The organism is Acidiphilium sp. PA, assembly GCF_026191915.1.
GTDB lineage: Bacteria > Pseudomonadota > Alphaproteobacteria > Acetobacterales > Acetobacteraceae > Acidiphilium.
In genome coordinates this window covers 339,979-455,321 of record NZ_JAIMBY010000002.1, presented here as the reverse complement: position 1 = coordinate 455,321, position 115,343 = coordinate 339,979, and the positions used below count along the sequence as shown (strand labels likewise).

103 protein-coding genes and 1 tRNA gene (2 of these 104 only partly in view) are annotated in these 115,343 nt (G+C 65.3%); 39 read left to right on the top strand and 65 right to left on the bottom strand.

Translation table 11 applies throughout. The features are described from left to right. From AruPA_RS05710 to AruPA_RS05700, 3 genes are all read left to right on the top strand, one after another. Positions 1–1,174, top strand: partial view of an acetyl-CoA C-acyltransferase gene (locus tag AruPA_RS05710; RefSeq protein ID WP_265635677.1) — the 3' portion only. Its footprint begins 8 nt before the window's first position; the window shows 1,174 of its 1,182 coding nt (coding positions 9–1,182); the start codon falls outside the window, past its left edge; the stop codon is at positions 1,172–1,174. 10 nt (positions 1,175–1,184) lie between these two features. Further along, a complete protein-coding gene (gene pimC / locus AruPA_RS05705; protein ID WP_265635676.1) occupies positions 1,185–2,396 on the top strand; it encodes a pimeloyl-CoA dehydrogenase large subunit in 1,212 nt (403 codons plus the stop codon). Positions 2,397–2,558: 162 nt separating this feature from the next. Beyond that, positions 2,559–3,677, top strand: a complete 1,119-nt coding sequence (locus AruPA_RS05700; protein WP_265635675.1) for an acyl-CoA dehydrogenase family protein — start codon at positions 2,559–2,561, stop codon at positions 3,675–3,677. On the opposite strand, the gene era is transcribed toward AruPA_RS05700, so the two are convergent. Genes era through lepB form a run of 3 tightly spaced genes read right to left on the bottom strand, consistent with a single transcriptional unit; the run spans position 3,674 to position 5,981 of the window. Then, positions 3,674–4,561, bottom strand: a complete 888-nt coding sequence (era, locus tag AruPA_RS05695) for a GTPase Era (RefSeq protein WP_265635674.1) — start codon at positions 4,559–4,561, stop codon at positions 3,674–3,676. The two genes, AruPA_RS05700 and era, sit on opposite strands and share 4 nt — an antisense overlap. After that, positions 4,558–5,226, bottom strand: a complete 669-nt coding sequence (gene rnc / locus AruPA_RS05690) for a ribonuclease III (protein ID WP_265635673.1) — start codon at positions 5,224–5,226, stop codon at positions 4,558–4,560. The genes era and rnc overlap by 4 nt, the downstream gene beginning before the upstream one ends. After that, positions 5,223–5,981, bottom strand: a complete 759-nt coding sequence (gene lepB / locus AruPA_RS05685; RefSeq protein ID WP_265635672.1) for a signal peptidase I — start codon at positions 5,979–5,981, stop codon at positions 5,223–5,225. The genes rnc and lepB overlap by 4 nt, the downstream gene beginning before the upstream one ends. 141 nt (positions 5,982–6,122) lie before the next feature. Between lepB and AruPA_RS05680 the strand changes: the two genes are divergently transcribed. Then, entirely contained in the window at positions 6,123–7,379 is a 1,257-nt protein-coding gene (locus tag AruPA_RS05680) for a D-alanyl-D-alanine carboxypeptidase family protein (RefSeq protein ID WP_265635671.1), read from the top strand. Between the two features lie 159 nt (positions 7,380–7,538). Here the strand turns inward: AruPA_RS05680 and AruPA_RS05675 are convergent, their stop codons facing one another. The 4 genes from AruPA_RS05675 to AruPA_RS05660 form a co-directional block, all read right to left on the bottom strand. Beyond that, complete coding sequence (locus tag AruPA_RS05675; RefSeq protein ID WP_265635670.1) at positions 7,539–9,038, bottom strand: ATP-binding protein; 1,500 nt, start codon at positions 9,036–9,038, stop codon at positions 7,539–7,541. A 9-nt stretch (positions 9,039–9,047) separates the two neighbouring features. Further along, a complete protein-coding gene (locus AruPA_RS05670; protein ID WP_265635669.1) occupies positions 9,048–9,731 on the bottom strand; it encodes a response regulator transcription factor in 684 nt (227 codons plus the stop codon). After that, entirely contained in the window at positions 9,731–10,774 is a 1,044-nt protein-coding gene (locus AruPA_RS05665; protein WP_265635668.1) for a S1C family serine protease, read from the bottom strand. The genes AruPA_RS05670 and AruPA_RS05665 overlap by 1 nt, the downstream gene beginning before the upstream one ends. Positions 10,775–10,909: 135 nt before the next feature. Beyond that, on the bottom strand, positions 10,910–12,049 hold the full coding sequence (locus AruPA_RS05660; protein WP_265635667.1) for a UDP-galactopyranose mutase: 1,140 nt from the start codon (positions 12,047–12,049) through the stop codon (positions 10,910–10,912). A gap of 244 nt (positions 12,050–12,293) precedes the next feature. Between AruPA_RS05660 and AruPA_RS05655 the strand changes: the two genes are divergently transcribed. From AruPA_RS05655 to ptsP, 5 genes are all read left to right on the top strand, one after another. Next, complete coding sequence (locus tag AruPA_RS05655; RefSeq protein WP_265635666.1) at positions 12,294–12,716, top strand: HPr kinase/phosphorylase; 423 nt, start codon at positions 12,294–12,296, stop codon at positions 12,714–12,716. Continuing rightward, the gene (rapZ, locus tag AruPA_RS05650; RefSeq protein ID WP_265635665.1) at positions 12,713–13,720 is read left to right on the top strand and encodes an RNase adapter RapZ; all 1,008 of its coding nucleotides are present in this window, start codon (positions 12,713–12,715) and stop codon (positions 13,718–13,720) included. Before AruPA_RS05655 ends, rapZ begins: the two co-directional genes overlap by 4 nt. Next, positions 13,717–14,139 (top strand): PTS sugar transporter subunit IIA, encoded by a 423-nt coding sequence (locus AruPA_RS05645; RefSeq protein WP_265635664.1) that lies wholly within the window; start codon positions 13,717–13,719, stop codon positions 14,137–14,139. Before rapZ ends, AruPA_RS05645 begins: the two co-directional genes overlap by 4 nt. A gap of 8 nt (positions 14,140–14,147) precedes the next feature. Then, complete coding sequence (locus tag AruPA_RS05640) at positions 14,148–14,447, top strand: HPr family phosphocarrier protein (protein WP_265635663.1); 300 nt, start codon at positions 14,148–14,150, stop codon at positions 14,445–14,447. A gap of 96 nt (positions 14,448–14,543) precedes the next feature. Next, positions 14,544–16,331 carry a phosphoenolpyruvate--protein phosphotransferase gene (gene ptsP, locus AruPA_RS05635; protein WP_265635662.1) on the top strand — a complete coding sequence of 596 codons (1,788 nt, stop codon included), beginning with the start codon at positions 14,544–14,546 and terminating at the stop codon, positions 16,329–16,331. Here the strand turns inward: ptsP and AruPA_RS05630 are convergent. Beyond that, positions 16,328–17,698, bottom strand: a complete 1,371-nt coding sequence (locus AruPA_RS05630) for a formimidoylglutamate deiminase (RefSeq protein WP_265635661.1) — start codon at positions 17,696–17,698, stop codon at positions 16,328–16,330. The two genes, ptsP and AruPA_RS05630, sit on opposite strands and share 4 nt — an antisense overlap. A gap of 82 nt (positions 17,699–17,780) precedes the next feature. Between AruPA_RS05630 and hutI the strand changes: the two genes are divergently transcribed. The 4 genes from hutI to hutU are packed head-to-tail and all read left to right on the top strand — an operon-like array spanning position 17,781 to position 23,025. Further along, entirely contained in the window at positions 17,781–18,986 is a 1,206-nt protein-coding gene (gene hutI, locus AruPA_RS05625; RefSeq protein WP_265635660.1) for an imidazolonepropionase, read from the top strand. Then, the gene (hutH, locus tag AruPA_RS05620; RefSeq protein ID WP_265635766.1) at positions 18,986–20,521 is read left to right on the top strand and encodes a histidine ammonia-lyase; all 1,536 of its coding nucleotides are present in this window, start codon (positions 18,986–18,988) and stop codon (positions 20,519–20,521) included. The genes hutI and hutH overlap by 1 nt, the downstream gene beginning before the upstream one ends. Beyond that, positions 20,518–21,342 (top strand): N-formylglutamate deformylase, encoded by an 825-nt coding sequence (gene hutG, locus AruPA_RS05615; RefSeq protein ID WP_265635659.1) that lies wholly within the window; start codon positions 20,518–20,520, stop codon positions 21,340–21,342. The genes hutH and hutG overlap by 4 nt, the downstream gene beginning before the upstream one ends. Before the next feature lie 12 nt (positions 21,343–21,354). Next, on the top strand, positions 21,355–23,025 hold the full coding sequence (gene hutU / locus AruPA_RS05610; protein WP_265635658.1) for a urocanate hydratase: 1,671 nt from the start codon (positions 21,355–21,357) through the stop codon (positions 23,023–23,025). On the opposite strand, the gene hutC is transcribed toward hutU, so the two are convergent. Genes hutC through cysS form a run of 6 tightly spaced genes read right to left on the bottom strand, consistent with a single transcriptional unit; the run spans position 23,015 to position 28,855 of the window. Then, positions 23,015–23,764 carry a histidine utilization repressor gene (hutC, locus tag AruPA_RS05605; RefSeq protein ID WP_265635657.1) on the bottom strand — a complete coding sequence of 250 codons (750 nt, stop codon included), beginning with the start codon at positions 23,762–23,764 and terminating at the stop codon, positions 23,015–23,017. The genes hutU and hutC overlap by 11 nt on opposite strands. Before the next feature lie 19 nt (positions 23,765–23,783). After that, positions 23,784–24,644, bottom strand: coding sequence for a glycosyltransferase family 2 protein (locus AruPA_RS05600; RefSeq protein WP_265635656.1), 861 nt, complete (start codon positions 24,642–24,644; stop codon positions 23,784–23,786). Further along, complete coding sequence (locus tag AruPA_RS05595) at positions 24,641–26,044, bottom strand: aspartate ammonia-lyase (RefSeq protein WP_265635655.1); 1,404 nt, start codon at positions 26,042–26,044, stop codon at positions 24,641–24,643. Before AruPA_RS05595 ends, AruPA_RS05600 begins: the two co-directional genes overlap by 4 nt. A gap of 33 nt (positions 26,045–26,077) precedes the next feature. Next, a complete protein-coding gene (locus AruPA_RS05590; protein WP_265635654.1) occupies positions 26,078–26,704 on the bottom strand; it encodes a trans-aconitate 2-methyltransferase in 627 nt (208 codons plus the stop codon). After that, the gene (locus AruPA_RS05585) at positions 26,697–27,494 is read right to left on the bottom strand and encodes an RNA methyltransferase (RefSeq protein WP_265635653.1); all 798 of its coding nucleotides are present in this window, start codon (positions 27,492–27,494) and stop codon (positions 26,697–26,699) included. Before AruPA_RS05585 ends, AruPA_RS05590 begins: the two co-directional genes overlap by 8 nt. Beyond that, positions 27,491–28,855: a cysteine--tRNA ligase gene (gene cysS / locus AruPA_RS05580; protein ID WP_265635652.1), complete on the bottom strand. Its 1,365-nt coding sequence runs from the start codon at positions 28,853–28,855 to the stop codon at positions 27,491–27,493. Before cysS ends, AruPA_RS05585 begins: the two co-directional genes overlap by 4 nt. A gap of 158 nt (positions 28,856–29,013) precedes the next feature. Here cysS and AruPA_RS05575 point away from each other — a divergent pair, with 158 nt between their 5' ends. Beyond that, the gene (locus AruPA_RS05575; protein WP_265635651.1) at positions 29,014–30,264 is read left to right on the top strand and encodes an NRAMP family divalent metal transporter; all 1,251 of its coding nucleotides are present in this window, start codon (positions 29,014–29,016) and stop codon (positions 30,262–30,264) included. 77 nt (positions 30,265–30,341) lie between these two features. On the opposite strand, the gene AruPA_RS05570 is transcribed toward AruPA_RS05575, so the two are convergent. Both AruPA_RS05570 and AruPA_RS05565 read right to left on the bottom strand, forming a co-directional pair. Then, on the bottom strand, positions 30,342–30,827 hold the full coding sequence (locus tag AruPA_RS05570) for a GNAT family N-acetyltransferase (protein WP_265635650.1): 486 nt from the start codon (positions 30,825–30,827) through the stop codon (positions 30,342–30,344). Continuing rightward, complete coding sequence (locus tag AruPA_RS05565) at positions 30,824–31,387, bottom strand: GNAT family N-acetyltransferase (RefSeq protein WP_265635649.1); 564 nt, start codon at positions 31,385–31,387, stop codon at positions 30,824–30,826. Before AruPA_RS05565 ends, AruPA_RS05570 begins: the two co-directional genes overlap by 4 nt. A gap of 24 nt (positions 31,388–31,411) precedes the next feature. Between AruPA_RS05565 and AruPA_RS05560 the strand changes: the two genes are divergently transcribed. The 3 genes from AruPA_RS05560 to AruPA_RS05550 all read left to right on the top strand — a co-directional run bounded on the left by AruPA_RS05560 (position 31,412) and on the right by AruPA_RS05550 (position 34,342). Beyond that, positions 31,412–32,809: a dipeptidase gene (locus AruPA_RS05560; protein WP_265635648.1), complete on the top strand. Its 1,398-nt coding sequence runs from the start codon at positions 31,412–31,414 to the stop codon at positions 32,807–32,809. Between the two features lie 151 nt (positions 32,810–32,960). Continuing rightward, positions 32,961–33,554: an ATP-binding cassette domain-containing protein gene (locus AruPA_RS05555; RefSeq protein ID WP_265635647.1), complete on the top strand. Its 594-nt coding sequence runs from the start codon at positions 32,961–32,963 to the stop codon at positions 33,552–33,554. Then, the gene (locus tag AruPA_RS05550; protein WP_265635646.1) at positions 33,551–34,342 is read left to right on the top strand and encodes an ABC transporter permease; all 792 of its coding nucleotides are present in this window, start codon (positions 33,551–33,553) and stop codon (positions 34,340–34,342) included. The genes AruPA_RS05555 and AruPA_RS05550 overlap by 4 nt, the downstream gene beginning before the upstream one ends. A gap of 72 nt (positions 34,343–34,414) precedes the next feature. Here the strand turns inward: AruPA_RS05550 and AruPA_RS05545 are convergent, their stop codons facing one another. Further along, the gene (locus AruPA_RS05545) at positions 34,415–35,005 is read right to left on the bottom strand and encodes a hypothetical protein (protein WP_265635645.1); all 591 of its coding nucleotides are present in this window, start codon (positions 35,003–35,005) and stop codon (positions 34,415–34,417) included. A 190-nt stretch (positions 35,006–35,195) separates the two neighbouring features. Here AruPA_RS05545 and AruPA_RS05540 point away from each other — a divergent pair, with 190 nt between their 5' ends. Next, positions 35,196–35,846 (top strand): VC0807 family protein, encoded by a 651-nt coding sequence (locus AruPA_RS05540; protein ID WP_265635644.1) that lies wholly within the window; start codon positions 35,196–35,198, stop codon positions 35,844–35,846. Between the two features lie 7 nt (positions 35,847–35,853). Here AruPA_RS05540 and AruPA_RS05535 read toward each other — a convergent pair whose 3' ends face one another. Genes AruPA_RS05535 through AruPA_RS05525 form a run of 3 tightly spaced genes read right to left on the bottom strand, consistent with a single transcriptional unit; the run spans position 35,854 to position 40,248 of the window. After that, complete coding sequence (locus AruPA_RS05535) at positions 35,854–37,590, bottom strand: ABC transporter ATP-binding protein (RefSeq protein ID WP_265635643.1); 1,737 nt, start codon at positions 37,588–37,590, stop codon at positions 35,854–35,856. An 8-nt stretch (positions 37,591–37,598) separates the two neighbouring features. Continuing rightward, entirely contained in the window at positions 37,599–39,065 is a 1,467-nt protein-coding gene (locus tag AruPA_RS05530; protein ID WP_408858575.1) for an MFS transporter, read from the bottom strand. 16 nt (positions 39,066–39,081) lie between these two features. After that, a complete protein-coding gene (locus tag AruPA_RS05525; protein WP_265635641.1) occupies positions 39,082–40,248 on the bottom strand; it encodes a DUF2125 domain-containing protein in 1,167 nt (388 codons plus the stop codon). Between the two features lie 115 nt (positions 40,249–40,363). On the opposite strand from AruPA_RS05525, the gene AruPA_RS05520 reads away from it, so the two are divergent. The 3 genes from AruPA_RS05520 to AruPA_RS05510 all read left to right on the top strand — a co-directional run bounded on the left by AruPA_RS05520 (position 40,364) and on the right by AruPA_RS05510 (position 44,839). Then, the gene (locus AruPA_RS05520; RefSeq protein WP_265635640.1) at positions 40,364–40,864 is read left to right on the top strand and encodes a MaoC family dehydratase; all 501 of its coding nucleotides are present in this window, start codon (positions 40,364–40,366) and stop codon (positions 40,862–40,864) included. After that, positions 40,861–41,796 (top strand): bifunctional riboflavin kinase/FAD synthetase, encoded by a 936-nt coding sequence (locus AruPA_RS05515; RefSeq protein WP_265635639.1) that lies wholly within the window; start codon positions 40,861–40,863, stop codon positions 41,794–41,796. Before AruPA_RS05520 ends, AruPA_RS05515 begins: the two co-directional genes overlap by 4 nt. 241 nt (positions 41,797–42,037) lie before the next feature. After that, the gene (locus AruPA_RS05510) at positions 42,038–44,839 is read left to right on the top strand and encodes an EAL domain-containing protein (protein WP_265635638.1); all 2,802 of its coding nucleotides are present in this window, start codon (positions 42,038–42,040) and stop codon (positions 44,837–44,839) included. Here AruPA_RS05510 and AruPA_RS05505 read toward each other — a convergent pair. Further along, a complete protein-coding gene (locus AruPA_RS05505) occupies positions 44,836–45,162 on the bottom strand; it encodes a hypothetical protein (protein WP_265635637.1) in 327 nt (108 codons plus the stop codon). The genes AruPA_RS05510 and AruPA_RS05505 overlap by 4 nt on opposite strands. Before the next feature lie 625 nt (positions 45,163–45,787). Here AruPA_RS05505 and AruPA_RS05500 point away from each other — a divergent pair. Further along, on the top strand, positions 45,788–46,189 hold the full coding sequence (locus tag AruPA_RS05500; RefSeq protein ID WP_265635636.1) for a hypothetical protein: 402 nt from the start codon (positions 45,788–45,790) through the stop codon (positions 46,187–46,189). Between the two features lie 281 nt (positions 46,190–46,470). Here the strand turns inward: AruPA_RS05500 and AruPA_RS05495 are convergent, their stop codons facing one another. The 7 genes from AruPA_RS05495 to AruPA_RS05465 all read right to left on the bottom strand — a co-directional run bounded on the left by AruPA_RS05495 (position 46,471) and on the right by AruPA_RS05465 (position 53,757). Then, positions 46,471–47,124: an SOS response-associated peptidase gene (locus AruPA_RS05495; protein WP_265635635.1), complete on the bottom strand. Its 654-nt coding sequence runs from the start codon at positions 47,122–47,124 to the stop codon at positions 46,471–46,473. 480 nt (positions 47,125–47,604) lie between these two features. Beyond that, a tRNA-Glu gene (locus AruPA_RS05490) sits at positions 47,605–47,680 on the bottom strand. A 35-nt stretch (positions 47,681–47,715) separates the two neighbouring features. Beyond that, positions 47,716–49,431 carry a single-stranded-DNA-specific exonuclease RecJ gene (gene recJ, locus AruPA_RS05485; RefSeq protein ID WP_265635634.1) on the bottom strand — a complete coding sequence of 572 codons (1,716 nt, stop codon included), beginning with the start codon at positions 49,429–49,431 and terminating at the stop codon, positions 47,716–47,718. Positions 49,432–49,484: 53 nt separating this feature from the next. Beyond that, a complete protein-coding gene (glpX, locus tag AruPA_RS05480; RefSeq protein ID WP_265635633.1) occupies positions 49,485–50,507 on the bottom strand; it encodes a class II fructose-bisphosphatase in 1,023 nt (340 codons plus the stop codon). Positions 50,508–50,537: 30 nt separating this feature from the next. Further along, positions 50,538–51,821 carry a homoserine dehydrogenase gene (locus AruPA_RS05475; RefSeq protein ID WP_265635632.1) on the bottom strand — a complete coding sequence of 428 codons (1,284 nt, stop codon included), beginning with the start codon at positions 51,819–51,821 and terminating at the stop codon, positions 50,538–50,540. After that, entirely contained in the window at positions 51,818–53,029 is a 1,212-nt protein-coding gene (locus AruPA_RS05470) for an LL-diaminopimelate aminotransferase (RefSeq protein WP_265635631.1), read from the bottom strand. Before AruPA_RS05470 ends, AruPA_RS05475 begins: the two co-directional genes overlap by 4 nt. Positions 53,030–53,073: 44 nt before the next feature. Next, positions 53,074–53,757 carry a hypothetical protein gene (locus AruPA_RS05465; protein WP_265635630.1) on the bottom strand — a complete coding sequence of 228 codons (684 nt, stop codon included), beginning with the start codon at positions 53,755–53,757 and terminating at the stop codon, positions 53,074–53,076. A gap of 63 nt (positions 53,758–53,820) precedes the next feature. Between AruPA_RS05465 and AruPA_RS05460 the strand changes: the two genes are divergently transcribed. The 6 genes from AruPA_RS05460 to AruPA_RS05435 are packed head-to-tail and all read left to right on the top strand — an operon-like array spanning position 53,821 to position 60,185. Then, positions 53,821–55,620 (top strand): alpha/beta hydrolase, encoded by a 1,800-nt coding sequence (locus tag AruPA_RS05460; protein WP_265635629.1) that lies wholly within the window; start codon positions 53,821–53,823, stop codon positions 55,618–55,620. Further along, positions 55,617–56,702 (top strand): glycosyltransferase family 4 protein, encoded by a 1,086-nt coding sequence (locus AruPA_RS05455; protein ID WP_265635628.1) that lies wholly within the window; start codon positions 55,617–55,619, stop codon positions 56,700–56,702. Before AruPA_RS05460 ends, AruPA_RS05455 begins: the two co-directional genes overlap by 4 nt. 19 nt (positions 56,703–56,721) lie before the next feature. Further along, positions 56,722–58,023, top strand: coding sequence for an O-antigen ligase (locus AruPA_RS05450; protein ID WP_265635627.1), 1,302 nt, complete (start codon positions 56,722–56,724; stop codon positions 58,021–58,023). Further along, positions 58,016–58,978, top strand: coding sequence for a GTP-binding protein (locus tag AruPA_RS05445; protein WP_265635626.1), 963 nt, complete (start codon positions 58,016–58,018; stop codon positions 58,976–58,978). The genes AruPA_RS05450 and AruPA_RS05445 overlap by 8 nt, the downstream gene beginning before the upstream one ends. After that, positions 58,975–59,148 carry a hypothetical protein gene (locus tag AruPA_RS05440; protein WP_265635625.1) on the top strand — a complete coding sequence of 58 codons (174 nt, stop codon included), beginning with the start codon at positions 58,975–58,977 and terminating at the stop codon, positions 59,146–59,148. Before AruPA_RS05445 ends, AruPA_RS05440 begins: the two co-directional genes overlap by 4 nt. Then, complete coding sequence (locus tag AruPA_RS05435; RefSeq protein ID WP_265635624.1) at positions 59,145–60,185, top strand: WD40 repeat domain-containing protein; 1,041 nt, start codon at positions 59,145–59,147, stop codon at positions 60,183–60,185. The genes AruPA_RS05440 and AruPA_RS05435 overlap by 4 nt, the downstream gene beginning before the upstream one ends. A 68-nt stretch (positions 60,186–60,253) precedes the next feature. On the opposite strand, the gene proB is transcribed toward AruPA_RS05435, so the two are convergent. The 6 genes from proB to AruPA_RS05405 form a co-directional block, all read right to left on the bottom strand. Then, complete coding sequence (gene proB / locus AruPA_RS05430) at positions 60,254–61,393, bottom strand: glutamate 5-kinase (protein ID WP_265635623.1); 1,140 nt, start codon at positions 61,391–61,393, stop codon at positions 60,254–60,256. Further along, complete coding sequence (gene obgE, locus AruPA_RS05425; protein WP_265635622.1) at positions 61,390–62,388, bottom strand: GTPase ObgE; 999 nt, start codon at positions 62,386–62,388, stop codon at positions 61,390–61,392. The genes proB and obgE overlap by 4 nt, the downstream gene beginning before the upstream one ends. Before the next feature lie 64 nt (positions 62,389–62,452). Next, positions 62,453–62,722 (bottom strand): 50S ribosomal protein L27, encoded by a 270-nt coding sequence (gene rpmA / locus AruPA_RS05420; RefSeq protein WP_029310665.1) that lies wholly within the window; start codon positions 62,720–62,722, stop codon positions 62,453–62,455. A 15-nt stretch (positions 62,723–62,737) separates the two neighbouring features. After that, entirely contained in the window at positions 62,738–63,052 is a 315-nt protein-coding gene (gene rplU / locus AruPA_RS05415; RefSeq protein WP_265635621.1) for a 50S ribosomal protein L21, read from the bottom strand. 341 nt (positions 63,053–63,393) lie between these two features. Next, the gene (locus AruPA_RS05410; RefSeq protein ID WP_265635620.1) at positions 63,394–64,227 is read right to left on the bottom strand and encodes a class I SAM-dependent methyltransferase; all 834 of its coding nucleotides are present in this window, start codon (positions 64,225–64,227) and stop codon (positions 63,394–63,396) included. Next, positions 64,224–65,222 carry a ferritin-like domain-containing protein gene (locus AruPA_RS05405; protein ID WP_408858572.1) on the bottom strand — a complete coding sequence of 333 codons (999 nt, stop codon included), beginning with the start codon at positions 65,220–65,222 and terminating at the stop codon, positions 64,224–64,226. Before AruPA_RS05405 ends, AruPA_RS05410 begins: the two co-directional genes overlap by 4 nt. 114 nt (positions 65,223–65,336) lie before the next feature. Between AruPA_RS05405 and AruPA_RS05400 the strand changes: the two genes are divergently transcribed. After that, a complete protein-coding gene (locus tag AruPA_RS05400) occupies positions 65,337–66,659 on the top strand; it encodes an amidase (RefSeq protein ID WP_322784382.1) in 1,323 nt (440 codons plus the stop codon). Positions 66,660–66,679: 20 nt separating this feature from the next. Here the strand turns inward: AruPA_RS05400 and AruPA_RS05395 are convergent, their stop codons facing one another. Then, positions 66,680–67,684: an MBL fold metallo-hydrolase gene (locus tag AruPA_RS05395; protein ID WP_265635618.1), complete on the bottom strand. Its 1,005-nt coding sequence runs from the start codon at positions 67,682–67,684 to the stop codon at positions 66,680–66,682. Between the two features lie 3 nt (positions 67,685–67,687). After that, the gene (locus tag AruPA_RS05390) at positions 67,688–68,470 is read right to left on the bottom strand and encodes an SDR family oxidoreductase (RefSeq protein ID WP_265635617.1); all 783 of its coding nucleotides are present in this window, start codon (positions 68,468–68,470) and stop codon (positions 67,688–67,690) included. Between the two features lie 83 nt (positions 68,471–68,553). On the opposite strand from AruPA_RS05390, the gene AruPA_RS05385 reads away from it, so the two are divergent. Next, positions 68,554–69,756, top strand: coding sequence for a CaiB/BaiF CoA-transferase family protein (locus tag AruPA_RS05385; RefSeq protein WP_265635616.1), 1,203 nt, complete (start codon positions 68,554–68,556; stop codon positions 69,754–69,756). A gap of 67 nt (positions 69,757–69,823) precedes the next feature. Here the strand turns inward: AruPA_RS05385 and AruPA_RS05380 are convergent, their stop codons facing one another. From AruPA_RS05380 to AruPA_RS05360, 5 genes are all read right to left on the bottom strand, one after another. Then, positions 69,824–72,124: a molybdopterin cofactor-binding domain-containing protein gene (locus AruPA_RS05380; protein WP_265635615.1), complete on the bottom strand. Its 2,301-nt coding sequence runs from the start codon at positions 72,122–72,124 to the stop codon at positions 69,824–69,826. Further along, positions 72,121–72,609, bottom strand: coding sequence for a (2Fe-2S)-binding protein (locus AruPA_RS05375; protein WP_265635614.1), 489 nt, complete (start codon positions 72,607–72,609; stop codon positions 72,121–72,123). Before AruPA_RS05375 ends, AruPA_RS05380 begins: the two co-directional genes overlap by 4 nt. Positions 72,610–72,772: 163 nt before the next feature. After that, positions 72,773–73,039 (bottom strand): hypothetical protein, encoded by a 267-nt coding sequence (locus tag AruPA_RS05370; protein WP_265635613.1) that lies wholly within the window; start codon positions 73,037–73,039, stop codon positions 72,773–72,775. Positions 73,040–73,105: 66 nt separating this feature from the next. After that, entirely contained in the window at positions 73,106–75,187 is a 2,082-nt protein-coding gene (gene fusA / locus AruPA_RS05365) for an elongation factor G (RefSeq protein WP_265635764.1), read from the bottom strand. Between the two features lie 344 nt (positions 75,188–75,531). Continuing rightward, positions 75,532–76,596 carry an anhydro-N-acetylmuramic acid kinase gene (locus AruPA_RS05360; protein ID WP_265635612.1) on the bottom strand — a complete coding sequence of 355 codons (1,065 nt, stop codon included), beginning with the start codon at positions 76,594–76,596 and terminating at the stop codon, positions 75,532–75,534. Between the two features lie 88 nt (positions 76,597–76,684). Between AruPA_RS05360 and AruPA_RS05355 the strand changes: the two genes are divergently transcribed. Genes AruPA_RS05355 through AruPA_RS05345 form a run of 3 tightly spaced genes read left to right on the top strand, consistent with a single transcriptional unit; the run spans position 76,685 to position 79,629 of the window. Then, entirely contained in the window at positions 76,685–77,917 is a 1,233-nt protein-coding gene (locus tag AruPA_RS05355) for a glycosyltransferase family 87 protein (protein ID WP_265635611.1), read from the top strand. Positions 77,918–77,935: 18 nt separating this feature from the next. After that, complete coding sequence (gene tyrS, locus AruPA_RS05350) at positions 77,936–79,183, top strand: tyrosine--tRNA ligase (protein ID WP_265635610.1); 1,248 nt, start codon at positions 77,936–77,938, stop codon at positions 79,181–79,183. Continuing rightward, on the top strand, positions 79,180–79,629 hold the full coding sequence (locus AruPA_RS05345) for a SufE family protein (RefSeq protein ID WP_265635609.1): 450 nt from the start codon (positions 79,180–79,182) through the stop codon (positions 79,627–79,629). The genes tyrS and AruPA_RS05345 overlap by 4 nt, the downstream gene beginning before the upstream one ends. Positions 79,630–79,709: 80 nt before the next feature. Here the strand turns inward: AruPA_RS05345 and AruPA_RS05340 are convergent, their stop codons facing one another. The 7 genes from AruPA_RS05340 to dapB form a co-directional block, all read right to left on the bottom strand. Then, positions 79,710–80,828: an alkene reductase gene (locus AruPA_RS05340; protein WP_265635608.1), complete on the bottom strand. Its 1,119-nt coding sequence runs from the start codon at positions 80,826–80,828 to the stop codon at positions 79,710–79,712. A gap of 82 nt (positions 80,829–80,910) precedes the next feature. Further along, entirely contained in the window at positions 80,911–82,092 is a 1,182-nt protein-coding gene (locus AruPA_RS05335; RefSeq protein ID WP_265635607.1) for a YbfB/YjiJ family MFS transporter, read from the bottom strand. 3 nt (positions 82,093–82,095) lie between these two features. Beyond that, complete coding sequence (locus AruPA_RS05330) at positions 82,096–82,767, bottom strand: tRNA (guanosine(46)-N(7))-methyltransferase TrmB (protein WP_265635606.1); 672 nt, start codon at positions 82,765–82,767, stop codon at positions 82,096–82,098. 7 nt (positions 82,768–82,774) lie between these two features. Then, positions 82,775–83,962, bottom strand: a complete 1,188-nt coding sequence (gene metK, locus AruPA_RS05325; RefSeq protein WP_265635605.1) for a methionine adenosyltransferase — start codon at positions 83,960–83,962, stop codon at positions 82,775–82,777. Between the two features lie 295 nt (positions 83,963–84,257). Further along, positions 84,258–86,135 carry a beta-galactosidase gene (locus AruPA_RS05320; protein WP_265635604.1) on the bottom strand — a complete coding sequence of 626 codons (1,878 nt, stop codon included), beginning with the start codon at positions 86,133–86,135 and terminating at the stop codon, positions 84,258–84,260. An 8-nt stretch (positions 86,136–86,143) separates the two neighbouring features. Continuing rightward, positions 86,144–86,980, bottom strand: coding sequence for an aldo/keto reductase (locus tag AruPA_RS05315; protein ID WP_322784385.1), 837 nt, complete (start codon positions 86,978–86,980; stop codon positions 86,144–86,146). Then, positions 86,980–87,723 carry a 4-hydroxy-tetrahydrodipicolinate reductase gene (gene dapB / locus AruPA_RS05310; protein ID WP_265635602.1) on the bottom strand — a complete coding sequence of 248 codons (744 nt, stop codon included), beginning with the start codon at positions 87,721–87,723 and terminating at the stop codon, positions 86,980–86,982. Before dapB ends, AruPA_RS05315 begins: the two co-directional genes overlap by 1 nt. A gap of 221 nt (positions 87,724–87,944) precedes the next feature. On the opposite strand from dapB, the gene AruPA_RS05305 reads away from it, so the two are divergent. After that, entirely contained in the window at positions 87,945–89,129 is a 1,185-nt protein-coding gene (locus tag AruPA_RS05305; RefSeq protein WP_265635601.1) for an alanine--glyoxylate aminotransferase family protein, read from the top strand. An 80-nt stretch (positions 89,130–89,209) separates the two neighbouring features. On the opposite strand, the gene AruPA_RS05300 is transcribed toward AruPA_RS05305, so the two are convergent. After that, entirely contained in the window at positions 89,210–89,587 is a 378-nt protein-coding gene (locus tag AruPA_RS05300) for a VOC family protein (RefSeq protein ID WP_265635600.1), read from the bottom strand. Between the two features lie 95 nt (positions 89,588–89,682). Between AruPA_RS05300 and soxR the strand changes: the two genes are divergently transcribed. Further along, positions 89,683–90,153, top strand: a complete 471-nt coding sequence (gene soxR / locus AruPA_RS05295) for a redox-sensitive transcriptional activator SoxR (RefSeq protein WP_265635599.1) — start codon at positions 89,683–89,685, stop codon at positions 90,151–90,153. Between the two features lie 40 nt (positions 90,154–90,193). Here soxR and cysQ read toward each other — a convergent pair whose 3' ends face one another. Then, positions 90,194–90,955, bottom strand: a complete 762-nt coding sequence (cysQ, locus tag AruPA_RS05290) for a 3'(2'),5'-bisphosphate nucleotidase CysQ (RefSeq protein WP_265635598.1) — start codon at positions 90,953–90,955, stop codon at positions 90,194–90,196. 93 nt (positions 90,956–91,048) lie between these two features. Here cysQ and AruPA_RS05285 point away from each other — a divergent pair, with 93 nt between their 5' ends. Next, complete coding sequence (locus AruPA_RS05285; RefSeq protein ID WP_265635597.1) at positions 91,049–92,560, top strand: leucyl aminopeptidase; 1,512 nt, start codon at positions 91,049–91,051, stop codon at positions 92,558–92,560. Positions 92,561–92,821: 261 nt separating this feature from the next. Then, positions 92,822–93,892 (top strand): DUF563 domain-containing protein, encoded by a 1,071-nt coding sequence (locus AruPA_RS05280; protein WP_265635596.1) that lies wholly within the window; start codon positions 92,822–92,824, stop codon positions 93,890–93,892. Here AruPA_RS05280 and AruPA_RS05275 read toward each other — a convergent pair. The 7 genes from AruPA_RS05275 to AruPA_RS05245 all read right to left on the bottom strand — a co-directional run bounded on the left by AruPA_RS05275 (position 93,883) and on the right by AruPA_RS05245 (position 102,135). Then, entirely contained in the window at positions 93,883–94,404 is a 522-nt protein-coding gene (locus tag AruPA_RS05275; RefSeq protein WP_265635595.1) for a TIGR00645 family protein, read from the bottom strand. The genes AruPA_RS05280 and AruPA_RS05275 overlap by 10 nt on opposite strands. Further along, positions 94,391–96,466, bottom strand: coding sequence for an FUSC family protein (locus AruPA_RS05270; protein ID WP_265635594.1), 2,076 nt, complete (start codon positions 96,464–96,466; stop codon positions 94,391–94,393). The genes AruPA_RS05275 and AruPA_RS05270 overlap by 14 nt, the downstream gene beginning before the upstream one ends. After that, complete coding sequence (gene parC, locus AruPA_RS05265) at positions 96,453–98,696, bottom strand: DNA topoisomerase IV subunit A (RefSeq protein WP_265635593.1); 2,244 nt, start codon at positions 98,694–98,696, stop codon at positions 96,453–96,455. The genes AruPA_RS05270 and parC overlap by 14 nt, the downstream gene beginning before the upstream one ends. Further along, complete coding sequence (gene recO, locus AruPA_RS05260) at positions 98,686–99,429, bottom strand: DNA repair protein RecO (protein ID WP_265635592.1); 744 nt, start codon at positions 99,427–99,429, stop codon at positions 98,686–98,688. Before recO ends, parC begins: the two co-directional genes overlap by 11 nt. A 62-nt stretch (positions 99,430–99,491) precedes the next feature. Continuing rightward, positions 99,492–100,700 (bottom strand): hypothetical protein, encoded by a 1,209-nt coding sequence (locus AruPA_RS05255; RefSeq protein ID WP_265635591.1) that lies wholly within the window; start codon positions 100,698–100,700, stop codon positions 99,492–99,494. After that, positions 100,697–101,851: an amidohydrolase gene (locus tag AruPA_RS05250; protein ID WP_265635590.1), complete on the bottom strand. Its 1,155-nt coding sequence runs from the start codon at positions 101,849–101,851 to the stop codon at positions 100,697–100,699. Before AruPA_RS05250 ends, AruPA_RS05255 begins: the two co-directional genes overlap by 4 nt. Before the next feature lie 14 nt (positions 101,852–101,865). After that, positions 101,866–102,135, bottom strand: coding sequence for a hypothetical protein (locus tag AruPA_RS05245; RefSeq protein ID WP_265635589.1), 270 nt, complete (start codon positions 102,133–102,135; stop codon positions 101,866–101,868). Between the two features lie 26 nt (positions 102,136–102,161). Here AruPA_RS05245 and AruPA_RS05240 point away from each other — a divergent pair, with 26 nt between their 5' ends. Both AruPA_RS05240 and panB read left to right on the top strand, forming a co-directional pair. After that, positions 102,162–102,791 carry a carbonic anhydrase gene (locus AruPA_RS05240; RefSeq protein ID WP_265635588.1) on the top strand — a complete coding sequence of 210 codons (630 nt, stop codon included), beginning with the start codon at positions 102,162–102,164 and terminating at the stop codon, positions 102,789–102,791. A 35-nt stretch (positions 102,792–102,826) separates the two neighbouring features. Next, positions 102,827–103,645 carry a 3-methyl-2-oxobutanoate hydroxymethyltransferase gene (gene panB, locus AruPA_RS05235; protein WP_265635587.1) on the top strand — a complete coding sequence of 273 codons (819 nt, stop codon included), beginning with the start codon at positions 102,827–102,829 and terminating at the stop codon, positions 103,643–103,645. Positions 103,646–103,648: 3 nt separating this feature from the next. Here panB and AruPA_RS05230 read toward each other — a convergent pair whose 3' ends face one another. The 8 genes from AruPA_RS05230 to AruPA_RS05195 all read right to left on the bottom strand — a co-directional run. Beyond that, positions 103,649–103,828 carry a hypothetical protein gene (locus tag AruPA_RS05230; RefSeq protein ID WP_265635586.1) on the bottom strand — a complete coding sequence of 60 codons (180 nt, stop codon included), beginning with the start codon at positions 103,826–103,828 and terminating at the stop codon, positions 103,649–103,651. A gap of 180 nt (positions 103,829–104,008) precedes the next feature. Beyond that, entirely contained in the window at positions 104,009–104,623 is a 615-nt protein-coding gene (rpsD, locus tag AruPA_RS05225; RefSeq protein WP_029311030.1) for a 30S ribosomal protein S4, read from the bottom strand. A gap of 208 nt (positions 104,624–104,831) precedes the next feature. Further along, positions 104,832–105,293 (bottom strand): DUF4345 domain-containing protein, encoded by a 462-nt coding sequence (locus AruPA_RS05220; protein WP_265635585.1) that lies wholly within the window; start codon positions 105,291–105,293, stop codon positions 104,832–104,834. 131 nt (positions 105,294–105,424) lie between these two features. Beyond that, the gene (locus tag AruPA_RS05215; protein ID WP_265635584.1) at positions 105,425–110,011 is read right to left on the bottom strand and encodes a Hint domain-containing protein; all 4,587 of its coding nucleotides are present in this window, start codon (positions 110,009–110,011) and stop codon (positions 105,425–105,427) included. 161 nt (positions 110,012–110,172) lie between these two features. After that, positions 110,173–112,977 carry a ribonuclease E/G gene (locus tag AruPA_RS05210; protein WP_265635583.1) on the bottom strand — a complete coding sequence of 935 codons (2,805 nt, stop codon included), beginning with the start codon at positions 112,975–112,977 and terminating at the stop codon, positions 110,173–110,175. Positions 112,978–113,377: 400 nt separating this feature from the next. After that, positions 113,378–113,986, bottom strand: coding sequence for a hypothetical protein (locus tag AruPA_RS05205; protein WP_265635582.1), 609 nt, complete (start codon positions 113,984–113,986; stop codon positions 113,378–113,380). 8 nt (positions 113,987–113,994) lie between these two features. Continuing rightward, positions 113,995–114,645: a leucyl/phenylalanyl-tRNA--protein transferase gene (aat, locus tag AruPA_RS05200; protein ID WP_265635581.1), complete on the bottom strand. Its 651-nt coding sequence runs from the start codon at positions 114,643–114,645 to the stop codon at positions 113,995–113,997. Positions 114,646–115,001: 356 nt separating this feature from the next. Further along, positions 115,002–115,343: the 3' portion of a hypothetical protein gene (locus AruPA_RS05195; RefSeq protein ID WP_265635580.1), read on the bottom strand. 717 nt of this gene lie beyond the right edge of the window; the window shows 342 of its 1,059 coding nt (coding positions 718–1,059); its start codon lies beyond the right edge, outside the window; the stop codon is at positions 115,002–115,004.

Genomic DNA, 115,343 nt, shown 5'->3' with positions numbered 1-115,343 from the left:
TGCCGTCATTGTCTCCACCGCCCGCACCCCGATCGGCAAGGCGTTTCGCGGCGCCTTCAACATCACCACCGGCCCAGCACTTGGTGCCCACGCGCTGCGCCACGCCATGGAGCGCGCGAAGCTCGACCCGCGTGAGATCGAAGACGTCGTGATGGGCTGCGCCACGCCCGAAGGCACCACCGGCGGCAACGTCGCCCGCCTCGCGGCGGTCCGTGCCGGCGTCTCGACCGATGCCGCGGCCATGACGGTCAACCGCTTCTGCTCCTCCGGCCTGCAGGCCATCGCGCTGGCCGCGCATGAGATCATCGTCGAAGGCGCGCCGGTCGCGCTGGCCGGCGGCCTCGAATGCATCAGCATGACCACCAACCCGGTGAACAACGGCCGCAACCTCGACCCCTGGCTGCTCGAACACAAGCCGCAGGTCTATATGCCGATGATCGAAACCGCCGACATCGTCGCCGCCCGCTACAACATCAGCCGCGCGGCGCAGGACGAATACGCGCTCGAAAGCCAGCGCCGCACCGCCGCCGGCCAGCAAGCCGGCCGGTTCGATGCCGAGATCGTGCCGATCACCACGACCAAGGCGGTCGAGAACAAGGAAACCAAGGCGATCTCGCATGAAGAGGTCACCCTGCGCCAGGACGAAGGCAACCGCCCCGACACCACGCTGGAAGGTCTGGCGAAACTCAAGCCGGTGCGCGGCGAGGATCAGTTCATCACCGCCGGGAATGCCAGCCAGTTGTCGGATGGCGCATCGGCCTGCGTCATGATGTCGGATACCGAGGCGGCGGCGCGTGGTCTGACGCCGATGGGCGTTTTCCGCGGATTCGTCGTCGCCGGCTGCGAGCCGGATGAAATGGGCATCGGCCCGGTGTTCGCCGTACCACGATTGCTGAAGCGCCACGGCCTGACCGTCGATGACATCGATCTATGGGAACTCAACGAAGCCTTCGCCAGCCAGGTGCTCTATTGCCGCGACCGGCTGGGCATCGATCCCGCCAAACTCAACGTCGATGGCGGCTCGATCTCGATCGGCCATCCCTACGGCATGAGCGGCGCGCGCATGACCGGCCACGCCCTGATCGAAGGCAAGCGGCGCGGTGCCAAATTCGCCGTCGTCACCATGTGCATCGGTGGCGGCCAGGGTGCCGCGGGCCTGTTCGAAATCAACTAGGAGATTAGCGATGGAACTGAGTTTTTCGGCCGAGGAAATTGCCTTTCGTGACGAAATCCGCGCCTTCATCCGCGACAATCTGCCGCGCGACGTGCAGCAGCGCATGATCGAGGGGCGCGAGATCGGCAAACAGGACATCGTCGACTGGCAGGCCAAACTCAACGCCAAAGGCTGGGCAACGCCACATTGGCCCAAGGCATGGGGCGGCCAGGATTGGAGCCCGGTGCAGGAATTCATCCTGATCGACGAACTGCAATCCGCCCCCGCGCCGCAGCCGCTGGCCTTCAACGTCTCGATGGTCGGGCCGGTCATCGCCACCTTCGGCAATGACGAGCAAAAGAAAAAATTCCTGCCAGGCACGGCAAGTCTCGACATCTGGTGGTGCCAGGGTTTCTCCGAACCCGGCGCCGGCTCCGATCTCGCGGGCTTGAAAACCACCGCGCGGCGCGAAGGTGACCACTACATCATCAACGGCCAGAAAACCTGGACCACGCTCGCGCAGTACGCCGACTGGATTTTCGTGCTCGCCCGCACCGACACCCAGGCCGCCAAGAAGCAGCAAGGCATCTCCTTCATCCTGGTCGATATGAAAACGCCGGGCATCACCGTGCGCCCGATCCAGTTGATCGACGGTGGGCACGAGGTGAACGAGGTCTGGTTCGACGAGGTGAAAGTCCCCGCCGAAAACCTGGTCGGTGAGGAAAACAAAGGCTGGGACTACGCCAAATTCCTGCTCGGCAACGAACGCACCAGCATCGCCCGCGTCGGCGTCTCCAAACAGCGCCTGCGCCGGGTGCGCGAACTCGCGGCCAAGGAGCGCGCGGGCGCCGGCAGCCTGATGGACGCGCCCTGGTTTCGGGAAAAAATCGCCAATGTCGAAATCGACCTGAAGGCGCTCGAGATCACGCAGTTGCGCGTGCTCGCCGAAGCCCGCAAATCCGGCAAGCACGGCGCGCCGGACCCGAAATCGTCCGTGCTGAAAATCAAGGGTTCGGAAATCCAGCAGGCGACCACCGAGCTTCTGATGGAAGTCGTCGGCCCGCTCGCCATGCCCTACCAGCGCTCGACCGATGCCGAAGACGAAGGCAACAACACCCCGATCGGGCCGGACGACGCAGCCTATGCGGCACCGACCTATTTCAACTGGCGCAAGATTTCGATTTATGGCGGGTCTAACGAGATCCAGCGAAATATTATCGCCAAAGCCATATTGGGATTTTAAGTAAACAGGGTTCTTTTTTGCAAAAAAGAACCAAAAAACTCTCTCTAATTTGTTCGGGTGGCGCACGAACTGCGCCACCGACTGAGGCCTAGGGTCAAAAAGTTTTTTGCTTCTTTTTTCCAAAAAGGAAGTCTTTTTCTTCGCTCCTAAGGAACCGCCGCCATGGACTTCGACTTCACCGACGAGCAACGCCTCCTTCGCGACAGCGTCAGCAAACTCTTCGCCAACCGTTACGCCGATTTCGAAAAGCGCAAGGCCTATGCCAAGCAGCCCGAAGGGTTCGACCGCGCGATCTGGGCCGAATACGCCGAGGCCGGCCTGCTCGCCCTGCCGTTCGATGAAGCGCATGGCGGCTTCGGCGGCGGCCCGGTGGAAACCATGATCATCATGGAGGAAATCGGCAAAGCCGCCGCGCTGGAGCCCTATATGCCGAATGCGGTGTTCGCCGGCGCCATCCTGCGCCACGGCGCGAGCGCTGCGGTGAAGGACGCGATCATCCCGCATCTCATCGCGGGCGAAGCAATGATCGCGGTTGCCCATACCGAACGCCACTCGCGCTACGACCTTAACGACGTCACCACCACCGCGCGGCGCGACGGTGATGATTTCGTGATCGAGGGCGACAAAACCGTGGTGATCGGCGGCGATTCGGCCGACCACCTGATCGTCAGCGCCCGCATCTCAGGCGGCACGCGCGACCGCGACGGCATCGGCCTGTTCCTGATCGATGCGAAATCGGCAGGTGTCTCGCGCCGTGGCTACGCCATGCAGGACGCGCTGCACGGAGCGGAAATCTCGCTCGCCAATGTGCGCGTCCCCGCATCGCACCAGGTCGGCGATCTCGCCGTGCTCGAACGCGCGGCCGATGAAGCGATCGCCGCCATCTGCGCGGAGGCGGTCGGCGCGATGGAAGCGCTGATCGCTATGACGGTCGATTACATGAAAACCCGCAAGCAGTTCGGCGTCGCGATTTCGGCCTTCCAGGCGCTGCAACATCGCGCGGTCGATATGTATGTCGCCCTCGAGCAGGCCCGCAGCATGGCGATTTTCGCTGCCCTTTCAGCCGCCGACAGCGATGCGAAAACCCGTGGCGAAGCCATGGCAATGGCGAAATCCGCGGTCGGCAAGGCGGCCAAATTCGTCGGCCAGCAATCGGTTCAGCTGCACGGAGGTATCGGCGTGACCATGGAATACAAGGCCGGCCATCTGTTCAAGCGCCTGACCATGATCGATCTGCAGTTCGGCGACGCCGATTACCATTTGCGGCGGCTCGCCGCCTAACCCTCCAACCCGAGCGCCCGCAGCCGGGCCGATTCCTCATCCCAGCCCGGCCGGTCCTTGACGTTGAGAAACAGATGCACCCGCCGCTCGAGCAGCCGCTCGAGCTGGCTGCGGGCCTTGCTGCCGATCGATTTGATCTGCGCCCCGCCCTCGCCCAGCATGATCTTCTTGTGGGCGATCCGCGCGACATAGACCGTCACCTCGATCCGCGCCGAACCATCCGCCAGATCCTTGAAACTCTCGGTCTCAACCGAGGCGCCGTACGGAATTTCCTCGCGCAGCTGCATGAAAATCTGTTCGCGCACCAACTCGGCCGCCAGCATCCGGTCGGTCTGGTCGGTCATTTCATCCGCGGGATACAGATGCGGCCCTTCCGGCAACGCATCGCCCATCGCATCGAGCAGCCGGTCGATCCCGTCGCGCTTGAGCGCGCTGACCATGAACACCTCGGCGAAACTCCCCGCCTTCGCCAGCGTGTCCGCCAGCGGCAGCAATTTCTCGCGCGCCAGCAGATCGATCTTGTTCAGGATCAGCCAGCGCCTCCGCCCGGTGCGCGCCAGCGCCTCGAGCGGTTCGGCCAGATCATCGGGTTTGGCGCGAAACGCATCGACCAGCATGCACGCCAGATCGGCGCCGGCGACCGAATCCCACGCCGCCGCCACCATCGCCCGATCGAGCCGGCGCTTGGGCGCGAACAGGCCCGGCGTGTCGATCAACACGATTTGCGCCTCCCCGCGCATCACGATGCCCGAGACCCGGAACCGCGTGGTCTGGGCTTTCGGCGTCACGATCGAGACTTTCGCCCCCACCGCCTGGTTGAGCAGGGTCGATTTGCCGGCATTGGGCCGGCCGAGCAGCGCGACATAGCCGCAGCGCGTGGTCATGATGTCAGCCGATCCAGTAAAATGCGCGCAGCAATCTGTTCGGCCTCGCGCTTGGTGCCGCCCTCGCCATCGGCAAATGAGGTCCCGATGGTCACCCGGATATGAAACTTCGGCGCATGCGCCGGACCGGATCGTCCGATCATATCATAAACCGGCAGCACCGGGCCCCGCGCCAGGGCGAATTCCTGCAACGCGGTTTTCGGGTCCTTGGGCGGTGCCGCATCCTGCGCGTCGATTCGCGCCGCAAACGCCCGGCGAATAAAGTGACGCGCCGGCTCCAACCCGCCATCGCTGTACAGCGCGCCGATCAGCGCCTCGAGCGCATCGGCCAGCACGGTCGAACGGTTTCGCACGCCGCGCCGCGATTCCCCCGGCGAGACCGCCAGCAGATCGGCCAGCCCGATCGCCTCGGCGATCGAAGCGAGCGAAGGCCGCGAGACCAGATGCGCCAGCCGCGGCCCGAGCCCGCCTTCCCGCTCGTTCGGGTAACGCTCGATCAGCCACTCCGCCATCAGCAGCCCCAGCACCCGGTCACCGATGAATTCCAGCCGTTCGTTCGAGGCCATGCCGCCCTGCCCGACCGCCGAACGATGCGTCAGAGCCTCGGCCAGCAAATGCTTGCGGGTGAACTCATGGCCGAGCAGCGCTTCGGCCTTGGTACTCATTTGATGACCGTGAACAGCCGGTCCCACCGCACATCGACCGGCCAATACCAGAATTCCCACCAGGGATGATCGAGCCGGATCGAGAACCAGATGATACGCGCCCGTCCTACGAAATTCTCGAGCGGAATATAGCCGACAGCATCGAGAAACCGCGAATCCTCGCTGAAATCGCGGTTGTCGCCCATCATGAACAGATGATCAGGCGGAACGTGATAGACAGGCGTATTATTGGCAAATCCCTGGTCGGTCGCCTTGGCGATCAAATGAGTGACGCCATCCGGCAGTGTCTCATGATAGAGTTTCACCGTGATCGGCACGCCCTGCCCGTCATCGATCGGGGTTTCCACGTAGGTGCCCGCCGGCGTGCGCGGCACCTGCTTGCCGTTCAGGATCAACTGACCGTCCGTTACCTGCACCGTGCTGCCCGGCTCACCGATGACGCGCTTGATGTAATCGATGCTGGGATCGCGCGGCAGTGCAAACACCGCGATCTGCCCCTGCTTGGGCAGGGAGCCGAAAATCCGCCCCTTGAAATCAGGCTCGCCGAACGGAAACGACCAGCGCGAATATCCGTAGTTGTATTTCGTCACCAGCACGAAATCGCCGGGCAGCAGCGTCGGCGTCAGGCTGCCGGATGGGATGAAAAACGGCTCGAACAGAAAGGAGCGGATCACCACCGCGATCACGACCACATAGATCAGCGTGACGATCCATTCCTTGACCACGCTGCCGGTAGTTTGAGCCTGTTGCGCCATGTTCGATCAGTTCCTGTTCAACCGCCGCTTCAACCGTGCGGGACCGGGGAAGTCAAGGAAGCGGTCACCACGGCTGCGTGATTTGCGCCGACACGCCGGACGATTGTAGGACAGTAACACCCTAACCGCCTGGACCATGACATGACGCGCCACACCGCATCGCCGTTCCGCACAATCGTCTTTACCGCCCTCGCCCTCCCCGCATTGATGACGGCCGCAACGGCGGCGACGGTGCATCACCACGGCAAACCGGCCCCGCACGGACCAAAGTCTGCCGCGGTGCCTGCGGTTCCGGCCGGCCCGCCGCCCACCGCCCCCCTCGCCCTGCCCGGCATGGCCGCGCCGCCGGTGCTCGCCGATCAGGCGGCCTATGTGCTGATGGATGCCAAAACCGGCGCCGTCCTCGCCGAAAAAGCCTCCAGCCTCGAATGGCCCCCCGCCAGCCTGACCAAGCTGATGACCGCCTATGTCACCTATCAGGCCATCGCGCACGGCACGCTCAAAATGGATCAGACCGTGCCGGTCAGCGACGCCGCCTGGCACACCGGCGGCTCGCGCATGTTCATCTCGCCGGGCATGACCGTCACGGTCGATCAATTGCTGCATGGCCTGATCATCGATTCCGGCAACGATGCGGCTGTGGCCCTGGCACAGGCAGTCGCCGGCAACCGCGCCGCCTTCGTCGGGCTGATGAACCATCAGGCCAAGCTGCTCCACCTGACCGGGACCCATTACGTCAACGTCGATGGCCTGCCCGACCCCGCCCTCCGGACCACCGCCATGGATGTCGCGACCCTCTCGCGCGCCATCGTCACGCAATTCCCGCAATATTTGAAAATCTCGGTCAAAAAACACTTCACCTTCAACAAGATCACCCAGCCGAGCTGGAACCCGGTGCTGTTTCACGATCCTACGGTCGATGGACTGAAAACCGGCCGCACCAACGAAGCCGGCCACTGCATCGATGCCACGGCCGTACGCAATGGCAGACGGCTGATCGCCGTCGTGCTCGGTGGCCCGAACTGGACAGCCAGCACCCACGATATCGAAGCCCTGCTCGACTACGGCTACCAATTCTATACCGATGCCACGATCGCCAAAGCCGGGACCCCGATCGGCTCCATGCCGGCCCCCGGCTACCAGACCACCACCGTACCCGTCGCCGCCGCCCATGACGTCGTCATGACCATCCCGACCCAGGCGGCCAAGACACTGAAAACCACCATCAGTTACGACACCCCACCCGCAACCGGCGTCAAAGCCGGCACGACGGTCGGCACCATCACTATCAGCGCCGACGGCAAAACCCTCGCCACCGTCCCCGCCGTGGCAACCACCGCCGACCAACCAGCCGGCCTGATGACCCGCATGATGCGCAGCATCAAACACGCATTCTGACCACCACGCGCCGGAGTGAGTCGCGTGGGGTTGGGCGTCTGGGGTAAGCAAGGCGCGGGTAAGCAAGGCGGGTAAGCAAGGCGGGTAAGCAAGGCGGGTAAGCAAGGCGGGGGGGAGAGCCCTGGCCTTACTTACCCCAGGCACCTAACCCCAAGCGGCTCACTCAGGCCCGGGTGGTGCGATTTCGGATTTGCGCATTGTCTGGGCCCATAATTTGATGCGCAGTGTGGCTTCTGGGTTGAGGGCGCGGCGGGGCAGTACCAGGACCGCGCGCAGTCCGGGGCGGTTGTCGTCCAGCCTGAGGACGCCGCCATGCAGATGGGCGATGGCGGCCACCAGGGCGAGGCCCAAGCCGGTGCCAGGGGTCGAGCGGGCTTGTTCACCGCGGTAGAACCGTTCGGTCGCCCGCGGGCGGTCGGCTTCGGGGATGCCGGGGCCCTGGTCGGCGATGTGGATTTCGATCTGCTGGGCATCCATGCGTGCCGAGACCGAAACCTGATGATCGGGCGGGGAGAACTTGATCGCGTTTTCGAGCAGGTTCGCGATCGCCTGCTGGATCATGTCACGATCGCCCACCATCGGCAGCTCCAGCGGCCAGGCGGTATCGATCGTGATGTGCCGCTCTTCGGCGACCGCTTCGAAAAACTCGGCGAGGTCTTCGAGCACCGGGGTGAGATTGATGCTGGCAAAAGCGGAGCGGCGCGCACCGGCCTCGATCTCGGCGATGCGCAGCAACGCCTGGAACACTTTGACCACCCCATCGAGTTCGCTGGTGGCACGATCGACCGCGCCGCGCAGTTCATCCTCGGTCCGCGCGTGGGAGACAGCATCTTCCAATCGCGCGCGGGCGCGGGTGATCGGCGTGCGCAGATCATGCGCGATCGAGTTGGAAACTTCGCGCACCCCATCCATCAGGCGGGTGATGCGGTCGAGCATATCGTTGATGGTTTCGGCCAGCTCGTCGAATTCATCGCCGTGGCCGGAGCGGCGGACCCGCTGCGTCAGGTCACCGCGGGCGATCGCGCGGGAGGTTGCGGAGATATCGGCAAGCGAGCGCTTGAACAGCCCGCGGATCACCAGCGCGCCGAGCGTGCCGAGCAACAGCATCGCGGCGAGCGCCCAGATCAGCCCGTCGCGCAGTACGCGGCGCAATTGCGAGCGGGTGCTGACGTCGCGCCCGACCAGCAGCTGAAAACCGCCTGGAAGTTCGTAATAGCGCATCAGCGCGTGCGACCGTTTTCCGGCGCGCTCCACGGGCACCTGGTACCACGCGTTCGGCATGGAAATACCGGTGGGCCAGCGGCTCATGTTGCCCGCAACCCGGTTGCCGAGCGGGTCGACCAGCAGATAGATCGCGTTTTCGTTGATGTCTTCGTTGATCCTCGTGTCGAGCGTCAGCACGAGCGCCGGCAAGCCGCCGGTCTTGAAATGGGCAGCGAGGGCACGGGCATCGCTGCGAATGGCTTCATGGGTCTGCCGGTCGAGCAGGCCGATCGTGGAGTAGCGCAGCGACGCGGCAAGCAGGATGGTGGAAACGCCAAACACCAGCGCATACAGGATGGCAAAGCGCACCCCCGCCGAGCGAAGCAGCCGCCGGCGTTTCGGCGGCCTTGCTCCGGCGGGTTTCGCTTCGGATGCGATGGGCGTGGTGATGCTCACACGACGGCCTCAGGGCTCCTCTACGCGCAGCATGTATCCAGCGTTGCGAACCGTGTGCAGCAGCGGGGCCTCGAACGGCTTGTCGATTTTCTGTCGCAGGCGCGAAATATGCACGTCGATCACATTGGTCTGCGGGTCGAAATGATAATCCCACACGCCTTCCAGAAGCATCGTGCGGGTCACGACCTGGCCGGCATGGCGCATCAGATATTCCAGCAGCCGGAATTCACGCGGCTGCAGATCGACCTTCTGCCCCGCGCGCTTCACGCCACGCGAGAGCAGATCCATTTCCAGATCGCCGACGTTGAGCCGTGTCGTCGGCCCCTCGCCCTTGCCGCGGCGCGACATCGCCTCGACCCGCGCGAGCAGTTCAGCGAAAGCGAACGGCTTGGTCAGATAGTCATCGCCCCCGGCCTTGAGCCCCTTCACCCGGTCATCGACCTGACCGAGGGCCGAGAGAAACATCACCGGCGTCGCATTATCCTGTGCCCGCAGGGTTTCGAGCAGGCGCAATCCGTCGATCCCGCCGGGCAGCATCCGATCGAGAATGATCGCATCGAAATTCTCTGATGCCGCCATGAAAAGCCCATCGCGCCCGTTATCGGCGTGTTCAACCGTATGGCCGGCTTCGCGCAGACCCTTGACCACGAAACCGGCCACGTCCTTGTCGTCTTCCACAATGAGTATACGCATCAGTCACTCCCCAATTCCGCCGGCCTTCGGCCGACCGTTACTGAAAGGTCGAACAATCGACCGTCCCGATCCATCCGCAGATGTTCCACCGTTCCCGGCGGCACCGATGCGATGGCGCGGATCAGCGCGCTCGCATCGTTGACCGGCAAATGGTTAATCGCCATCACAATGTCACCGGGTTGCAATCCGGCCGCCCCGGCCGGCCCCGACGAATCCACCCGTGTCAGGCGCACGCCGGGTTGGCCGGACGGCAGATCGCTGACGGAGACCCCCAGCCAGCCGCGCGGAATGGTGCCATGGGCAATCAGGGCTTCGACAATGCGGCGCGCCATATTCGATGGTATGGCGAAACCGATGCCGACCGACCCGCCGGAGGGCGAGACGATGGCGGTATTCACGCCAATCACGTGCCCCTTCATGTCGAACGAGGGTCCGCCCGAATTGCCGGGATTGATCGGCGCATCGAGCTGCAGGAAATGATCGAACGGCCCATCGCCGATCTGGCGGCCGCGCGCCGAGATGATGCCGGCGGTGAACGAGGTGCCGAGGTCGAACGGATTGCCCGCCGCCAGAATCCAGTCACCCACCTGCATATGCGCCGAATTGCCCCAGGTGATCTGCGGCAGCGGCCGGCCCGCCTCGACCTTGATGATCGCCAGATCGGTCAGCTGATCCGTCCCGATCACCCGCGCCTGCAGGCGCTGACCATCATCGAGCGTCACGATGATGCGCTGCGCATCGCCGACGACGTGGTTGTTCGTGACGATGATGCCGGACCTTGTTACGATGAACCCCGATCCCGCAGCCTTGCTCACCGCGGTCGCGCCGGCGTAACCCTGCGGTCCAGGCCGCGCTTGTGAAATGATCGGCGGTGAGGGGCTTGGCTGTCCGTCGAACTGGGTTACCGCGACGCCGACCACCGTGGGCGCCACCTGGCGGACGAGGGGTGCGAAGCTCGACGGCATCGCCGATGCGCCGCGACACCGCAGCGCCCAGGGCGCGACGGCAAGACCAGCGATGATCGCGCGGCGTCGAGCCGGCATACACGAATCCTATTCTCAAGCCGGTTCAAGACATGACAGTGACCCACCGCCCATGCAACATTCCACCAGCGGGCGTTTCGGGAGCGTTGCGGCGACGTTACGAGCTTGGCATATTGGACCCCGGGTCGATCGCGGTCATGCGCGGGCAGCGATCCAGCGGCGCGCGGTGCTCAGTGATTGGTTGATCACCTGATCCATGTCGAGATACTGATACGTGCCGCACCGGCCGATAAATGACATTCGAGGCAAGGATTCATCAGCGATCGCCTTGTATTTGCTGTATATCGCTTGAAAGCGGTTGTCCGCGGTCTTCACCGGATAGTAGCGTTCGCGATGATTGTCGCGATAGTCGCACGGTTCCTCGGCGGTGATCGTGCGCCGTCCGGTTTCGTGCACGATGTGGTGCGGCAGGCAATCCCACCGCGTCTCGCGGGTCAACGATCCCGCGTCGGTATAATTCGTCACACTCCAATCCTGCGCCGGCGCATCGGCGATCGTGCGCGTGTGGAAGCGAATCGAGCGGTAGGGCAGTTCGCCTTCGCTGAAATCGAAATAGGCATCAATCGGCATCGCATTGAAACAGAAGGCATAACCCGCAAGCATGCCGCGATCGAAAGCGGTCGTGAGGGCAACCGAGATCAGCGGGTGATCGAACAGCCGTTCAAAGACCGCGGTATACCCGTCACGCGGCATCATCTGGATCTCGTCATCCGCGAAATACGTATCGGTCCGGTCGCTGCGCAGGGGAATCCGCTTGACCACCGCCGCCGCCATGTCCTCAAGGTCGAACGCCCACATTTTTTTGGTATAGGGCCGAAAAAACAGATCGGTCAGATCGCGGCCGATATGGGCATACAGATATTCCGCCGCGTTCGCCGGTTCCGCGATCGGAACGGCGACGCGAGCGAGGTGCTCGGCGACCTGCTCCGGTGTCGTATAGGACGTGCCGAACACCAGATTGACGGTATCGAGATTGATGGGCAACGGCGCCATCACGCCGCTGGGCAAACGCGCCCGCACCCTATGCGTATAGTCCACGAATGTGCCGAATTGGCGCAACCAATCGGCGATCGGCTTGTTTTTGGTATGAAAGAGGTGCGGCCCATAGGCATGGACCCGGATGCCGTTGGCGTCGACATGGTCATAGGCATTACCGCCGATATGCGGCCTGATATCGATCACATCGACCCGATAGCCCGCCTCCGCGAGCACCCGAGCGTGCACGGCACCCGAAAATCCGGCGCCCACGATCAGAACCGGCTTGGTTGGCGTCACGCTGCTCTCCTTGGCTTCGGCTGCGATCTATGGCGAATGCCGTGCCGTCTAGGCAAGAGTTCGAACCGGTTCCAGGCCGCTGGCATGCCCTTCAGCGGGCGCCGCGGCACCATCCAACACCGGCAGCGGCCCGCGGTTACCGGAAATTTTGCGGGCAATATCTTACAGAATCATAAAGATTTGGAATTAACTGTGTGACCTCCCCCTTTTGTTTCACCCTGAAACTTGCCACAATCATCAGACGATGTCTGTTCACGGGTCCTGCGCTGCGTTTGGCGATGATGCGATACTGCTGCTCGGTTCGCCGGGATCTGGCAAATCGGACCTGTTGTTGCGACTGCTCGATCGTGGCTTTTCGCTGGTCGGCGATGACCAGCTCGTGATCGAAAACACCCGGATCCGCGCCGCCACGCCGTTGAGCGGCCTGCTGGAAGTGCGGGGGGTCGGCATTTTCCAGGTGCCGTGCCAGGCCAGTGCGCACCTGCGGCTGATCGTCACGCTGGGGATCGAGGCGGTCCGGCTTCCCGCACCCGTGGCCGACCCCGCCTTGAACATCGCGACCCTCACCGTCGATCCTCGCGCACCGAGCGCGGCCATCAAGATCGCCTGGGCCCTCGATGCGATCTGCGGCCGAAAAACCCAGTACTGCGGTGCCTTCGCGGCATGAGCACGCCCAATCCCAGACTGATCGTGGTCAGTGGCCTATCGGGGGCGGGCAAGAATTCGGTGCTCCGGGCGCTCGAGGACCTTGGCTACGAGGCGGTCGACAATCCGCCGTTGCGGCTGGTCGAAACATTGATCGGCGCGGCAAAGCCACTCGCCGTCGGGCTCGATGCGCGAAATCGCGATTTCTCGGCCGCCGATATCCTCGATACTCTGGCCCGCCTGAGACTGACGCATGTCGTGCAGCCGGAGCTGATCTTCGCGATCGCTTCGGACGAGGTGCTGCAACGCCGCTTCACGGAGACGAGGCGGCGGCATCCGCTCGCGCTGCAAGGCACGGTGCGGGAAGGCATCGCGACCGAGCAGGCGCTCACCCGGCCGCTGCGCGACGCGGCCGATTGGGTCGTCGATACGTCCGACCTGCCGCTCGCCACCCTGCGCCAGATGATCGAGACGCGGTTCGGCACCAATAATCCGGGGCTTGCCATCACGCTGGCCTCGTTTGCCTTTCCGGCCGGCATTCCGCGCGAGGCCGATCTGGTGTTCGATGCGCGGTTTCTGCGCAACCCCCACTACATACCGGACCTGCGTCCGCAGACCGGGCTGGATCGACCGGTTCGTGCCTATATTGAAACCGATCCGGATTATGCCGAATTCATCGACCGTGTCGCGGGTCTGGTCAAATTCCTGCTGCCGCGCTTTGTGCGCGAAGGCAAAAAATACGCAATGGTTGCGATCGGTTGCACCGGCGGGCGGCACCGCTCGGTCGCTTCGATCGAAGCCTTGGGGGACATCCTGCGATCGCAGAGCTGGGTGGTTCAGATCGACCACACCGCCATCCGGTCCGAGATCAGCGGGCGTGACTTGAATACCACAATGACTGGCCCCAACGCCGACCAGACCGCCAGTTCGGCGCCATCGGTGCGGCGCAAGGCGGCAAACCTGCCCTCGGCGCCCGGAAAATCGGGCGAAGTTCGGAGACATTTTATGAGCGGAGCGTCGAAATGATCGGCCTCGTTTTGGTCAGCCATGGCAACCTCGGCGTCGCGCTGCGCGATGCCATGGAGCATGTGGTCGGGCCGCAGCGCAATGTCGCAACCGTGTCGGTCGAAGCGGACGCCGATATCGAAACCCAGCGAATCGAAATCGCCGCCAAGGTGGCCGAGGTCGATACCGGCGACGGCGTGGTCGTGCTGACCGATATGTTCGGCGGCACGCCGTGCAATCTGTCGATGTCGATGCTCGATCGCTCGCATGTCGAGGTGATCGCGGGGGTGAATTTGCCGATGCTGGTCAAGCTCGCGAAAATCCGCGGTACGCACACGCTGGCCGATGCGGTCCATATCGCCGAGGCGGCCGGGCGCAAATACATCGCCTGCGGTTCGGAAGTGGTGCATACGATCTCGCCGCGCCGCGCCTGCGGCTGAGCCTCGTCATGTCTGAAGACGGCGGCCCTTCATCGACACGCCTGGTGCAGACCGCCACAATCTGCAACGCCCGCGGCCTGCATGCGCGCGCGGCGGCCAAACTGGTCACGCTCGCCGAAAAATTCAGCGCCTCGGTCGAGATTTCGCGCGACGGCCAGTCCGTCTCGGCGCAATCGATCATGGGGTTGATGATGCTGGGCGCCGGCCAGGGCTCGGTGATCGAAATCGCCGCCGACGGCTGGGATGCCAAGGAAGCCCTGGCCGCCGTGGCCGGGCTGATCGATGCGGGGTTCTACGAAACCGGCTGATCGCGCGCATCTGCCCATCAAACCGGCGATTGCATCTTTATTTTGCAATCGCCTTGCGCGTCTGTATTGTTACAGAATGAACGCCATCGAGTCGCCATGAAACCGGCCGGCCCGCGCGGCCGTCGCCAGACCAGGCTGGCCGGCACGCCGATCGTGCCGGGCATCGGCATCGGCGCGGTCACCCTCGCCGACGAACCGGCGCTCGCGGTGATCCGCCAGAAAATCGCCGCGACCGACATTGCCGCAGAACTCCACCAGTTCGAAGCGGCGGCAGCCCAGTCGCGCAAGCAACTCAGCCGGCTGAACGAACGCCTCGCCGGGCTGCCGGATGCCGCTCAGGCCGAAATCGCACCGCTGCTCGATGCGCATATCCATATGCTCGGTAACTCGCGACTGATGCGTGCAATCCGCACCGCGATCGCTGAACGGCTGGTCTCCGCCGCGACGGCGGTAATCGACGTCACCGAGGATCAGGCCCAGGCCGTGCGTCATGGCCCGCGCTATGGCGATGATGGCGCCGCCGCGCGGCAGGCCGATGAAATTCGCGATATCGGCCGGCGCCTGCTGCGAAATCTGACCCGCCTGCCGTTCCGCAGCTTCGCCGATCTGCCGCAGGGCAGCGTGCTGGTGGTCGAACGGCTGCGCCCGGCCGATGCCGCGCTGATCAACCCGGCGCAGTTCGCCGGCATCGCCACCGAAGAGGGTTCCGCCGAGGATCATACCGCCGTCATGCTGCGCGCGATCGGCGTGCCCGCGGTGCTGGGCATCGCCGGTCTGCTCGCCGCGGTGCGCCAGGATGCCGTGGTCGTGCTCGATGGCGAGGCCGGCACGCTGATCGTCAACCCGAGTCCGGCCAGCCTCGATGAGGCGGCGCGCCTGCGCGCGGTGTTCGCCCGCGGCCAGCGCAGCCTCGGGCGGCTGCGGCGGCTCGCCTCGGAAACGCTCGACCATGTGCCGATCGAGTTGCACGCCAATCTGGAACTGCCGTTCGAGCTGCCGATGGTCGCGCAATCGGGCGCCACCGGCATCGGCCTGATGCGCAGCGAATTCCTGTTCATGAACCAGGACACCCTGCCCGATGAAGACCGCCAGTTCGCCACCTACCGCGAGACGGTGCTGGCGATGGACGGCGACCCGGTGACGATCCGCCTGCTCGACTGGGGCGGGGACAAGCAATCGGACGGGCCGGGTGCGGAGCTGATCCCCAACGCGCGCGAGGCCAACCCGGCCCTGGGGCTGCGTGGCGTGCGGCTGCTGTTGCACCACAGGAGTTTGCTCGAAACCCAGCTTGCGGCATTGCTGCGCGCCGCCGCGTTCGGCCCGGTGCGGATCATGATCCCGATGGTCTGCTGCCTGACCGAGCTGACCGCGGTGCGCCAGGCGATGCGGCTGGTGTGGCGTCGGCTGGAGGCGGCGCAGATCCGGCTGCCGGCCGAACCGCCGCCGCTGGGCGTGATGATCGAAACACCGGCGGCGGCGCTGAACGCGGCCACGCTGGCGCGCGAGGCGGCGTTTTTTGCGATCGGCACCAATGATCTGACGATGTACACGCTCGCGGTCGATCGCGCTGTCGCCGGCACGGTCGCGCTTTACGATCCGCTCGATCCCGCCGTACTGAAGCTGATCGGCATGACGATCGAGGCAGCGCGGCAGGCCGGGATTCCGGTCTCGCTGTGCGGCGAGCTGGCCAGCCGCACCGGCGCGGTGCCACTGCTGATCGGCCTCGGGCTACGGCAGTTGTCGATGCATGGCGGTGCGGTGCTGAAAATCAAGCGGGCGGTCCGCGCCACCGACAGCCGCGCCTGCGCGGATCTGGCCGCGGCGGCGCTGGCCGCAACCGGCGCGGCCGCGGTGCACGCGCTGATCGAGGATGCGGCGGCTTAACCCGCCAGTGTATCGGTCAGGCGGCGCAGCACCGCGCGGAACCGCGCCGCGACCGGCGCCTGCGCGTGATGCCGGCCGCCCGATACCACCAGCCGCCCGCCCGCGTAGACCCGATCGATCAGCCGCGTGCCGCCGACGAACACGAATTGGTCGAACCAGCGCGCCGGCGGCAGCGCCGCCAGATCGCTACCGGCGTGATCGAGCACCACGATATCCGCGCGGTTGCCCACCGCGAGCACGCCGATCGGCTGACCCATCGCCTGCGCGCCGCCCTGCCAGGCACCGCGCAGCAGCACCTCACCGGCCGAACCGTGCGGGCTGAGCACCACCCGGCGCTGGTCGCGCAGGCGCTGCGAGGTGTCGAGCTGGCGCAGCTCCTCGGCGGCATCGATCCGGATCAGTGAGTCGCTGCCGATGCCGAACCGCCCGCCCGCTTGGAAAAACGCGGGGCCGGCAAAAATCCCGTCGCCCAGATCGGCCTCGGTCAGCGGGCAGAGACCGGCGACCGCGCCGCTGGCGGCAAGCCGCGCGGTCTCGGCGGCGGTCAGATGCGTCGCATGGATCAGGCACCAGCGCTGATCGACCCTGGCATGATCGAGCAGCCAGGCGACCGGCGGCGCACCGAGGGAGGCGATACAATCATCCACCTCGATCATCTGTTCGGCGGCGTGGATATGGATCGGGCCGGTCGGAAACAGCCGGCCGATCGCGGCGACATCCGCGGGCTTTGCCGCGCGCAGTGAATGGGGTGCGACGCCGAGCACGGCCTGCGGCATCGCGGCGCGCAACAGCGCAGCGGTATCGTCATGCAGGCGCAGAAACGCATCGCGATCGTTGATGAAGCGGCGCTGGCCCGGCTCGGCGTCGCGGCCGATGCCGCCGGCGCTGTACAGGCAAGGCAGCAGCGTCAGGCCGATGCCGCTCGCCTGGGCGGCGGCGATCACCCGCCCCGCCAGTTCGGCGCGGCTGGCGTAAGGCGTGCCGGTGGGGTCGTGATGGACGTAGTGAAACTCACCGACCGTGGTGAAACCGGCCTGCAGCATCTCGACATAGGCCATCGTGTTGACCGCCTCGATCTCGTCGGCATCGAGCGCGTTGACCACCTGATACATCACATGCCGCCACGACCAGAAATCCTCGCCCGGCCGGTTGCCACGCTCGGCTAGGCCGGCCATCGCGCGCTGGAACCCGTGGCTGTGCAGGTTGGCGAGGCCCGGCATCGCGATGCCGGGCACGATGTCGCAACCGCCCTGCCCTGCCCCGGTGGTGATACCGGTGATGATGCCGGCATGATCGATCGTGACGGCGACATCCGGCTGCCAGCCATCCGTCAGCCAGGCCCAGGCGAACCACAAACTTTGCGCCATCGTTTTGCTCCACAATCCGGCTTGAACCGAAATCCGAACCGGTTGTATATACAACTCGTTCGATCTTGTCAGGAGCAGAAATTTGCACTGCGACCGCCTCTGGACTCACGCCCATATCGCGACCTGCCCGGCCGATGCAGCGGGACTGGGCATCATTCACGACGGCGCGATCGCGGCGAAGGACGGGCGGATCGTCTGGTGCGGGGCGCGTGCCGCGATGGGCGCCATCACCGCGACGGAAACCATCGATTGCGGTGGGCGCTGGGTGACGCCGGGGTTGATCGATTGCCATACCCATCTGATCTTCGCGGGCGACCGCTCCGATGAATTCGCCCGCCGCCTCGCGGGCGAATCCTATGCCGATATCGCGCGGGCGGGCGGCGGCATCGTTGCCAGCATGCGCGCGACCCGCGCCGCTGACCCGGCCATGCTGTATGCCGCGGCATCGCACCGGCTTGCCGCCTGGGAGGCGGAGGGTGTCACCACGATCGAGATCAAATCCGGCTATGGTCTCGATGTCGAAACCGAACTTGCCGTGCTGCGCACCGCGCGCGCATTGGGTGCAACCGGGCGGATGCGCGTGGCGGCCACCTATCTTGGCGCGCACGCCATACCGCCGGATCGGGCGCGGGCGGAGTATCTCGATCTGGTGTGCGATCACATGATCCCGCTGATCGCGCGTGAAGATTTGGCCGATGCGGTCGATGGATTCTGCGAAACCATCGCCTTCACGCCCGCCGAGATCGAGCGGGTGTTCACCGCCGCCACGGCGCATGGGCTGGCGGTGAAACTGCACGCGGATCAACTCGCCGAAGGCGGTGGTGCGGCGCTCGCGGCGCGTTACGGCGCGATGTCGGCGGATCATCTGGAATACGCCTCGGAATCGGGCATCGCGGCGATGGCGGCGCGCGGCACCGTCGCGGTGGTGCTGCCGGGTGCGTATTACGTGCTGCGCGAACCCACGGCCCCGCCGGTTGGCGCGATGCGCCGCGCGGGGTGCGCGATCGCGGTGGGAACCGATTGCAACCCCGGCACCTCGCCGATCATGTCGCTGCGCCTGTCCGCCCATATGGCCTGCGTCCTGTTCGGCCTGACCTTCGATGAGGCGTGGCGCGGCATCACCATCAACGCGGCCAGGGCGCTGGGGATCGCCAGCGAGACCGGTTCGATCGTCGAAGGCAAATCCTGCGATCTTGCGATCTGGTCGGTCGACTCCCTCGCCGAGGTGCTGGCCTGGATCGGCCCGGCGCCGCTGTACCGGCGCGTTCTGAAAGGCAATGATCGATGATGGTCCTGAAGCCCGGCGCGATGCGCTATGGCGATTGGCGCGCGCTGTATGATGGGGCGGATTTCACGCTCGATCCCGCGTGCCGTGCGGGTGTCGCTGCGAGCGCCGCGGTGGTTGCGGGTATCGTCGGCAAGGATGACGCTGTCTACGGCATCAACACCGGCTTCGGCCTGCTTGCCTCGACGCGGATCGACCGCGCCGATCTCGCGACTTTGCAGCGCAATCTGGTGCTCTCGCATGCCGCCGGCGTGGGCGATCCGTTGCCGCCGAAGCTGGTACGGCTGATCCTCATTCTGAAAATCGCGAGCCTGGCGCAAGGGGCTTCTGGCATCAGACCCGAGACGCTCGATGCGCTGCTGGCGCTGGTGGCGCATGACATCATGTCGATCATTCCGGCGCAGGGTTCGGTCGGCGCATCGGGCGATCTCGCGCCGCTCGCGCATCTGGCCTGCGGATTGTTAGGGATCGGCGATGTGCTGGTGGCGGGTGTGCGCAAGCCGGCCTCCCAGGCGCTCAGCGAGGCGGGGCTCGCGCCGGTGACACTCGGGCCGAAGGAAGGTCTCGCGCTGCTGAACGGCACGCAGGTCTCCACCGCGATCGCTTTGGTCGGCTTGTTCGAGGCGGATGATCTGTGCCGTGCCGCGCTGATCACCGGCGCGCTGAGCACGGATGCGGCACGCGGTTCGGACGCGCCGTTCGATGAGCGGATTCATACTTTACGGGGCCACGCCGGGCAGATTGCAGTGGCGCGCGCGCTGCGCAGCCTGATGGCGGCGAGCCCGATCCGCGACTCCCACCGCACCGGCGATCCGCGCGTGCAGGACCCGTATTGCCTGCGCTGCCAGCCGCAGGTGATGGGCGCCGTGTTCGACCTGCTCGCGCAGGTGCGGCGAAGTTTGACCATCGAGGCCAATGGCGTTTCGGATAATCCGCTGGTGTTCGCCGACACGAACGAGGTGATTTCGGGCGGCAATTTCCACGCCGAACCGGTGGCGTTCGCGGCCGATTTGTTAGCGCTCGCGATCGCCGAGGCCGGCTCGATCGCGGAGCGGCGGATTGCGATGCTGGTCGATCCCGCGCATTCCGGCCTGCCGGCGTTTTTGACCCGCAAGCCCGGGTTGAATTCGGGCTACATGATCGCGCATGTCACGGCGGCGGCGCTGGTTTCGGAAAATCGGATGTTGGCGCATCCCGCCAGCGTTGATTCGATTCCGACCTCGGCCAATCAGGAGGATCATGTCTCGATGGCGACGCATGGTGCGCTGCGCAGCCTGCGGATGGCGGGCAATCTGGCCTCGGTGCTAGGCATCGAATATCTGGTCGCCTGCCAGGCGCTCGATTGCCTGGCACCGTTGCGGACCAACGACATGCTGGGACGGGCGCATGGCTTGCTGCGCGCGGCGGTGCCGGAACTGGGCGATGACCGGCTGCTGGCACCCGACATCGCCGCGGCGCGCGCACTGGTGGCGGGCAATCAACTCGTCCGCCACGTCGCTTGTGACGAACTGCCGGTTCTGGAGCGCGATTTCGCATGAGCGATCCTGCATTTCTGACCATCCGCCCCGGCAATTCACGCCTGATCCTCAGCATTCCGCATGCCGGCATCGAAATTCCCGCCGCACTGGCGGATCGCTACGTCTCGCGCTGGCAGGCGCAGGCGGATGCCGATTGGTGGTTGCCGCAGCTTTACGATTTCGCCGAAGATCTCGATATCACCATCATCCGTACGGCAATCTCGCGCAGCGTGATCGATGTCAATCGCGATCCGGGCGGTGTGTCGCTCTATCCCGGCATGGCGACCACCGGCCTGTGCCCGACCGAGGATTTCGATGGGCGGCCGCTGTACCATCCGGGCGCTCCACCGGACGATGATGAGATTGCCGAACGGCTGGCCGGCTATTTCGCGCCCTATCATGCGGCCTTGCGGCAGGCGATCGCGCGGTTGCGCGCGATACACGACAACGTCGTGTTATTCGATGCCCATTCGATCCGGTCGGTCATCCCGCGCCTGTTCGAAGGCGTGCTGCCGGTGTGCAATCTGGGCACGAACGACGGCGCCTCGGCATCGCGCGCTCTGCTGGCGGTGCTGGCCGCGCGCTGTGGCGCGAGCGGGTTCAGCCACATCACCAACGGGCGGTTCAAGGGCGGCTATATCACGCGGCATTACGGCGATCCGGCCGGCGGGGTGCATGCCGTGCAGCTTGAACTTGCATGCCGCGGCTATATCGACGAGCCGGATGGCGCGATTACGCAGGACAACTGGCCGACCGCCTATGACGCCGCGCGTGCCGCGCCGATGCGCGCGCTGTTGCGCGAGTTGTTCGACGCCTGCCTTCATCACGATCTATCATCCTAACGGAGTGCGACCATGCAGACCCGGCTTGATAACGCTCGTGTTATTCGCGCGCCGCACGGCACCACGCTGAGCGCGAAATCGTGGCTGACCGAGGCGCCGCTGCGCATGCTGATGAACAATCTGGACCCCGATGTCGCCGAGCGGCCGGAGGAATTGATCGTCTATGGCGGGATCGGCCGGGCCGCGCGCGACTGGGAGAGCTATGACCGGATTCTGGCCGCGCTGCGCAATCTGGACTCCAACCAGACGCTGCTGGTGCAATCGGGCAAACCTGTCGGCGTGTTCACCACCCATGCCGATGCGCCGCGCGTGCTGATCGCCAATTCCAACCTGGTGCCGCACTGGGCGAATTGGGAGCATTTCAACGAGCTCGATCGCAAAGGGTTGATGATGTACGGCCAGATGACGGCCGGATCGTGGATCTATATCGGCTCGCAGGGCATTGTGCAGGGCACGTATGAAACCTTCGTCGAGGCCGGCCGGCAGCATTACAACGGCGATCTCGCCGGGCGGTGGATACTAACAGGCGGCCTCGGCGGCATGGGCGGCGCGCAGCCGTTGGCGGCGACCATGGCGGGCGCTTCGATGCTGGCGGTGGAATGCTCGGCGGCGCGGATCGATATGCGGTTGCGCACCCGCTACCTTGATGCGCAGGCCCGCACACTCGATGAGGCGATGGCGATGCTCGAGCAGGCGCGCGCGCGCGGCAAGCCGGTCTCGATCGGGTTGCTCGGCAATGCTGCTGAAATTTTCCCGGAAATTCTCGCGCGCGGCATTCGCCCGGACATGGTGACCGACCAGACCTCCGCGCATGATCCGGTCAACGGCTATCTGCCCGCCGGCTGGAGCCTCGCGGCGTGGGAGGATCGGCGCGTCAGCGATCCGGCCGGTGTGACGGAAGCGGCGAAGCGCTCGATGGCGGACCAGGTGCGCGCCATGCTCGGCTTCTGGCGGCGCGGGATTCCGGTGCTCGATTATGGCAACAACATCCGCGCGATGGCGAAAGATGCCGGTGTGGCCGACGCGTTCGACTTTCCGGGCTTCGTGCCGGCCTATATCCGCCCGCTGTTCTGCCGCGGCATCGGCCCGTTCCGCTGGGCGGCGCTTTCGGGCAATCCCGAGGATATCTACCGCACCGATGCCAAGGTGAAGGAGCTGATCCCCGATAATCCGCATCTGCATCACTGGCTCGATCTGGCGCGCGAGCGCATCGCGTTCCAGGGCCTGCCTGCACGAATCTGCTGGGTGGGGCTGGGAGACCGGCATCGGCTGGGGTTGGCGTTCAACGAGATGGTCGCCTCGGGGGAATTGTCAGCACCCGTGGTGATCGGGCGGGATCATCTGGATTCCGGTTCGGTCGCAAGCCCGAACCGCGAGACCGAGGCGATGCGCGATGGATCGGATGCCGTCTCGGACTGGCCTTTGTTGAACGCGCTGCTCAATTGCGCCTCCGGTGCGACGTGGGTTTCGTTGCATCATGGCGGTGGCGTCGGCATGGGGTATTCGCAGCACGCCGGCATGGTGATCGTGGCGGACGGCACCGCGGCGGCGGCCCAGCGGATCGCGCGCGTGCTGTGGAACGACCCGGCGAGCGGCGTGATGCGCCATGCCGATGCGGGGTATGAAACCGCCATCGCATGCGCGCGGAGCCATGACCTCGATCTGCCGTTTCTCACCCGCTAGGCACGGTGCCGGACTGGCTGCCGAGGCTGTAGCGCGAGCCCGGGTGGATGAATTCGCTCTGCGTCGCCGGCATGCCGTTGCTCCAGGTCCGGCGCAGCAGCACGAGGCAGGCCGGGTCATCGCCCGGGCCGAGTTCGAGCAGGCGGCGGATCGGCGCGGCCGGTGTCACCGCATAGGCGGTGTGCTCGACTTCGGTGGCGGGGCCCAGGCTCAACAGATAACGCGCCGTGGTCTGCGCGGTGAAATCGGCCTGTAGATAATGCGGCGCGAAGCGCGGCGAGACGAAGCGGTCTTCGAGTTGCACCGGCACATCGTCCTCGAAATGCAGGACGGTGGAGTGAAAGATTTTCGAGCCCGGGCGCAGCTGAAACCCGAGCGCCTGGGCCGGCAGGGCGCGCACCGCCTCGAGCGCGATCAGCGCCATGCGATGGCGATGCCCGCGCGCGGTGATGTCTTCCGCGATGTCGTGGATGTGCAGAAACTCCTGGCGCGGCCTCCGTTCCATCGCGAAGGTGCCGACACCCTGCACGCGTGAGACGATGCCTTCGGCCGATAATTCGCGCAGCGCGCGATGCACTGTCATGCGCGAGACGCCGAAGGCGGCGGTGAGTTCATGTTCGGAGGGCAGCCGGCCATCGGTGCCCCAGGTGCCGGCGGCGACGCGGGCCGCGATGTCGCGCTTCACCCGCAGATAGAGCGGCAGGCGCGGTTCGGCGGCGGGGTCGTCATCATCGGTCATTGTTGATTGATAACATTCTTCAGAAGATCGTCGAGAACCGGTCGGCGGTGCGCCAGAGTGCGGCACTGTGAATGCCCAGATCGATGCGGTAATCCTGCGTCTCGCGGCCGGCGCGGCTTTGGATCACGCGGTCGAGATGCGCGCGCAGCGGTGCCGATTGGCGTTCGGCCGTGACATCGCTCAGCCGGTCGGGATTGGCGAAGCCATGCAGCATCGCAAGCCAGTCTTCATCGGCGAGGCGCTGGTGTCTGGCCTGATCGGGGTGCGACCAGGGTTGGTTGCGCGAGCGGCGCAGGCGCTGCAGGCCGATGTCGCGATCGACATAACGAAGATGAAACAAATAAAGGTCGTCGAACACGGTGTCCGCCTTCATGCAGTGAAAGCCGGGGGACCAGTCGAGCGGGCCGCGGGTGAAATTGGGTTTGCAGAGCGCGCTGTTGAACCAGACGTGCCGGCGCTGGGCGAGGATCGGCCGGGCGGGGTCGAGCGGGGCTTCGCGGTCGGGGATGTGCTGGAGTTCGAGGCCGATCATCGAAATCAGTTCGGTTTCACAACGTTGTGCGTAATCGGCAAGCGAGGCATAGGTGGCCGGGTCGGCGACCACGAATTCATCGAGATCGACATGCAGCACATAGCGATAGCGCCGCAGCAGGGCCGTGGCCATGGTTCGGATCAGACGCAGATGGTGGTTATCGTCCTGCGGTGAGCGGATCAGCCGGATGACGTTGGCGGCACCGAGTGCGTGGGCCGAGCCATCATTGGTGCCGTGATCGAGCAGGTAGCAATTCGCGAGCCCGACCTGCCGGCCGTAATGGCCGAGCCAGAGCGGCAGATAAGCGGGCTCGTTGTAGAATTTCGTGACGATTGCAAGCGGTTTCACGGCAGCGCGCCCTGGCTGCGCAGCACTTCGCCCACCAGTGATTTCGCATCCAGAATGGTATCGAGATCGGCTCCGGGCATCGCCTCGCCGGCGAGCTCGCGCACGGTGCGGCCGGTGGCGAGGGCGATTTTCGCCAGTGCCGAGGCCCGCTCATAGCCGATGAACGGCACCAAGGCGGTGACCGTCGCGGTGCTGGCTTCGAGATGCTTCATGCAATTCGCCTCGTTCGCCTGAATCCCATCGACGCAGAGGGTTGCGAACACTTCGACGGCGTTGCGGATGAGTTTCATGCTGTTGAGCGTGTTATGCGCGATCAGCGGTTCGAACGCGTTCAATTGCAGTTGCCCCGCTTCCGCCGCCATGGTGATGGCGAGGTCGTGGCCGATCACCTGAAAGCAGACGATGCTGATCATTTCGGGGATGACCGGATTGACCTTGCCGGGCATGATCGAGGAGCCGGGTTGCAGGGCGGGCAGGCTGATCTCGCCGAAGCCGCCGCGCGGGCCCGAGGAGAGCAGGCGCAGATCATGCGCGATCTTCGACAATTTGGTGGCGATGCGCTTGAGCACGGCGGAAAACATGATGAAGCCGCCCATGTCCCAGCTGGCTTCAAGCAAATTCGACGATTGGGTGAATTCGATGCCGCTGATGCGCGAGAGCGATTCGATCGCGAACGGACCATAGGCGGGATCGGCGTTGATGCGGGTGCCGATGGCGGTGCCGCCGAGGTTGATTTCGGTCAGCAGTTTGGCGACTTCATCGAGCCGCTGGATGTCTTCGCGGATCGTGCTGGCGAAGGCACCGAATTCCTGGCCCAAAGTCATCGGCACGGCATCCTGCATTTCGGTGCGGCCGAGTTTGACGATGGTGGCGAATTCGCCCGATTTGCGCTCGAACGATGTCGCAAGCTGATCGAGCCGCTGGCTCAGCGCGTCCTTGCCGAGCAGCACGGCGAGGCGCACCGCGGTCGGGTAGGTGTCGTTGGTCGATTGCGACATGTTGAGATGATCGTTGGGATGCACCCGATAATCGCCGCGCGCGCCGCCGAGCAATTCCGAGGCGCGGTTGGCCAGCACCTCGTTCATGTTCATGTTGGTCGAGGTGCCGGCGCCGCCCTGGATGACATCGACCGGGAATTGATCGTGAAACCGCCCCTCGATGATTTCATTGGCGGCGGTGGCGATTGCTTCGGCAATCACGGGGTCGAGCTTGCCGAGCCGCGCGTTGGCGCGCGAGGCGGCGAGCTTGACCATGGCGAGCGCGACGATCAGATGGCGGTGCTGGCCGATCGTGAGATCGGAGATCGGGAAATTGCGCAGGGCGCGCGCGGTGGAGGCGCCCCAATATGCCTCGTCCGGAACTTCGATGGTCCCGAGACTGTCATGATCGTTGCGGTTCATGGCGTTTCCCTTGTGGTGATTGTCGTGGCGCGGTCAATCCGACGCATGACGCTGTAATCGCACATAGGTGAACACCTGCGAAACCCCCGCGGGCGTCACATGGGTGTGGGTCTTGTGGTCGAGCAGGACGAAGGCAGGGGCGTACCGGGCGGCCAGATCGTCCGCACTGTAACGCTGCACGGCCAGGCCGCTGCATCGTTCCGGCCCTTCGGGGGCGAAGGTCGCGAGGATGAGAAACCCGCCCGGGCGCACCGATTCTGTAGCAAGTGCGATGTAGCGGTCGCGGTCGTGCGGATCGGTCAGGAAATGGAACACCGCCCGGTCGTGCCAGAGGTCGAACCGCTCGCCGGGGATCCAGTGGGTGATGTCGGCGCAAACGAAGTCGATCCGCGCCGCCGCCGCGCCGAGGGCGGCCTGGGCGGCATCGAGCGCCTGCCGCGACAGATCGACCACGGTGACCGCGCCGAAGCCGCGTTCGACCAGCGCGGGGGCGAGTTGCGCGGTGCCACCGCCGACATCGACCGCGGAGGCGCGCGGCGGCAGGCTGCACGCATCGATCATCGCGAGTGAGACGGCGGGCGAAGCCTCGTGCCAGCTCAGCCGGTCGGGCGCGGTGCGGCGGTAGGCGGCATCCCAATGCTCGGTGCGGGGTTCAGCCATGTTCGGGTGCTCCGTGGTCGCGCGGGCCGGGACGGCCGTGGGCAAGCTCGGTGATGATGCCGTGCAGGGTGCGCAATTCCTGCTCCGTCACTTCGCCGCGCTGGAAGAAATGACGGATGTTGCGGACCATGCCGGGGCGTTTCGGCGCGTTGCGCAGAAAGCCCGAGGCGTCGCATTCGGCGATCAGGTGGGTGAGGAAGTTTTCCAGCTCGCCTTTGGTCGCGACATGGGTTTTATGGGTGATCATGTCGCGCGCCGGCGTCGCATCGCACGCCATCCACCATTCATGCGCCATCACCATCACCGCCTGGGCGAGGTTGAGGGACATGAACGCGGGGTTGAGCGGATAGCGGATCAGGCTGTCGGCATGGGCGATGTCGTCATTGTCGAGGCCGGCGCGTTCGGGGCCGAACAGCAGGCCCATGCGCAGGCCGCGATTGCCGATTGCGCGCAGTTCGGCGGCGGCGCCGCGGGCGGTGAGCAAGGGTTTCACGATATGGCGCGGCCGTGGGCAGGTGGCGAACACGCGGTGCAGATCGGCCACCGCATCGGCCACGGTTTCATGCACGGTGGCGGCTTCGAGAATGCGATAGGCGCCCGAAGCGGTGCGCATGGCGCGATCCTGCGGCCAGCCGTCGCGCGGGGCGACCAGGCGCAGGTGGAACAGCCCGCCATTGCCCATGGCGCGGGCGACCGAGCCGATGTTTTCGGCCAGTTGCGGGCGGATCAGGATGACGACCGGCGACGGATCGATCGGGCGGAGGTCGGCACCTTCGTCGCGCGCGGTCATGCGCGGCGCCAGGTGGTGCCGGCGGCGCTGTCTTCGAGGATGATGCGGCGGGCGGCGAGTTCGGCTCGGATTTCATCGGCGCGGGCGAAATTTTTCGCGCGGCGGGCTGCGATGCGCTCGGCGATCAACTGGTCGATCGTCGCGGTGGTCCGATCGGGGTCGGTCCCGTCCGGTGCCTGGAACCAGGCGGCGGGGCTGACGTTGAACAGGCCCAGCAGGGCGCCGGTCGCCTGCATTTTCGAGGCGGCGAGTGGATCGCCGCCCAGAGCGGCATCGGCCAGGCCGTGCAGGGCCGCGATCGCGCCGGGGGTGTTGAGGTCATCAGCCAGGCGGTCCAGCACGACGGGCGTGAGTTCGGTGGGCGCGGGTGCGTCGGGGTGTTTCTGCAGGGCGCGGTAGAAGCGATCGAGTTCGCGCTTCGCGTCATCGAGCCCGGCCCAGGTGAAATCGAGCGTGCTGCGGTAATGGGTTTTCAGCAGCAGGAACCGCACGGCTTCGCCCGGCGCGCGGGCGAGGACCTGTTCGAGCGTGATGAAATTGCCGAGCGATTTCGACATTTTTTCGCCATCGACCAGCAGCATGCGGTTGTGCAGCCAGTAATTGGCGAAGCCCGAACCGGGGAAGGCGCAGGTCGATTGCGCGATTTCGTTTTCGTGGTGCGGAAAGATCAGGTCATCGCCGCCGCCGTGGATGTCGAAATTTTCGCCGAGATGCTTCCAGATCATCGCGGAGCATTCGATGTGCCAGCCCGGCCGGCCGCGGCCCCAGGGGCTGTTCCAGCCGGGGAGATCGTCGCCCGATGGTTTCCACAGCACGAAATCGCCGGGATCGCGCTTGTAGGCGGCGACATCGACCCGGGCACCTGCCAGCAGTTCCTCGGGGTTACGGCCGGAGAAGGCACCGTAATCGGGGTCGGAGGCGACGGCGAACAGGACGTGGCCTTCGGCCTCGTAGGCATGGCCGTTGCCGATCAGGCGGGTGATCAGGGCGATGATGTCGTCGATATGGGTGGTGACCAGCGGCTCGATATCGGGTGGTGCGGCGCCCAGGGCCGCCATGTCGCGATGGTACCATTCCGTGGTGCGGGCGGTGAGCGCCGCGATCGACTCGCCGGTTTCCCGGGCGCGGGCGTTGATCTTGTCTTCGACGTCCGTGATGTTTCGGACATAGGTGACGCGCGGATACAGGTGGCGCAGCAGGCGCACCAGCACATCGAACACCACGACCGGGCGGGCGTTGCCGATATGGGCACGATCGTACACGGTGGGGCCGCAGACGTAGAGTTTCACATGCGCCGGATCGATCGGGGTGAAGCGCTCGCGGCGCCGTGTTTTGGTGTTGTGCAGGCGGATTTCGATCATGTCTGGCATTTCCGCCGCAGCCCGGGGGATGTCAACCGATCGGTGCCGGGGCGCAGGCTGCGGCCGGTTGCCGTCGCGTTGACAGGACCGCAGCAGTCCGATATCCGGGACCCAAGCAAATGAGAATAATTCTCAACTGTTGAAATCAGGAGATCGCCTTGTCGCAGACCACCATACGTCCGCAGCAACGCCGCCGGCGCCTGCCGTTTCTGGCGGTATTCGGGCCGGGGCTGGTGGTGATGCTGGCCGATACCGAGGTCGGCAGCATCATCACGGCGTCGCAATCGGGGGTGGCGTGGGGCTACCGGCTGCTGCTGCTGCAGTTCATTCTGATGCCGATTTTGTACGTGGTGCAGGAACTCACGGTACGGCTCGGCATTTTCACCGGCAAGGGCCATGGCGAGTTGATCCGCGATACGTTCGGCAAGGGTTGGGCCTGGCTTTCGGCGGCCGGACTCGCGGTGGCGACGGTGGGGGCGCTGCTGTCGGAGTTTTCCGGCGTGGCCGGCGTGGGCGAGCTGTATGGCGTGCCGCGCGGCGTGACGTTGACGCTGGCGGTGGTGTTTCTGCTGGTGGTGGCGTTTACCGGATCGTATCGCCGGGTCGAGCGGGTGGCGATTGCGCTGGGGCTGTTCGAATTCGTGTTTTTCGGCATCGCCTTCGTCTCGCATCCGAGCCTGACCGCGGTTGCGGATCAGACGTTCCGCCCCGCGCTGGGCAATGCCGGGTATATGTATCTGGTGGCGGCGAATATCGGGGCGGTGATCATGCCGTGGATGATTTTCTATCAGCAGTCGGCGGTGGCCGACAAGAAACTCACGCCGGCCGATTTCAAATACGCGCGCTGGGATACCGCGATCGGGGCGGTGGTGACGCAGCTGGTGATGGCGGCGGTGCTGGTGGCGACGGCGGCGACGATCGGCCGGCACGATCCGACCGCGAGCCTGAATTCGGTGGGCGACATCGCCAATGCGCTGACGCCGTTTCTGGGCGTTACCGTGGGGAAGCTGGTGTTCGGGATCGGCGTGCTGGGGGCCGGGCTGGTCGCCGCGATCGTGGCATCGCTCGCGCTGGCGTGGGGGTTGGGCGAGGTTGCCGGGTATCGTCGCTCGCTCGAGGATCATCCGTTGCAGGCGAAATGGTTTTACGGGGTCTATGCGGCGTGCCTGATCGTCGGCGCGGTGCTGGTCGCGGTGGTGCCGAACCTGGTCATTCTGAACATCGCGGTCGAGGTGATGAACGCGCTGCTGCTGCCGCTGGTGCTGGGGTTTCTGGTGATGCTGGGGCTTTATGCCTTGCCGGCGCATTTGAAGCTCAAGGGCTGGTACATGGGGCTGACGATTTTTCTGTCGGTGATCACCGCGGCGCTCGGCGTGTATGGCGGGTTGACCGGGGCGGGATTGTTCTGACGGCGGGGCGTGCGGCATAGGTCAGCCGACCCGCGTGACGCGTTCGGAACAGCGGGCGAGGCTGGGTTTGGGCCACGTCAGAAGCGCAGCCGTGCCATGGCGATACTGTCGATGAAGACGCCGTCACGCAGGATATCGCCGCGCAATATGCCTTCGGTTTCGAAACCGAATTTGCGGTAGAGGTGGATGGCACGGTGATTGTCGGCGTTGACGGTGAGGCTGACGCGCCGGAGGCCGCGGACGGTATCGGCGAGGGTGAGCACTTCGGTGAGCAGGGCGGTGCCGACGCCGGTGTTGATATGGGCATCGTGGACGAAGAGCAGGATCGAGCCGGTGTGGGCGGTGCGGTCGCGGCCCCGCATCAGCGCCGTGGCGCCGATGATGGTGTCGTGCCGCACCGCGAGCAAACAGGTGTCGGCGGGGCCGGTGGCCCAGGTTTCGGCGAAGGATGTGGTCACGAAGGGTACGCGCAGCGTGCCGTGGCGGACGCCGGGGAGGTTCATCAGGGCCGCAATGGCGGCGGCATCGGATGGTTCGCGGGCGCGGATGGCGAGGTCGTTCATGGCGTGGCGACATAGTGCGGCGGGTCGATCAGGCGGGCCATGGCGTGGGAATCGACGAATGTGCCGTCGCGAAACATCTGCCGGCGCATGGTGCCTTCGATCTCGAAGCCGAATTTCCGGTAGAGCGCGATGGCGGGTGCGTTGTCGGTGAAGACGTTGAGCGTGATGCGGGTGAGGCCGAGCCAGTTGTCGGCGGTGTCGAGCATCGCGGTCATCAAGGCGGCACCGACGCCGCGGCGCCACCAGTCTTCGTGCACGGCGATGCCGAACCAGGCGCTGTGGGATTGGAACCTGGTGTTGCGGAACAGCGCGATGTGTCCGATCACCGCGCCATCGGCATCGCTGACCGCGACGATGTTGGCGCCGTTGACCGGTGCCGCCATGTGCTCGGTGGCGAAGGCGAGCGGGGTGTAGGGGGCGAAGACCATGGTGCCGTGGCGGACCGCCGGGCGCATCAGCAGGGCGGCGGTGGCCGCGGCATCGTCCTTTTCATGGGCCCGCAACGTAAATCCGCTCATCCCCTGCCCTTCCCTGTTCAACCTGCCGCGACTATCTCTCATCGACCATAAGCAAGGGGGTGGGCAATGAACAATTCATCGATCGAGGCGGTTCTGGCGCATATCGATGCCAATATCGATGCGTCGCGGGCGCGGTGGTTCGATTTGTTGCGCATCCCTTCGATCAGCGCGCAGGCGGCGCATAAGGGCGATTGCATGCGTGCCGCCGGGCATATGCGCGATCTGCTGGCCGGCATGGGATTCGAGGCGCGGCTGGCGGAGACGGCGGGTTTGCCCGGGGTGATCGCGACGCATCATCATGCCGGCGGCAATGCGCCGCGCGTGTTGTTCTATGGGCATTACGATGTGCAGCCGGCCGACCCGATCGGGTTGTGGCATGCCGATCCGTTCGATCCGCAACTGGTCGATGGGCCGGGCGGGCCGCGCGTGGTGGCGCGCGGGGCGGTGGATGACAAGGGCCAGGTGATGATGGTGCTCGAGGCGATCCGCGCGCATCTGGCTGTGAATGGGGGGTTGCCGGTCAATCTGACCGTGCTGCTCGAAGGCGAGGAGGAGTGCGGCAGTCCTTCGCTCGAGGCGATGCTGGAGGCCGAGCGGGCGGCGCTGGCGGCGGATTTCGTGCTGGTGGCCGATACCAACATGTGGAACCGCGATACGCCGGCGATCACCACGAGTTTGCGCGGGCTGGCGGCGGTGGAGGTGAAGATCACCGGGCCGAACCGCGATTTGCATTCGGGGTTGTTCGGCGGGCCGGCGCTCAACCCGATCCGCGCGCTGACGCGGATTCTGGGCGATTTGTTCGATGCGACGGGTCGGATCGCGATTCCGGGGTTTTATGACGGGATTGCCGAAATTCCGGCCGATGTGCTGGCATCGTGGCGGGCGACCGGATTCGACGAGGCGGGTTGGCTCGGCGGGATTGGATTGAAACAGGCGAGCGGCGAGCACGGGTTTTCGGTGCTGGAGCAGAACTGGGCGCGGCCGACCGCGGAGATCAACGGGATTTTCGGCGGCTATCAGGGGGATGGCAGCAAGACGGTGATTCCGGCCGAAGCGGGGGCGAAACTGACGTTCCGGCTGGTGCCGGGGCAGGACCCGGCGCGGGTGATCGACGGGTTTCGCGAATTCGTGCAGCAGCGCTTGCTGCCGGATGCGCAGGCGCATTTTCAGGTCTATGGCGCATCGCCGGGGCTGATGGTGCCGATCGATGCGCCGTTCGTGCGGGCGGCGCGGCAGGCGCTGGCGGATGAGTTCGGCAAGGCGCCGGTGCTGGCCGGGTGCGGCGCTTCGATTCCGGTGGTGGAGGCGTTCGAGCGGCAGTTAGGGTTGCAGACGCTGCTGGTGGGATTTGGGCTGGATGATGATTGCATTCATTCGCCGAACGAGAAATTCGAGATGAATTGCTTTCATCGCGGGATGCGGGCGGAGGCGCGGATGCTGGCGGCGTTTGGGATGGCGGCGTGAGGGGGAAGGAAGGCTTCTTTTTTGAAAAAAAGAAGCAAAAAACTTTTGTTTATCTGGGGCACGGGCGCCCCACCAGCACAGTCCCAAAGGTCAAAAAGTTTTTTTGCTTCTTTTTTTACAAAAAAAGAAGTGCTTCCTATGCCTTCTCGCCATGAGACTAACAGCCGAAGGCCTGACCGGCTCAGCCGGCGGCCCATTTGATTTTTCGCTAGGCGCCGGCGAGGCGATGGCGATTACCGGCCCGTCGGGTGCGGGGAAATCGATATTGTTGCGGATGATTGCGGATCTGGACCCGCATGAGGGCGACGTTTCGCTCGACGGGGTGGCGCGGGCGCGGATGGCGGCACCGGCCTGGCGGCGGCGCGTGGCGTATCTCGCGGCGGAGCCGGGGTGGTGGCATGACGAGACGGCGGCGCATTTTCCCGAGCGGGCGCGGGCCGAGGCGTTGATGCCGGATCTGGCACTGGAGGTGAAATTGCTCGACCAGCCGGTGCACCGGCTTTCGACCGGCGAGCGGATGCGGCTGGCGTTGATCCGGATTCTGTTGAACGAGCCTGCGGTTCTGCTGCTCGATGAACCGACCGGCGCGCTCGATCCGCACGCGACGGAACTGGTGGAGGGGATTTTGCTGGACCGGTTGCGGGCGGGGGTTTCGGTGATGATCGTGACGCATGACATGGCGCAGGCGGGGCGGCTGGGGGCGCGGCGGTATCATTTGGCGGCGGGGGTTTTGAGTCCGGCATGAGTCCGATTTTGCTGACGCCGGTCGATCTGCTGGTGGCATCGTCGCTGGTGGTGCTGGATGCGGTGGTTTCGGTCTGGCTGGGGTTGCGGCTGCACAAGCAGGTGCTGGTGGCGGCGGTGCGGTGCGCGGTGCAGCTGGTGCTGGTGGGATATGTGTTGCGCTATGTGTTCGCGATCGACACCCCTGCCCTCACCCTGGGCTTGATTCTGTTGATGGTGGCGATTGCCGGGCGGGAGGTGGCGGCGCGGCCGGAGCGGCGGTTGGTGCGGTATGGCAATCAGATCGCCGGGCTTTCGGCGGTGGCGCTGGCGACGTTTGTGACGGCGACTTTTGCGCTGGCGACGGCGCTGCGGCCGCACCCGTGGTATGCGGCGCGGTATGCGATTCCGCTGGCCGGGATCATGCTGGGCAATGCGTTGAATGCGGCTTCGTTATCGCTGGATGCGCTGCTTTCGGGGGTGATGCGCGAGCGATCCGCGATCGAGGCGCAACTGGCGCTGGGGGTGCGGTTTGGCGAGGCCACGAAACCGTTGATCCGGGCGGCGGTGCGGCGGGGGATTCTGCCGATCATCAATGTGATGTCGGCGGCGGGGATTGTGACGCTGCCGGGGATCATGACGGGACAGATCCTGGCGGGGTTGTCGCCGATCGAGGCGGTGAAATATCAGATCCTGTTGATGTTTCTGCTGGCGGGGGCGACGGGGATTGCGGCGGTGGGGGCTGCGTATTTTGCGACGGCGCGGTTGACCGACGGGCGGGAGCGGTTGCGGGTGGATCGGCTGGTTTAGCGCATCCGGAAGCCATTCGCACATTCTTTTTGTTGCGATATCGTAACAAATATCGCGTGCGAACATGCAGGGTCAGGCGGGTCGAAATTTGCAATTTCGGAGTGGCATGGGCGCGTCCTGCCGGTCTGGGTCCGGCGTGCCGAACAGGATGTGGCGGCGGGACTCTGTGATGGGGGGTTGATCGGGGAAGAACGGCGGTTCGTCTGGCAGCTCGATGCCCATGGCGTTGTAGAGCGGGGCGAGGATGCGGATGAGGCGGGGGTTGGCGGCGAGGAAGCCGGTGAATTCGGGGTCGCCCAGCAAATGTTGCAGGCCGAAGCGGGCGAAGCCGGTTTCGGGCAGCATGCGGTAGAGCCAGGCTTCGCGGCATGGCAGGGTGAGGCGTTTGCGGCGCGGTTTGGGTGGTGGCGCGGCGTCCGGTGCGGCTGCGGGCGCGGCTGCGGGTTTGGCGATGGCGCCGGGTTTGCGGGGTGGGATGGGGCCGCGGGCCACGGCGGCGAGGAAGCGGGCGGTGAGGTTGCGCAGGCGGGTCCAGATCAAATGGACCATGGGCGCGGGGATGAAGGCGGCGCGGCCTTTTTCGACAACGACCGTGCAGAGCGCGTCCATTAGGACGGCGAAGCATTCGATCGTGAAGATGTGTTTTGTCCGGGTTTCTGACACCCGGGCATGCTAGGTCAAACGGGGTGGGGTGGGAAAGCGTTTTGTCAGTATTTTTGTTAGAGGCCGGTGATGGGACCGGTGATGGAATTTTTTTGGGGGTGGATGGCTTCGGCGCAACGGCGCCTTGCCATGCCCCGCCGCGGTTGGCGATGACGTGATGGCGGTGGTGGTCTCGTGACAGGAGGTTTCGATGGTGGATCGGATACAGGCGGCACAACTGGCCCGAAAGCAGGGGGCGGGGCTGGTGATGGAAGTTTTGGTCAATTTCATCCTGCCTTATGCAATCTATGTCTATGCCAAGCCCGGGCTGGGTGATGTTCATGCGCTGATGGCGTCTTCGCTGCCGCCGATTGCGTGGAGCCTGGTCGAGTTTGCGCGCAAGCGGCGGGTGGATGCGATTTCGCTGATTGTGATCGCCGGCATCGTGCTGTCGCTGCTGGCGTTCATCGGCGGCGGGTCGGTGCGGTTTTTGCAGCTGCGGGAGAATCTGGTCGGCGGGCTGGTGGCGCTGGTGTTTCTGGGCTCGGCCGCGATCGGCAAGCCGTTGATCTATCAGTTCGCGCGGGCCGGCGCGGCGCGGAAATCGGCCGCCGAGGGTGCGAAACTCGAGGCGATGCGGGATAATCCGGGGTTCAGGCGGGTGATGCTGGTCATGACGCTGGTGTGGGGGTTCGGGCTGCTGGCCTCGACTGTGGTTTCCTGCGTGCTGGTGTTTGCCATGTCGATCCGGAATTATCTGCTGGTCAGCCCGTTCATCGGGTACGGCACGATGGCGGCGCTGGGGGTCTGGAGTTTCGTTTACGGCAAGCGGGCGCAGCGGCGGGGTGAGGCGCGCGGTTAGGTCGCGATCAGGCGAGCGCCTGGGCGCGCACCAGCCGGGCGAAGGCGCCGTCTTCGGCGAGGAGGTCTTCATGCGTGCCGCATTCCAGCACGCCGCCATCCGCCATCACCACGATCAGGTCGGCATCGCGCACCGTGGCCAGGCGATGCGCGACCACGATGGTGGTGCGGCCCCGGCGGAGCCGCGCGAGGGCCTGCTGCACGGCGGCTTCGCTTTCGGCATCGAGCGCGCTGGTCGCTTCATCGAGCAGCAGGATGCGCGGGTCGCGCAGCAGCGCCCGCGCGAGCGCGACCCGCTGGCGCTGGCCCCCCGACAGGCGCTGGCCGTTGACGCCGACGCGGGTTTCGAAGCCTTCCGGCAGTTCCGCGATGAATTGCGCCGCCGCCGCGTTGGCCGCCGCCTCGATTTCCGCCATCGTCGCGTCCGGCCGGCCCATGCCGATGTTCGCGGCCACGGTATCGTCGAACAGTAACGAATCCTGGCCGACATAGGCCAGCGCGCGGCGCAGGCTGGCGAGCGAGACCTGGCCGATATCCGCCCCGTCGATCAGGATGCTGCCGCGATCGAGGTCGTAGAGGCGCGGGATCAGGGCCAGCGCGGTCGATTTGCCGGCGCCCGAAGCGCCGACCAGGGCGAGGGTTCGGCCCGGTTCGGCGATGAACGACAGATCGCGCAGGCCGGGCCGGCCATCCGGATAGGCGAAGCCGACGTGGCGGAACTCGAGCCTGCCGGGGCCGGGCGGCAGGGGTGGCGCACCGGGGGGTTCGTGCGCGGCATCCGGTTCGTCGATCACGCGGTAGACGCGCTCCAGCCCGGCCATGCCCTCCTGCACCGCCGCGTTCATGGTGCCGAGCGCGCGCAGCGGGCGGGATGCGATGAGCAAGGCGGCGACGAAACCGGTGAAATTGCCGATGCCCGAGGCGCCGGCGGCGTGACGCCAGCCGGCAAAGCCGATCACCAGCGCGATGGCGAGGCCGCCCAGCACTTCCAGCATGGGGTCGAGTGCGGCGCGGCCGCGGATCATGCGCATCAGGGCGCGGTACAACTGGTCGAACGCGCGCTCGGCGCGGCGGCGCTCCTGCGCTTCCAGCCCGTAGGCGCGCACGGTGCGGGCCTGGGCGAAGCTTTCGTTCAGCATCGAGGCGGCTTCGCCCATGCGCTCCTGCATGCCGCCGGAGGCGCGGCGGATGCGCCGGCCGATGCGCTGGATCGGCAGGCCGGCCAGCGGATAGAGCACGGCGGCGATCAGGCTGAGGGACCAGTCGATCCAGATCATGGTGGCGATCAGCCCGACCAGGGTGAAGGCATCGGCGATGCCGTTGACCGCGCGGTTCATCGCTTCGCGGATCACCGTGGCATCGGTGGTGAAGCGCGCGGCCAGGGCGGCAGGGGTTTCGCGGTCGACGCGGGCGAGTTCGGCATCGGTCAGATGGGCGAACATCGCGCCCTGCAGGCGGCGGATGGTGCCGAGCACCACCTGCTGGGTCAGCAGCGTCTGCGCATATTGCGCGAGCGCCTTGATGACCGTGACGGTGAACACGATGACCGGCACCTGATAGAGGATGCGGGGATCGCGGTTGGCGAACATGGTGAAGGCGCGGTCGATCAGCGCCGGGTAGAGCGCCGTGGTGCCGGACATGATCAGCGTCGCCACCACGATGAGGGCGACGCGGCCGCGATAATGGCGGATATGGTCGCGCCAGAGCCGGCGGGCCAATCCCATGCTTCCCAGAGGTTCGATCATCGGCGCTCCTAGTGGCGCGGGCCTTGCGGCAGGTCAACGTGCGGCGCGGGTGCGGCGTGGTGGCCGCTGACATCCTCGCCCGCTTCGGCGGCGAGGCGGGCGCAGATCGGCACCGAGACCAGGCCGATCGCGCTGATGATGATGAAGGCCCAGGAATAATCGGCGATGCTGGGGGCCGCGTGGCCGGACAGGGCGGTGGCGACCTCGAGCGAGCCGGCCGCGATCGAGATGCCCAGGGTGATCGTGATCTGCTGGAAGGTTGCGTAGAAACTGGTCGCGGCACTCATGCGGCTGCGCGGCACATCGGCGTAGGCGATGGTGTTGAAGGCGGTGAATTGCAGCGAGCGGAACACGCCGCCGATCAGCAGGACGGCATCGAGGGCGAGGACCGGCCATGACGGGCGGAACGCGGCGCAGGCGGCGGTGAAGGCGACCGAGAGCAGGCCGAAGCCGACCATGGACAGCCGAAAGCCGAAGCGGCGCAGGATGGGCTGGGCGAGCGGCTTCATGGCCAGGGCGCCGATGGCGGCGGCGAAGGTGACGGTGCCGCTTTTGGCGGCCGATTCGCCGAAACCGAGTTGCAGCATGAGCGGCAGCAGAAACGGCATGGCGCCGGCCAGCACGCGGAAGAAACTGCCGGCGATGGTGGAATTGGCGAAGGTGTCGATCTTCATCAGGGTGAGATCGAGCACCGGATGTTCGTGGTGCTGCGCGTGGCGCCAGTAGGCCCAGCCGGATGCGCCGCCGACCGCGAAGCAGGCGAGGCTCCAGGGCAGCGGGATGATGCCGCGCCCGATGGTTTCGATGCCCGCCATCACCAGCGCCATGGCGAGGCCGGACAGGATCAGGCCGATGATGTCGAGCCGGCCGGCGTGTTCGCTGTCGCGCACTTCGCGGATGAACAGGCTGACGGCGATGATGCCGATCAGCCCGATCGGCACGTTGATGTCGAAGGTCCAGCGCCAGGAGACATAGGTGACGATGAAGCCGCCGAGCGGCGGGCCGATGATCGGGCCGATCAGGGCGGGCATGGTGAGCCAGGAGGTTGCGGCGAGCATGTCGCGCCGGCGGACCGATTTCAGCAGCAGCAGCCGGCCGACCGGCACCATCATCGAGCCGCCGACGCCCTGGAGGATGCGGGCGGCGATGAGTTCGCCGAGGCTGTGGGCGAGGCCGCAGAAGACCGAGCCGATCGTGAAGATCAGGATCGCCGCGCGGAACACCGTGCGGCTGCCGAAACGGTCGGCGAACCAGCCCGAGGCGGGGATGAACACCGCGAGCGAGAGCAGATAGGAGGTGAGTGCGAGGCTCATGTGCAGCGGGTCGGCGTGGAAGCTTTTCGCCATCGCCGGCAGCGCGGTGGCGACGATGGTACTGTCGAGATTCTGCATGAACAGCGCGGTCGCCACGATGAGGGCGGTGATGCGCATCTGCCGCGTCGTCAGCGCGGAACGGTCGTCGTCCTCGGCATCGATCATCGGCGGCCGGCGGTCACTTGGCCGGTGCGGCTGCCGGCGCGGCTGCCGGGGCCGGCCAGACCAGCGGCGGCACGGTGGCGGCTTTTTTGCCGTTGGCGGTCAGCACGCCGCCGGCCAGGGCGAAATGCACGGTCAGGCGCTGGGCATCCGACGCCCCTTTGCTCATGTAGGGGGCGGTCTGCGCGGAGAGCGCGCTGATGACGCCCACGGCCGCGGGATAGGCGTTGGCGAGGTCGCCGAGGAAGGCGCCCACGCCATCGGCCACCAGGGTCGCCTTGCCGGCGGGCTGCACGCCGGGGTCGAAGCCGAAATTGCCGTGGGCATGGGCCTTGAGCGGTCCGAGATCGACCGCGAGGGTGAAATCACCGTGGCCGCCGTGGCGGGCCCAGTCGTGCACGGCAGGGCCGAGTTGCTGCCAGGCGGCGACGGCGGCATCGGGGTTGGTCGTCACGCCGGCGGTCTGGGGCGGCAGCACCGATTGCGTGAAGGGCGGCAGTTGCGGGCCGGAAAAATCGGCAGCGAGGTGCAGGGAGGCCAGTTTACCATCGAACGGCAGATGCGCGAGGGTGACGAAAATGGGTGACAAAGCAAGGCCGGTGAGGGTTTCATGCATGGTGAAGGCGGTATCGCCGCGCCCGGCGGCGGGGTTGCGCGTGAAATCGGTATTGAGGGAGGCGAGGCTGATCAGGGTGAAATTGGTATCGGCGCTGTCGATCCGCATGCCGGTGAAATTCAGCGTGCCTGCGCGCAGCGGGTCCGGCGCGTGGCCGAGCAGGGCGTTGGGGTCGAAATGGTATCGATCGCTGATGGTGGTGAATTGCAGCGTGAAGGCCGGGCCCTGCGACATGGCGACGTGCCAGGCGAGCGGGAGCGCGATGTCGAGCGTGAAGGGGGCGGTGATCTTCGCGCGCATCGTGAAACTGGGCAGGGTGATCTTCGGTGTGGGCAGGCCGCGATCGGGCGGGCTCAGGGTGAGGTCGGTGACGGTGTAGGTCGCCGCCAGCGGCGAGGAGCCGCGCGCGGTGGCGCCGTGGCTGACGGTCCAGCCGGCCTGGCGCAGCACGTGCTCCTGGGCGCGGAACGCCATCGCCATGCGGCCCTGGACGTACCACCAGGCACCGAGATAGGCGATGGCGAGAACGACGATCAGCAGAACCAGGAACCGCAACACACCGCGCATCAATCATCCTTTCGGGGCCAGACCGGCCGCGCCACCATACCCGCCGCGGCCCGGCTTGGCCAATGACCGGGGCAGCCGGCGGCCGAGACTTGACCCAAATGGGCGATCCGGGGCCATGTGCCAACGCCTGACCCATTCCGGCACACTGGAGTTGCCCATGCCTTCCTGCGTACCCTTCGAGCAGTTACAAATCGGTCAGACCGCCTCGCTCGGCAAGACCATCACCGAGGCCGATATTCTGCTGTTCTCAGCCGTTTCGATGGATACCAACCCGGTTCATCTGAACGAGGAGCTCGCGGCGGAAACCTTGTTCAAGGGCCGCGTCGCGCATGGGATGCTATGCGGCAGCCTGATTTCGGCCGTGCTTGGCACCGTGCTGCCGGGGCTTGGCACGATCTATCTCACCCAGTCGATGCGGTTTCGCGCGCCGGTGCGGATCGGCGAGACGGTGACCGCCGTTGTCGAAGTTGCAGCACTCGACCATGCGCGCAAGCGCGCCACCATGCGCACGCGCTGCCTGGTGCGTGGCAAGGTGGTGATCGAAGGCGAGGCCGTGGTGATTCCGCCCGGCGAAGCCGTGGTCGCGGCGGCCGAAACGCCGCGCGCCGCCGAATGATCCGTATCGTGCGCGACTGGCGCGCGGTGCCGGCGGAGGCGCGCGGTGCCTCGGTCGCGCTGGGGAATTTCGATGGCGTGCATCGCGGGCATATCAGGGTCCTGCAGGCGGCGCATGCGGCGCGGCCGGATGCGCCGCGCGCGGTTTTGAGTTTTGCGCCGCATCCGCGCGAGTTTTTTCGCCCCGATGATCCGCCGTTCCGCCTGACGCTCGAAGCCGAACGCGCCGCCGCGCTGGAGGCGCAGGGGGTCGATATTCTCTATGAGCTGAGTTTCGACCGCGCGTTTGCGATGATCGCGGCGAGCGACTTCATCGCCGACATCCTGGACCGGGGTATCGGCGCCTGCCACCTCGCCTGTGGGGCGGATTTCGCGTTTGGTCATCGGCGGGGTGGCGATGTGGCGCTGCTGCGGACCGAGGCGGAGGCGCGCGGCATCGGGCTGTCGATCGTGCCGCATCTCGATGATGCGGAAGGGCCGATTTCCTCGACGCGCATCCGCCGCCTGCTGCAGGATGGCTACCCTGAGCGCGCGGCCGCGCTGCTGGGACGGCCGCACGCGATTCGCGGCGTGGTGACCCATGGTGATGCGCGGGGCCGCACGATCGGGTTTCCGACCGCCAATATCGCGCTGGGACGGCACCTTGAACCGGCGCGCGGGGTTTACGCGGTGACCGCGACGCTGCCGGATGGGCGCGTGGTGCGCGGGGTTGCCAATATCGGCCGGCGCCCGACCGTGGCGGAAGGGGCGATTGCGCGGCTCGAGGCGCATCTGTTCGATTTCGAGGGTGATCTGTATGGGCAGGAGCTGGCGGTGGCGCTGCATCATTTCATGCGCGATGAGCGGAAATTCGAGAGTTTTGCCGCGCTGAAGGCGCAGATTGTGCGGGATGCGGGGGAGGCGAGGGAGAGGTTGGCGGCGGATTTCTCATGAGAGAAGGGCGAACGAATTCCGGCCGTTGGCGTGGCGGATCGGCTCGAGCCTGATCGGCCGGGACCGCTGCCGCAGCCGGGTGCCGGGATCGGCCGAGGGTGCGAGGCAGGGCCGGCGTATGCGGGTTTACCGTGGAAATTCATCGCGTCTTATAAGGGATTTGTTAAGGATTTGCCGGTAGGTTTCGCCGGCGTGTCTCGGCGTGACAATCGGGTCTGCCGCAGCCGGAGGGATTGTCTGCTTGGCCCGGAAACGCGGCGGCTTGGCCGCACCCATGCCTGTCGCGGTGGTGGCCGGGACATCCGAGTTGCCGTGGCGGTCGCTGCCGGGGCTGGACCGGCTGCTGGTCGCGCCGCTGGACCCGATCGGGTTTATGGAAAGCCTGCTCGATATGCTGATGACGATTCCCGGCATCGATGCTGCCTGGATCGGCCATCCGAACGATGATGGGCGCCTGGTGCCGGAGGTGGTGCGCGGCCCGTATGCCGCGGTGATCAGCGATCCGGCGCAGATGGTCGATCTGCATGAGGGGAGCCGGTCGCTCGGGCCGGCTGGCCGCGCGTGGCGCAGCGGCACGGCCGTCCTGTCGGAGGATGTCGTCCATGAGGAGGGGCTGGACCCCTGGCGAAAGGATTGGCTGCGTCTGGGGTTGCGGGTCAGTGCATCGATACCCTTGACCGGGGTGAACGGAGCTCATCGCATCCTCAGTCTTTACTCCGGCGAGCCGGCGTTTTTTCAGCTGAACTGGCCGGTTGGCGTGCTGAGCGAATTCGGCCGCGTGATCGGGACCGCGATCGAGACCCGGCTGCACCATCGGGCGTTACTGCGCGCGAACCGGCTGCTCGATACCTTGCTGGTGGGCGTTGAAACCCTGCTCGATCCGGCCAGCGAAGCCTCGGTCCTGCGCGGGATCTGCAAGCGGTTGAGCGAGACCGATCTGTTCAGTTGCGCGGCGATCGGGCAGGTCGATCGAGATGGCATGTTCGGTTATGCGATCGCTCACGGCAAGGCGGCTGCGGACGTGCGGGGGCTGGCTCAACCGCTCGATCAGGATGACAGCCAGCAATTGCTGGGTGTTCTGGCCTGGAAAACCGGGGTGTTGCAGACCGCCGACGATTACGCGTCGCTGAGCCGGCTGAGGCCGTGGCGCGAGTTTGCGGTGCGCGGCGGCTGGCAGTCGGCCGCGGCCGCGCCGATCCATCGGGCTAGCGCGCTGTTTGCCGTGTTGTTCCTGGTCTCCGAGGATAATGCGGTGATCGACGGCGACACGCGGCGGCTGATCAGCCAGCTTGCGAACAATATCGGCCGCGCGCTCGACCAGGTCGATCTCAAGGCGGCGCTGCGGGCCGAGCGCGAACACCAGAGCATGATCGCGCGGCACGACAAGCTGACCAACCTGCCCAATCGCCGCGCTTTCGAGGAAACCCTGCCGGTGGTGCTGACGCATGCCGGCCGCCATGGCACCGTGATCGGGCTGGGCATACTCGATCTGGATAATTTCAAACCGATCAACGACTGTTACGGGCACGCTGCCGGCGACACGGTGTTGTGCACGCTCGCCCGAAGGCTGCGCGGTGCGTTGCGTGATGTCGATTTCGTGGCGCGGCTCGGCGGCGATGAGTTCGCCCTGATCATCGAGGATCTGAACTCCATCGAACGGCTCAATGGATTTTGCGACCGGCTGGGAGCCATCATCGCGCAGCCGATCGAACTCGATCATGGCGAATGGGTCGTGCTCAAGGCCAGTCTGGGGTTCACATTTTATCCCGCCGATCGCGAACCGCCGGAAACCTTGATCCGCCACGCCGATATCGCGCTCTATGCCAGCAAGGCGGCAAAGGCGACGCGAACCCGGTTCTGGGAAACCTATCAGGCGCTCATCGGCGCCGCGCCGGCGCAATCGCGCTACCGGGCCTTGTTACACAGCCGGTCGGTAGAGGTTCATTTTCAACCGATCATCACGGTCAGAACCGGAACGGTCACGGCGATCGAGGCGCTCGCGCGGCTGCGCGACGGGGAGGACGTCATCGCACCCGGGGTGTTCCTGCCTGATTTCAACGCCGAGGATCGTGAGATGCTGTTCGATGTCGTCCTGCGCCAGGGGATTGCGGCGTTGCAGCAGCTGGCCTTCGTTGCCCCGGCGTTGCATCTGTCGATCAATGTCGACGCCGAAGTGCTGACCCGGGGCTCGGTGCTGCCGATGATCGAGGCCGCGCTGGCCGGCAGCGGAATCGCACCGGCAAGATTGGTCGTCGAAATATTGGAAAGCCATGAGTTTTCCGATCCCGATGTCGCTCAGGAGCGATTGGGCCGATTGCGCCGGCGCGGGGTTGCCATCGCGATCGATGACCTGGGGATCGAGTTCTCGACGATCCAGCGGGTTCAGACATTGCAGGTCGATCACCTCAAGATCGACCGGGCGTTTCTGGCCGATGTGATGAGCAATCCGAACAATCTGGTTTCGCTCGCCAGCAACATCACGATGGCGGCGAGCCTGGGGTTGAGCCTGTGCATCGAGGGTGTCGAGACGCTCGACATGCTCGATGCGCTGCGCATCCTGCGCGCACCGCTGGCGCAGGGGTTCGGTATTGCGCGCCCGATGCCGCTTGCAGCGCTGACACAGTTTCTTTCGGATCACGTGGCGCCCACGCACGAAGACCAGCCGCGAAGTCTGCTCGGCGCCTACGCGATGCACATTCGCTGGGTGCGCGCGTTTCTGTTCGCACCTGACGAGCCGGCCGTGTGGCATCATCTGCGGCGGTCGTCTCCCTTGTCGCTGACGATGTTCTTGCGGCGCAACGGTCTCGACCGGACGCCGTTGGGTGACGCCTATGCGGCGCTGATGACGCTGACAGATCAGCCGGAGCTCGATATCTCGGCCGTCTCGATTGCGTCGGACCGGGTTCGCGCCTTGCTGTGCGAGGCCATCGTCGCACAGGGGGCGGCCGCCAGAGCGCGGCCCGCCGCTGAGACGATTTCGCCGCCCCGCCGCAGACGTGCCGGAGGATCGGTCTCGGTGGCGCGCGGGACCGGCGTGGGCTAAGCTGGTTTGGCCGGTTGGTCCAGGCGGGGCAGCGATGCTGGCTGATGACCCTGCGGAACGGCGAGGCCCGGATCGATCCGGCCAATCAGCAGCAGGACAAGCAGAATGACGATCAGCGCGGCCAGGAACCGGCCGAACAGGCGGACCGCCAGCACGATCAGGAGAGCGGCAACGACGACCAGCAGCACGGTCTGCACAGGCGGCGGGACGCCGATGCCGGTCATGAGGCGCGCCAGCAATCCATCGACATAGGCGACGAAGCCCATCACGAGCCCGGCGATCGCCAGAAGGACGGAGACGATACCGTGGATTGCATTGGTCATCGGTGATTTCCTAAGTCTTACCCGTCATATGGGGATGGGTCCGCCCGGTTACGATGCTGAACCGGTTGGACGCTGGACCAACCGGCGTGGACTGATGGCCACCGCCTTCCTGTCTCCATTTTGGGGGCGGGCGGAGCGTCGGCGCGCCGCATAAGGGTCTCGCGACACGCGGCATTCTTAACGAAATGTACCGCGACGATGCGCTGGATTATGATTGAGTTGCGTGCGGCAAGGAAAAGTGGCGATCCTGCGCGCTGAGATCTGCCGCGCATGCACCGATCCGCCTGATTTTGGGTGGTTTGCGAAGCGCCTCTATTTTCTGGACAATGTGCCAAATCCGGTATCCAGGATCTTATTCTACCTGACATGGCTTGACTATCGTTGCCTTATTGATATAAAATTTGCGCAGTTTTCGCTGCCGGCGATATATAAATGAAACAGGCCTTCAGGCTGATCCGCGACCGCATTAATCTACGCCGAGGGTACTCCTGCCGAGAGCTATCTTGAAACCGGCAACCGCAACGCTTTTGCCAATGGCGGCGGCGCACTCACACTGCACCCGGATTTCGCGCAGACGCTGCGCGAACAGACGGGCTGCGCGCCCTTCGTTGAATCGGGCCCCGTGGTGGCGCAAGTCCGCGCGCGAATTCTTGGCCGTGCCCGCCAACCCCTTACGGACGATCCCGCCGTTACGCTCCACACCAGCCAGGACGGCAGCGTCACCATCCAGTCGCGCGCCGCGGTCCCCGGCTACCTGAGCCCGGACCCGCGCGACCGGCGAACCCTCGGCGTTAAAATCAAATCGCTCAAGGCGGGAGACGAAATGATCCCGCTCGATCATCCCGCACTCACCCGAGGCTGGCACGGTGTGGAAGCCGATGGCCGCTGGACCGACGGTCGCGCCATCATTCCTGCCGCGCTTGCAAAGGATGGCCCCGTCACCATCGCGCTCGCCGCCACGACGCGATATCCGGTGCCGCAATCCGCGCGGTCGCGTGCGACGGGGACGGGTCGCGCCGGAGGGTGACCAGACGGTACACCGTCGCCTGTGCCCGTGATGCGGCCGCGCCGGGTCTGCCGGGGGCGCCTGGGCGGGAGCGCGTGGGCGGGAGCGCGTGGGCGCTGGCGACGAAAAAGTTATCGACGCGATACGAGCGGGCTGTTGTCGCCTCACTCAAACCAAGTGGCGGAACGGATCGTGACGGTGCAACCGTGCGGATCATGTAGTGGGGGGCAATTCGGCAACGTCAATCGATCGGAAACCAGATGCGCGGCTGTGGTGCCGATCGAGCGCTGCCAGATGCGGCTCTACGGCTCATCAGCCTTACCGCCATGTCTCACCACGATCAGCGCATCATCGGCGAGCGGGCGTTGCAGTACCAGCGCCTCGGGAGCGGGCGCGCTCATCCATGTGTCGATCTCATCGGATGTAGTCAGGATGACCGGCATGGCCTTGGGGTGATACCGGCCGACCAGCTTGTTGGGCTCGGTGGTGAGGAAGGCGAATAGCTCGTTCGTGGTCTCGCCTTCCTTCAATTTCCGCACTGAAGTCCACCGGGTCCATATCCCGGCGAAGCACGCGAGCGGCCGGGTTTCATCGAGCGCAAACCAGATCGGGGGCCTGGTCCCATCGGGCATCGTTTCGTTTTCCGAAAAACTGGTGAATGGCACGACACAGCGATGCTCGATGCCCAGCCAGCGGCGCCAATGCGGTGAGGCCACGTTGCGGACATTGGTGACGCCCGGATCGGTTTTTTTGCCTTTGAGCGCGAAGGGCGGTGATGGCATGCCCCATCGCGCCATCATCAGTTCACGCTGGCCCTGGTGATTGCGCACGATCGGCGCCGCATAGTCAGGAAAGACGCCCGGCAACGGCGGCAGGTTGCCTGTTGTGTCGCGCATGGCCCGTGTCAATCCGCGGATGGCGGCCTGCCCTTTGGTGATGCTGTAAAGGTTGCACATGGATCAAGCCGGGCTCGCCGGTTTAGCCCGCGGTGTCGTGTGGGCTGGCAGATGACGCGATGCCAGCGGGCGGCCGGGCGGGCGCGGCAGGGTGGGATTGGTCCCGCTGAAAAGGGGCACGAAAGAAAAGCAAACGATGGCTCGGTTTTTATCCATATCGTCACACGCTCAAAAATTTATATTTCTCGGTTTGAACCGCTATCAAAACAGTCTCGAACCGCAGAAACCATAGGTTCTCCGCGCCCTTGCATCCGACAATGTGTTTCGGTTCGGGCATGACACCGCCAATGCCGCTACGCCTGTGCTATCCCGCACGTCTGGAAAAAATACTCTGAGCCCTCTGCGCTCGCCATTACCCTGCGCTCACGAAGCTGCGATAAGACACGCCGAGCCTGCGACGTTCCGCACCGCCCATGCCGTGGTAAAACCGTAGGCCGCCGTGGGATGGGAGGGTGCGGACTGTTACCCATTGATAATGCCTGGTATCCCGTACCGGATTCGAACCGGTGTTACCGCCGTGAGAGGGCAGCGTCCTAGGCCTCTAGACGAACGGGACCGCGTGGCTCTCGGTAGCGGAGTGGGATTATCGGGTCAAGCCGGGCTCGCGTCCTGCAGGATCAGGCTGGTGGTGGTTTTGCCGTTCCAGCGTTCGGCGCGGATATGCCCCGCCAGATGCAGCGGTGTGCCGGAGCGGTCGAGCAGTGCCGTGGTCAGGGCATCGTCCTTGGCGCGGAACAGCATGGTCTTCAGCCGCCCGCCCGCCTCGCCGTCGACATAGGCGCGAATGGTCGTTTCGGTCCGGCCGATGCGGTCGGCGCGGACCACCCGCGCGCGCGGGATCACAAAAATCGGCTCGGCATTGCCGGCGCCGAACGGGCCGAGCCGGGCGATTTCGCCGGCGATCGCCTCGGTCGCGCCGGTCACGGCGATCGCGCCATCCAGGCTGAGATCTGCGGCCGCTGGCAGCATCGCCGCACCGGCGAGCCGCTCGTTCAGAAACGCGTGCAGGGCATCGAGTTTACCGGCATCAAGCGTAAAGCCCGCCGCCATCGCGTGGCCGCCGCCGCGCGTCAGCAGGCCGAATTCCCGTGCGGCGATGATGGCGCTGCCCAGATCGATGCCCACGATCGAACGGCCCGAACCGGTTGCCCGCCCCTGGCTGATCCCCGCGACCAGTGCCGGCCGGTTGAACGCCTCCTTGATCCGCCCGGCTACGATGCCGACCACGCCGGGGTGCCAGTCATCACCGGCGATCAGCGCCACAGCCGCCCCGGCCGCAAACTGCGACTCGGCGCGCTGCAGCGCGGTGTCGAGCAGATCAGACTCGACCGCCTGGCGCTGGCGGTTGATGTCATCGAGCCGTTTGGCGATGTCCATCGCCTGCGCCGGATCGGCGGCGAGCAGCGCCCGCAGTCCCAGATCGGCCTGATCGATCCGCCCGGCGGCGTTGATGCGCGGGCCGAGCGCGAAACCACAGGTCATCGCGCCGGGCGCCTCGGTCACGCCGGCGACATCGAGCAGGGCGGCAATGCCGGGCCGGGCGCGCCGGGCCATGATTTTCAACCCCTGGCTGACCAGCGCGCGGTTCACGCCGGTCAGCGGCATCACGTCGCACACGGTTGCCAGCGCGACCAGATCGAGCATCGCGATCAGATCGATCTCGCGCCGCGCGGTGAAAAAACCGCGCCGGCGCAACGTGCGCTGCACCGCGATCAACGTGAGAAACACAATGGTCGCCGCGCAGACATTATTCAGCCCGGACCGATCATCGAGCCGGTTCGGATTGACCGTGGCGACAATGGTGGGTGGCGGACCTTCGAGCTTGTGGTGATCAAGCACGATCGCATCGGCGATGCCGTACAGCGCCGCGAGGGCCTGATGCGCGGCGGCACCGCAGTCGACGCACACGATCAGCCGCGCCCCCTGCCCCGCCAATGCCAGCAGCGCCGCTGCGTTCGGCCCATAGCCCTCGCGGATCCGGTCCGGCACGTAATTGATCGTGGCAAGCCCGAGCGCACCCAACCCGAGTGCCATCAGCGCGCCGCTGCACGCGCCATCGACGTCGTAATCGCCAAAAATCGCGACCGTCTCACCCGCCTGAACCGCATCGGCGAGGCGTGCCGCCGCCGTGTCCATATCGATCAGAACCGAGGGATCGGGCAGATAGGCGCGCAAGGTCGGGTCCAGAAAATCGGCCGCCTGCTCGGCCGCAACCCCCCGCGCCGCCAGCAGCCGCCCCAGCAGTTCGGGGGCAGCCAGGCGCTGTGCGATCGCCTGCGCGGTCCGCTCTTCCGCGGGCCGCCACACCCAGCGCCGCCCGGTCAGGCTGTGTGCGACGCCAAGCGCCGGTTCGGGCTCGATCAGGAGGCGTGTCCCGCCTTGGGTTCACCCGCCGGCTTGCTTTCGACCCATGTCTTGGTTTCAAAATTATGCCGCGCCTCGATCGTTCGGACGGTGCCGGACTTCGAGCGCATCACGGTGGAATGGGTAATGGCGCCCGTGCCGAACCGGCGCACGCCGCGCAGCATCGGGCCGGAGGTGACGCCGGTCGCCGCAAACATCACATTGCCGCGCGCCATCTCATCCAGGTTATAAATCCGGTGCGGATCACTGATACCCATGCCGCGGGTGCGTTCGATCTGGGCATCGTCCTCATAGAGCAACCGCCCCTGCATCTGCCCGCCGATGCAGCGCAGCGCCGCAGCCGCCAGCACGCCTTCCGGCGCCCCACCGGAGCCGATGAACAGGTCGATGCCGGTTTCCGGCTGCGAAACCGCGATCAGGCCCGAAACGTCGCCATCGCCGATCAGGCTGATCCGCGCGCCCGCCTCACGGCACTGCGCGATCATTTCGGCGTGCCGCTCACGATCGAGCGTGCAGACCATCAGATCGGAAATATCGCATTTTTTCGCCCGCGCGAGGTTGCGCAGATTCTCGCGCACCGAGGCGTTGAGCGTCACCACGCCTGTCGGCAGCCCGGGTCCCACCGCGATCTTGTCCATATAGATGTCCGGCGCGTGCAGGAAATTGCCGCGCTCGGCGAGCGCGATCACGGCGATTGCATTCGGTGCGCCCTTCGCGGTCACATAGGTGCCTTCGAGCGGATCGACCGCGATATCCATTTCCGGCCCGCCGGCGCCGACCCGCTCACCGATATAGAGCATCGGCGCCTCGTCCATCTCGCCCTCGCCGATCACGACGAGTCCGTTGATCGCCACCGCGTTGAACGCCTGGCGCATGGCGCCCACCGCCGCGCCATCCGCGCTGTTCTTGTCACCCCGACCAATCCAGAGCGAGGCGGCCAGGGCCGCCGCTTCGGTGACGCGGACCAGTTCGAGGGCAAGGTTCCGGTCAGACTGGCTGGGCGATTTGTCGGTTGTCATGGCGCTTCTTTCCTGGGGCTGTCTTAGAATTCAGGCGGTTTCAATGCGGATCAGCGCGGGCGGTTCCTGTACCGATTGAAGGGCGGCCAGCCGCGTGATCGCCGCTGCCATCGCGGCTTCCTGTGTCACATGCGTCACCAGGACCACCGCCACCGCATCGCCGGGGCTGCGACCATGCTGCAACATCGATTCCAGCGAAATCCCGTGGTCGCGCAGCACCGCCGTCACATCGGCGATCACGCCTGGCTGGTCGACCACCATCAGGCGCAGAAAATACGCGCCACGATGTGCCGCCATCGGCACCGGCGCGCGCTGCGCCAGGGCGTGCGAGGCAACGCCCAGCATCGGGGCGGCACGACCGCGCGCCAGATCGATCAGATCGGCGACCACGGCCGAAGCGGTCGGCCCCGCGCCCGCACCACGCCCTTGTAGAACGATCTGGCCGACCGGATCGCCCTCGATCACCACGGCATTGTTCACACCATCGACGCCGGCGAGCGGTGCGGCCAGCGGCACCATGGCCGGGTGTACGCGCGTCTCGATACCGGCATCGGTCGCGCGGGCGATGCCGAGCAGTTTGATGCGGTAGCCGAGCTCTTCGGCGAACGCGATATCCAGCGCGCTGACGCCCCTGATGCCCTCCACATGCACGGCACCGAAATCGACCTCCCGGCCGAACGCGATCGCCGCCAGAATGGCGAGTTTATGCGCGGTGTCGATGCCATCGATATCGAACGACGGGTCGGCCTCCGCATACCCCTGGGCCTGCGCATCGGCCAGCACCGTCGCGAAATCGAGCTTTTCGGCGCGCATGCGGCTGAGGATGTAGTTGCAGGTGCCGTTGAAAATACCGGTGACACCGGTAATCCGGTCACCGGCCAGCCCCTCGCGCAGCGCCTTGATGACCGGAATGCCGCCGGCTACCGCCGCCTCGAACCGGATGCTGGCACCCTCGATCGCGCCAAGCGTGCCGCCGCGCATCGCGACCAACGCCTTGTTCGCGGTTACGACCGGCTTGCCGGCTGCCACGGCCGCCATCACCAGATCATGCGCCGGCCCATTCGCCCCGCCGATCAGTTCGACCACCACATCGACCTGCGCATCCGCGGCCAGGGCAACCGGATCATCGTACCAGCGCATACCCTCGAGCGACACACCCCGCGCGCGGTCGCGGTCGCGCGCCGAGACCGCCACCACGTTGATCTTCCGTCCCGCGCGCGCCTCGATCAGCGCGGCGTGATCGGCCAGCAACCGCACGACACCCGCCCCGACCGTGCCGAGCCCGGCAATGCCGACCGCCAGCGCCTGCGTCATACCGCCTCGGTCTCCGCCGCCGCCGGTGCGTTGCCGGGTGCCATGAAGCCACGGATATTCCGCACCGCCTGACGCAGCCGATGCGTGTTTTCGACCAGCGCGATCCGCACATGCGTATCGCCGTACTCGCCGAACCCGATACCGGGCGCCACCGCGACCTTCGCACGCTCGAGCAGGAGTTTGGAAAAATCGACGGAACCCAGATGCGCATAGCGCGCGGGGATCGGCGCCCAGGCGAACATCGACCCCGCAGGGCTCGGCACGTCCCACCCCGCCTGAGCCAGGCCCTTGATCAGCACGTCACGCCGCTCCTTATAGAGGACGCGCATCTGCTCGACGCATTCCTGCGGTCCGTTCAGTGCTGCCGTCGCCGCCACCTGGATCGGCGTGAAGGCGCCGTAATCGAGGTAGGATTTCATTCGCGCCAGCGCCGAGATCAGCCGCGGATTCCCCGCGGCAAATCCCATCCGCCACCCGGGCATCGAATAGGTCTTCGACATCGAGGTGAACTCGACGGTGAATTCCTTGGCGCCGTTGACCTGCAGGACCGAAGGGGGCGGCTCACCCTCGAAATAGATCTCCGCATAGGCCAGATCGGACAGGATAAAGATTTCGTGCTTGCGGGCAAAGGCGACGATGTCTTTGTAAAAATCGAGCGTTGCCAGATAAGCCGTTGGATTTGAAGGAAAATTGACAATCAATGCCGTCGGCCGCGGCACCGAATGTTTCACCGCGCGCTCCAGCGCGTGCAGCATGGTCTCATCCGGCGTCGCCGGCACCGAGCGCACCGACGCACCCGCGATGATGAAGCCGAACTGATGGATCGGATAGGACGGGTTCGGCACCAGAATGGTATCACCCGGCGAGGTGATCGCATTGGCCAGATTGGCCAGACCCTCCTTCGAGCCGAGGGTTGCGATGACTTCGGTATCCGGGTTGAGCTTCACGCCGAATCGGCGATCGTAATAGGCGGCAAGGGCCCGGCGCAGACCGGGAATGCCCTTGCTGGTCGAATAGCGATGGCTGCGCGGATCGGCGACGGTCTCGATCAGCTTGGCCACGATATGCGGCGGCGTGGCGCTGTCGGGGTTGCCCATGCCGAGGTCGATAATGTCTTCCCGCGCGTTGCGCGCCGCCGCCTTGGCCTGATTGACCTCGGCGAACACATAGGGTGGCAGGCGGCGGATGCGGTGGAATTCCTCGGTCATGGTCGGTCCTGGCGAAGGTGAAACAAGATTATTGTTGCGACTGCTTATTCCGTTGCTCCGGCATATAGCAGTTGCGCCGCACCACCGCGACCTGCGGTGAGCGCTTCGATGCGAATGGCCGATACCGGCACCCCGGCCGCGCTGAGGGCATCGCCGATGGCGGTTGCCCGCAGCAACGCGAGCTTCAACCCGGCCTGGGTGCGGTCCGGCGCGAACCCCATCGCAACCACCGGTGCGGCGCCGGCAGCCGGCGTCGCCGCGCGCCGGGCGGCGAGCGCGCGCAATGCCGCGCGATCCCGGTGGGACAGGATCGCCCGATTCGGCTCGAATCCGACCAGAACGGGCGGCGGCGGCACGGCGGCCCGTGGGGCCGGTTGTGGCGGAACCACCGGGGTCTCGCCGGGCACGGGCATGGCATTCTGATGATGATTGGCCGCCAGCAATTGCTGGCGGACCGCGCGCTGCACCGTGGGCGACAATACCGGAGGCTTGGCCGGCACCGATGCCAGGTTGGGGAATTTGGCATCCAGCCCCGGCGCGGGCGGCGGGTTATGCCCGATCACGCCGCCTTCGTAACGATGATATGCGGTGAGCGGATCATACGTCGCGCATCCGGCGAGCGTTGCAACCGCGAGCAGCGCGATCGTACCGCCCAGGTGCCGGCGCCGCGCGCCTTTCATGCGGCGCTGCACCATTTCGGGCTTCCGTGAAACTTGGGTATAGACCATTCCGGCTCCTCGCTCAGCAAACCTCTCTCTAGCGCCTCGCTCACGGAGCCGAAAGGAGTACCCATGGCCGACCAGCAAAATCCCGAACCCGGCAAGCTGCCGCTACCTGACCCCGCGGTTTATTCCCGCACCATGGCGGACATCGGTGCCCGATCCCAGCGCATCGTCGGTGACTGGCTGCAGCGCCAGTCCGACCGCGGGATGACGGTCGATCCTTTGAACATCGGTGGCGCCTTCATGGAAATGACCGCCCGCCTGATCGCCGACCCCGCCAAGCTGATCGATGCGCAGATGGGCTTCTGGCAGGACTACATGACGCTGTGGCAGCATTCGACGCGTCGCCTGATGGGCATGCAGACCGCACCGGTCATCCCGGCCGACCCCAAGGACAAGCGCTTCGCGGATGCGGGCTGGAGCCAGAGCGAGATATTCGACTTCATCCGCCAGAGTTATCTGCTCTCTGCCCGTTTCGTCCAGGACGTGGTCAAGCGCGTCGATGGACTCGACCCGAAGACCGCGCAGAAGGTCGATTTTTATTCCCGTCAGTTTATGGACGCGATGAGCCCGTCGAACTTCGCGCTGACCAATCCGCAGGTTTTGCGCAAGACCATCGAGTCGGGCGGCGAGAATTTGATGCGCGGCCTGCAGAACCTGCTCCGCGACCTCGAAGCCGGTCACGGCAAACTGCACATCCGCATGACCGATACCGATCAGTTCAGTGTCGGCGGTAATATCGCGGTCAGTCCGGGCAAGGTTATTTTCCGCAACGATCTGATGGAGCTGATCCAGTACGCGCCGACCACGGAAACCGTCATCAAGACGCCGCTGGTCATCTTTCCGCCCTGGATCAACAAATTCTACATCCTCGACCTCAAGCCGAAAAACAGCTTCATCCGCTGGGCGGTTGAACAGGGCCACACCGTGTTCGTGGCAAGCTGGGTCAACCCCGATGAGCGCCTCGCCGCCAAGGATTTCGTCGACTACATGAACGAGGGTGTGTTCGCAGCACTCGACGCGATCGAAGCGGCGACCGGCGAACGCACGGTCAATGCGGTCGGCTATTGCCTCGGCGGCACGCTGCTGGCCGCAACCCTTGCGGTGATGGCGGCGCGCAACGACAAGCGCATCAAATCCGCCACCTTCCTGGTCACCCTGACCGACTTCACCGACGTCGGTGAACTCGGCGTGTTCATCGACGAGGAACAGCTTGGCGCGCTCGAGGATAAAATGAACAGGCGCGGCTATCTCGAAGGTTCCGAAATGGCGACAACCTTCAACATGCTGCGCTCGAACGATCTGATCTGGAGCTTTGTCGTCAACAACTACCTGCTGGGCAACGATTCGTTCCCGTTCGACCTGCTCTACTGGAATTCGGACTCCACCCGCATGCCGGCCGCGATGCATTCATTTTATCTGCGCAACATGTACCAGAAGAACCGCCTGATCGAGCCGGGCGGCATCACCCTCGACAACACCAGTGTCGATCTGCGGCGCATCACAATTCCGGTCTATTTCCTGTCCTGCCGCGAGGATCACATCGCACCCTGGGCGAGCACCTACAAGGCCACCCAGGTGATGGCGGGGCCCAAGCGCTTCGTGCTCGCCGCTTCGGGCCATATCGCGGGCGTCGTCAATCCGCCCGGCAGCGGTAAATACAATCATTTCGTCAACGACGCCCTGCCCGAAGCCGCCGCCGACTGGATGGACGGTGCCACCGAGGTTGCCGGCTCCTGGTGGCCGGATTGGCAGCGCTGGCTGGCGCCGCGCGAAAAAGCCCGCGTTGCCGCCCGCATCCCCGGCAGCGGCAAGCTGCGCGCGCTCGCCGATGCCCCGGGCGAATACGTCAGAGTCCGCGCTGCTTGAAGACTGGACGCGCGCCTCGCGGCATCGCCATGGTGCTGCCGGCGAGCGAGGGCTTCGCGCCAGACCGTGCCGGCGCGATCGCTCTGGTGGTCCAGCGCCTGGCCCGTGCCGCCTCCGCCTGCGTTATCGGCCGCGCCGAACCCGATGTCTTTCCCGGCATTGACTTTCGCGCGGCGCACGGCCGGCCGCCGCTCATGTATGGCATGAACGTCCTGCGCCACCTGCTCGCCCTGCAGCCCGCCAGCATCGAAATCCACCAGCAACCCCGCCTCGCCGCCACGATCGCGCGCGTGATGCCCCGCTCGCGCGTGATGCTGTTCATTCATAACGACCCGCTCACGATGCGCGGCCTGAAGCGCGCCAAACAGCGCGCCCGTATGCTGACGCGTCTGCACCGGGTGATCTGCGTTTCGACCTATCTTGCCGAGCGCTTCGGCACGGCGCTTCCGCCCGGCCTGCGCCTCGATCCCGCGCACCGCCCGATCGCATTGCCCAACCCGCTGACCCTCGCCGAACTGCCGCCGCAGGCAGCCCCGCGCGGCCGTACCATCCTGTTCGCCGGCCGCATCGTCGAACCCAAGGGGATCGCCGATTTTATCACCGCCTGCGCCAGCGCCCTGCCCCATCTGCCAGGGTGGCGTGCGACCATCATCGGCGGCGACCGGTTTGGCCCGAACAGCATGGAAACGCCGTATGTCGCCGCCATGCGCGCTGCCGCCAGAGCCGCCGGCATCGGCTTCGCCGGCTACCGTCCCCACGCCGACGTGCTGGCGGCCATGGCCACGGCCGCCATCGTCGCCGTGCCGTCGCGCTGGCCGGAACCGTTCGGCCTCACCGCCCTCGAGGCGATGGCCAGCGGCGCCGCTCTGATCGCCACCCGCACCGGCGGGCTGCCCGAGGTTACCGGCGATGCCGCCATTCTGATCGAGCCGGGCGATGCCGCTGGCCTCGCCGCCGCGATCACCGCGCTCGCCACCGATGAGCATGCCCGCGAAGCGCGCGCCGCCGCCGGCATCGCCCGCGCCCGCAGCTTCGACACGCCGGTGATCGCTGCCCGCCTGCAGACATTGCGTGGCGAATAAACGTCGCTATGACCGCGTCATGACCGCCAAGCGTATCGCCCGCCTCGCCGCCCTGCTGCTGCCGTTCTGCCTGCTCTATGCGCGCGCCGGCGCTGAACTCACAATCGGGTCGATCGACCTTGCCTTTCTGGCCCACAGCGTCCGCAGCCGCAATTTCGCCTGGGCACGGCGGCCCTGGTTCATCATCGCGCTGCTCTGGTGGGCCGCCGAAATCCTCGCCTCCACCCCGATCCCGGCACTGGGGCTCGGCCCCGCCGGCTGGAAATCGCTGTCGCAGGCGATCGTGCTGATCCGCCTGCTGCTCCTGCCGGCCGGTCTCGCCTGGGCGCTCGACACGCAGGCGGCGCGAAGCCGGTTCTGGCTCGCAATCGCCATCGCGGAGGGCTGGATTCTGCTGCAATGCTGGCAACAGGCGATCATCGGCGTCAACATCTTCGGCGACCATCGTTGGCCGGATGGCGCCCTGACCGGCCCGTTCTGGGCGCCCCGCGCCGGACCGCCCTACGCCCATCTGCTGTTCCTGGTCGCGCTGCCGATCATCGCAGCACTCATCGCCCGGCGCGGCATCGCCCCGAAATGCGCCGCTGCGGGGATCGGCATCATCGGCTTCGCCACCGCCCTCATCATCGGCCAGCGCATGCCCTTTCTGCTCGCCGGCCTCGGCCTCGCGGTCACGGCGCTCGCCTTCCGCCCGGTGCGGCTGCCGGCCATCGCACTCGGCATTCTGGTTCTGCTCGCCATCCCGGCGCTGAAACTCGTCTCCCCGCCGAGTTTCGACAAGCTGGTGCTCGAAACCACGCATCAGGTGCAGCATTTCGCGCTCAGCCCCTATGGTGAGCTCTACACCCGCGCCACCGTGATGATCGAACGATCCCCCTGGCATGGCTATGGCTTCAACGGGTTCCTGTATTTCTGTCCGCAATCACGGTTCGATGCCGGCCTGCCCGCGCTCGGCATCGGCCCGACCGACCTCGCCCGCGGCGCCTGCAACATCCACCCGCATAATTTCTACCTCCAGGCCGCCATCGAGGCCGGCATCGGTGGTTTGCTGCTATTTGCCGCCCTCAACCTCGCCTGGCTGATCGAACTCGGCCGCGGCATCCTGCGCCAACCGATGAAACTGGGCGCTTTCATCGGTGTGCTCACCTATGCTTGGCCGCTGGCCTCGACCGATAATTTCGCGGTCCTGCCGATGGCCGGATGGCTGTTCGTCATGCTCGGCCTGGGCCTCGCGCTGCCGCAATCTGGCCCCGCCGAGCCGGAGCGCCTATATGCAGGCCAACCACGTCAACCCGCCATGACAGGATCAAGCCATGACTGACCTCGTCCCGGTCACCGTCCTCACCGGCTTTCTCGGTGCCGGCAAGACCACCTTGCTCAATCGCATTCTCACCGAAAACCACGGCAAGCGCTACGCCGTCGTGATCAACGAGTTCGGTGAACGCGGCGTCGACAACGACCTCGTGGTCGACACCGACGAGGAAGTGTTTGAAATGAACAACGGCTGCATCTGCTGCACCGTGCGCGGCGATCTCATCCGGATCATTGGCGGGCTGATGAAGCGGCGCGGCAAGTTCGACGGCATCATCGTCGAGACCACCGGCCTCGCCAACCCGGCACCGGTCGCGCAGACCTTCTTTGTCGATGAAGACGTCAAGGCAAAAACCCGCCTCGATGCCATCGTCACCGTGGTCGACGCGAAGAACCTGCCCGCCCGCCTCGCCGACAGCCCCGAGGCGACCGAACAGATCGCGTTCGCCGACGTCATCGTGCTCAACAAGCTCGACCTCGTAACGCCGGATGAACGCGCTGCGGTCGAAGCCCGCATCCGCACCATCAACCGCTATGCCGAGATCCATCACGCCACCAAATCGGATGTCGCGGCCGACAAGCTGCTCGGGATCAACGCCTTCAGCCTTGACCGCGTCCTCGAATCCGTCCCCGATTTTCTCGATGACGATGCCCACACCCATGACGAGCACATGACCAGCATCAGCCTCGCCACCAAAACGCCGCTCGATGCCGAAAAATTCAACGCCTGGATCGGCGGTGTTCTCGCCACCCAGGGCCAGGACATTCTGCGCACCAAGGGCATTCTCGATTTCGCCGGCGAAGACCGCCGTTTCGCGTTCCAGGCCGTGCACATGATGGCCGATGGCGATTACATCCGCCCCTGGAAGCCGGGCGAGGACCGTGAAAGCCGCATCGTGTTCATCGGCCGCGACCTCAATCGGCCGCAGTTGCGGCGGGGATTTGAGAGCTGTGTCGCGGCATGAGCGAAGTCAGCAAAGGGAAGACTTCTTTTTTTGAAAACGCAAGCAAAAAAATTTCCGTCCCTGGGACCGTGCCCGTGAAACCCCCCGTGACCAAAACGAATAAAAGTTTTTTGCTTCTTTTTTACAAAAACGAAGCCCTTCCCTTCCCTTCAAATGGCCTGCCACTATGAGCAACACCATTGCCGGCCCGAACGACCTCCTGGAAAGGCGCGGCACCACCCGCGCTGCGGATGCCTTCGTCACCGCCGCCTGTTTCAACCGCGCCAGCACGCATTTCGCGGCAAGCCTGGGTGATGGGCGCGTCGCGGTGCACGCCATCGCCGCCGCCACCTGGCACGAACACGAACTGCACGATGGCGCCGTGCTCACCATCGCGCCGGACATCGATGCCACCGGCTTCCTCACCGGCGGCGATGACGGGCAGCTTCGCCGGATCGACGCCGATAGCGTCACGCCGATCGCCGCCTACGGCATGAAATGGGTCGAACACGTCGTATCCATCCCCGACCGCAAAGCCCCGATGCGCGCGGCGGCGGTCGGGCGCAACATCATGCTGCTCGATGCCCAGGGCGCGTTGCTGCGCAGCCTCGCCCATCCATCGACCGTCTCCGGCATCGCCATCGATGCCAAGTTCCGCCGCATCGCCGCCTCGCACTACAACGGCGCCTCGCTCTGGTTCGTCCGCTCGGAAAACGCCAAGCCGCATGTGCTGGAATGGAAAGGCAGCCACATCGGCGTCGCCCTCCATCCTGACCTCAGCGCCATCACCACCGCGATGCAGGAAAACGCCCTGCACGGCTGGAAATTGCCGGACGGCCAGCACATGCGCATGAGCGGGTATCCCAGCAAACCGGAATCCCTGGGCTTCACCAGATCAGGCAAATGGCTCGCCAGTGCCGGTGCCGAAGCGATCATTCTCTGGCCGTTCTTCGGCGGCGGCCCGATGGGCAAAGCCCCGCTCGAACTTGCCGCCTCGGACAGTATCGTCAAACGCATCGCCTGCCACCCGCAGACCGAAGTCGTCGCCGGCGGCTATGCGGATGGCACCGTTGTGGTCGCTGATATCGCGCGCGAACGTGTTCTTCCGGTTGCAGCACCCGGCCACGGCCCGATTTCCGCCCTCGCCTGGAGCCCGGACGGTGCCCGGCTTGGTTTCGGTACGGAAACCGGCTTCCTCGCCGTGATCGATTTCTCGGCCAGAAGCTGAAACGGATTTCGAGCCCCCGTTCAGCCTCGGCACCAACCGGTCATCGGGCCATGAGCGCCGCCGCGCGGCTATCGCGCATCCACGCTCATCAACACAAGGTCATCCCGGTGGACAATCTCGTCGCGACCGCGCCAGCCCAACAGCGCCTCGATTTCATCGGTCTGATGCCGCGCGATCAGCCGTGCCTCCGCCGCCGAATACGCGGCCAGGCCGCGCGCCAGGGCAACATTGTCGGGTGCGAGAATCTCCACCGCATCGCCGCGCTCGAATTCACCCGCAACCGTCACCACCCCGGCCGGCAGCAACGATGACCCCCGCGTGATCGCCCGCGCCGCCCCGGCATCCACATGCAGCCGGCCCATCGGCGCCAGCGATCCCGCGATCCAGCGTTTGCGCGCCGAACGACCGCCCGGCTGCGCCAGAAACCAGGTACACCGCGCCCCCGCCTGCAGCGCCGCCAACGGATGCGCCACATGCCCCAGCGCCACCGCCATCGCGCAGCCGGCCTGAGTTGCGATCCGCGCCGCCACGAGTTTCGTGCGCATGCCGCCCGAGGAGAAACCCGGCGGCGGTGCGCCGCCCATGGCCTCGATTTCGGGGGTCAGCGCCTCGATCACCGGCAGATGCCGCGCCGCCGGATCGCGCTTCGGATCGGCGGTATAGAGCCCGTCGATGTCGGACAGCAGCACCAGTTGATCCGCCTCGACCATTTCGGCGACCCGCCCGGCCAGCCGGTCGTTATCGCCGAACCGGATCTCGCCGGTCGCCACCGAATCATTCTCGTTGATCACCGGTACCGCACCCAGTTCCAGCAGCGTCCGCAGGGTTGCCCGCGCGTTCAGATATCGCCGCCGATCCTCGGTATCGTCCATCGTCAGCAGCAACTGCGCCGCGACCAGCCCATGCGCCGAGAGCGCCTCGCTCCACGCTTGCGCCAGGCGGATCTGCCCGACCGCCGCCGCCGCCTGCTTCTCTTCCAGCCGCAAACGCGGCTGCATCAACCCCAACTGCCGCCGCGCCAGCGCGATCGCGCCGGATGAAACCACGATCACGCCCACACCGCGTGCCCGCAAGGCGGCGATATCTTCGGCCATGCCATGCAACCAATCCGTCCGTGGCAGAGCCGCGACCGGATCGACGATCAACGCCGAGCCGATCTTGACCACCAGCAGCTTCGCCTCGGTCAGGCTCGGCGCCGGCCGGCTCATTTGCGGTTCCCGGTCACCATGGTGAACACCGCGCGCAATACCTCATCGACGCCCATCCGCGCGGCCGCCGACATCACCATCACCGGCGCGCCGGAGGCTTTGGCCAAGGCCGCCTTGCGCGATGAAATCTCGCGCGGGCTCATGGCGTCCATCTTGTTCAGCACGATCAACTCCGGTTTGGTGCTCAATCCCCCGCCATACGCATCCAACTCACCGCGAATGGTCCGCCAGGCATCCACCACATGCCCCGCCGCCCCATCGATCAGATGAATCAGCGCCGCACAGCGCTCGACGTGGCCTAAAAACCGGTCTCCCAGCCCCGCGCCATCATGTGCGCCCTCGATCAAGCCGGGGATGTCCGCGAGGACGAATTCCTCGGTCATGGACAGCCGCACGACCCCGAGTTGCGGGTGCAGCGTGGTGAACGGATAGTCCGCGATCTTTGGCCGTGCCGCCGAAGCCGCCGCCAGAAACGTCGATTTCCCGGCATTGGGCAATCCGACCAGCCCGGCATCGGCGATCAGTTTCAGCCGCAACCAGACCCAGCGCTCCTCGCCCGGCCAGCCCGGATCGGCCCGGCGTGGCGCCCGGTTGGTCGATGTCTTGAACATCGCATTGCCATGCCCCCCATCGCCACCGCGCAGAAGCACGATGCGCATGCCGGGCTTGTCGAGATCGGCCAGCAGGGTTTCGCGGTCATCGTCGAAAATCTGTGTGCCGATCGGTACCTTGATCAGCATGGTCGGTGCGGCCGCCCCGGTGCAGTCGCGGCCGGCGCCGTTGCCGCCCTTGCGCGCGCGGAAATGCTGCGTGTAGCGAAAATCGAGCAGCGTGTTCAGATTCTCGACCGCCTCGAACACAATATCGCCGCCGCGCCCGCCGTTGCCGCCATCCGGTCCGCCGAATTCGATGTATTTCTCCCGCCGGAACGCGACGACGCCGTTGCCGCCATCACCCGAGCGCAGATAAATCTTGGCTTGATCCAGAAACTTCATAACAATTCACACACGAAAAAGGCCGGCGCGAGCCGACCTTCCCCGAACCCAAAAGGAGGTCGGCTTATTCGGCCGCGATCGCCAGCGGTTCCACCGAAACCGAAACCCGGCCTTCGGCGCGGCGCGCGAATTTCACGCGGCCATCGACCAGCGCGAAAATCGTATGGTCACGCCCGAGCCCGACATTGGTGCCCGGCTTCACCTTGGTGCCGCGCTGACGGATGATGATATTGCCGGCAACCACCTGCTCATCGCCAAATTTTTTCACGCCCAGACGACGCCCGGCCGAGTCGCGGCCATTGCGTGACGAACCGCCGGCTTTTTTATGTGCCATCGAAAACTCCTCTGATCAGGCTGCGTTGATGCCGGACACGCGCAGCACGGTGACATGCTGGCGATGGCCGTTCTTGCGGCGGCTGTTCTGCCGGCGACGCTTCTTGAAAATGATCACCTTGTCCAACCGATCCTGCGCGATCACGGTCGCGGTCACGGTCGCACCCTCGACGATCGGCTTGCCCAGCGTCACGCCCGCTTCGCCGCCCAGGGCGAGCACATCGGTGAACGTCACCGTGCTGCCGGCCTCGGCTTCGAGCTTCTCAACCTTCAACACGGCGTCCGGTACGACGCGATATTGTTTTCCGCCGGTGCGGATCACTGCGAACATCGATAAGGTCCAATTCTAGCTACAAGCCACGAGGGCAGACAAGGAAACAGGATATCAGGCGATCAAAAAGAAAGGCGCGCGAAACCTTTCGGAATCGCGGCGTTGAGCGGGTTTATAGTCGCAAGTGCCCAACTGTCAATCAAACACCGGCGAAACCTCGGCACAATCCCCGCGGACGCCGCAAAAGGCCAGATCGCCGGGCCACTCGATCCGCCAGCATGCGCTCGCACGGGCGTAACCGCTGTGGGTGCCGCCACGTCAACAAACAACGGCAAGTCTTCGTACTCCGGTCGGGTCCGATCATCGATGGAAGATGGATCAATCGCGCCCTCGGCTATCGATCAGCTGCGCCGCGCCGTTATCAAATGCACGGTCGCCCGCAGCCGCGCGTTGCGGTCCGCGTAGTCGGGCAATGCCGCACGAAACGCCGCCACCAGTTCAGCGCGTGTTGCGGCATCCGCCTGTTTTTCATCGATCAGCGCACCTGCCGGTCCCATCGTCGCCGCGACTTGCGCCTCATCATCGAGCGATTTGCCGATCAGCGTCACCGGTTCGGGCCGCACCGCAATGTCGGTAAAGCCGGCACCGCTCAGGATCTCCGTTACATAGGCCGGATCGTCGAACGCCAAAGGCCCCGGCGCATGGGGTGCGCGCGGTTTCGGCGGGCCGAGGCGCTCGATCGCGAGGCGCAGCGGCACCGCCCAATGCAGATTATCCGCAATCGGCGCCCAGGCCACGCAGACCAGACGGCCTCCCGGCTTGACCGCCCGATACAGATTACGGAATGCTCCCAGCGGGTCCTCGAAAAACATGATTCCGAACCGCGACGTCAGCAGGTCGAAAACGCGTTCGAACGGCGCAGTCGCTGCATCCGCTTCGGTCAATGTCACGTTGCGCTGCGCCGCGAGCGTCATCCGCGCGACATCCAGCATCGGGCGCGACACGTCGACCGCGGTAACATGACCCGAAGAACCCACCGCATCGGCCAGCCGCGCTGTGGTCGTGCCGGTACCGCAGCCGATCTCGAGCACGCGCTCACCCGGGCGCGGTCGCGCGCGCGCCAGCAGCATATCCTCGATACCGGTCAACCGCGCCTCCATCGCCCCCTGGATGCGGACCCATTTTGGACCCGCGACCTCATTCCAGTAGGCGATCTGGCGTGCGTTATCGGTCACGCCGCTTGCACGGCTGGGGTGGCATCTTTGCGTTTCGGCACGAATCGCAGGGCAATGCGCACCAGTGTCGGCAGCGTCGTTGGCCGCAATAGGCGCGAATCGTAGCCCGAAAACCGCCGGTCGTTCTCCTCCAGGCAAATGCGCATCAGGTCGAACACCTTGATGTCCTCGTTGCTGACCGCCTTCGACCCATTGACCGTGAAATTATTATCCTGCGGCTTGCCCGCTTTCTTGCCTTCGGGGCCGTCATCGATGCCACGCGCAATGCCGATCCGCTCCCAGCCCAGAAACGCATACACTGCCGCCACCCGCATCTCGAACCAGATCCGCTTATGGATCGGCAGATTGGCCCGGTGCCACGCCACCCAATTGGCGAACAACAATATATGCCGGCATTCCTCCTGGATCACCGGCTCGAAGGTCTCGACCAGTTCCGCCGGGAAAAATCCCGAACGCTTGGCAAGTTCGAACAGACCGAACGCGAAGAAACTATCGATGCACTCGGAATATCCGGTCACCATATAAGCCCATTCCGGATCGCGCGGCTCGACGTAGGGCGGCTCAGGCTCCAGCGGAATCCCGTAGACCTCGACCAGTCTGGACAGCACCTCCTTGTGGCGGTTCTCCTCCCAGCCGTTCAGCTCGATCGTCTTGCCCATATCGGGGTCGATCGCCATCAACTGCCGGGCATAGGCCGCCATCCGCAGCCGTGCCTTGCCCTCGGTCTGCACGGCGATATCCCAGATCGGCAGCGAGGTAATTTTGTCCTGCGTCTCCTGATCCAGCTTCGGCCATGCGAGCACCGAAGGCTTGTACGGATTGAACGTCTCGTGAAACATCGTGCACATGGCGCGCTTGTGCGCTTCCGACCCCGGTTTGATCGGGCCGCGCTCCTTGCTGGTCCAATACCGCGCGGTCTGGTCGGCGGCATCGACCGTGCGGGGATCGATCCGCGATAGATCGGGCATCGAAAGATCAGGAGTCGTGACACTCATCGGATGGTTGTCCTTGTTGGTCGATCGTTTGGTCTGAGCATGAGTCTAGGCTGATGTGCCGGATGTTCAAGCCGGACATCGGGCGAACGGCAGGGGAGGACGGTCTTCTTTTTTGTGAACAAAAAAGAAGCAAAAAAACTCCACTCGTTTGGGCCCGCGCCGGTTCCAACGCCCGTGCCCAGAGTCAAAAAGTTTTTTGCTTCTTATTTTCAAAAAAGAAGTCTTTCCTCTATCTGGCTCCCTTCCCCCAATTCCAGCAACCCATGCTACACCCACTTCATGAGCACCCTCGCCGAACATGCCGACCATGGTCTGATCAAATCCCTCGATATTCCCGGCAATCCCGATGGTCCGCTGGCCGGAATTGATGTGGTCGTCAAGGATCTGTTCGATATCGCCGGCGAAGTCACCGCGTTCGGCAATCCGGAATGGGGCCAGCGCCACGGCAAGGCGCTTGCTCATGCCTGGATCGTCCAGCGCCTGCTCGATGCCGGGGCCCGTATCACCGGCAAGACGACAACCGTCGAACTCGCCTTCGGCATGGAAGGCCGCAACATCCACTATGGCACGCCGATCAACCCGGCCGCGCCCGATCGTCTCCCCGGTGGCTCCTCCTGCGGTTCGGTCGCGATGGTCGCGGGCCACCGCGCCATGGTCGGCATCGGTTCGGATACCGGCGGCTCGGTTCGAATCCCTGCCAGCTACTGCGGCCTGTACGGACTGCGCCCCACCCATGGCATCATCAGCCTCGCCGGCGCCGCTGCCCTCGCGCCGAGTTTCGACACGCCGGGCTGGTTCGCGCGCGATGCCGCAACCATGCTCAGAATCGGCGAGGCGCTGCTCCCCCCGGCAAAACCGCTTTCCACCGTATTCCTGAAAGTCGGGCCCGCCTTCGCCAACGCCGACCCCGCGGTCAGCGCGGCGCTCGAAGCAATCATCGAACAGCTGGGTCCGATGCCGGCGATCGACCCCGCGCCCGAAGGGCTCGACGTCATCCTCGCGGCACAGCGCGCCGTGCGCGACCGTGAAACCTGGGCAACGCTGGGGGGCTTCATCGAAACCAATCCCACGCTCGACCCCGTGATTGCCGGCCGCTTCGCCGCCACCAAGGCCGCGACCGCCGCCGCCGCTGAAGCCGGGCTGCTGGTTCGCCGCAGCTTCACCGCCCGCATGAACGCCCTGCTTGAAGGCGGCGCGATCCTGGTGCTGCCCACCTCGCCCTGCCCGGCGCCGCGGCGCGATGCCGATCAGCCCAGCCTCGAGATCGTCCGCGACCGCACCATCCGGGTCGGCATCATCGCCGCCTTCCCCGGCCTGCCGGAACTGACCATTCCGGTCGCCCGCGTCGACGGCGCACCGGTCGGCCTGTCGTTCATCGCCGGTCCCGGCCGCGATCTCGCCCTGCTCGAACTGGCGGCCGATCTCAATCTCGCCTGAGGGCGATGTGACGTCCGCCCTTATTCAGGTTTGAGGCTGAACCGGCGCGTCTCTCCGAAATCGAGCGTGGTGAACCGCTCATCCGCCAACCCCGCCGCCGCCCGCGCGGCAGCCAGATCGATCAGCGGCGCGTCGATCGCCTCGTCGGTCAGTTGAAATGTGCCAAAATGCATGCCCACCGCCTGGCGGGCCTGCAGATCGTGAAACGCCGTCACCGCATCGGCGGGATTCATGTGAACATTGCCCATGAACCAGCGCGGCTCATAGGCACCGATCGGCAACAGGGCCAAATCCGGCGCCCCGAGCTGTTCGCGGATCTGACTGAAATAACGCGTATAGCCCGTATCCCCGGCGACATAGAGCTTCGCCCCGCGATGATCCAGAAAAAACCCGCCCCATAACGTCATGTTCCGATCGCGCAGCGTGCGCGCCGCGAAATGCCGCGCCGGCGTCAGCGTGATCAGCGTGTCCCGCAGCGTCGCGCTCTGCCACCAGTCCAATTCGGTGACAGGGCCGAGCCCTTTCGCTTCCAGCCACGCTTTGTTGCCGAGTGGCGCGAAAATCGGTGTCGCACCAAATCGCCGCCGCAACGCGCGCAGCGCCGGGATATCGCAATGGTCATAATGATTATGCGACAACAAAATACCATCCGGCCTGGGCAGCGCCGCCATCGCCTGCCCCGGTGCGCGGACGCGGCGCGGTCCTGCAAACGAAACAGGCGAGCAGCGCTGCGAAAACACCGGATCGCTCAGCAGCGTCACACCATCGAGCCGCAGCATGAAGCTGGAATGACCGATGAACGTCAGCTCAAGTGTGCCAGGCGCGACCGCCCCGCCCGGCGGCGGATACGGCGTATTCGGCACATGCGCGGGCCATGTCGCGCGCTCCTCGCGCCGCGTTACCCAGCGCAGGAGCGGAAATCGCCCGCTGGGCCGGTCGATCGCCTCGTCGGGCGACCGCCGCACCACACCCTCGGGGTTGAAAAACACGCGACCGTCAAAATGGTCGGAAACCGGATATGCCAAGGCTCACCCGAACGCCGCGTTGGAGGCACCGCCGTCGAGCAGCAGATTCTGCCCGACGATGAAGCCCGATTGCGCGGCACATAAAAACGCGCAGGCGTCGCCAAACTCCTCCGGCGTGCCCACCCGCCCGGCCGGATTCGCCTTGGCCCGCAGCGCAATCTCCTCCTCGGCACTCCGACCGGCCGCCTTCGCCGCCGTCGCCGCATTGTCGCGCAGCCGATCGGTCAGAAACGGCCCCGGCAGAATATTGTTGATCGTCACATTATGCCGCGCCACCTGCCGCGCCAGCCCCGCGACAAACCCGGTCAGCCCCGCCCGTGCACCGTTCGATAAGCCGAGCATCGGAATCGGCGTCTTGACGGCTGCCGAAGTAATATTCACCACCCGGCCGAATTTGCGCGCAATCATGCCATCGATCGTCGCGCGGATCAGCGCAATCGGCGTCAGCATGTTCGCCTGCAACGCCGCCTGCCAATCGGCATCGCTGAAATTGCGAAAATCGCCGGCGGGCGGGCCGCCAGCGTTGGTGATCAGAATATCCGGCTCCGGGCACAACCCGAGCGCCACCGCCCGGCCCGCCTCGGTCGTGATATCGCCCACCGCCATCGCAACCTTCACGCCGGTGGTCGCCGCGATCATCGCCGCGGTGTCGGCCAGAGCGGTCTCGCCGCGCGCCGTGATCACCAGATCGACCCCCTCGCGCGCCAGCGCCAGCGCGGTCGCCCGGCCCAGCCCCTTGCTCGCCGCGCATACGATCGCCCGCTTGCCGCGCAACCCTAAATCCATCGCCCCTCGCCTCCTTGTCCGCGCTTCACCGAGCCAGTAGAGCGGATCGCAGGCCGCCCGTCCATGCGCGGCAAGGAAATCCGATGTCCACACGCGCGCTCGACGGCCTGAAAATCATCGACCTCACCCGCGTCCTCGGCGGCCCCTACTGCACCATGATCCTCGCCGACCACGGCGCCGATGTCATCAAGATCGAACCACCCCAGGGCGATGAGGTGCGCGACTGGGGGCCTCCGTTCCTGACGCGTGACGATGGCACGCGCGACGCCAGCTACTACCTCGGCGCCAACCGCAACAAGCGCGCCATGAGCCTCGACCTCGCGCGCCCTGAAGGCCGCGCGGTCCTGCTCCGCCTGCTCGAAACCGCCGACGCGCTGGTGGAGAATTTCAAACCCGGCAGCCTCGAAAAATGGGGCATCGGCTACGACATGCTGAGCGCGCGATTCCCCCGCCTGATCCATTGCCGCATCTCCGGCTTCGGCGCCGATGGCCCGCTCGGTGGCCTGCCCGGCTACGATGCCGTGGTCCAGGCCATGACCGGGTTGATGACCATCAACGGCGATCCGGCGCACGGACCGGTCCGCATGGGCACACCCATCGTCGATCTCGGCACCGGCCTCTACGCCGCGCTCGGCATCATGATGGCGATTCACGAACGCGGCACATCCGGCCGCGGCCAGTTCATCGACATGACCCTGCACGATACCGCCCTTGCTTTGCTCCACCCGGCCGGCGCCAATTATCTGCTCGCCGGCAAGCGCCCGGCCGCCACCGGCAATGCCCATCCCAATATCGCGCCCTACGAAACCTTCCCCACCGCCACCTGCGACATTTTCATCGCCGGCGGCAATGACGGCCAGTTCCGCAAACTCTGCGCAATCCTCGCCCGGCCGGACATCGCCGCCAATCCCGCGTTCGCCACCAATGCCGATCGCCTGGCCAACCGCCCCGCATTGAAAGCCACCCTCACCGCGGCCCTCGCCGGCCACGATGGTGCGGCTATCGCCATCACCCTGATCGAGGCGGGCGTTCCTGCCGGTGCCGTCCAACCGGTCGATGTCGCGCTGAACTCGGCTCACGCGCGTCACCGTGCGATGACCGCCGACCTTGACGGCATCAAGACCCTGGGCACCCCCATCAAACTTTCCCGCACGCCCGGCGGCCCGCGCACGGCACCGCCTGCCTTTGCCCAGCACCAGTCCGAAATCCTCGCCGAGCACGGCTTCACCGCAGCGGATATCGCAGCGCTAGAACAGGACCAGATCATCCGTCCCCGCCGCCGCTGAAGCGACAGGTAACGGCCGATCCCCAACCCAGCGAGGCCAGGGGCGCCAACCCCTGGCCCACCACGCCTCACGCCGCCGTCAGCAGCGCCTTGACCCGATCCGACCGGAACGGAATTTCACGCAGCCGCACGCCGGTCGCATCGAACACCGCGTTGCTGATCACCGCCGCGGTCGGGCAGGTCGACGGCTCGCCGCCACCATAGGCGGGATATTTGTCACCCGGATTGACCAGCACGATATCGATCCGGTCGGGAATCTCCTCGAACCGCAAGATCGGATAGCCGACCCAATCCAGGCTCGTCACCCGCGCGGTATCGAATGTCACCTCCTCATGCAGGCTGCGGCTGATCGACTGGATCACGTTTCCCTCGATCTGGTTGCGCAACCCGTCCGGATTGATCACCAACCCGCAATCATGCGCCACCACCACCCGCGTCACACGAATATCGCCGGTGGTCCGATCCACCGTCACATCCGCAATCGTCGCCACCCGCGTATCGTCGCGGTTGGCCCAGGCGATGCCCCGGCCGTGCGCGAGCTTGCCCTGGCCGGTCCCCTTGCCCGCGCGCGACGGGCGCGCCTTCCAGCCATAGGCCTTCGCCGCCGCCTTCAGCACGCCGATCGCCCGTTCGTCCTTGAGATATTTGAGCCGCAGCGCCAGCGGGTCCTGCCCGGCCGATGCCGCCAGCTCATCAATGAACGCCTCCATCGCATAGGTCGTCTCGAACTGCGCCGGCGAGCGCAACCACGAGGTCCGCAACGCCACCCGCCCCTCGCCGTGGCTGGTCACATCCGCATTGGGAAACTGATAGGCATAGGTGATCGCCGGCAAGCCGAGCCCGATCGACCCGCCGACATTCGGCTGGTTGATCAACTGCGCCGCCACCAGCGTGGTATCCAGAAAGGTCGGGATCCACATATGGTGCCGCCACGCGGTGACGTTGCCGCGCTCATCGATCGCGCCGGCCAGATCCTGCGCAATCGGCGGTCCCTTCGGCTCCCAGCCATGCTCGTCCCAGCGCATCCACTGCACCCGGACCGGCTTGCCCACCGCCTGCGACATCAGCGCCGCATCCGCGACCACCTGATCCAGCCCATTGCGCCCGTATGCGCCAGACGCCTCGAACCAATGGACATCCACCCGGTCCACCGGCACACCGAGCAGCGTCGCCATCACCTGCCGGTCGGTATGCGGCATCTGCGTGCCGGACCAGAACGTGGCCCGATCCCTACGGACATCCGCGATCGCACAGGATGGCCCGATCGAGCCATGCATCTGAAACGGCGTCCGATAGGTCGCCCTCACAACCTTGGCCGCCCCATGCAGCGCCACATCGACCGATCCGGTCTCACTGACCGTGGTATTCTTGCCGGACGTATCGCGCACCGTCTGCCAGATATGATCCTGCGCCGACAGCCCATGCCAGTCGGACCATTTGGCGCCATAGGCGGTTGGCCCCTTCGGCTTGAGCACCGAGCCGAGCTTGGCCGCCGCCTGGATCGCGCCCCATTCGGTCGTTGCGACGACGCCCAGAAAATTCTCCCGTCGCACCACCTGCACAAAGCCGGGAATCTCTTTCAACCCCGTCTCATCCACGCTGAGCAGCTTCGCCTGCACCCCGAACGGCCGCACCACGCGCCCATGCAGCATGCCCGGCACTTTCACGTCCTGGATGTAGGTGAACGTACCGGTAATCTTGCCCGGAATGTCCTTGCGAGCCACCGAGGTACCGACCACGGTATAGTCCTTCGGATTCTTCAGCTTCGCCCGGGGCGCTACCTTCATCGCAAAACTGGTGCCCGTCGCACCAATCGTCATGTCGAGCCGCTTGCCCGCAACCAGCTTGCCATACGTCACGCTGCGTTGCGGGGCATTGCTCACCGCAATCACGCCGTCGTTCACCCGGAGCCGCTCGGCCGGCACCTTGAAATGCGCCGCCGCCAGATCGAGCAGCACCTGCCGCCCTGCCGCCGCGGCATGACGTATCTGCGGTCCAGCATAGCGTATCGTCCGGCTGCCATAGGTCGGCCCCTGATCGACCGTCTCCCACGTATTGCCCATCACCACGCTCAGCCGTTCGACCGGAAAATCCAACTCCTCCGCGGCAATCTGCGCCAGCGCGGTTTGTACCCCGGTCCCGACCTCGACCTTGCCGGTAAACAGCGTCGCCGTATTGTCAGGATGCACCGCGAGCCAGGCGGACAGCTTCGCCGCGTCCGGCACGCCGCCCAACCTGGTTGCCGGCAGCGCGTCCGCGCGCGCCTCTGCCCCGCCGAACAGGCTGAACGCCACCACGAGGCCGCCCGAGAGCTTGAACAATCCGCGCCGATCGATCCCGCGCCCGGCCACCGGTGTCATCTCGTTCATTGTTTTGCTCCCTCACCCGCCGGCGCCATGCCCGCTGCACGCTCCACCGCCCGCACGATCCGCATATGCGTGCCACACCGGCACAAATTATTGTTCAATGCCTGTTTGATCTCATCGCGACTCGGTTTTGGATGCCGATCGAGAAACGCCTGCGCCGTCATGATCATGCCATTGATGCAATAGCCGCATTGCGCCGCCTGCTCTTCGATGAACGCCGCCTGCAGCGCATTCGGCTTACCGTCCACGCTGAGCCCCTCGAGCGTGACGATTTTCTGACCATGCGCCGCGCCCAGTGGCGTCACGCATGAATGCACCGCCACCCCATCCAGAATCACCGTGCACGCGCCGCACTCGGAAAGGCCACAACCGAACTTCGGCCCGTGCAGACCCAGATTGTCGCGCAACGCATACAACAACATGCTGTCCGGTTCCGCCCGGACCTCATGGTCAGTTCCGTTCACATTGATCTTCACAACCTGCGCCATCACAACCTCCACGACATTCGATACGACAGACTACATGACCAACCACGACCCGGCGCCCTGCCCCCGGCGCATGACATATATGCGCGCAGAGGCTGCAATTTGAGGATGGGCGATGGGGGTGGCCGGGGTGGGCAAAAAAGGCTGGTGCTTTGCCCTTCGACCTTCACAAGGCCGCTTCGGCGCGCCGTACTGCGGCGAGCGGCGCTGCGGCGCGGCCGACGACGCGGCCGCCGATGACGGCGAGCCAATCGCCATCGGCGGGTGGCAAGGGGAGCAGCCGGATCAGTTTGGCATCGCGATCAAGCGCGACGGCGCGGAATGTGCCGCGCTCGGTTTCCATCGGGCCGTCCAAATGAATGACGCGGGCAATGGGATTGCCCGCGTCATCGAGTCCAAGCCATTCGCGGGCGTGTTCGCCCGCTTTCGTCATGATGCTATCGCGGCCGCGCACCCAGCGAAGCCGCATTCCGTCAGACCTGACCTTGCGGGCGGATCATCATGCACTCTTCGCCATGATTTCGTCGGCGATGTTGCGCGGCACCGGATCGTAGTGGTGGAACTGCATGGTGAACGAGGCGCGGCCCTTGGTCTGGCTGCGCAGGTTCGAGATGTAGCCAAACATTTCCTTGAGTGGCACCTGGGCGCGCACGATGATGGTCGACCCCGAGCTTTCCTGATTCTGGATCATGCCACGGCGGCGGTTCAAATCGCCGACGACGTCGCCCACGTGATCCTGCGGCGTGGTGACTTCCACGTCCATGATTGGTTCCAGAATGATCGGGCTGGCCTTCTTCATGCCTTCGCGGAAGCAGGCCTTGGCCGCGATTTCGAACGCGAGGGCGCTCGAATCGACATCATGATACTTGCCGTCGACCAGCGTATATTTGAAGTCCACGGTCGGAAACCCAGCGAGCACGCCGGTATCCGCCTGCACTTTGATCCCTTTCTCGACGGCCGGGATATATTCCTTGGGCACGGCGCCCCCGACCACCTTGTTTTCGAACAGAACACCGCTGTTGCGTTCCAGCGGTTCGAACACGATCTTGACTTCAGCATACTGGCCAGACCCGCCAGACTGCTTCTTGTGGGTGTAGGTCTCCGTGTGTGCCCGCGATATCGTTTCACGATACGCCACCTGCGGCGCGCCGATATTCGCATCGACGCCATATTCACGGCGCAGTCGGTCGATGATGATTTCCAGATGCAATTCGCCCATCCCGGACAGGATCGTCTGGCCGGTTTCCTGATCGGTCTTCAGGCGCAACGAGGGGTCCTCACCAGCCAGTTTCTGCAGGGCGAGGGTCATTTTCTCGACCGCTTCCTTGGTCTTCGGCTCGACCGAAATATCGATCACAGGCACAGGAAACGCCATGCGTTCGAGCACGACCGGATCTTCCGGTGATGCCAGGGTATCACCGGTGCTGGTGTCTTTCAGACCGACGAATGCCGCAATATCGCCCGCATGGACTTCCTTGATTTCCGCGCGCTTGTCGGCATGCATCTGGAACATGCGGCCGATCCGCTCCTTGTGATCCTTGGTGGTGTTCATCACCGAATCGCCGGATTTCAACGTACCGGAATAGACGCGCACGAACGTCAACGTGCCGTACTTGTCGTTGATGATCTTGAACGCAAGGCCGGAGAACGGAGCGTTCACATCGGCCTTGATGCGGCGCTGGTGATCGCCTTCCTCCTCGCCCTCTTCGACCGCAACCTTGATGCCCGGAACATCGACCGGGCTTGGCAGATAATCGAGCACGGCATCAAGCAAAGGCTGCACGCCCTTGTTTTTGAACGCAGTGCCGCACAGCACCGGCCGGAACGCGCCGGTAATGGTGCCCGTCTTGATCGCGCGCTTGAGCGTCTCAACCGAGACGTCGCCCTTTTCGAAATATTCTTCCATGCCCGCGTCATCGACCGACAGGGCGGTATCGAGCAGGATCTGGCGATGTTCCTTGGCCTGCTCCATCATCGCTTCGGGAATCGGCTCATCGTGGAATTTAGCACCCAGATCGCCGCCCTCCCAGATGATCGCCTTCATCTCGACCAGGTCGACCACCCCGATAAAACTGTCCTCGATGCCGATCGGCAGCTGCAGCGGCAGGGCGATGATATCGAGCTTTTCCTTCAACGTCGCAAAGGCGCGGTAGAAATCGGCGCCGGTACGGTCGAGCTTGTTGATGAAAATGATGCGCGGCACATTGTAGCGATCCGCCAGGCGCCAGTTGGTCTCGGATTGCGGCTGCACGCCGGCGACGCCCTCGATGATGAAAATAGCACCATCGAGCACGCGCAGGCTACGGTTCACCTCGATATTGAAATCGATATGGCCGGGGGTGTCGATGATATTGATGCGGTGGTCTTTCCACTCGCAGGTCACGGCGGCGGAGGTGATGGTAATGCCGCGCTCACGCTCCTGATCCATGTAATCGGTCGTGGTGTTGCCGTCGTGCACTTCGCCGATCTTATGCGACACACCGGTATAATGCAGGATGCGTTCGGTCGTGGTGGTCTTGCCGGCGTCGATATGCGCGGTAATGCCGATATTCCGGATCAGGTCGAGCGGGTTGCCGGCCATGAGAGTCTCCAAATTTTAGCTGATCAAGGTATGTGACAGCGATTTCAACGAAAAGTCTTTTACAACAAGAAGCGGGCGCGACCACCGATGCGAAACGGCGATCCACCCGACCACGACCGGCTTTCGACCAATCCTAGCCCGATAATGCCGCTTCCGCCCGCGTTTTGCAACCCGAACCGCCGGGTGAGTCGCGAAAGCCAAAAGAAGAAGGGTCTTCTTTTTTGTGAACAAAAAAGAAGCAAAAAAAACTTTGTCAATTTGTGCCCGTGTGTGTGAAGCCGCCCGTAGCACAGCCGAATAAAAGTTTTTTGCTTCTTTTTTTCAAAAAAGAAGCGCTTCCTTCCCTACTCCGGTCGCACGATTACTCCACCCCGCATCGGCGCCGCAACACCCGTGGTTCCCGGCATCGACAACGGCAGACCACGGAGCACCCGCACCGCGAGAAACCCAAAACACTGCGCCTCCAGCGCATCGCCATCCCATCCAACCGTCTCGACCGGTTGAACCGGCGTCGCGAATCGCGCCCGGAGCGCTGCCATGATCGCCCGATTATGTCGCCCCCCGCCGGCCACCAGAACCGCTTTGGGCGGTTCTGGCATCGGTACCGCCGCAATCGCCGCCGCGGTGAAAGCCGCCAGCGTCGCGGCGCCGTCCGCCGCATCGAGACTTTCGGTCGCCTCGGTGATCAGCGCGGAAAAATGCAGCCGGTCCAATGACTTCGGCGCCGGGCGCGCGAAATACCCATCGTCCAGCAGCCGCGCCAACCGCACTGTGTCGACCCGGCCGGATGCCGCCAGCGCACCATCGCGGTCGAACGCCGCGCTGGTATGGCGGCGTACCCAGTCATCGAGCGGCCCATTGCCCGGCCCGGTATCGCAGGCGAAAATTGCGCCATTGCCGCCCAGAAACGTGACATTCGCAACGCCGCCGATGTTGACGATCAACAACGGCTTTTCGAGCGTCGCCGCCATCGCCGCATGAAACAATGGCACCAGCGGTGCCCCTTCGCCGCCCGCTGCGACATCAGCCGAGCGAAAATCATAGGCGACCGGCAGGCGAATTTTGTGCGCCAACCGCGCCGCATCGCCGATCTGCCAGGTTCGCCGTGACGGCGGGTCGTGCAAAATGGTCTGCCCATGAAACCCGGCGATCTCCGCCCGGCACGCCAGCATCGCGACCGCCTCGGCATGCCGGTCCGCGATCATGCGCGACAAGGTGACAACCTCAGGATCATCAAGCGCCAACCCCGGCGCCGCGTCGAGCAACGCGCGCAACCGCAACCGCAATGGTTCTTCATAAAACAAACAAGCCGTCTTGCCGGTCCGCACCACCGTTTCACCGTCGGTCTCGATGACGGCGGCATCGACACCATCGAGCGACGTCCCGCTCATTAACCCGATTGCAAGCATTTTTGTTTAAAAGACTTTCGGTATGGGAAGAGCTTCCTCAGACGATATTAGCCACGATAACGGTCCCTGGCGAGAAGGCATCAGAAATATGATGCAGCGTATCCTGCAGAGGGACGTTCCCTTAACAGTCGCACTTCCTTGGATGCTGCTATTCCTCCTCTCGCCGGTCTGGTTATTCTACGTCTACAAAACAATCTGCATTCTGACCGCTGTCATTCGAGCTCTCATCGCGCCCGGATCGGTTACGCTGAGGGCCGTGCAGAACGATTTGATCGTGTTCTGGCCTGCGAGTCACATCATGATGACGCACCCGGCAGCGAAAATATATGATCCAGCATGGTTTTCAGCCTGGCGCGCGGCCCATCTCGCAGTTGGTGTTTCGTCGTATCTGCAATATCCGTATCCGCCTCCGGCTTTGCTGATACTCCTACCTCTCGCACTATGCGGGTATTTTAGCGGTTTTCTGGTCTGGACGGCGAGCATTGTTGTGTTGCCTGGCACCGCACTACTTCATTGGGCCGGAGTTCCAAGACGGGTCATAATCACAGGACTGCTGAGCTCGGCCGGTGTATATTGCGTATGGATCGGGCAATTTGGCATAATCACAGGTGCGACTTTCATTTGCGGCCTTTTGTATATTGGTCGCAACCCGGTCCGGGCTGGCGTTTTGCTTGGTATGCTGATCATCAAGCCCCAGGCGGGTCTACTTGGTCCCATAGCGTTGCTGGCGCGACGCCAATATCGCAGTCTTGGAATAGCAATTCTGGTCGTTCTCAGCCTCAGCCTTGCGGTTACGCTCATTTTCGGCGTATCGATCTGGCCAAGTTTTGTGGCGCTTGCACTACCCCAAGCGCATCGCATCCTGGACGCGCCATTTCCAACAACCTACGAAAACAGCGGCGCGTCAGTATTCTGGATGATGCGTAGCCTGGGCGCGACAGTCGAGTTAGCCTGGGTGCTCCAAGGTACCAGTGCGGTATTGAGCAGTGCATGGTGCTGGGTCGCATGGCGAAGGCCAAAGGGTGATCATCTTGCGCTCATCGCCTTGACCAGCGCGCTCACCCTTCTTGTCACGCCCTACGGCTATACTGACGATATGTGGGGTTTCACCTTAATGGTCGGCTGGCTCGCCTGGAATCGGCGACGGCTCGAGCTTGCCGATGTCCTGATGTGGATGTGGCCCGAGTTATGCCCGATTATTGCCATGCTTGCACATATTGAACTCACCCCCCTGATCCTCCTGCTCGGCGCGATTCGCGCCTGGAAGCGATTGGACGGAATTGGCACAACCGCCCCCGCGTGCTACCCGGTCCCGCTCTGAAACGAGCGGATTTTCATCATGAACGACGGCAGCGATTTTCTGCGCGAAGCCGAGGCGCGCGGCTTTATTTTCCAGTGCACCGATATGGATGGTCTGCGCGATGCCATGCGCGCGGCCCCGGTAGCCGGCTATATCGGGTTCGATTGCACGGCAGACAGTCTGCACGTCGGCCACATGACGCAAATCATGATGCTCAGGCTACTGCAAAAATATGGTCACAGGCCCGTCGCGATCCTTGGCGGTGGCACCACGCGCATCGGCGATCCCTCCTTTCGCGAAGAAGCACGCCAGTTGCTGACCGATGAACAGATTGCGATCAACCTGTCAGCCATTCGCCGGAATATCGAGACCTTCCTGACGTTCGGTGGCGGCGCCAACGACGCCATCCTGGTCAACAATGCCGAATGGCTCGACAAGCTCAGCTACATCGATCTGCTCCGAGACGTCGGCGTGCATTTCAGCATCAACCGCATGCTGTCGTTCGACTCCGTCCGCAGCCGCCTCGAGCGCGAACAAGGGCTGACTTTCCTCGAATTCAACTACTCGATCCTGCAGGCCTTCGATTTTCGCGAACTCAACCGCCGCTACGGCGTCACCCTGCAAATGGGCGGTTCGGACCAATGGGGCAATATCGTGCAAGGCATCGATCTCGTGCGCCGAACCGATGGCAAAGCGGTCTTCGGCCTGACCGCCCCGCTCCTATCAACTGCCTCAGGCGTCAAAATGGGTAAAACCGCCGCCGGCGCCGTCTGGCTGTCCGCCGCAAAGCGCTCGCCGTTCGACTATTGGCAATTCTGGCGCAACACCGAGGATGCCGATGTCGGGCGCTTCCTACGCCTCTTCACCGATCTGCCGCTCGATGAAATCGCACGTCTGGAATCCCTAGGCGGTGCAGAAATCAACGAGGCGAAAAAAATCCTCGCAACCGCGGCCACCACACTCTGCCACGGTGCCGAGGCCGCGGCTGCCGCCGCCGAAACCGCCCGCCGTACCTTCGAAGCGGGCGAGGCCGCCGATGATCTGCCCGGCATCGACATCCCCCGTGCCGAGCTCGGCGCCGGCGTGCCCGCCATCAACCTGCTGGTCCGCACCGGTCTCGCCACCAGCAACGGCGAAGCCCGCCGCCTGATCCGTGGCGGCGGTGCGCGCCTGAACGACACGCAAATCACCGATGAAGCCCAGACCATCTCGCTCGCCGATCTGATCGACGGCGTGGCGAAACTCTCGGCTGGCAAAAAACAGCACCGCCTGGTCCGCGCCGGATGATCGGCGCCCCGTTCGTCACCCCCGATCAGCCCAGTGCGGCGGAAGCCATCGCGCAATTGCGCGAAGAGTTGTTCCTGTTCGATGACTGGATGGACCGGTACCAGTTCATCATCGAACTCGGTCAATCCCTGCCCGCCTACCCGGATGCCTTGAAAACCGACGACCGCCTGGTCCCCGGTTGCCAAAGCCGGGTATGGCTCGAACCGATCCAGGATGGCGACAAATTATACTTCGCCGGCGCCTCAGATGCCGCGATCGTCGGCGGCCTGGTCGCCCTGCTCCTGCACGTCTATTCCGGCCGCACACCCGATGAAATCCGCGCAACGCCCGCAAATTTCCTGAAAGACTGGGGCCTGATCGGGGCATTGTCCGGCAACCGCGGCAATGGCGTCGCCGCCATGGCCGAACGAATTCAACGGTTTGCCAGCCGCACAGAGGCCGGATAACGGCTCCTCATTTCACGGGGAAATAAAGAGCCGTTGTTTGGAGTCATCGAACCTTATCGCCAAACATCATCGAAACCGGCTCAGGATTTGAGCCGGATCTGGCCATCCATTCCAGGCCAGTCAGAGTAGCCGGTGGCGCCACCGCCATACCAGTAGGCTTTCGGCGCCTCAGCCAACGGCGAACCGTTGTGCAGGCGCTCGACCAGATCGGGATTGGCGATGAACGGGCGGCCGAAGCTGATCAGGTCGGCTTTACCCTCGCTGACCGTCGTTTCAGCGAGTTCACGTGTGTAGTTGTTGTTGGCGATATAGGCGCCCGTGAAAGCCTTGCGGAACGCCATGTAATCGATGCCATCGGCGGCACGGCTCAGTTGGGTCACGCCCTCGATATCGTGGATATATAGCAGGCCGAACTTGTTGAGTTCCTTGATATAGGCGCCATAGGTCGCCATCGGATCACTGTCGAGCGGCGTTTCGCCCGGCATCGTGGTGCCAGGGGACATGCGCAGACCGACTCGCTGGCCCCCGCCCCATACCTTGGTGACCGCGGCAACGACTTCGAGCGGAAAGCGCAGCCGGTTCTCGACCGATCCGCCATACCGATCCGTGCGCCGGTTGGAACTGTCACGAATGAACTGCTCCAGCAGATAATTGTTTGCCGAATGCACCTCGACCCCATCGAACCCGGCATCCTTGGCGCACTGTGCGGCATGGGCGTAATCCGCCACGATCGCGGGGATTTCATCGGTTTCCAGGGCGCGCGGTGTCACATGATCCTTCAGCCCCTCGTTGGTAAACGCCTGGCCTTTCGGGGCGATCGCCGAAGGTGCCACCGGCAGATTGCCGCCATGCAGATCAGGGTGGGAAATCCGCCCGGTGTGCCAGAGTTGCAGGAACATTTTGCCGTCATTGGCATGCACCGCCTTGGTCACGCGCTGCCATGCGGCGACCTGGGCCTCGGTCCAGATGCCCGGTGTCAGCGCATAGCCGCGTGCTTGAGCCGATATGTTGGTGGCTTCGGAAATAATCAGCCCGGCACTTGCGCGCTGGGCGTAATAATCGGCCGCAAAATCAGGCGGTACTCCGGCATCCGACGAGCGGCTGCGCGTCAGCGGTGCCATCACGACACGGTTTTTCAGAGCGAGATCGCCGATCGTGATCGGCTGGAACAAGGGCGAATCGGTTTTTTGCAACATCATCAAATCCATCTCAAAACAGGGTGCCGGTGCGGCTATCGCTTTGCAGATGGGGCTGTTGCACCGCAAAATAACCCCGGTCGCGCTAAGCCTCGCCCGGATTGCGCGGCATCGCCGCCAGCAACGCCATGCCCACCAGCATCGTTGCCGCGGCCATGAACAGCGCGCCGCGATAGCTGCCGGTCAGCGCCGCAATCATGCCGGACGCCGCGGGCGCAATGATCTGCGCGGCACCGAAACTGATGGTCAGGCGCGCCATCGCCTTGGCCGGATTGCTGGGAAACAGCCGGCCGATGATGCTCAGGATCATGCTGGTGATACCGTTGAACGATGCGCCGTAAATCAGCGCGCCGAGCAAGAGGAACGCCAACCCGGCGCTGAGGGCGGACAGCATGATGCTGGCAAACAGCAGGCCGAACGCGGCAAGCAGCGCCCGCTTGTCACCAAAGCGCCGTGCCACGCGGTCCCACAACGGGCAGGAGGGCATGGCCCCGAGACCAACCACCACCCACACCAGATTGCCATAGCCGTGCAGCGCCGGGCCATGCGCTGCGATGGCGACGATGAACGTAGCGCTGACCACGTAGCCGACGCCGGCGCAGAAATAGGCCAGCGTGAACAGAACCAGCCACGCCCGCGACGGCGGATGGTCGGTGGGCACGCCATGATGCCCGCTGACCGGCACGGGTGCTGGCATCCACCCCAAGGCCGGGATCAGCAGAAGCAGCCCGGCGGCCCCGGCGACGAGCCATTGGTCGGCCCAGTTAAGCGAACCGGCCATCAACACGGCCAGCAGGCCGGACACCGCGATCCCCAGCCCGACGCCGCCGAAATGAATGCCAAGCTCCAGCCGGCGGCCATGCTGGCGCAGCCAGTTCAACACAAGGCCGGAGCTCAACAGCAGCCCCGCAACCGCGGAAACGCCGGCCGCGAACCGCAATACCGCCCACATCACAAAATTGGTCGTCAGCCCCATCCCGGCGGTGCCGACCAATGCCACCAGCAACAGGACGCGATAGAGCCGGAATTTCGCGGCGAGATCGCCCACCGATGCCGCAAGCAGCGTGCCAGCCATGTAGCCCGCGTAATTGATCGTCGCGAGCCAGCCGCCGCCGGTCACTGAAAGATGCGCGTGCGCCTGCATCAAGGGCAGCAGCGGCGTGTATAAAAACCGCGCCAGCCCGACCGTGAGCACCATGCTGGCGACGCCCGCCGCCATGACTTTCGCGGCCTCGCGCGCGCTCGCGGTGCGTGCCGTCGTGTCCATCGGTCAGGATCGCGCGCGCACGAAACGCCAGTAGCGCGGCGTCCGGCCGGCGCGGATGGCCTTGGCTTCATAGCGTGTCGCGCACCAGTCATCCGGCCGGGTGGTGGTGGTTTCGATCCGGTCGAACAGCGCCGTCTCCCCGAACACCTGATCGACCCAGGCCTGATAGGTCGGATCGTCGCTGGCGATCCTCCATTCACCGCCCGGCGCGAGGATGCGGGCGACATCGGCCAGCGTTGCCGGGTGAACAAAGCGGCGCTTGGCATGGCGCGCCTTCGGCCAGGGATCGGGGAACATCAGATAGACCCGCCCGATCGATGCCGGTTCCATGCGACGGATCAGCGGCCGTGCATCATCGTCGTAAACCCGCAGATTGGCGGGGATTACCGCCGTTTCACCCAGCGGGGCCAGGCGCGATAACAGCGAGGCGATCGAATTGGCAAAAACCTCGCAGGCGATCAGGCCGACATCCCGATGCTGCGTGGCAATCGCCTCGGCATGTTCGAACCCGCCGGCGCCGACCTCGATCCAGGTTTCGCGCGGCGCCATGCCGAAGCCAGCATCCGGCCAGCGCAGGCGCGGCAGCAGCGTGTCGATCAGTTCCGCCTGGCGCGCCCGCAGGGCATGGCCGACCGCCCGACCGTAGAGCCGGTCGGGCGGCGGCTTGACGCCCATGCCCGGGTTAGCGTCCAAACGCCGACTTCAAGGTCGGGACCAGATCGGTCTTTTCCCAGGTGAACGTGCCGAGTTCGGCATCGGGTTCGCGTCCGAAATGACCGTAGGCGGAAGTTGGCACATAGATCGGCCGGTTGAGATGCAGATGCTCGCGAATGCCGCGCGGCGTCAGATTGACCGCCTCGCGCAGCACGCGCTCAATCTTGACCTGCTCGACATCGTTGCCGGTGCCATGCAGATCGACGTAAACCGACAGTGGATGCGACACGCCGATGGCGTAGCTGACCTGAATGGTGCAACGGCTGGCGAGCCCGGCGGCGACGACGTTTTTCGCAAGATAGCGGCACATATAGGCGGCCGAGCGATCGACCTTGGTCGGGTCCTTGCCGGAGAACGCGCCACCCCCGTGCGGTGCCGCGCCGCCGTAGGTGTCCACGATGATTTTCCGCCCGGTCAGGCCACAATCGCCGTCCGGCCCGCCAATGACGAAATTCCCGGTCGGATTGACATAGAAATGATCATCGTCGCACATCCAGCCTTCCGGCAGCAGTTCAGTGATCAGGGGCCGTAGCATCGCCTTGATCGCCCGCTGCGAAATGCCCTCATCATGCTGGGTCGAAACCACGATCGAGGTCGCGCCGACCGGCTTGCCGTCGACATATTTCAGCGTGACCTGGCTCTTCGCGTCCGGCTGCAGGCCGGCGGCGCGGGTGTCACCGATTTTGCGCAGCTCCGCCATGCGGCGCAGAATCAGATGCGCGTAATGGATCGGTGCGGGCATCAGCGCCTCGGTTTCCGTGCAGGCATACCCGAACATGATGCCCTGATCGCCGGCTCCTTCGTCCTTGTTGCCCGACGCATCGACGCCGACCGCGATATCGGCCGACTGCGCGTGCAGCAGCACATCGATATTGGCGTCACGCCAGGAAAAACCCTCCTGATCATAGCCGATATCCTGCACCGCCATGCGCGCGAGATGGGCAAGATATTCGTTGGTGATCGAGGCCGGCCCACGGGTTTCGCCCGCCAGCACGATCTGGTTGGTCGTCACCAGCGTTTCGCAGGCCACCCGCGCATAGGGGTCGGCTGCCAGATAGGCATCGAGCACGGTGTCGGAAATACGGTCGGCCACCTTATCCGGATGACCTTCGGAAACCGATTCCGAAGTGAACAGAAATTCGCCTTGGTCGCGCATGGATTTCTCCTCTTGTCGCGAAATGCCCGGAGCCGGGGAGCGCCCTGGCCACATGCCGGAGCGCTTCGGCATTGGCGGAAACAGCGGTTTGGGTCAAGATTGAGACTTGCTCGATGCGAACGAAGGGGAAGAGGAAACAAGCCGTTCTTCTTTGAAAAAAAGAACCAAAAAACTTTCTATCCCGGCGGTATGGGCGTTTGAAACGGCACGGCCCCCAATCAACGAAGTTTTTTTGCTTCTTTTTTGTTCACAAAAAGGAAGACTCTCCTTCCTTGAACGCCCGAAACCACAGCGATCAGCCAACCCTGAGCACAGTCGGCGTCACCGGATCGAGCGTCAGGTCCAGCCGGCGAACCGGCCCCGTCTTGGCCCCGCTCCGCAAATCCGTCGTCGCGGCCGCCGACGCCAGATGAAGCGTGAACGGCTCGACAATGCCGCCCGCCGCAAAACTGCGATGCATGGCAAGCAGGGTCGCGCCCCGATGACGGAAGCGGAACAACCGTACGTCGTCACCGGCCTGCCCGTCCGTCCGCTCGACCCGGAACGGCGCGTCCAGGCCGGCGCGGGCAAACACGGCGGCCGCACGATCACCCGATGGTGACTGAATGATCGCGCGACCGCCGGCCTCAAACAAATCCGCCAGCACCGGGCGCTCCCGCACGCGGCTGTGTTCGTCGAACGCGCCGGGTACGACATCCGCAACAACGATACCGCCGCCGGATACGAACCGGCGGATCGAAACCGCCGCAAGATCCGACAGCGCAATCACGTGGGGCATGAACAACAGCCGGATGCGCCCGGATGCGAGCACACCCTGCTCGATCAGACCAGGCGCGGTGTAATGCCCCTGAAAACCCGCGCGATCGATCAGCGTGGCAAAGCCGCGCATGGCGGCGCGCACCGGGTCATCCGATGCGATCTCGACCGAAGGACCGCGGTTCTCCCACCGGCTCCAATCACCGCGCCGATCGAGCAGCCATTGGGTCCGCAGGCTGGCGGGCGAGTAGAGTGTCGCGATGCCATCATCGATTCGCTCGGCCGCGAGCAGGGTGCGGCCGAGGGGCCCGCGCAATGCCGCGAACACCGGCGCCGCCTGCACCGCCCAGGGGCCGGGCGTGCCATCCGCCAGCACCATGGCGCTGGAGGGATCCCACAATATGGCACCGCGCATGCCGCGCAGCACGCTGCGCCAGAGTTGATGGCGCTGCGCCGGATCGGCGCCCGCAATCGTGAGCAGCATGATCAGCGACGGATTGAGCGAGCGGGCGATTTCGATATTCTCGTCCCCGTCGTAGATTTCCATCACATCGACCGCGCGGGCGAGATGCGTGTAATTATAGCCGCCCCAACCGGGGATCTGCGCCCCTTCGATCGCGGCGAGCGCCCCGGGGTCGGCGGCATGAACCGCTTCGGTACCCGCCCGGACCGCGCGTGCGAAGGCGACATCCATCCAACGCTTGAAATCGGCCCAGCCAGAAAAATTGTGGCTGAACTGGCGTACCGCCACATCGGTGAGCACCGGCGTGACGGCATCCCAGCTGGCGAAATCGGTCTCCCACTGATGATTGAGCGCGGCGAGGCTGGGATACTGGGTCTTCAGCCAGGCACGCATCCCGGCGAGCGAGCTTGGCGCCAGATCGAAATCCCAGTTGGCGGCAAGATCGGCAATTCCGGGCTCATCGGCCAGGCTGTAGTAAAGGGGACGATAGCGTGCATAATCGCGCACCACCCGGCCAAGCCGGCCCGTGATGCGCGCAAGCCACACCGGGTCGGACAGGCCGGGATTGCGGATGAACGCAGCAGGGTCGTTCGGATGCCTGCGATGCCACGCCTGCACCGCCAGGAACGCCGCATCCACCGGCCGGTCAGGAAACCAGCGGTGATAGGCCGAATAGAAATCGGTCGCGATGTTCTCCACGTAAAACCGCATGCCGCGCCGCGCGAACGCGGCGGCCTGCGGATTGGCCGGATCGCCCGCGGCATCATCACGGCTGGTGAAGATCTTGCCGTTGGTAACGCCGATACGCTGCAGCGTATCGAGTTGGGCATCATTCTGGTGCTGATAAATAATCGCCTGCCACTCCGGCCAGACGTGCTGCTCCGGCCCGCCGCGCGCCGCCGGTGCCGTGGCGCCAAGTCCGATCAGCGCGAGCAGCGATCGCCGCGAGAGCACCGGCCCCCCTACAGCATGGCCAGGGGTTGCTTGCGCCGCGGCGGCGGATGAGCCGCATCGATCGTCGCCAGATCCCGCTCGGTCAGCACGATGGCGGCGGCCGCGGCGTTCTCATTGACATGATCGAGCGTGGCAGCCTTGGGGATCGCGATCACGTCACCCTGCCGCAGGCACCAGGCCAGCGCGATCTGCGCCGGTGTCGCGCCATGGCGCTGCGCAACAGCCGCCAGCGCCGGCGAGCGCAGCAGGTCCCCGGCCTGACCGAGCGGCGAATAGGCCATGATCGGCATGGAGTGGCGGCGGCACCACGGCAGCAGATCGAATTCGATGCCGCGCGCATCGGGGTGATAGAGCACCTGGTTGGTGGCGCACTGGCCCCCCTCCGGCAGCGCCAGCAGTTCGGTCATGTCATCCGTATCGAAATTCGACACCCCCCACCGCCGGATATCGCCGGCCGCGCGCAGGCGTTCGAACGCGGCGATGGTTTCCGCCAGCGGGTGGCTGCCGCGCCAATGCAGCAGATACAAATCGAGATAATCGGTGCCGAGCCGCCGCAAGCTGGCGGCACAGGCCCGCGCGACACCGGCCGCCGAAGCGTTGTGAGGATAGATTTTGCTGACCAGAAACACCCGCTCGCGCTGGCCGGCGATGACGTCGGCGATCAACCGTTCGGACTTGCCCTCGCCATACATTTCCGCGGTATCGATCAGCGTAAGGCCCCGATCGATGCCGGCGCGCAGTGCGGCCCGTTCGCCGGCGGCGCTCGATCGGGCATCGCCCACGTTCCACGTCCCCTGGCCGATGGCGGGCACCGGCGTGCCGTCCCGCAGCGTGATCTGCGCGATCATAGGCCGAGCAGGTCGCGCATGCCGTACAGTCCGGCGGGTCTCGAAACCAGGAACAGCGCCGCCTGCACCGCGCCATCGGCAAAAATGCGCCGGTCGAGCGCGTGATGGGTCAGGGTGATCTGTTCGGTCGCACTGGTGAACATCGCACTGTGGCTGCCGACGATCTGGCCACCGCGCAAGGCGGCAAAGCCGATGGCACCCGCCGCGCGCGGGCCGGTATGGCCATCGCGCCCCGATTGCATGACCGACGCAAGCTCGACCCCCCTGCCCCGCGCGATCGCCTGGCCAAGGCTGATGGCGGTGCCGGACGGCGCGTCGATCTTCTGGCGGTGGTGCATTTCCAGGATCTCGGCATCGTGCGTGCTGGCGGCAAGGGCGGCACCAAGGCGCTCGGCCAGGGCGAACACCAGATTGACGCCCGGCGCGAAATTCGCGGCCTGGAACACCGGAATGTGCGCCGAAGCGGCGCGGACCGCAGCGTCATCCTCCGCGGTCAGGCCGGTGGTGCCAAGCACCCAGGGAATGCCGCGCTCAGCCAGAATGCCCGCATGCCCGCGGACCGTGGCCTGGGTGGTAAAATCGATGATGACATCAGCGTTTGCGGCAAGATCGGTCAGACCGCCGGTATGGCCGATACCACCAGCCAGGAGCGCACCGGCGGCCGGCACGGAGTTGGCGAGCAGCCTGCCCATACGGCCGGTGATGCCGGCAATGCCCATTCGGATCGGTTGTGCATTCATAACCCGACCGGTATCGGACGACGCACCGCGTTTGGCAATCGGGCCCGATCCGCCCGACGATTGCAAATATCCATCGCTACCGCGGCGGTATCTCCACCACGCTCGTCCGGCATCGCCCTCGCCGCATTCAACACGAAGGCCATGTCGGGTCTTGCCGTCCAGCCAACTCAACGTCAGACTGCGGTCAACAACGCCACGCATCGCCAGGATCATCAAACACCATGTCAACCAAGCCCCGCAAGCCAGGCCGCCTGTTCTTCGCCAACCCTGGCCCGACCAACATCCCCGACAGCATCCTCCGCGCCATGGACGTCCCGACCATCGATTTCATGTCGGACGACTTCATCGACATATACGATCAGGGCGTTGCCGGCCTGAAACGCCTGCTGTTCACCACCGGCGAGGTCTTCATCTACACCGCCAGCGGTCACGGCGCCTGGGAAGCCACGATCCAGAACCTGTTCTCACCCGGCGATACCATCCTGATGCCAGAATGCGGCTATTTCTCGCGCACCTGGGGTGCCATGGCCAAACGCTTCGGCCTGAACACCGAAATGCCCGAAACCGACTGGCGCCGCGGCGTCGACCCCGCGATGATCACCGAACGACTCCTCGCTGATAAATCCCACCAGATCAAAGCGGTCTGCATCGTTCATAACGAAACCTCGACCGGCGTGGCACTCGACCTGCCTGCCATCCGCGCCGCCATCGATGCCGCCAATCACCCTGCCCTGTTCCTGGTCGATACCATCTCCTCCTTCGCCTCGTTCGAGTTCCGCATGAGCGATTGGGGGATCGATGCGGTGGTCGGCGGCAGCCAGAAAGGCCTCATGCTGCCCGCAGGTCTCGCGTTCACCGCGGTCAGTGAAAAAGCGCTCGACGCCCATAAATCCGCAACCCTCACAAGGTTTTATTTCGACTGGACCAAAATGATGGCCCGTCGCCACCGTAGCTTCGTCGGCACCGTTCCCGTGCCACCCTTCTACGGCCTGGTCGAATCCGTCCGCCTGCTCGAATCCGAAGGCATCGAAAACGTCTGGCGCCGGCATCACCGCCTCGCCGAGGCAACCCGCCGCGCCGTCTCGATCTGGAGCGGCAACCAGGGCGTCGCCTTCTTCTGCACCGACCCCAAACGCCGCTCAGACTCGGTCACGACCATCAAAATGCCCGAAGGCCACGACGCTGAAGCCGTGCGCAAAATTGCCTACGACCGTTTCAACGTCTCCCTCGGCGGCGGCCTCGACCCGCTCGGCGGCCAGGTCTTCCGCATCGGCCACATGGGCGACCTCAACGAACCGATGATCCTCGGCACCCTGTCCACCGTGGAACTCTCCCTCCGCCTCGCCGGCGTCCCCCACGCCAACGGCGGCGTCAACGCGGCGATCGACTATCTCGCCGCCGCATAAACTGACGCAGAAAGGTAAGGAAGAGCTTCTTTTTTGAAAAAACGAAGCAAAAAACTCTTCAAACGAGGCCAGCGGCGCCCTCAGGGCGCCGCGTAACTCACCACCTCATATTCTATTCCGTCCGGGTCGAAAAAATAGAACCGCCGCCCTGGCTCATAATCATCATGGCTGAACGGCGTTAACCCCACCGCAATCACCCGCGCTTCGGTATCAGCCAGATCATCAACCTCCACGCCAATATGGTTCAGTGGCCGCCCCTTGGCGAACACCTCGGCAGCTTGGCCACCATTGTAGAGCGCCACATAATGATCCGACGTCCCGACATGGATCGAATGGCCCCCGTTCCGTGCGGCACCGCTCCACCGAACCCGCCAGTCAAACAGCGCCGCCATCAGCCGCGCCGTGCGCTCAGGGTCCGCAACCGTGATATTCACATGCTCAATCCGTAAAGCCGACATTTCAATCTCCTCAATGTTCAGGCGGAAATCGCTCGCCGGTTGCAACGTCTAGAACCTCAAGCTAACTTGAGATCAAGTATTTTTTCCTGGTATTGATGAAAAATCTGGCCGCCACCCTATCGATCGGTGACCTCGCCCGCAGAACCGGCCTGTCCGTCTCCGCAATCCGCTTCTACGAAACCCGCGGCCTCGTTACCGCCACCCGCGGCGCCGGTAATCAGCGCCGCTTCGCCCGCGCCGATATCCGGCGCCTCTCCTTCGCCCTGATCGCGCAACAACTCGGCCTCACCATCAGCGAAATCGAAGCCGAACTCGCCACATTGCCACGAGGCCACGCACCATCGGCCGCGGACTGGCAAGCCATCGGCACCAGATTCCAATCCGCCCTCGCCGAGAAGATCACGCTGCTGCAAAAAACCCACGAACTGCTCGGCGGCTGCATCGGTTGCGGTTGCCTCTCGCTCGATCGCTGCGCCCTCTACAACCCGAACGATCGCGCCGCCCGCGCCGGACCAGGCCCCCGTTTCCTCCTCGGCAACCAGGCGTCAGACTTCGAATCCGATTGAACGCAATCGCGGCGACGCCCAAGCGCCCAGAGGCTGCGCTTCACCCCGCGCCAAAACACAGAAAATGCGGATTCTCGAATCCCGCCTTGCCATACCCGAGCGGCCGCTCATCCATCGTCACCACACGTCCGCCGGCCGCCTCCAGCACCGCCTGCGGGGCCGCGGTGTCCCACTCCATCGTCCGCCCCAGCCGCGGATAAAAATCGGCCACACCCTCGGCCAACCGGCAGAATTTCAACGCCGAGCCGATATTGGTCAACGTCGCAACCTTGTACCGCGCCAGATATTCAGCCAGCAGCGGATCATCGGCATAATGACGCGAGGCATAAACGGTAATCCCCTCCTCGGGTGGCAGCCGCGCCGCAATCCGCCGCCGCCCCGTCGCATCCTGCCGCCACGCGCCAGCACCAACGATGCCGCCATACACCGCCCCCTGGGCCGGTGCGCCGACCGCACCCAGCACCACCCGGCCCTCGACCACCAGCCCCACACACACGGCGAACTCATCCCGCCCGGCGGCAAACTCGCGCGTGCCATCCAGCGGATCGACCAGCCAGAACCGCGCCCCCGGCTCGGTCTGCCGCCCCGCCGCCACTTCTTCCTCGGCAATTACCGGAATTTCGGGCGCCGCCGCGCGCAGCCCCGCCACGATCACCCGCTCCGCCCGCATGTCCGCAAGCGTCACCGGCGAGTGGTCCTCCTTGCGATCGACGGTAAAGCCACCCGCCCGCACCGCCAGAATTTCACGCCCCGCGGCCTCGGCCAGCGAGGCCGCAAGCTCAAGTAAATCAACATCATTCATGCAAGGTCCATATCGCCGGGCTTGGAAAACCGCAAATAGGCGGGCATGATGGCAACCGATCCGAAATGACCCCAAAAGGATGAAACGCACAGCATGATCGATATCGCATTTGCCCGCATGGAGCTCCCGAAATCCGGTGCCCTGGCACTGCTGCTCGGTGAGGACGAAGCCCATACCGGCCTCGCCGCTGCGCTCGATGCCGCGCTCGCCGGCGGCTTCACCCGCGCCCTCGCCGCCGCCGACTTCAAGGGCAAGCGCGGCCAGTCCGCCGTCCTGCTCGCACCCGGCGCCGGGCTCGACCGCGTCGTCGCCATCGGTATCGGCAAATCCGACGAACTGACCGCCCACCACGCCGAAACCGCCGGCGCCACTGCCGTGGCCGCGCTCATGAAACACGAAACCGCCGCCATCGCCGGCGATGGCCTCGCCGCCCCCATGCTCGCCCACGCCGCCCTCGGTGCCCGTCTGCGCACCTACCGGTTCGATAAATACCGCACCACGCTGAAAGAGGAACAAAAGCCCAAACTGGCCGATCTCACCATCCTGTCCGACGATTCCGCCGCCGCCCGCACCGCCTACGCCCCGCTCGCCGCCCTCGCCGCCGGTGTCGAACTCACGCGCGACCTGGTCTCCGAGCCCGCCAACATACTCACCCCCGAGGAAATGGCCGATCGCGCCAAATCGCTCAAATCCCTTGGCGTCAAGGTCGAAATCTTCGACCGGCGCGATATGGAAAAACTCGGCTTCGGCGCCCTGCTCGGCGTCGCCATGGGTAGCGCCTGCGAACCTCGCATGGTCGTCATGCAATGGCTCGGCGCCTCCGAACCCGAACCCACCGGCAAATCCGGCAAAAAAACCAAACCCATCCCCAAAGACCCGGTCGTCTTCGTCGGCAAAGGCGTCACCTTCGATACTGGTGGCATCTCCATCAAACCCGCCGCCGGCATGGAAGACATGAAATGGGACATGGCAGGCGCCGGCACCGTCATCGGCCTGATGGCCGCCCTCGCCGGCCGTAAAGCCCGCGTCGATGCCGTCGGCCTGGTCGGGCTGGTCGAAAACATGCCCTCAGGCACTGCCCAACGCCCGGGCGATATCGTCAAATCCGCCTCCGGCCAGACCATCGAAGTCCTCAACACCGACGCCGAAGGCCGCCTCGTCCTGGCCGATGTGCTCTGGTACGCCCAAAATCGCTTCAAACCGCGCTTCATGGTCGACCTCGCCACCCTCACCGGCGCCATCATCGTCGCCCTCGGTCACGAAAACGCCGGACTGTTCGCCAATAACGACGATCTTGCAAACCGCCTGATCGAAGCCGGCACCTACACCGGCGAAACCGTATGGCGCATGCCGCTCGGCGAAGCCTACGACAAGCAGATCAACTGCGACATCGCGGACATGAAAAACCTCGGCAACGGCCGTGCCGGCGGCGCCGTCACCGCCGCCCAGTTCCTGCAACGCTTCGTCAATAAAACCCCCTGGGCTCATCTCGATATCGCCGGCATGGCCTGGGCCAGCAAAGACGGCGCCGTCGCACCCAAAGGCGCCACCGGCTACGGCGTCCGCCTGCTCGATCGCCTCGTTGCCGCCCACTACGAACAGTAATCGCAAAGGACGGGGGGTGAGTCCTGGCAGAAGGAAGGCCAGGGGCTCTGCCCCTGGACCCCGCCAAAGGCTAAACCTTTGGAATCCATTAGTTTTAGGAATGGGGAGGGCGTCCCGGCAATCGCCGCGCCCAATCCCGCGACCGCCCTCCCCATTCCTAAAGCTAGCGGGTTCTAAGGGCTCCGCCCTTAGCAGGGGTCCAGGGGGCAGAGCCCCTTGGCCTTCTTCTACCAGGCGCAGGCCCCCGTCCTCCGGCGTCACATGCTCCTAGCGTCCGGCGTCGGTCGGGTGCGCCTGGCGGCGGCGCGTGCGCCGGCAGCTTTGCCGGCCGTGGCGATCGGGGACGCTACCTTCATCGCGGATTATTACCGGCGCTACCATATCGAGAGTCCGGTGCCGGCGCCGTTCGATCTGGCGATGCTGGGGCCGATACCGGCGACCTTGGGCGCATCGGGCCTGATGTGGTCGGGTGATCGGCTGCTCGATGACAACACGATGATGCCGATTTATGTGCGCCCCGAAGTGGAGCGTCCGGGGTCCACGATGCTGCCGGCGGCGCTGGCGTTGCCGGCGCGGCGTGAACGGCGGCTCGGGCTGGTGTTTCATGGCTGGGGTGTGCGGGTCTACGGCCATTTCCTGATCGAGATGCTGCCGAAGCTGTTGCTGGCCGAGCGATTTCCCGCCTTGTTCGGCATGGCCCTGCCGGTGCTGGACCGTCAGATGTCCAGCTGGCTGATCGACATTCTTGAGCGTCATTGCGGCATCGATCCGGCCCGCGCCATCTGGTTCGATTCCGCGCACGAGCGGCTCGACCTCGATCAGGCGCTGCTCCTGCCCTTGCTGACGCGGGCGGAGGGGTATCATCCGCTGGTATCGCCGCTGATCGATGCGTTCGCCGCCCGCGTCGGCCAGCAGCCGGGGGAACCCGTGCCGCGTTTGTTCGTCGCCCGCGGCGATTTCGCCAATCCGGCGGCACCGCGCCGGCGTCTCGCGAACGAGGCAGCACTGGCCGACATCGCCGCGGCGCGGTTCGGCTTTCGCATCATCCAGCCCGAGCGCCTATCGTTTGCCGAGCAGGTCGGGCTCTTCGCGCAGGCGAAAATCATTCTCGGTCAGGCCGGTTCGGGCATGCACAACGCCCTGTTCGCTCCCCGCGGTGCCGTCTCCGGCATGATCCGCTTTCCCGCGCCGGACCAATCCGCCATAGCCGCGCTGCGCGGCCAGGGCATCGCCTACCTGACAGAGGGCATCACGGAGGTCGAGCCGAAGGTCTTCCACGCCGACCCCGATCTGTTCACCCGTTTCGTGGAGCGCCTGGTCGCCTATCCATGACCGGCGATGCGATCGGTCAGCGCCAACAGCAGCCCGGTGATCACGAAAGCAATCATCAGCCCGCCCTGATACATCACCACCCGATCCGGCTCGGTCCGCACTTCCAGAAACACTCGCAGCACATGCACGGCGGCGATGGCGGTGATCGATCCCATCAATTTGAGTTTCAGGCCGGAAAAATCGATGTTGCCCATCCATTCCGGCCGCCGGTCACCCTCGGCCAGCGTGATCCGCGCCACGAAATTCTCATAGCCGGTCAGAATGACCAGCACGACCAGATTGGCCGTCAGCGACAGATCGATCAGCGACAGCGTCGTCATGATGACATGGGTTTCATCCATGGTCGGCAGTTTCGGCGCGGCGTGTACAATCTCGATGATGAACCGCACCACCAGCAATCCGAGCAGCACGACCATCGCCAGATACAGCGGTGCCAGCAGCCACCGCCCGCCGAACAGCAGCGCCTCGATGATCGATACCATACGTGACGGTTTCGCCTCATGCCCGCTCATCCGACGCCTCCGGTTTGATCGCCTGGAACACCAGTTCCGCCTGCCGCGCCAGCCGGCGCAAACTCTCGGCCGATGCCGGCCGCCGCACGGCGCGCGGCGTCGGTGGTGCCGGCCCGCGCGCCGGGTCCAAGGCGGCATCCAACCAGTCACGCCAGCGTCGCCACGCCGCCACCTCGTCGGCATCCGGCAGCGGATCGAGGTTGAGCACCGCGAGCCGCCCCGCGGTCCGCCGCAGCGCCGCATCGACCACCAGCGCCGAGCGCAGCAGCGGGTCATGCCCCCGGTGCGGTTCCATCAGCGCGCGCGAAACCGAGGCTTCCAGATTATTGCTGGCCAGCCCCGCCTGCCGGCGCGCCGCCTCTGGCAGCGGCCCGCCATCGAGCAGATAGGCAAAACTCGCGGCCAGATAATCCCGATGCGCCGCAATCGCCGCATCCCGCGCCGCGCCAAGCCGGTTTCCTTCGAAACTCGGCCATAAGACGAGGTTCGCCGCCACCGCCAGCACACCGCCGCCGAGGGTAAAGCCCACCCGCGACAGGGCAACGGTCCATTGGTTCACCCCCGGCGAGATCTGTTCGATCAGCAGCACGATCATCGGCGTCAGCACCGCGGTGTAGGCGCTGAAATTCACCCCCCGGATCGCAAACGCCACCAGAGCGAGCGGGATCATCGCCAAAGCCAGTTCCAGCCTGGTATGACAGACGAGCCCGATCAACGCCGCCAGCACCCCGCCCGCCGCGGTACCGCCCACGCGTTCCAGCGCGCGCACCCAGGTCGCCGAAAAATGCGGCTGCAGCACGAAGATCACGGTAATCGCCAGCCAGTGCCCGAACGGGTTGCCCAGCCATTGCACGAACCCCAGCACCGGCGTGGTCACGATCGCAGTCCGCAGCGCGTGGCGTAGCGGCACCGATTCCAGCGTCCAGTTGGCGCGGATCGGTCCAAAGATCATCCCCCGCCAGTCGATCGCCGTGCCATCCGCCACCGGCGAGGGTCCCGGCGCGTTCGATACCGTCACGACCACCGAAAGCCGATCCGCCACGGCATCAAGCAACCGGCGGATCGGCGCCTCCTCACTGATCGCGCCGATATCATCGCGCAACCGCCGCAAAGCCTCCCGGATCGGCGCGGTATCGAGCGAACGATCCGCCTCGATCGCCGGTGCCAGCGCCGCCAGCAACGGTGCCAGATCACGCAGTGCCTGGCGCGATGCCGGCGCGCCCGCGGGGTCGGCCGCCATTGCCTCGCCCACCGCGATCATCGCACCGAACATCTGATCGAATGTCGCCAGCCGCAGCGCGATCGCATTCGCGCGCCGGCTCGCCGCCCCGCGCCGCCTGATCGTCGCGAGCATCACCTCCCGCGCCCGTTCGATCGCCTCGCGCACCGCCCGTCGATGACCGCGCGCGTGCAGATCGAACCCATCCTCATCCGGCCTGGGTTCATTGGCGAGATCCACCAGATCCCGCGCCAGCGCCGAAAGCGCGAGGGCCAGATCCGCCAGCGCCATCCGCACCGGATGAAACGGGCGGATCCGCCATAACGCCAGCGTCAGCAGCGCCGCACCCGCCGCACCGGCCCAGAACGCCAGACCTGGCGGGATCGCCGCCATGACCGATCGGATCGGCGCATCGAGCGACAACACAGTCGCGACCGATACCAGATTGCCGGTCTGCAGCCCGCTCTGGCCATAAATCCGGGCGAAACTGCACGCAAAAATCGTCACCCCGGCCGCCAGGATCGCAAACGCCGGGCTGCGCGCCAGGATCAGCCCGAATATCGAAAAACACAGCGCCCCCAGTACGCCGAACACCAGCATCGGCGGCAGGCGCGCGCGCACTGGCCCGCCGGGGTCGGCAAAACAGGCGAGCAACGCGCCCAGCGCCGCCAACCCCAGTTGCGGCAGCCCGAGCAGCGAGCCAACCGCCATGGTACCCGCCACCGCGATCGCCGCGCGCACCCCTTCGAGCAACGAAACCGCCCGAAAATTCAGCGAAAGCCCACCTAGAGCCGGCAGACCCGCCCGGTCGGCCGCCGCAATCGCGGCGCTACCCTGCCCCATCGCCCGGCACGCTCGCGCCAAACACGCCCGTGCGCGGAAAGCCGCTTGGCGGCAACCGCCCGGTCTGGCCGCGCGCGCCCAGCCACTCGGCCAGCCGGGTCTCCGTGCGGGTCTTGTCACCCAGCCGCCAGGTCAGCCCCTCGGCCAGCGTGAAACTCTTGGCATCCGCCAGCCCGCCATCCTTGTATTTCTGCAGAATCACCCCGGCGCCGCGCGCCATTTCGGGAATTTGGTCCAGCGGAAACACCAGCAGTTTCCGGTTCTCACCGATCACCGCCAGATGATCCCCGCCAACCGGCAGACAGAATTTCGCCGCCTCGCCTGGCTTGACCGTCAAAATCTGCTTGCCGGTGCGCTTCTCGGCGACCAGTTCGCTGCCGGGGACGATAAATCCGCGCCCCTGGTTGTTCGCAACCAGGTAACGCGCCGCGCCATCCGCCACGAACAGGCTCGCCACATCGTCCTCATTGCCGAGTTCAATCAACAGGCGAATTGCCTGGCCGTCGCCCCGCCCGCGCGGCAGATCCGCCGCCCGCACGGTATAGACCCTGCCATTGGTCGCAAACACCGCAATCCGGTCCACGCTGGAACAGCGTAGCAGCGTCTTGAGCCGATCCCCTTCCTTGAATTTCAAATCCGCATCGGCCACCGCATGGCCCTTCAGCGCCCGCACCCAGCCCTTGTCCGACAAAATCACGGTCAGCGGCTCGCGCTCGATGAACGCCTCCGCCGAAACCTCGATCACGTTCGGAGCTCCGCCAATGCTGGTTCGCCGCGCCCCGAGCGGTCCGGCACCGAATTTCTGCCGCGTCGCGTCGATCTCCGCCTCGATCCGCGCCCAGCGTTTCGCAGGATCGTCGAGCATCGCATTCAGCGCCTTCTGCTCGGCACTCAGCGCCTTGTGCTCGCGGCGCAACTCCATCTCCTCGAGCTTGCGCAGGCTGCGCAGCCGCATGTTCAAAACCGCCTCCGCCTGCACATCGGTCAGCGCAAACGCCGCGATCAGCGCGGGTTTGGGCTCATCCTCGGTGCGGATGATCCGGATCACCTCGTCCAGATTGAGAAACGCGGTGATATAACCGTCCAGAATCTCAAGCCGCCGCGCAATCGCCGCCAGCCGGTGGCGCGAGCGCCGCTGCAGCACGACATGGCGATGATCGAGCCATGCCTGCAGCATCTCGGCGAGGTTCATCACCCGCGGCGTGCGGTCGGCATCCAGCACGTTCATGTTCATCGAAAACCGCGTCTCGAGCGCAGTTGCGCGAAACACGCTCGCCATCAGCATATCAGGATCGACGGTGCGCGATTTCGGCTCCAGCACGATCCGCACATGCTCGGTGCTTTCGTCGCGAATATCGCCCAGCAGCGGCAGTTTCTTCTCGGCCAGCAATTCCGCCACCTGCTCGATCAGGCGCGATTTCTGCACCTGATACGGAATTTCAGTGACCACGATCTGCCACATCCCACCTTTGAGGTCGGATCGGCTCCACCGCGCCCGCACCCGCAGCGAGCCGCGCCCGGTCTCATACGCCAGCCGCAGCGTCTCCCGGTCCTCGACCAGTTCCCCCCCGGTCGGAAAATCCGGCCCGCGCACGAAATCGAGCAGTTTCGCCGTCTCACTCCCCGGATTGCGGATCAGATAGATCGCCGCCTCGCACAACTCCCCGGCATTATGCGGCGGAATCGACGTCGCCATCCCCACCGCAATCCCCGCCGCGCCATTGGCGAGCAGGTTCGGAAACGCGCCGGGCAGCACGATCGGCTCGGAATCCTCATTGTCGTAGGTCGGCCGGAAGTCGACCGTGTCCTCATCGATGCCGTCGAGCAGCGCGGCGGCGATCTCGGTCATCCGGCTTTCGGTGTAGCGCATCGCCGCCGCGTTATCGCCGTCGATATTGCCGAAATTGCCCTGCCCCTCGATCAGCGGATAGCGCGAAGAGAAATCCTGAGCCAACCGCACCAGCGCCTCATAGATCGACATATCGCCATGCGGATGGAACTTGCCCATCACATCGCCCACCACACGGGCACATTTCTTGAAGCCCGATCCCGGGTCCAACTTCAGTTGCCGCATCGCGAAAATCAGCCGCCGATGCACCGGCTTCAGCCCGTCGCGCACATCCGGCAGCGAGCGTGACATAATGGTCGAGAGCGCATAGGCCAGATACCGTTCCGACAGCGCCGTCGCCAGCGGCGTGTCCTGAATGGTTCCGGTCAAATCATCCGGCATGTGTCTCTCCGTTCATCCGTCGTGTCACGAGGTCATAGAGGGCGACCCGCGCGGAGGGAAGCGGCGCATGCCGCGCGCCAAACGCATCGCGCGCCAGAAAATGCCCGGTCAGCGCCAATCCATCGCGGCACGCCGGCAGATCTGCCACCTCATCGCCAACCAGAAACCCCGGCAGACGCAACAACCGCTCCGCCCACACCCCGGCGGCCGCCCGCGAGACGGCGCGTCCGGTCCGCGGTGAAACATAGGCCAGATCCTCGTGCGCCCCGCTCACCGCACATGCCGTAAAATCAAGCCCATAGCCGAGCTCCCGGAGCAGTTCCACCTCGAATCGCACCAAAGCCGGCAGCGCCGCCCCGGCAATGCCGATGCCGCCCATCAACCGCGCGAGCCCGAGAAACGCGGCCGGATGCGCCGCACGCTCCGGCAATGCCCCCGCCGCCACGGCGCAGGCCGCGCGCAGCACCGCCAGAGCCATCGCGTCGTTCATTGCCAACGCCGCCGCGGGATGCACCAGCTCCGCGCTCAGCGTGCCCAGCTGCTCCGGCAGCCGCGCCACCCACCGCGCCGCGATCAGATTGCCCTCCTGCCAGACCGGCGCCCCCCTGCGCGAAGCACCGCCCCGCGCCAGCCCATGCCATGCGCCGTTCGCCTCGGTCAGCACGATCGCGCGTTGATCACCCTCCCCATACGGCGCCAGGCTCAGGATGATTGCGGGGTCTGACCATTCCATCGCGGATACAGTCTAACGGTTAAGGAAGAGTTCTTTTCGGTAAAAAAGAACCAAAAAAACCTTCATTCGGAAAAGACCGGGTCGAGGAATTCGGCCCAGGCATGGCCGTTGCTGCCACCGTCAGCCATTTCGGTCGCAAACTCGATGGCAGCCTCGCCGAAAAACAGCGGCACATCGAACCGCCACAACCGCGCTTCCGCCGCACCCAGCACAAGCTCCGCCCGATGCACCACCCGCCCGGTCTCCGCCGCGCGGATCACCACGCCAAACCGCACCCGGTTCGCCGCCGCGTGATTGAGCCGCACCCGCACCTCGAACGCCGGCCGTCCCGCCATAAAATGCTGCACAATCAATCGTGCAGCCGGCGTCCCTGCGGGGTTCGGATGCAACCGGAACCCGGTATCGCCGATCGGGAAATACGCCCAGGGCGCGTCCATCACATCCACCCGACGGCACACCGCCGCCGCACCGGCGACATCGAACACGAAATCCCGCCGCATCGGCGCGCCCGCCACCGCGCCCGCGCGCCTCGCGTACAAATCCCAATCGCCCGATGTCTCCCGCGCATGGGTCGCGGCCAACGCCTCACTCAGATCGGGCCCGGGCCGCCGCACCGCCACCACCCGCGCCCGCGCCACCGCCGTGCCCGCCCGTGCCAGATCGGGGTACGCTCCGGGATCGACGACGAGCAGATCGACCCCCTCCCAGCCCAGCTGCTGCATCACCGCCGCCAGCGGCATCCCCCCGATCGGCCCATCCGCCGAGGGCAACAGCACCGTCCGCCCCGTTTCCGCCACGCGGCCCAACCCGAAGCGCGTCACAGACTCCGCAATCGCCGCCCGCATCCCGATAATCTGCCGCCATGCCAGCGTATTCAACGCATGCAGCCGTGCCTCGGCCGGAACCGGCTCGACGCTCGCAATCGTCGCCCCGGTAAACGCCACGGCCAGCGCCACCGTCCGATACCCTGCCCCCGCGCCGATCTCGATGATCCGGCGCGGCGCGAACGGCAACGCCAGCGACGCCGCGGTATCCCGCATCGCGCCAATCAGCTCGCCCGCATCGGCCGTCCCGGCCCGCACCCATAGCGGGGCCGCAACCCCCGGCCAGGTGACGCTCACCAGCCCCACCCGATCGCGGCATGCCACCTCAACCAAAGCGGCCGGATCGCTCGCCGCCGGCTCCCCGGGCGCCACGAGACAAGCCATCGCCCGCGCCATCGCCTGCCGCTCAGCCGTGGCGATCGGCGCCGACCACGCCGCCGCACTCATCCGCCCAGCGCCGCCTTGGCTGTCGCCACCAGATAGCGCGCGGCCACCGGCAGGATCGCGTCATTGAAATTATAGAACTGGTTATGCAGAAACGCGCCCTCCGCCGCCGGCCCATTGCCGATCCACGCGTAGGCACCGGGAATTTCCCGCAAAAACCAGCCGAAATCCTCGCTCGCCATGGTCGGCGGCAGATCCTGGCGCACCGGCAGCCCGATGCCGCCCGCCGCCGCCCGCGCCAGTTCGGCCTCGTCGCGGTGATTGATGGTCGCCGCCACGGTCCGCTCGAACACCACCTCGGCCCGGCACCCCAGCGCCGCCGCGGTATGGGTCGCCACGTCCCGGATCCGCCCGGCCACGAGGTCGAAAACGTCCGGGATCAACGCCCGAAACGTCCCGCGCAGCGTCACCACATCGGGAATCTGATTCTCCGCCTCCGCCCCCTGCATCACGCAGATCGAAACCACCGCCGCTTCCAGCGGATTGACGTTGCGCGACACGACCGATTGCAGCGCCACGATCACATGCCCCGCCGCCAGCACCGGGTCCGCGGTCAGATGCGGCATGGCCGCGTGCCCGGCATGGCCATGGATCGTAATTCCCAGCCGCTCGCCCTGTGCCATCATCGGCCCATCGGGGATCATCACGGTCCCGGCCTCCAGACCCGGCCAATTGTGATACCCGAAGATCCGTTCCATCGGAAACCGGCGCAGCATACCATCCGCGAGCATCGCCCGCGCGCCGCCAAATCCTTCCTCGGCCGGCTGAAACACGAAGTGCACCGTGCCGGACCAGTCAGGGTCATCGCGCAACATCATCGCCGCACCCAGCAATGACGCGGTATGACCATCATGCCCGCAGGCGTGCATCACCCCGGGCGTGTGCGAGGCATAGGGCAATCCGGTCGCCTCGACGATCGGCAGCGCATCCATATCCGCCCGCAACCCCACGCTGCGGTTACCACCCCGCCGGATCGTCGCGACCACGCCATGCCCGCCGATGCCGGATTCGAACCCGATGCCAAGCGCGGTCAGCGTCTCACACACAAAAGCCGCCGTCTTTGCCTCGTGGAGCGACAATTCCGGATTCTGATGCAAATGGTGCCGCCAGGCGGTCATTTTCGCGGTCAGCGTATCAACAATTGAGTCGGGCATTCACACACCTATCGTTAAGCGCCGATGATAAGCGCCGCATCGGCCCAACCGCAAGGGCGGATTATGCCATGGAAATGGGCAGCGAAAGCAAAGCGCAGCGCTTCTTTTTTGTAAAAAAGAAGCAAAAAACTTTCCGCCCCTGGAGCACGGGCGCTAAAACCGGCTGGAGCCCTGATTAACAAAGTTTTTTTGCTTCTTTTTTGTTCACAAAAAAGAAGACTCTCCTTGCCTCCCTTTCCCACGCCCACGCCTAGTTTGCCGCAGTGCAACAGCATTGCTACCATGCCCTGATCGACCCGGAGGAAAACCCATGGATGAACTGATCGCCGGCTACCAGCGGTTCCGCGCCGCGCAATGGCCGCAGCAGCGCGAAGCGCTCGAAGCCCTGGCGCGCAACGGCCAGCAGCCGCACACAATGGCCATCGGCTGCTGCGATTCCCGCGTGCCGCTCGAAATGATCTTCAATTCCCGGCCCGGCGACATGTTCGTCGTCCGCAACATCGCCAATCTGGTGCCGCCCTACGCGCCGGACATGGCGAACCATGGCACGTCCGCAGCCCTCGAGTTCGCGGTCCGCGTCCTGAAAGTCCGGCGCATCGCCGTGGTCGGCCACAGCGCCTGCGGCGGCATCCACGCCCTGATGAACGATCCGCCGCCCGAAGCGCGCGATTTCGTCGCCAACTGGGTCCGCATCGCCCAGCCCGCCCGCCAGCGCGCCATGCTGCTCGCCGACGACCCGATCCAGGCACAGCACCGCGCCGAGATCGAAAGCGTGCGCGTCTCGCTCGAAAACCTCATGAGCTTTCCATGGATCGCCGCCGCCTCCGACGCCGGCACCCTCAAACTGCTGGGGTTCTATTTCGACGTCGGCAACGGCACGCTCCGCCAGATCACGGCCGATGCCGAAACGCTCATCGCGGAACCCGCGCCGGTGGGCTAAGCTCAGACCGGAGCCGAGACGAGGAAGCCAAACCCATGGACAGTATCCCGCCCCGCGCCGAACCAGCGCCGGACCGCAAATCGCTCACCAGCTGGGATCGCGCCAAGCGCAGCCAGACCAAACGCGTCCTGATCACCGCCTACGATCACCCCTTCGCCCGGCTCGCGGAACAGGCCGGCATCGATGGTATCCTGATCGGCGATTCGCTCGGCATGACCGTCCAGGGCGGGCGCGATACGCTGCGCGTCAGCCTCGAGCACATGCTCTACCACACCGAAATGGTCGCCCGTGCCGCCCCCGCCTGCCTGATTATGGCCGATCTGCCGTTCGGCAGCTTCGAAGCCAGCCCCGCCCAGGCCTTCGCCAGCGCCGCCCTGCTGGTCAAGGCCGGGGCGGACATCATCAAGCTCGAAGGCGGCGCGCCGATGGTCGAAACCGTCGCCTTCCTCTCGGCCCGCGCCATCCCGGTCTGCGCCCATATCGGCCTCACGCCCCAGCATGTCCGCCAACTCGGCGGCTTTAAAAAACAGGGCAAAACCGCCGACGCCGCGGCGCTCCTGCTGGCCGATGCCCAGGCGCTGGCCGAAGCCGGCGCCCGCATGGTGCTCATGGAAGCGATTCCCGCCCCGCTCGCCACCGAAATCACCAGAACCCTCACGGTGCCCACCATCGGCATCGGCGCCGGCCCTGGCACCGATGCCCAGATCCTGGTCCTGCACGACGTGCTGGGCCTGTCCGGCGGCTACGTGCCCGGCTTCGCCCGCACCTACCTCGATGGTGCGAGCCTGATGCGTGACGCCATCGGCCGCTACGCGGAGGACGTCCGCACGCAGGCGTTTCCCCCGCCCGGCTGAACCTTACTGGCTCGCCGGCGGTGCATTCGGCGCGGATGACCCCGGCGGCACCACGATATAGGTCTTCGAAGGCGGCGAACCGCCGCCAAGCACAATGCACCCCGAAAGCGCGCTGGCCATAACGAGCCCCGCGGCCAGCACCATCATGGCGCGCAGCGGCCTTGCGATCGTCGAACGGGTCATGCCTGATCTCCCTGCACCAAAATCAATGTCGATCGCCGCATTGTGCCGGATCATCCGCACCAGACAATGCCCAATCGGCACCATGAGCCGAATTTAACCCCGGGCCCCACGGCCCAGCCAATAAAAAACCGGCTTTACGCAAAAGCGTAAAGCCGGTTTTCCCCAACCGATGATCTCAGATCAACGCGAGTAGAATTCGACCACCAGATTCGGCTCCATCTGCACCGGATAGGGCACATCGGCCAGCTTCGGCGCGCGGGTAAACCGCCCCTTCATCGCGCGATGATCGACTTCCATGTATTCCGGCACATCGCGCTCGGCACTCTGCGTCGCATCGAGTACCACGGCGAGCTGCTTCGATTTCTCGCGCACCTCGATCGTGTCGTCGTCGCGCACCTGGTACGAAGCGATGTTCACCCGCTTGCCGTTGACCAGCACATGGCCATGGCTCACGAACTGGCGTGCCGCGAACGGCGTGATCGCGAATTTCATACGATAGATCACCGCATCGAGGCGGCGCTCCAGCAATTCGATCAGATTCTCCGAGGTGTCGCCCCGGCGGCGCACCGCCTCCTCGTAATATTTATAGAACTGCTTCTCGCCGATATTGCCGTAATAGCCACGCAGTTTCTGCTTGGCCATCAGCTGCACGCCGAAATCCGACGGCTTCTTGCGCCGCTGGCCATGCTGGCCGGGACCGTAGTCGCGCTTGTTGATCGGCGATTTCGCTCGGCCCCACAGGTTCACCCCGAGCCGGCGATTGATCTTGTATTTGCTTTCGGTACGCTTGGTCATGCGCGCCGTACTCCTTCGTTATCGGGCGAAATGTCGCCTCATGTTGCACCGGTAGGTTCCGCCCCGCCCGCAAGCGCGACAAAACGGGCGCACACCGACCGCCACCGAAATGGGGGATGCGTCCACGTTCCCAGCAATGCGCCGGTGGTTAGGCAAACCGCGCCCTAATGTCAAATATCACCCGCTCCACCCGCGCCAGTCCCTGAAATCACGCGGGCGAACGCAACCCCGAAACCGCAATCCGCGACTGCCACCAGCACAGAAACGGCGTCACGATCAATTCCATGAACAGGCCGAAAAACATCGAAGCCCCCGGAATCCCATGCAGAAAAATCCCGGCCAACCGCGCCAGCCCGCCGATCACCACAATCAGCGTCAACAACCGCACCCGCGCGGTGTGGCGCTCGATATGTGGAATACTGGCATAGAAAATCAGCCCGATCGCGAGCAGCAAGCCCGAAAGATACACATACATGCTGGTCAGATCCGGTAGCGATTGCGGATCACCCGCAAAATTCGTGCCCAGCAAAATCCCGCCCAACCCCGCCCCCACCGGTACGATCCCCGCAACGGCAATGGCAATCTGCAAATTCCGGCGCGTCAGCTTTGATGTCATCGCTTCCAGATACACGCTCGCCGGCGCGAAACAAGCGCGGGGCTTCCTCGCCATAAGGCACAGACAAGTTGAAGCAAGGTCTTCTTTTTTTTTGAAAAAAAAGAAGCAAAAAAAACTTTGTTGATTTGGGCCCGTGCCGGTGAAAACGCCCGTGCCCCAGAGTCAGAAAGTTTTTTGCTTCTCTTTTACAAAAAAGAAGCCCTTTCCTTCCCCGGGAACCCGCCCTCCAGAAACGCCGGATCGCGCTCCCACCGCGGCACACTGCCGAGCAGATCGATGCTGATCCGCTGTGCCGGCCGCGGTAGATGCACCATCGCCCGCCCCGTGCTCCACAACCCCCGATCCCCCGGCGCGAGCGGATGCCATCCGCCGCCGTGCCACACCGCAACCCGCCGCCCATCCGCCCGCAGCGTCCCGGCGCAGATCCCCAGCCGCCGCCGATCCTCCGAAGCCGGATCGGTCTCCGCCGCCATCCCGCTCCGGCAATCCAGCGCCACATGCCGTGCCCTGACCGGCAGATCGAACATCAGCCGCCCACCATGCCGCCGCGCCCGCACCGGCGCCGCCACCCCTTCGATCCGCACCGCCGCAACCGCGCCATGCACCACCCGATACCCCAGCGCGCCCGCCCGGCGATGCAGATCCGCCCGCACCTCCCGCAGCGACGCCCCACCCACCACGAGCGGCGCGCACGCATCCACAGGTGAGCCCGGCGTACCGCATTGCGCCAGAAACCGGTCCCGATTCCCGTTGTCCCGATAGGTCTCGGCCTCCAACCCCTCGGCCAGCACGACCGCATGCCGATCGAGCTCGACGTGATAATACGTCACCGCAAATGCCCGCTCATCGCGGGTGATGGTCGCGCCATTGACCAGCAGAACCGCCGGCACCAGCACACCATGCACGAAAATCGCGTGCAGCGGCGAGATCGCCAGCGCCCGTCCCGGCCGCCCCGGCCCAAACGCCCCCGGCGCGATCACCACCGGGCGCAGCGCCGCCGCCGCAGGATCGCGGGCCAGATCGATCGTCCGCCACCCGATCCACCCGATCGCCCGCGCCCCGCCGTCCCGCGTCACCACCCGGTCGCCCGGGCGCAGCGTCTCCACCGGGCGATACCCCGTCCCGGTCAAGATCCGGGCGCCGCGCACAAAACACGGCATCGGCCCGCCAGCGCTGACGTAGGTGCCGCCATGCGAGTCCGCCGCCACCGCCGCCGCCGGCGCACCGCTCGCCGCCGTCAGCGCGAACTCGGTCTGCGTCCCGACATGCACCAACCCGCTCGTAACACTCACCAGCGACGGCGCGACCCCGACCAGATCGATCACATCGCCGCTCGCGAAATTCGCCACCGCATCCTGCATCGTGGTGACATTGTTCACCACCAGCATCGCGTCGCTTCCCGCCAGGCTGCCGCCCGCAAAACTCAGCGTGCCGCCGCTCGCGCCACCCGCCAGATCGAGCGCCGCCCCCGCCGCGATGGTTGCCCCGCCCACCAGCGCGCCACCCAGCGTCAGACTGCCCCCAACCGCCTCGATCACCCCGCCCGCATCGATCGTGATCAGATCGACCCCGGCAACCGCCGCGCCGATCGCCCCGCTCCCGCTCAGCGTCGCCCCGCTCGCAACCGTCAGGCTGCCCACCGCCAGCGTCGCCGCCGCCAAATCGAGCACCGCACCGCCAGCCAGGCTGAACGCACCGCTCACCGCCGCCCTGCCGCCCGCAATCGTCCCCGCCCCCGCCTGCCCGATCGCACCCACGCTCAGGCTCCCGGCCAGATCGACCACGCCGGACGCGCCGATGACCAGCGTCCCCGGCGACAGACTCGCAACCGCCGCCGCGCCGATCGCCAATGACCCCCCAGTGATATCGAGCCCGAAATTCGCAACCAGCTCGCTCTGCCCGCCCAGGCTGACCAACCCGCTGCCCAGCGTCACCGCCGCCGCACTGACCGTCGCACCGCCATCGAGCGCCAGCGTCCCCGCCACGATATCCAGCGCCCCGAGCGCCAGCGTCGCCGCACCGCCCGCGCGGATCACCCCGCTGTCCAGCGCGCCGGTGCCACCCAGCGTGGTGGCGGCAAACCCGGCATTGCCGGTCACATCGAGCGTCGCGGCCGCACCGCCCCCCAGATCCAGCGCCTGCGCCAGTAGCAGATTGCCGGTGATATCCACCACGCTGCCCGCCGCGCCCGCCACGCCGCCCACCACGAACGTGTCCGCCGCCGCATACACCGTCCCGGCAATCCCCAGCGTGCCCGCGCCACCCGCATCGCCGATCACCGCCGAAGCGCCCAGCGTCACCACCGCATTGGCATCGAACAACGCAAACCCACCACCGCCGATCGCGAGCGCACTGCCCGCCGAGCCCGCAAGATCGAGCGCGCCGGCAAAATCATACGCCCCGCGCACCGACAGTTCGCTCGCCGCCCCAACCCCACCGACCAGCAGCGGCGCGCCCTGATGGCTGGAAAACGCCGCCACATCCCCCACCGCCGGCGCAACCCCGCCGTTCCAGGCGCTGCCCGCATCGAACAACGCACCGCTCGCGCCGGTAAACCCCAGCGTCGCCGCGGCACCGATATCGATGGCGATCGCCGCCGAAAGCCCGACCAGCCCGGCGGATCCGGTAAAATTCAACACATCGCCGGTGCCGCTCGCCGGCGCGGTATAGCGCAGCGCCGCCATGTCGGTGTTCAGCGCCAGCGCGCTCGCCGCACTCAGCGTCAACGCGCTCCCCGTCGTGCCGCCATCGCCGATCAATCCGTGGCTCGCCGAAATCGTCAGCACCAACCCGGCCGAGCCATTGCTCGGCACCAGCACGCCCAACCCCTCGATCGGCGTACTCGCCCCATTGACCGCATCGATCACGGCAAGACTCGCGGCGGTATCGTTCAAATCCAGCACCGCACTGGCCGCACGCAGCCCGATCACCGCATTCCCCGCCGCATCGGTCTCGATCACCGGCGTCAGCCCGGCGGCCAGGCTGGCGTGTATCGTCACGATCATGCTCTGCGTCGCATTGCCGATCACCGACCCCTCGACCTCGAAGGAATTGGCAGTGACGTTGAACACCGAGGCGGGCGACAAGGTCGAGAGCACGATCCGCTCGCCCGGCAGAAATCCCAGAATGGTGCCTGCAAAACTCTCGGGATTATCGATCACCAGCACGCCGCCCTGCTCGCCCAGCGTGCTCGCATACCCGGTCGCATCCTGCCCGGCCGAGGCCCCGGGCGCGAAGCTGATCGTCGCATCGCCGCCCACCGTCTCCGGCGTCGCGTTGAACACGCCATACAACGGCGCCACCGCCCCGAATTCGAGCGACGCCCCCGGATCGATCACGAAATTCACGCCGCCGCCGATACTGCCGGCCAGCACCTCGAACGCCGCCGGACCACTCGCAACGATCGTCCCCGGCCCGGCGATATTGTCCGAAAAACTGAAATTGCCGGCAATCAGCGTCCCCGCTCCGGCAATCGTCGCCCCGGCCGCCAGCGTAATCGCCGTCAACCCGACCGATGGCGCCGCGTCATCCGCCTGCAAACTGCCCGCGAAATCGATCAACCCGCCCGACCCCAGGGCGATCGGCCCCTCCAGCAGCGCGCCGCCCGGCAGCAACGCCGCCCCATCCACCGCCATGCCGCCCAACACCGCCGTGCCGAAATCGATCAGCGCCCCCGCCGACCCGATCGAAACGGCACCCGCCGCCAGGCTTCCCGCCGCGCCGATCGCAACCGTCGCAGCATCGAGCACCAGACTGCCCGCAACCGAAACCGCGGCACTGCCCAGCGTCAGCGTGCTCGCGCTGCCCAGCGTCGCCGCCGCAACGCCAATCTGCGCCTCGATATCCACCACCGCGCCCTGTGCGATGCTCAGGCTGGCGGCCACGCCAAACCCCAACACCGTCGCGGTGCCGCCGATCGTCACATTCGTCCCCAGCCCCGGCGTCGCATCGCCCGACCACGCCGCCGCCGTCTGCCACCCGATCGATTGCCCCGCCCAACTCTCGGCGCTCGCCCCGATCGTGCCGGTCGTCGTATAGGTCAGACTGCCGGAAGTATCGGTCAGCGCCAGCGGCCCGCTGGTCTGGCTCGCGATATACAGCAACGATCCGCCCGACCCGGCATCGAGCCTGACCGCCGCCAGCGCCGCATCCAGGCTGGCGAACTCGGTGCTCGTGGCCGACAGCGTCAAAGCCCCGGTCGCATCGCCGGCAATCCCGATCCCCGGCGCCACGCCGGGGTCGAGCAGCAACACGCCGGACGAGGCCAGCAGCGTCACGCTCAACTCCTCGGGCGCCGCGCCCAGCAAACCCAGCGCCACGGCCGGATCATCCGCCAATGTCAGCCCGAGCGACGCGCCAACCCCCGCCACCAGCGCGAGACTCGCGGCGGGTGAAACAAACGCCGGTGCGCTGTCCGGCAGCGTCTCCACGGCAATCACCGTGCTCGCGCTCACCGTGCCGTCGCTCGCGGTCATCGCGAGCGTCGCCGCCCCCGCCGCCGTGCCGGCCAAAATCAGGCTCGCCAGCGCCGCATTGACCGCCGCCAGCCCGCCGCTCAGCGTCAGCGCCCCACCGGCATCGATCACGGTCGCCCCGCCCGCGCTACTCGCCGAAAGACCAAGGCCGCTGCTCAACGTCACGCTGATCGAGGCGGCGGCATTGCTATCGCTCACCGCAAGCCCGCCCGGCGGCAGCAGATCGAGACTGGAAAGCGTCGTCCCCTCGATCAGATCGATCGCAGCCGGCCCAATGATCTGCAAGGTCGAACTCATGGTGACTCCTGACGCCTCTGGGAATCAATCGTAATGTTCAACTTGAAGTTGTTCAAGCGGATCGACACCACCACCGGCGCTTTCAGGCAGCCCACGCATGAAAAACCCCGGCCGCAGGGCGCGGCCGGGGTTTCATCATCGTCGCGTCAGCACAAGGCGGCTCAGCCGCGCTTCCACCAGCCCCGCTTCGGCGCCGCCTGCGGCTCGACCGCATCGACCAGCACCGGTTTCACCACAGCCGCCTTGACCGGTTCAGGTGCCGGTTCCGGCTCATGCACGGGTTCAGGCGCCGGCATCGGCACCGGTTCCGGCTCACGCACCGGTGCCGGCGCCGGCGCCGGGGTCGGTTCCGGACCAGGGTCGGACCCCTGATCCGAACGCGCCTCCGGTGCCGCCGCGATCAGCGATTCCTGCACGACCGTCTTTGCCGCGGCCCGCGGTGCCCGCCGGGGCTTGACCACCCGCGCCTCGGCCTGCTCCGCCGCCTCGAAAATATCGGCGATATCGGTAAACACCGGCAACACCGGTGCCGGCGCCGCAGCAGCCTCGCCCTCGCCCGAAGCCCGGCGCCGGCGCGGCGGCCGGCGCTTCGGCTTCTCAGCCACCGGCGCCGCATCCGCCAGCACCGGTTCCGGACCGGCCGGCGCATCGGCCGAACCCTCAGCCACCATCGCGCCCGCCGCTGCAATCCCCGTCTCCGGCACCACCGCCTCAGGCACCGAAGCCGCAACCGCCCGATCCTCGTCGCCGGTCACCGCAACACCATCAGCCTCGCCAACCGGCTCGGCCCGCGGTGCGACCGGCTGACCCAGCCTCGCCGCGAACTCGTCGGGCAACTCCGGCACGTCCGGCTGCTCGGCACCGGGTGCCGGCGCCGCCTCGTCCCGCCGACCACCCCGCCGCCGCCGCCGCCGCCGCCGCCGGCCCCGCTCCGCCTCGTCCGCCGTTTTGGCATCGCCCGCCGGGCCGCCATGCCCCGCAACCGGCTCGCGCATGGTCTCCTCGTCGCCCTCGTCCGCCGCGTCTTCCTCATCGTCACGCGCGCTCACCACCGGATCAGCCGGGCGCATCACCGGCGCCTCGACCGGCCGCACCGCCTGGGTGCGCAACGTCTCGACCTTGAACTCCGCCGGCACCAGCCCGTCGGCGGCAAACCGCACCACCATGTCGAACCGGGTTTCGGTCGCCGCGAGCTGCGCGCGCTTATGGTTGAAAATATACAGCGCCACTTCCGGCGCCAGATGCACCACAATCTCCGCCGCCTGCCGCGCCGCCTCGTCCTCGATCGCGCGCAACACGGCGAGCGCCGTGCTCGCCGTACTTCTGATGTGGCCAACGCCCGCACAATGCGGGCACGGGATCAGCATGGTCTCGGAAATCGAAGGCCGCAGCCGCTGTCGGCTCATCTCCATCAGCCCGAAATGGCTGATCGAGCCCACCTGAATCCGCGCCCGGTCGTTCTTCAGCGCATCCTTGAGCTTGCGCTCGACCATCGCATTGTTGCGCCGCACTTCCATGTCGATGAAATCGATCACGATCAGCCCGGCCAGATCCCGCAGCCGCAACTGCCGCGCCACCTCCTCGGCGGCCTCCATATTCGTGCGCAGCGCGGTATCCTCGATATTCCGCTCGCGCGTCGCCCGCCCCGAATTCACATCGATCGCCACCAGCGCTTCGGTCTGGTTGATCACCAGATACCCGCCCGAGCGCAGCTGCACGGTGGGCTGAAACATCTGGTCGAGCATCTGCTCCACCTGATATTTCGCATACAGCGGCTGGCGGTCGTTCCACTGCACCACCTTCTTCACCGCCGTCGGCATCAGCATGCGCATGAACTCCCGCGCCGTCCGATACCCCTCCTCACCCTCGATCAGCAGCGTATCGACATCGCGGGTATACACATCGCGGATCGTCCGCTTGATCAGCGTCGCTTCCTCATACACCAGCGCCGGCGCGATCGAGGCAAGCGTCTTTTCCCGGATATCGTCCCATAACCGCAGCAGATATTCGCAATCGCGCTTGATCTCCGGTTTCGGCCGCGCCGCCCCGGCGGTGCGCACGATCATGCCCATGCCGTCGGGAATATCGAGCTCGGCCATCACCTCCTTCAGGCGGCGACGATCCGCGACCGAGGTAATCTTGCGTGAAACCCCGCCCCCGTTCGGCGAATTGGGCATCAGCACCGAAAACCGCCCGGCCAGCGAAATATACGTGGTCAGCGCCGCACCCTTCGAGCCGCGCTCCTCCTTCACCACCTGGACCAGAATGATCTGGCGGCGATGGATCACCTCCTGGATCTTGTAAGACCGCAACGCCCGCATCCGGCGCCGCTCGCGCGCCTCATCGGCACCGTCGTCACCGCCGCCAACCTGCTCGGGCGGCGCGGCCGGCGTCACCTCGCCATCCTCCGGCGGCGGCCCGTTGCTCGCAAGCTCCGCCTCGATCGCGGCGGCCGCCCCTGAAACATGCGCCGGCTCGGCATGATCCTCGATCCGGTCACCCTCGCCCTCACCCGGGTCCGGCGCGTCATCCGCCGTCGCCGCATCGATCATCGCCGGCGGCGCATCCCCGATCGGGATCTCCGCAATCACCCCGGCCCGCCCGGCCTCCAGCGCCTGCGCGCGCGGCGCACCGGCCCGCGCATCCTCGGCATCCTCAGCCTCGCTGCGCCGGCGCGCCTCCTCGGCCTCCATCGCCAGCAGCTTCTGCCGGTCGGCGACCGGGATCTGATAATAATCGGGATGGATCTCGGCAAAGGCCAGAAACCCGTGGCGATTGCCGCCATATTCGACAAAAGCGGCCTGCAGGCTCGGCTCGACCCGGATCACCTTGGCAAGATAGATATTGCCCTTGATCTGCTTCTTGTCGGCAGTCTCGATATCGAAATCATCGAGTCGATTGTTATCCAGCACCACCACGCGGGTTTCTTCCGCGTGGCTGGCATCGATCAGCATCGTTTTGGTCATCGAAACATGAACTCCTGCGCGCCAGCGGCGGGACCATACGGTCGCCAGCGTGCAGGCGCGGGTGATTGGGTGTGAAGTAAAGAATAAAAACGTCAATCATGGCGAAGGGCCGGGGCGCTGGTCGCAACAAACACCCGTGAACAGGGCGTCGTTTGAGAAAAAGCGACAAAAAGCGCGTGCATCGGTCCTTATCTCGTGGGGCGGCGCCGGAAACATCAACGCAACCCTGGGTGGTTAAAACTATCCCGCTGCCAATACCGCCTGGATAGAAGGGGAGGATCAGGGAGCAACACCGACTTGGCTCAAGTCTCGCGCCGAACCCATTGATAGGATTATCTCATGACGCAACTTCCAGATCGGCGCAAGGGTAACCCTCACCCAGGCACAACCAGCCCGGCTTTCAACCGCCCAGCAACTGCGCCAGCATCTGCGGTGGCAGCGAAATGCTCGAATACCCCTCGGGCACCACGAAATCACCCGGCGGTTGCGGCGCATCGGCAACCTGCAGCGCCGTCACGCTCATCGATCCACGGGCGTCCTTGCCGGTCGCCGCCAGCACCACACCCCCCTCGGTAATGCACGCCGACCCATCGCCCTTGCGCTTCAGCACCAGATACCGCGTACACGCCTCCCCCGCGATCCGCGCCTGGCCCAACGGCGTGAAATGCGCGCCGTTCTCATCGAGCACCTTGTGAATGAGCCCCGATAACCCCGGCACCGCCACCACCGCATGCATCTGCGGCACCACCACATGCGCCGAACCGGATGCCAGATCGAGCAACACCGTCACCCCGCTCGCCTGGCCCGCCACACTCACCGCCCGCAACATCCGATCCGCCGCCCGATACCGCACCCGCCACGTCTGGTCCGCCCGCCCCGGCTGGCTGACCCGGTACACCCCCATCACATCATGGTCCGGCAACAGCCGCGGCACCGCCGCCCGCGCCAAACCGCAGCCTGCGGCCACAACCAGCCCCATCACCGCCAACCCGGACGCAAAACGCCGCATTCTCTTCATCAAACGCCATCTTCCCGATCATGATCACGTGCCAGCATGGCACCGATATCCGCAAGAATTGTGGCAGCATCCAGGTCGGTCACCCAAGCCACCGGCCGCGCCACCGCCTCCGCCAACATCCCATGATACGCCGCCCGCGACACCTCACGCGCCCCGAACCGCGCCAGATGCTCCGTCAGAAACTGCGTATCCAGCAAACTGAACCCACATAGCCGCAACCGCGCCACCAGATGCGCCAAAGCAATCTTCGACGCATCACGCACCAGCGAGACCATGCTCTCGCCAAAAAACGCCCCGCCGATCGCCAGCCCATACAGCCCACCCACCAGCGTCGCCCCATCCCACACCTCAACACTGTGCGCATGGCCCAGATCATGCAACGCCACGAACAACCGCTCGATCTCGCGGTTGATCCACGTCTCCGGCCGCACCGCCCGCGCCGCCGCACACAATGCGATCAACCCACGAAAATCCCGGTTCGCCACCACCTCCAGCCGCGTCGTCCTGATCGTCCGAAACAGCCGCCGCGGCACATGAAACCCACCCAACGGCAATACCCCACGACGCTCCGGGTCCAGAAAATGCAAACTCCGCGACTGCCGCGTCTCCGCCATCGGAAACATCCCCAGCCGATAAGCCCGCAAAACCATGTCAGGATCAAGAACCAGCGCCCGCGCAACCATCCCCCATCGTCGCCCAGATCACCCACCCCCGCAAGCACGGTCACAAAGCGATCACTGGCGGGTTTCGCGTGTAGGGGGCACTTTTTAGCAAGCAGGGCCAGGGGCTCTGCCCCTGGACCCCGTTAAAGGCGGAGCCTTTAAAATCCATTAGTTTTAGGCAAGGGGAGGGCGACACAGGCCAGATCGACGGAAAATCCGAGGCAGCGCCCTCCCCTTGCCTAAAACTAGCGGGTTCTAAGGGCTAAGCCCTTAGTGGGGGTCGAGGGGGCAAAGCCCCCCGCCTTGCTTGCTAGAAGCACTCCCACCCGCGCAACCCCCGGTGGTCACTCTGCGGCCAGTGCCTGTGGGGTGCGGTGTCGTGCGAGGGTTCTGGCGTAGAGGGTGCGATCGAGTGTGGTGAGGCGGTCGAGTTCGGCCTGGATTTCGGGGGTTATGGGGGTTTGTTCGGCCTTGCGGAAAACATCGACCGATTCGATGTGATTTTCGGCGGTGATGTTGCCGCGCACGGGACGGTCGGGCGGTCGGGCGCCGATCAGCCTGGCGAGTTGGTGCACGGAGCCGTCCATTGTTTCGGTGATGCCGACGAAGTCGAGCCGCGCGAGTGCGTTTTGTGCGGCGGCGAGCGAGTCTGCGGGATTGGTCGTGAGTGGATCGATTGTGGCGCC

Bases quoted from the DNA above. Each gene is read 5' to 3' on its own strand.
- pimC (WP_265635676.1), top strand. From the start codon at position 1,185: ATGGAACTGAGTTTTTCGGCCGAGGAAATTGCCTTTCGTGACGAAATC.
- AruPA_RS05700 (WP_265635675.1), top strand. From the start codon at position 2,559: ATGGACTTCGACTTCACCGACGAGCAACGCCTCCTTCGCGACAGCGTC.
- era (WP_265635674.1), bottom strand. From the start codon at position 4,561: ATGACCACGCGCTGCGGCTATGTCGCGCTGCTCGGCCGGCCCAATGCC.
- rnc (WP_265635673.1), bottom strand. From the start codon at position 5,226: ATGAGTACCAAGGCCGAAGCGCTGCTCGGCCATGAGTTCACCCGCAAG.
- lepB (WP_265635672.1), bottom strand. From the start codon at position 5,981: ATGGCGCAACAGGCTCAAACTACCGGCAGCGTGGTCAAGGAATGGATC.
- AruPA_RS05680 (WP_265635671.1), top strand. From the start codon at position 6,123: ATGACGCGCCACACCGCATCGCCGTTCCGCACAATCGTCTTTACCGCC.
- AruPA_RS05670 (WP_265635669.1), bottom strand. From the start codon at position 9,731: ATGCGTATACTCATTGTGGAAGACGACAAGGACGTGGCCGGTTTCGTG.
- AruPA_RS05665 (WP_265635668.1), bottom strand. From the start codon at position 10,774: ATGCCGGCTCGACGCCGCGCGATCATCGCTGGTCTTGCCGTCGCGCCC.
- AruPA_RS05655 (WP_265635666.1), top strand. From the start codon at position 12,294: ATGTCTGTTCACGGGTCCTGCGCTGCGTTTGGCGATGATGCGATACTG.
- rapZ (WP_265635665.1), top strand. From the start codon at position 12,713: ATGAGCACGCCCAATCCCAGACTGATCGTGGTCAGTGGCCTATCGGGG.
- AruPA_RS05645 (WP_265635664.1), top strand. From the start codon at position 13,717: ATGATCGGCCTCGTTTTGGTCAGCCATGGCAACCTCGGCGTCGCGCTG.
- AruPA_RS05640 (WP_265635663.1), top strand. From the start codon at position 14,148: ATGTCTGAAGACGGCGGCCCTTCATCGACACGCCTGGTGCAGACCGCC.
- ptsP (WP_265635662.1), top strand. From the start codon at position 14,544: ATGAAACCGGCCGGCCCGCGCGGCCGTCGCCAGACCAGGCTGGCCGGC.
- AruPA_RS05630 (WP_265635661.1), bottom strand. From the start codon at position 17,698: ATGGCGCAAAGTTTGTGGTTCGCCTGGGCCTGGCTGACGGATGGCTGG.
- hutH (WP_265635766.1), top strand. From the start codon at position 18,986: ATGGTCCTGAAGCCCGGCGCGATGCGCTATGGCGATTGGCGCGCGCTG.
- hutG (WP_265635659.1), top strand. From the start codon at position 20,518: ATGAGCGATCCTGCATTTCTGACCATCCGCCCCGGCAATTCACGCCTG.
- hutU (WP_265635658.1), top strand. From the start codon at position 21,355: ATGCAGACCCGGCTTGATAACGCTCGTGTTATTCGCGCGCCGCACGGC.
- hutC (WP_265635657.1), bottom strand. From the start codon at position 23,764: ATGACCGATGATGACGACCCCGCCGCCGAACCGCGCCTGCCGCTCTAT.
- AruPA_RS05595 (WP_265635655.1), bottom strand. From the start codon at position 26,044: ATGAACCGCAACGATCATGACAGTCTCGGGACCATCGAAGTTCCGGAC.
- AruPA_RS05590 (WP_265635654.1), bottom strand. From the start codon at position 26,704: ATGGCTGAACCCCGCACCGAGCATTGGGATGCCGCCTACCGCCGCACC.
- AruPA_RS05585 (WP_265635653.1), bottom strand. From the start codon at position 27,494: ATGACCGCGCGCGACGAAGGTGCCGACCTCCGCCCGATCGATCCGTCG.
- cysS (WP_265635652.1), bottom strand. From the start codon at position 28,855: ATGATCGAAATCCGCCTGCACAACACCAAAACACGGCGCCGCGAGCGC.
- AruPA_RS05570 (WP_265635650.1), bottom strand. From the start codon at position 30,827: ATGAACGACCTCGCCATCCGCGCCCGCGAACCATCCGATGCCGCCGCC.
- AruPA_RS05565 (WP_265635649.1), bottom strand. From the start codon at position 31,387: ATGAGAGATAGTCGCGGCAGGTTGAACAGGGAAGGGCAGGGGATGAGC.
- AruPA_RS05560 (WP_265635648.1), top strand. From the start codon at position 31,412: ATGAACAATTCATCGATCGAGGCGGTTCTGGCGCATATCGATGCCAAT.
- AruPA_RS05555 (WP_265635647.1), top strand. From the start codon at position 32,961: ATGAGACTAACAGCCGAAGGCCTGACCGGCTCAGCCGGCGGCCCATTT.
- AruPA_RS05550 (WP_265635646.1), top strand. From the start codon at position 33,551: ATGAGTCCGATTTTGCTGACGCCGGTCGATCTGCTGGTGGCATCGTCG.
- AruPA_RS05540 (WP_265635644.1), top strand. From the start codon at position 35,196: ATGGTGGATCGGATACAGGCGGCACAACTGGCCCGAAAGCAGGGGGCG.
- AruPA_RS05535 (WP_265635643.1), bottom strand. From the start codon at position 37,590: ATGATCGAACCTCTGGGAAGCATGGGATTGGCCCGCCGGCTCTGGCGC.
- AruPA_RS05525 (WP_265635641.1), bottom strand. From the start codon at position 40,248: ATGCGCGGTGTGTTGCGGTTCCTGGTTCTGCTGATCGTCGTTCTCGCC.
- AruPA_RS05520 (WP_265635640.1), top strand. From the start codon at position 40,364: ATGTGCCAACGCCTGACCCATTCCGGCACACTGGAGTTGCCCATGCCT.
- AruPA_RS05515 (WP_265635639.1), top strand. From the start codon at position 40,861: ATGATCCGTATCGTGCGCGACTGGCGCGCGGTGCCGGCGGAGGCGCGC.
- AruPA_RS05505 (WP_265635637.1), bottom strand. From the start codon at position 45,162: ATGACCAATGCAATCCACGGTATCGTCTCCGTCCTTCTGGCGATCGCC.
- AruPA_RS05495 (WP_265635635.1), bottom strand. From the start codon at position 47,124: ATGTGCAACCTTTACAGCATCACCAAAGGGCAGGCCGCCATCCGCGGA.
- glpX (WP_265635633.1), bottom strand. From the start codon at position 50,507: ATGACAACCGACAAATCGCCCAGCCAGTCTGACCGGAACCTTGCCCTC.
- AruPA_RS05475 (WP_265635632.1), bottom strand. From the start codon at position 51,821: ATGACGCAGGCGCTGGCGGTCGGCATTGCCGGGCTCGGCACGGTCGGG.
- AruPA_RS05470 (WP_265635631.1), bottom strand. From the start codon at position 53,029: ATGACCGAGGAATTCCACCGCATCCGCCGCCTGCCACCCTATGTGTTC.
- AruPA_RS05465 (WP_265635630.1), bottom strand. From the start codon at position 53,757: ATGGTCTATACCCAAGTTTCACGGAAGCCCGAAATGGTGCAGCGCCGC.
- AruPA_RS05460 (WP_265635629.1), top strand. From the start codon at position 53,821: ATGGCCGACCAGCAAAATCCCGAACCCGGCAAGCTGCCGCTACCTGAC.
- AruPA_RS05450 (WP_265635627.1), top strand. From the start codon at position 56,722: ATGACCGCCAAGCGTATCGCCCGCCTCGCCGCCCTGCTGCTGCCGTTC.
- AruPA_RS05445 (WP_265635626.1), top strand. From the start codon at position 58,016: ATGACTGACCTCGTCCCGGTCACCGTCCTCACCGGCTTTCTCGGTGCC.
- AruPA_RS05440 (WP_265635625.1), top strand. From the start codon at position 58,975: ATGAGCGAAGTCAGCAAAGGGAAGACTTCTTTTTTTGAAAACGCAAGC.
- AruPA_RS05435 (WP_265635624.1), top strand. From the start codon at position 59,145: ATGAGCAACACCATTGCCGGCCCGAACGACCTCCTGGAAAGGCGCGGC.
- proB (WP_265635623.1), bottom strand. From the start codon at position 61,393: ATGAGCCGGCCGGCGCCGAGCCTGACCGAGGCGAAGCTGCTGGTGGTC.
- obgE (WP_265635622.1), bottom strand. From the start codon at position 62,388: ATGAAGTTTCTGGATCAAGCCAAGATTTATCTGCGCTCGGGTGATGGC.
- rpmA (WP_029310665.1), bottom strand. From the start codon at position 62,722: ATGGCACATAAAAAAGCCGGCGGTTCGTCACGCAATGGCCGCGACTCG.
- rplU (WP_265635621.1), bottom strand. From the start codon at position 63,052: ATGTTCGCAGTGATCCGCACCGGCGGAAAACAATATCGCGTCGTACCG.
- AruPA_RS05405 (WP_408858572.1), bottom strand. From the start codon at position 65,222: ATGAGTGTCACGACTCCTGATCTTTCGATGCCCGATCTATCGCGGATC.
- AruPA_RS05390 (WP_265635617.1), bottom strand. From the start codon at position 68,470: ATGGATTTAGGGTTGCGCGGCAAGCGGGCGATCGTATGCGCGGCGAGC.
- AruPA_RS05385 (WP_265635616.1), top strand. From the start codon at position 68,554: ATGTCCACACGCGCGCTCGACGGCCTGAAAATCATCGACCTCACCCGC.
- AruPA_RS05380 (WP_265635615.1), bottom strand. From the start codon at position 72,124: ATGAACGAGATGACACCGGTGGCCGGGCGCGGGATCGATCGGCGCGGA.
- AruPA_RS05375 (WP_265635614.1), bottom strand. From the start codon at position 72,609: ATGGCGCAGGTTGTGAAGATCAATGTGAACGGAACTGACCATGAGGTC.
- AruPA_RS05370 (WP_265635613.1), bottom strand. From the start codon at position 73,039: ATGACGAAAGCGGGCGAACACGCCCGCGAATGGCTTGGACTCGATGAC.
- fusA (WP_265635764.1), bottom strand. From the start codon at position 75,187: ATGGCCGGCAACCCGCTCGACCTGATCCGGAATATCGGCATTACCGCG.
- AruPA_RS05360 (WP_265635612.1), bottom strand. From the start codon at position 76,596: ATGCTTGCAATCGGGTTAATGAGCGGGACGTCGCTCGATGGTGTCGAT.
- AruPA_RS05355 (WP_265635611.1), top strand. From the start codon at position 76,685: ATGATGCAGCGTATCCTGCAGAGGGACGTTCCCTTAACAGTCGCACTT.
- tyrS (WP_265635610.1), top strand. From the start codon at position 77,936: ATGAACGACGGCAGCGATTTTCTGCGCGAAGCCGAGGCGCGCGGCTTT.
- AruPA_RS05345 (WP_265635609.1), top strand. From the start codon at position 79,180: ATGATCGGCGCCCCGTTCGTCACCCCCGATCAGCCCAGTGCGGCGGAA.
- AruPA_RS05340 (WP_265635608.1), bottom strand. From the start codon at position 80,828: ATGATGTTGCAAAAAACCGATTCGCCCTTGTTCCAGCCGATCACGATC.
- AruPA_RS05335 (WP_265635607.1), bottom strand. From the start codon at position 82,092: ATGGACACGACGGCACGCACCGCGAGCGCGCGCGAGGCCGCGAAAGTC.
- AruPA_RS05330 (WP_265635606.1), bottom strand. From the start codon at position 82,767: ATGGGCGTCAAGCCGCCGCCCGACCGGCTCTACGGTCGGGCGGTCGGC.
- metK (WP_265635605.1), bottom strand. From the start codon at position 83,962: ATGCGCGACCAAGGCGAATTTCTGTTCACTTCGGAATCGGTTTCCGAA.
- dapB (WP_265635602.1), bottom strand. From the start codon at position 87,723: ATGAATGCACAACCGATCCGAATGGGCATTGCCGGCATCACCGGCCGT.
- AruPA_RS05305 (WP_265635601.1), top strand. From the start codon at position 87,945: ATGTCAACCAAGCCCCGCAAGCCAGGCCGCCTGTTCTTCGCCAACCCT.
- AruPA_RS05300 (WP_265635600.1), bottom strand. From the start codon at position 89,587: ATGTCGGCTTTACGGATTGAGCATGTGAATATCACGGTTGCGGACCCT.
- soxR (WP_265635599.1), top strand. From the start codon at position 89,683: ATGAAAAATCTGGCCGCCACCCTATCGATCGGTGACCTCGCCCGCAGA.
- cysQ (WP_265635598.1), bottom strand. From the start codon at position 90,955: ATGAATGATGTTGATTTACTTGAGCTTGCGGCCTCGCTGGCCGAGGCC.
- AruPA_RS05285 (WP_265635597.1), top strand. From the start codon at position 91,049: ATGATCGATATCGCATTTGCCCGCATGGAGCTCCCGAAATCCGGTGCC.
- AruPA_RS05280 (WP_265635596.1), top strand. From the start codon at position 92,822: ATGCTCCTAGCGTCCGGCGTCGGTCGGGTGCGCCTGGCGGCGGCGCGT.
- AruPA_RS05275 (WP_265635595.1), bottom strand. From the start codon at position 94,404: ATGAGCGGGCATGAGGCGAAACCGTCACGTATGGTATCGATCATCGAG.
- AruPA_RS05270 (WP_265635594.1), bottom strand. From the start codon at position 96,466: ATGGGGCAGGGTAGCGCCGCGATTGCGGCGGCCGACCGGGCGGGTCTG.
- parC (WP_265635593.1), bottom strand. From the start codon at position 98,696: ATGCCGGATGATTTGACCGGAACCATTCAGGACACGCCGCTGGCGACG.
- recO (WP_265635592.1), bottom strand. From the start codon at position 99,429: ATGGAATGGTCAGACCCCGCAATCATCCTGAGCCTGGCGCCGTATGGG.
- AruPA_RS05255 (WP_265635591.1), bottom strand. From the start codon at position 100,700: ATGAGTGCGGCGGCGTGGTCGGCGCCGATCGCCACGGCTGAGCGGCAG.
- AruPA_RS05250 (WP_265635590.1), bottom strand. From the start codon at position 101,851: ATGCCCGACTCAATTGTTGATACGCTGACCGCGAAAATGACCGCCTGG.
- AruPA_RS05245 (WP_265635589.1), bottom strand. From the start codon at position 102,135: ATGGTAGCAATGCTGTTGCACTGCGGCAAACTAGGCGTGGGCGTGGGA.
- AruPA_RS05240 (WP_265635588.1), top strand. From the start codon at position 102,162: ATGGATGAACTGATCGCCGGCTACCAGCGGTTCCGCGCCGCGCAATGG.
- panB (WP_265635587.1), top strand. From the start codon at position 102,827: ATGGACAGTATCCCGCCCCGCGCCGAACCAGCGCCGGACCGCAAATCG.
- AruPA_RS05230 (WP_265635586.1), bottom strand. From the start codon at position 103,828: ATGACCCGTTCGACGATCGCAAGGCCGCTGCGCGCCATGATGGTGCTG.
- rpsD (WP_029311030.1), bottom strand. From the start codon at position 104,623: ATGACCAAGCGTACCGAAAGCAAATACAAGATCAATCGCCGGCTCGGG.
- AruPA_RS05220 (WP_265635585.1), bottom strand. From the start codon at position 105,293: ATGGCGAGGAAGCCCCGCGCTTGTTTCGCGCCGGCGAGCGTGTATCTG.
- AruPA_RS05215 (WP_265635584.1), bottom strand. From the start codon at position 110,011: ATGAGTTCGACCTTGCAGATCATTGGGCCGGCTGCGATCGATCTGATC.
- AruPA_RS05210 (WP_265635583.1), bottom strand. From the start codon at position 112,977: ATGACCAAAACGATGCTGATCGATGCCAGCCACGCGGAAGAAACCCGC.
- AruPA_RS05205 (WP_265635582.1), bottom strand. From the start codon at position 113,986: ATGCGGCGTTTTGCGTCCGGGTTGGCGGTGATGGGGCTGGTTGTGGCC.
- aat (WP_265635581.1), bottom strand. From the start codon at position 114,645: ATGGTTTTGCGGGCTTATCGGCTGGGGATGTTTCCGATGGCGGAGACG.